Source organism: Sphaerotilus mobilis (assembly GCF_004216565.1).
Classification (GTDB): domain Bacteria; phylum Pseudomonadota; class Gammaproteobacteria; order Burkholderiales; family Burkholderiaceae_C; genus Sphaerotilus; species Sphaerotilus mobilis.
Map to the genome: position 1 here is coordinate 452,322 of NZ_SGWV01000011.1, position 109,401 is coordinate 561,722.

Annotated in this window: 95 protein-coding genes, 1 tRNA gene and 1 pseudogene (1 of these 97 cut by a window edge); 34 read left to right on the forward strand and 63 right to left on the reverse strand. The window is 69.6% G+C overall.

Annotated elements, in window-relative coordinates; genetic code table 11:
- Nucleotides 1-1,012, forward strand: partial view of a Ppx/GppA phosphatase family protein gene (locus tag EV685_RS17280; protein ID WP_130483271.1) — the 3' portion only. 542 nt of this gene lie to the left of the window's left edge; 1,012 of the gene's 1,554 nt are visible here — the last part of the coding sequence; the start codon falls outside the window, past its left edge; it ends in the stop codon at nucleotides 1,010-1,012.
- A 17-nt stretch (nucleotides 1,013-1,029) separates the two neighbouring features.
- Here EV685_RS17280 and EV685_RS17285 read toward each other — a convergent pair whose 3' ends face one another.
- Nucleotides 1,030-1,647, reverse strand: a complete 618-nt coding sequence (locus tag EV685_RS17285; protein ID WP_130483272.1) for a GNAT family N-acetyltransferase — start codon at nucleotides 1,645-1,647, stop codon at nucleotides 1,030-1,032.
- A 198-nt stretch (nucleotides 1,648-1,845) separates the two neighbouring features.
- On the opposite strand from EV685_RS17285, the gene EV685_RS17290 reads away from it, so the two are divergent.
- Nucleotides 1,846-2,127 carry a hypothetical protein gene (locus EV685_RS17290; RefSeq protein ID WP_130483273.1) on the forward strand — a complete coding sequence of 94 codons (282 nt, stop codon included), beginning with the start codon at nucleotides 1,846-1,848 and terminating at the stop codon, nucleotides 2,125-2,127.
- Nucleotides 2,128-2,148: 21 nt separating this feature from the next.
- Here the strand turns inward: EV685_RS17290 and ppk1 are convergent, their stop codons facing one another.
- From ppk1 to EV685_RS17315, 5 genes are all read right to left on the reverse strand, one after another.
- Nucleotides 2,149-4,272 carry a polyphosphate kinase 1 gene (gene ppk1, locus EV685_RS17295; RefSeq protein ID WP_130483274.1) on the reverse strand — a complete coding sequence of 708 codons (2,124 nt, stop codon included), beginning with the start codon at nucleotides 4,270-4,272 and terminating at the stop codon, nucleotides 2,149-2,151.
- A 149-nt stretch (nucleotides 4,273-4,421) separates the two neighbouring features.
- Nucleotides 4,422-5,270 (reverse strand): bifunctional methylenetetrahydrofolate dehydrogenase/methenyltetrahydrofolate cyclohydrolase FolD, encoded by an 849-nt coding sequence (folD, locus tag EV685_RS17300; RefSeq protein ID WP_130483275.1) that lies wholly within the window; start codon nucleotides 5,268-5,270, stop codon nucleotides 4,422-4,424.
- A gap of 13 nt (nucleotides 5,271-5,283) precedes the next feature.
- Nucleotides 5,284-6,132: a formyltetrahydrofolate deformylase gene (gene purU / locus EV685_RS17305; RefSeq protein ID WP_130483276.1), complete on the reverse strand. Its 849-nt coding sequence runs from the start codon at nucleotides 6,130-6,132 to the stop codon at nucleotides 5,284-5,286.
- A 35-nt stretch (nucleotides 6,133-6,167) separates the two neighbouring features.
- Nucleotides 6,168-6,476, reverse strand: a complete 309-nt coding sequence (locus tag EV685_RS17310) for a MocE family 2Fe-2S type ferredoxin (protein ID WP_130483277.1) — start codon at nucleotides 6,474-6,476, stop codon at nucleotides 6,168-6,170.
- A gap of 71 nt (nucleotides 6,477-6,547) precedes the next feature.
- Nucleotides 6,548-7,330: a MurR/RpiR family transcriptional regulator gene (locus tag EV685_RS17315; RefSeq protein ID WP_165396837.1), complete on the reverse strand. Its 783-nt coding sequence runs from the start codon at nucleotides 7,328-7,330 to the stop codon at nucleotides 6,548-6,550.
- Nucleotides 7,331-7,415: 85 nt separating this feature from the next.
- On the opposite strand from EV685_RS17315, the gene EV685_RS17320 reads away from it, so the two are divergent.
- Nucleotides 7,416-8,435, forward strand: coding sequence for a LacI family DNA-binding transcriptional regulator (locus tag EV685_RS17320; RefSeq protein ID WP_130483279.1), 1,020 nt, complete (start codon nucleotides 7,416-7,418; stop codon nucleotides 8,433-8,435).
- Nucleotides 8,436-8,453: 18 nt separating this feature from the next.
- Here the strand turns inward: EV685_RS17320 and iolG are convergent, their stop codons facing one another.
- From iolG to EV685_RS17335, 3 genes are all read right to left on the reverse strand, one after another.
- Complete coding sequence (gene iolG, locus EV685_RS17325; RefSeq protein ID WP_130483280.1) at nucleotides 8,454-9,467, reverse strand: inositol 2-dehydrogenase; 1,014 nt, start codon at nucleotides 9,465-9,467, stop codon at nucleotides 8,454-8,456.
- A 109-nt stretch (nucleotides 9,468-9,576) separates the two neighbouring features.
- Nucleotides 9,577-10,401 carry a 3-methyl-2-oxobutanoate hydroxymethyltransferase gene (locus EV685_RS17330; RefSeq protein ID WP_130483281.1) on the reverse strand — a complete coding sequence of 275 codons (825 nt, stop codon included), beginning with the start codon at nucleotides 10,399-10,401 and terminating at the stop codon, nucleotides 9,577-9,579.
- A 14-nt stretch (nucleotides 10,402-10,415) separates the two neighbouring features.
- Nucleotides 10,416-11,207 carry a TIM barrel protein gene (locus EV685_RS17335; RefSeq protein ID WP_130483282.1) on the reverse strand — a complete coding sequence of 264 codons (792 nt, stop codon included), beginning with the start codon at nucleotides 11,205-11,207 and terminating at the stop codon, nucleotides 10,416-10,418.
- 310 nt (nucleotides 11,208-11,517) lie between these two features.
- Between EV685_RS17335 and EV685_RS17340 the strand changes: the two genes are divergently transcribed.
- From EV685_RS17340 to EV685_RS17355, 4 genes are all read left to right on the forward strand, one after another.
- Complete coding sequence (locus EV685_RS17340) at nucleotides 11,518-12,531, forward strand: sterol desaturase family protein (RefSeq protein ID WP_130483283.1); 1,014 nt, start codon at nucleotides 11,518-11,520, stop codon at nucleotides 12,529-12,531.
- Between the two features lie 145 nt (nucleotides 12,532-12,676).
- On the forward strand, nucleotides 12,677-13,654 hold the full coding sequence (locus EV685_RS17345) for a sugar ABC transporter substrate-binding protein (protein ID WP_130483284.1): 978 nt from the start codon (nucleotides 12,677-12,679) through the stop codon (nucleotides 13,652-13,654).
- A 192-nt stretch (nucleotides 13,655-13,846) separates the two neighbouring features.
- On the forward strand, nucleotides 13,847-14,863 hold the full coding sequence (locus EV685_RS17350) for an ABC transporter permease (RefSeq protein ID WP_130483285.1): 1,017 nt from the start codon (nucleotides 13,847-13,849) through the stop codon (nucleotides 14,861-14,863).
- A 2-nt stretch (nucleotides 14,864-14,865) separates the two neighbouring features.
- Nucleotides 14,866-15,687, forward strand: a complete 822-nt coding sequence (locus EV685_RS17355) for an ATP-binding cassette domain-containing protein (protein ID WP_130483286.1) — start codon at nucleotides 14,866-14,868, stop codon at nucleotides 15,685-15,687.
- Between the two features lie 16 nt (nucleotides 15,688-15,703).
- On the opposite strand, the gene EV685_RS17360 is transcribed toward EV685_RS17355, so the two are convergent.
- The gene (locus EV685_RS17360) at nucleotides 15,704-17,587 is read right to left on the reverse strand and encodes a diguanylate cyclase domain-containing protein (RefSeq protein WP_130483287.1); all 1,884 of its coding nucleotides are present in this window, start codon (nucleotides 17,585-17,587) and stop codon (nucleotides 15,704-15,706) included.
- A gap of 118 nt (nucleotides 17,588-17,705) precedes the next feature.
- Nucleotides 17,706-18,557, reverse strand: a complete 852-nt coding sequence (locus EV685_RS17365) for an IclR family transcriptional regulator domain-containing protein (protein WP_130483288.1) — start codon at nucleotides 18,555-18,557, stop codon at nucleotides 17,706-17,708.
- Between the two features lie 160 nt (nucleotides 18,558-18,717).
- Between EV685_RS17365 and EV685_RS17370 the strand changes: the two genes are divergently transcribed.
- Nucleotides 18,718-19,734 (forward strand): TRAP transporter substrate-binding protein, encoded by a 1,017-nt coding sequence (locus tag EV685_RS17370; protein WP_130483289.1) that lies wholly within the window; start codon nucleotides 18,718-18,720, stop codon nucleotides 19,732-19,734.
- A gap of 119 nt (nucleotides 19,735-19,853) precedes the next feature.
- On the opposite strand, the gene EV685_RS17375 is transcribed toward EV685_RS17370, so the two are convergent.
- A tRNA-Arg gene (locus EV685_RS17375) sits at nucleotides 19,854-19,929 on the reverse strand.
- A 132-nt stretch (nucleotides 19,930-20,061) separates the two neighbouring features.
- Here EV685_RS17375 and EV685_RS17380 point away from each other — a divergent pair.
- Nucleotides 20,062-20,607 carry a c-type cytochrome gene (locus EV685_RS17380; RefSeq protein ID WP_130483290.1) on the forward strand — a complete coding sequence of 182 codons (546 nt, stop codon included), beginning with the start codon at nucleotides 20,062-20,064 and terminating at the stop codon, nucleotides 20,605-20,607.
- Between the two features lie 103 nt (nucleotides 20,608-20,710).
- Here the strand turns inward: EV685_RS17380 and galK are convergent, their stop codons facing one another.
- The 8 genes from galK to EV685_RS17420 form a co-directional block, all read right to left on the reverse strand.
- Nucleotides 20,711-21,889: a galactokinase gene (galK, locus tag EV685_RS17385; RefSeq protein ID WP_130483291.1), complete on the reverse strand. Its 1,179-nt coding sequence runs from the start codon at nucleotides 21,887-21,889 to the stop codon at nucleotides 20,711-20,713.
- A gap of 5 nt (nucleotides 21,890-21,894) precedes the next feature.
- The gene (galE, locus tag EV685_RS17390; protein WP_130483292.1) at nucleotides 21,895-22,908 is read right to left on the reverse strand and encodes a UDP-glucose 4-epimerase GalE; all 1,014 of its coding nucleotides are present in this window, start codon (nucleotides 22,906-22,908) and stop codon (nucleotides 21,895-21,897) included.
- Between the two features lie 11 nt (nucleotides 22,909-22,919).
- Nucleotides 22,920-23,771, reverse strand: a complete 852-nt coding sequence (locus EV685_RS17395) for a carbohydrate ABC transporter permease (protein ID WP_130483293.1) — start codon at nucleotides 23,769-23,771, stop codon at nucleotides 22,920-22,922.
- The gene (locus EV685_RS17400) at nucleotides 23,771-24,685 is read right to left on the reverse strand and encodes a carbohydrate ABC transporter permease (protein ID WP_130483294.1); all 915 of its coding nucleotides are present in this window, start codon (nucleotides 24,683-24,685) and stop codon (nucleotides 23,771-23,773) included. The genes EV685_RS17395 and EV685_RS17400 overlap by 1 nt, the downstream gene beginning before the upstream one ends.
- A 132-nt stretch (nucleotides 24,686-24,817) precedes the next feature.
- The gene (locus EV685_RS17405) at nucleotides 24,818-26,050 is read right to left on the reverse strand and encodes an ABC transporter substrate-binding protein (protein ID WP_207224860.1); all 1,233 of its coding nucleotides are present in this window, start codon (nucleotides 26,048-26,050) and stop codon (nucleotides 24,818-24,820) included.
- A 26-nt stretch (nucleotides 26,051-26,076) separates the two neighbouring features.
- Nucleotides 26,077-28,170, reverse strand: coding sequence for a beta-galactosidase (locus tag EV685_RS17410; RefSeq protein ID WP_130483295.1), 2,094 nt, complete (start codon nucleotides 28,168-28,170; stop codon nucleotides 26,077-26,079).
- A gap of 100 nt (nucleotides 28,171-28,270) precedes the next feature.
- Complete coding sequence (locus EV685_RS17415; RefSeq protein WP_130483296.1) at nucleotides 28,271-29,446, reverse strand: ABC transporter ATP-binding protein; 1,176 nt, start codon at nucleotides 29,444-29,446, stop codon at nucleotides 28,271-28,273.
- 109 nt (nucleotides 29,447-29,555) lie between these two features.
- Nucleotides 29,556-30,599, reverse strand: coding sequence for a LacI family DNA-binding transcriptional regulator (locus EV685_RS17420; protein WP_130483297.1), 1,044 nt, complete (start codon nucleotides 30,597-30,599; stop codon nucleotides 29,556-29,558).
- A 310-nt stretch (nucleotides 30,600-30,909) separates the two neighbouring features.
- Between EV685_RS17420 and EV685_RS17425 the strand changes: the two genes are divergently transcribed.
- The 5 genes from EV685_RS17425 to EV685_RS17445 all read left to right on the forward strand — a co-directional run bounded on the left by EV685_RS17425 (nucleotide 30,910) and on the right by EV685_RS17445 (nucleotide 36,981).
- Nucleotides 30,910-31,890: a carbohydrate ABC transporter permease gene (locus EV685_RS17425; protein WP_130483298.1), complete on the forward strand. Its 981-nt coding sequence runs from the start codon at nucleotides 30,910-30,912 to the stop codon at nucleotides 31,888-31,890.
- A gap of 39 nt (nucleotides 31,891-31,929) precedes the next feature.
- On the forward strand, nucleotides 31,930-32,856 hold the full coding sequence (locus EV685_RS17430; protein WP_130483299.1) for a carbohydrate ABC transporter permease: 927 nt from the start codon (nucleotides 31,930-31,932) through the stop codon (nucleotides 32,854-32,856).
- A gap of 107 nt (nucleotides 32,857-32,963) precedes the next feature.
- Nucleotides 32,964-34,268: an ABC transporter substrate-binding protein gene (locus EV685_RS17435; protein ID WP_130483300.1), complete on the forward strand. Its 1,305-nt coding sequence runs from the start codon at nucleotides 32,964-32,966 to the stop codon at nucleotides 34,266-34,268.
- 147 nt (nucleotides 34,269-34,415) lie between these two features.
- On the forward strand, nucleotides 34,416-35,843 hold the full coding sequence (melA, locus tag EV685_RS17440) for an alpha-glucosidase/alpha-galactosidase (RefSeq protein ID WP_130483301.1): 1,428 nt from the start codon (nucleotides 34,416-34,418) through the stop codon (nucleotides 35,841-35,843).
- A 22-nt stretch (nucleotides 35,844-35,865) separates the two neighbouring features.
- Nucleotides 35,866-36,981 (forward strand): LacI family DNA-binding transcriptional regulator, encoded by a 1,116-nt coding sequence (locus tag EV685_RS17445; RefSeq protein ID WP_130483302.1) that lies wholly within the window; start codon nucleotides 35,866-35,868, stop codon nucleotides 36,979-36,981.
- On the opposite strand, the gene EV685_RS17450 is transcribed toward EV685_RS17445, so the two are convergent.
- Genes EV685_RS17450 through EV685_RS17460 form a run of 3 tightly spaced genes read right to left on the reverse strand, consistent with a single transcriptional unit; the run spans nucleotide 36,965 to nucleotide 40,274 of the window.
- Nucleotides 36,965-37,750, reverse strand: coding sequence for a gamma-glutamyl-gamma-aminobutyrate hydrolase family protein (locus EV685_RS17450; RefSeq protein WP_130483303.1), 786 nt, complete (start codon nucleotides 37,748-37,750; stop codon nucleotides 36,965-36,967). The genes EV685_RS17445 and EV685_RS17450 overlap by 17 nt on opposite strands.
- Complete coding sequence (locus EV685_RS17455) at nucleotides 37,750-38,880, reverse strand: YbdK family carboxylate-amine ligase (protein WP_130483404.1); 1,131 nt, start codon at nucleotides 38,878-38,880, stop codon at nucleotides 37,750-37,752. The genes EV685_RS17450 and EV685_RS17455 overlap by 1 nt, the downstream gene beginning before the upstream one ends.
- Nucleotides 38,880-40,274, reverse strand: a complete 1,395-nt coding sequence (locus EV685_RS17460; RefSeq protein ID WP_130483304.1) for a cation:proton antiporter domain-containing protein — start codon at nucleotides 40,272-40,274, stop codon at nucleotides 38,880-38,882. The genes EV685_RS17455 and EV685_RS17460 overlap by 1 nt, the downstream gene beginning before the upstream one ends.
- A gap of 565 nt (nucleotides 40,275-40,839) precedes the next feature.
- On the opposite strand from EV685_RS17460, the gene EV685_RS17465 reads away from it, so the two are divergent.
- Nucleotides 40,840-42,756, forward strand: coding sequence for a multicopper oxidase family protein (locus EV685_RS17465; RefSeq protein WP_130483305.1), 1,917 nt, complete (start codon nucleotides 40,840-40,842; stop codon nucleotides 42,754-42,756).
- Between the two features lie 64 nt (nucleotides 42,757-42,820).
- On the forward strand, nucleotides 42,821-43,456 hold the full coding sequence (locus EV685_RS17470; RefSeq protein ID WP_130483306.1) for an SCO family protein: 636 nt from the start codon (nucleotides 42,821-42,823) through the stop codon (nucleotides 43,454-43,456).
- Between the two features lie 22 nt (nucleotides 43,457-43,478).
- Here EV685_RS17470 and EV685_RS17475 read toward each other — a convergent pair whose 3' ends face one another.
- The 4 genes from EV685_RS17475 to EV685_RS17490 form a co-directional block, all read right to left on the reverse strand.
- Nucleotides 43,479-44,990, reverse strand: a complete 1,512-nt coding sequence (locus tag EV685_RS17475) for a S41 family peptidase (RefSeq protein WP_242615652.1) — start codon at nucleotides 44,988-44,990, stop codon at nucleotides 43,479-43,481.
- A 189-nt stretch (nucleotides 44,991-45,179) separates the two neighbouring features.
- The gene (locus EV685_RS17480) at nucleotides 45,180-46,388 is read right to left on the reverse strand and encodes an MFS transporter (RefSeq protein WP_242615643.1); all 1,209 of its coding nucleotides are present in this window, start codon (nucleotides 46,386-46,388) and stop codon (nucleotides 45,180-45,182) included.
- Between the two features lie 33 nt (nucleotides 46,389-46,421).
- Nucleotides 46,422-47,516: a Gfo/Idh/MocA family protein gene (locus EV685_RS17485; RefSeq protein WP_130483308.1), complete on the reverse strand. Its 1,095-nt coding sequence runs from the start codon at nucleotides 47,514-47,516 to the stop codon at nucleotides 46,422-46,424.
- Entirely contained in the window at nucleotides 47,513-48,319 is an 807-nt protein-coding gene (locus EV685_RS17490) for a ThuA domain-containing protein (RefSeq protein WP_130483309.1), read from the reverse strand. Before EV685_RS17490 ends, EV685_RS17485 begins: the two co-directional genes overlap by 4 nt.
- Before the next feature lie 145 nt (nucleotides 48,320-48,464).
- On the opposite strand from EV685_RS17490, the gene EV685_RS17495 reads away from it, so the two are divergent.
- Both EV685_RS17495 and EV685_RS17500 read left to right on the forward strand, forming a co-directional pair.
- Nucleotides 48,465-49,424, forward strand: a complete 960-nt coding sequence (locus EV685_RS17495; RefSeq protein WP_130483310.1) for a helix-turn-helix transcriptional regulator — start codon at nucleotides 48,465-48,467, stop codon at nucleotides 49,422-49,424.
- 130 nt (nucleotides 49,425-49,554) lie between these two features.
- On the forward strand, nucleotides 49,555-50,214 hold the full coding sequence (locus EV685_RS17500; protein ID WP_130483311.1) for a YbhB/YbcL family Raf kinase inhibitor-like protein: 660 nt from the start codon (nucleotides 49,555-49,557) through the stop codon (nucleotides 50,212-50,214).
- 24 nt (nucleotides 50,215-50,238) lie between these two features.
- On the opposite strand, the gene EV685_RS17505 is transcribed toward EV685_RS17500, so the two are convergent.
- Both EV685_RS17505 and EV685_RS17510 read right to left on the reverse strand, forming a co-directional pair.
- Nucleotides 50,239-52,113 (reverse strand): bifunctional diguanylate cyclase/phosphodiesterase, encoded by a 1,875-nt coding sequence (locus EV685_RS17505; protein ID WP_130483312.1) that lies wholly within the window; start codon nucleotides 52,111-52,113, stop codon nucleotides 50,239-50,241.
- Nucleotides 52,114-52,161: 48 nt separating this feature from the next.
- A complete protein-coding gene (locus tag EV685_RS17510) occupies nucleotides 52,162-53,091 on the reverse strand; it encodes an alpha/beta fold hydrolase (RefSeq protein WP_130483313.1) in 930 nt (309 codons plus the stop codon).
- 133 nt (nucleotides 53,092-53,224) lie between these two features.
- On the opposite strand from EV685_RS17510, the gene EV685_RS17515 reads away from it, so the two are divergent.
- On the forward strand, nucleotides 53,225-54,058 hold the full coding sequence (locus EV685_RS17515) for an SDR family oxidoreductase (protein ID WP_130483314.1): 834 nt from the start codon (nucleotides 53,225-53,227) through the stop codon (nucleotides 54,056-54,058).
- Here EV685_RS17515 and EV685_RS17520 read toward each other — a convergent pair.
- The 17 genes from EV685_RS17520 to EV685_RS17600 all read right to left on the reverse strand — a co-directional run bounded on the left by EV685_RS17520 (nucleotide 54,055) and on the right by EV685_RS17600 (nucleotide 74,802).
- Nucleotides 54,055-55,881, reverse strand: coding sequence for a tetratricopeptide repeat protein (locus tag EV685_RS17520; RefSeq protein WP_130483315.1), 1,827 nt, complete (start codon nucleotides 55,879-55,881; stop codon nucleotides 54,055-54,057). The genes EV685_RS17515 and EV685_RS17520 overlap by 4 nt on opposite strands.
- A gap of 29 nt (nucleotides 55,882-55,910) precedes the next feature.
- On the reverse strand, nucleotides 55,911-56,993 hold the full coding sequence (locus EV685_RS17525) for a caspase family protein (RefSeq protein ID WP_130483316.1): 1,083 nt from the start codon (nucleotides 56,991-56,993) through the stop codon (nucleotides 55,911-55,913).
- Nucleotides 56,994-57,129: 136 nt separating this feature from the next.
- Nucleotides 57,130-58,035 carry an N-acetylmuramoyl-L-alanine amidase gene (locus tag EV685_RS17530; RefSeq protein WP_130483317.1) on the reverse strand — a complete coding sequence of 302 codons (906 nt, stop codon included), beginning with the start codon at nucleotides 58,033-58,035 and terminating at the stop codon, nucleotides 57,130-57,132.
- 143 nt (nucleotides 58,036-58,178) lie between these two features.
- Nucleotides 58,179-60,038 carry a dihydroxy-acid dehydratase gene (ilvD, locus tag EV685_RS17535; RefSeq protein ID WP_130483318.1) on the reverse strand — a complete coding sequence of 620 codons (1,860 nt, stop codon included), beginning with the start codon at nucleotides 60,036-60,038 and terminating at the stop codon, nucleotides 58,179-58,181.
- Between the two features lie 203 nt (nucleotides 60,039-60,241).
- Nucleotides 60,242-61,045 carry a MipA/OmpV family protein gene (locus EV685_RS17540; protein ID WP_130483319.1) on the reverse strand — a complete coding sequence of 268 codons (804 nt, stop codon included), beginning with the start codon at nucleotides 61,043-61,045 and terminating at the stop codon, nucleotides 60,242-60,244.
- A gap of 168 nt (nucleotides 61,046-61,213) precedes the next feature.
- On the reverse strand, nucleotides 61,214-61,984 hold the full coding sequence (locus EV685_RS17545; protein WP_130483320.1) for a DUF4386 domain-containing protein: 771 nt from the start codon (nucleotides 61,982-61,984) through the stop codon (nucleotides 61,214-61,216).
- Nucleotides 61,981-62,721 (reverse strand): TetR/AcrR family transcriptional regulator, encoded by a 741-nt coding sequence (locus EV685_RS17550; protein WP_130483321.1) that lies wholly within the window; start codon nucleotides 62,719-62,721, stop codon nucleotides 61,981-61,983. Before EV685_RS17550 ends, EV685_RS17545 begins: the two co-directional genes overlap by 4 nt.
- Nucleotides 62,722-63,085: 364 nt before the next feature.
- Nucleotides 63,086-63,694: a CDP-alcohol phosphatidyltransferase family protein gene (locus EV685_RS17555; RefSeq protein WP_130483322.1), complete on the reverse strand. Its 609-nt coding sequence runs from the start codon at nucleotides 63,692-63,694 to the stop codon at nucleotides 63,086-63,088.
- Between the two features lie 8 nt (nucleotides 63,695-63,702).
- Nucleotides 63,703-64,485, reverse strand: a complete 783-nt coding sequence (locus tag EV685_RS17560; RefSeq protein WP_130483323.1) for a DUF3047 domain-containing protein — start codon at nucleotides 64,483-64,485, stop codon at nucleotides 63,703-63,705.
- Entirely contained in the window at nucleotides 64,482-65,168 is a 687-nt protein-coding gene (locus EV685_RS17565; RefSeq protein ID WP_130483324.1) for an ATP-binding cassette domain-containing protein, read from the reverse strand. Before EV685_RS17565 ends, EV685_RS17560 begins: the two co-directional genes overlap by 4 nt.
- A complete protein-coding gene (locus EV685_RS17570; protein ID WP_242615644.1) occupies nucleotides 65,165-66,874 on the reverse strand; it encodes an ABC transporter permease in 1,710 nt (569 codons plus the stop codon). Before EV685_RS17570 ends, EV685_RS17565 begins: the two co-directional genes overlap by 4 nt.
- 47 nt (nucleotides 66,875-66,921) lie before the next feature.
- Nucleotides 66,922-68,166, reverse strand: a complete 1,245-nt coding sequence (locus tag EV685_RS17575) for an ABC transporter substrate-binding protein (RefSeq protein WP_242615645.1) — start codon at nucleotides 68,164-68,166, stop codon at nucleotides 66,922-66,924.
- A gap of 61 nt (nucleotides 68,167-68,227) precedes the next feature.
- The gene (gorA, locus tag EV685_RS17580) at nucleotides 68,228-69,610 is read right to left on the reverse strand and encodes a glutathione-disulfide reductase (protein WP_130483326.1); all 1,383 of its coding nucleotides are present in this window, start codon (nucleotides 69,608-69,610) and stop codon (nucleotides 68,228-68,230) included.
- Nucleotides 69,607-70,809, reverse strand: coding sequence for an FAD-dependent oxidoreductase (locus EV685_RS17585; protein WP_165396838.1), 1,203 nt, complete (start codon nucleotides 70,807-70,809; stop codon nucleotides 69,607-69,609). Before EV685_RS17585 ends, gorA begins: the two co-directional genes overlap by 4 nt.
- 23 nt (nucleotides 70,810-70,832) lie before the next feature.
- Nucleotides 70,833-73,007 (reverse strand): FAD-dependent oxidoreductase, encoded by a 2,175-nt coding sequence (locus tag EV685_RS17590; RefSeq protein ID WP_130483328.1) that lies wholly within the window; start codon nucleotides 73,005-73,007, stop codon nucleotides 70,833-70,835.
- A gap of 130 nt (nucleotides 73,008-73,137) precedes the next feature.
- Entirely contained in the window at nucleotides 73,138-73,782 is a 645-nt protein-coding gene (locus EV685_RS17595; RefSeq protein WP_130483329.1) for a nucleoside/nucleotide kinase family protein, read from the reverse strand.
- Between the two features lie 72 nt (nucleotides 73,783-73,854).
- Nucleotides 73,855-74,802 (reverse strand): DMT family transporter, encoded by a 948-nt coding sequence (locus EV685_RS17600; protein ID WP_130483330.1) that lies wholly within the window; start codon nucleotides 74,800-74,802, stop codon nucleotides 73,855-73,857.
- Nucleotides 74,803-74,997: 195 nt separating this feature from the next.
- Between EV685_RS17600 and EV685_RS17605 the strand changes: the two genes are divergently transcribed.
- Entirely contained in the window at nucleotides 74,998-75,981 is a 984-nt protein-coding gene (locus EV685_RS17605; RefSeq protein ID WP_130483331.1) for a quinone oxidoreductase family protein, read from the forward strand.
- 38 nt (nucleotides 75,982-76,019) lie between these two features.
- On the opposite strand, the gene EV685_RS17610 is transcribed toward EV685_RS17605, so the two are convergent.
- The 7 genes from EV685_RS17610 to EV685_RS17640 all read right to left on the reverse strand — a co-directional run bounded on the left by EV685_RS17610 (nucleotide 76,020) and on the right by EV685_RS17640 (nucleotide 84,251).
- On the reverse strand, nucleotides 76,020-76,856 hold the full coding sequence (locus EV685_RS17610; protein ID WP_130483332.1) for a DUF2189 domain-containing protein: 837 nt from the start codon (nucleotides 76,854-76,856) through the stop codon (nucleotides 76,020-76,022).
- Between the two features lie 119 nt (nucleotides 76,857-76,975).
- A complete protein-coding gene (locus tag EV685_RS21095; protein WP_242615646.1) occupies nucleotides 76,976-77,749 on the reverse strand; it encodes a PEP-CTERM sorting domain-containing protein in 774 nt (257 codons plus the stop codon).
- 128 nt (nucleotides 77,750-77,877) lie between these two features.
- Entirely contained in the window at nucleotides 77,878-78,420 is a 543-nt protein-coding gene (gene lspA / locus EV685_RS17620; RefSeq protein WP_130483333.1) for a signal peptidase II, read from the reverse strand.
- A gap of 59 nt (nucleotides 78,421-78,479) precedes the next feature.
- Nucleotides 78,480-79,016 carry a flavin reductase family protein gene (locus EV685_RS17625; protein ID WP_165396839.1) on the reverse strand — a complete coding sequence of 179 codons (537 nt, stop codon included), beginning with the start codon at nucleotides 79,014-79,016 and terminating at the stop codon, nucleotides 78,480-78,482.
- Nucleotides 79,017-79,107: 91 nt separating this feature from the next.
- Nucleotides 79,108-80,034: an aldo/keto reductase gene (locus EV685_RS17630; RefSeq protein ID WP_130483335.1), complete on the reverse strand. Its 927-nt coding sequence runs from the start codon at nucleotides 80,032-80,034 to the stop codon at nucleotides 79,108-79,110.
- A 40-nt stretch (nucleotides 80,035-80,074) separates the two neighbouring features.
- On the reverse strand, nucleotides 80,075-82,936 hold the full coding sequence (gene ileS / locus EV685_RS17635) for an isoleucine--tRNA ligase (protein WP_242615653.1): 2,862 nt from the start codon (nucleotides 82,934-82,936) through the stop codon (nucleotides 80,075-80,077).
- Between the two features lie 256 nt (nucleotides 82,937-83,192).
- Nucleotides 83,193-84,251: a bifunctional riboflavin kinase/FAD synthetase gene (locus EV685_RS17640; protein WP_130483337.1), complete on the reverse strand. Its 1,059-nt coding sequence runs from the start codon at nucleotides 84,249-84,251 to the stop codon at nucleotides 83,193-83,195.
- A gap of 69 nt (nucleotides 84,252-84,320) precedes the next feature.
- Here EV685_RS17640 and EV685_RS17645 point away from each other — a divergent pair, with 69 nt between their 5' ends.
- Nucleotides 84,321-87,065, forward strand: coding sequence for a cation-translocating P-type ATPase (locus tag EV685_RS17645; protein ID WP_130483338.1), 2,745 nt, complete (start codon nucleotides 84,321-84,323; stop codon nucleotides 87,063-87,065).
- Here the strand turns inward: EV685_RS17645 and EV685_RS17650 are convergent.
- From EV685_RS17650 to EV685_RS17665, 4 genes are all read right to left on the reverse strand, one after another.
- On the reverse strand, nucleotides 87,059-87,754 hold the full coding sequence (locus EV685_RS17650) for a retropepsin-like aspartic protease family protein (protein ID WP_242615647.1): 696 nt from the start codon (nucleotides 87,752-87,754) through the stop codon (nucleotides 87,059-87,061). The two genes, EV685_RS17645 and EV685_RS17650, sit on opposite strands and share 7 nt — an antisense overlap.
- 7 nt (nucleotides 87,755-87,761) lie before the next feature.
- Nucleotides 87,762-88,250 carry a YajQ family cyclic di-GMP-binding protein gene (locus EV685_RS17655; RefSeq protein WP_130483340.1) on the reverse strand — a complete coding sequence of 163 codons (489 nt, stop codon included), beginning with the start codon at nucleotides 88,248-88,250 and terminating at the stop codon, nucleotides 87,762-87,764.
- A gap of 90 nt (nucleotides 88,251-88,340) precedes the next feature.
- Nucleotides 88,341-88,694 (reverse strand): type II toxin-antitoxin system HicB family antitoxin, encoded by a 354-nt coding sequence (locus EV685_RS17660; RefSeq protein ID WP_130483341.1) that lies wholly within the window; start codon nucleotides 88,692-88,694, stop codon nucleotides 88,341-88,343.
- Nucleotides 88,691-88,933 carry a type II toxin-antitoxin system HicA family toxin gene (locus EV685_RS17665; RefSeq protein WP_130483342.1) on the reverse strand — a complete coding sequence of 81 codons (243 nt, stop codon included), beginning with the start codon at nucleotides 88,931-88,933 and terminating at the stop codon, nucleotides 88,691-88,693. Before EV685_RS17665 ends, EV685_RS17660 begins: the two co-directional genes overlap by 4 nt.
- A 129-nt stretch (nucleotides 88,934-89,062) precedes the next feature.
- On the opposite strand from EV685_RS17665, the gene murB reads away from it, so the two are divergent.
- The 12 genes from murB (at nucleotide 89,063) to EV685_RS17725 (ending at nucleotide 102,780) form a co-directional block, all read left to right on the forward strand.
- Complete coding sequence (gene murB, locus EV685_RS17670; RefSeq protein WP_130483343.1) at nucleotides 89,063-90,100, forward strand: UDP-N-acetylmuramate dehydrogenase; 1,038 nt, start codon at nucleotides 89,063-89,065, stop codon at nucleotides 90,098-90,100.
- 124 nt (nucleotides 90,101-90,224) lie between these two features.
- The gene (locus EV685_RS17675) at nucleotides 90,225-91,742 is read left to right on the forward strand and encodes a choice-of-anchor I family protein (RefSeq protein ID WP_130483344.1); all 1,518 of its coding nucleotides are present in this window, start codon (nucleotides 90,225-90,227) and stop codon (nucleotides 91,740-91,742) included.
- 145 nt (nucleotides 91,743-91,887) lie between these two features.
- Nucleotides 91,888-93,504 carry an allophanate hydrolase gene (atzF, locus tag EV685_RS17680; RefSeq protein WP_165396840.1) on the forward strand — a complete coding sequence of 539 codons (1,617 nt, stop codon included), beginning with the start codon at nucleotides 91,888-91,890 and terminating at the stop codon, nucleotides 93,502-93,504.
- Nucleotides 93,501-95,000: an AtzE family amidohydrolase gene (locus tag EV685_RS17685; RefSeq protein ID WP_242615648.1), complete on the forward strand. Its 1,500-nt coding sequence runs from the start codon at nucleotides 93,501-93,503 to the stop codon at nucleotides 94,998-95,000. The genes atzF and EV685_RS17685 overlap by 4 nt, the downstream gene beginning before the upstream one ends.
- Nucleotides 94,994-95,371, forward strand: a complete 378-nt coding sequence (gene hpxZ, locus EV685_RS17690) for an oxalurate catabolism protein HpxZ (RefSeq protein ID WP_130483346.1) — start codon at nucleotides 94,994-94,996, stop codon at nucleotides 95,369-95,371. Before EV685_RS17685 ends, hpxZ begins: the two co-directional genes overlap by 7 nt.
- Nucleotides 95,372-95,463: 92 nt before the next feature.
- A complete protein-coding gene (locus tag EV685_RS17695; RefSeq protein WP_130483347.1) occupies nucleotides 95,464-96,159 on the forward strand; it encodes a GntR family transcriptional regulator in 696 nt (231 codons plus the stop codon).
- Between the two features lie 232 nt (nucleotides 96,160-96,391).
- A complete protein-coding gene (locus tag EV685_RS17700; RefSeq protein ID WP_130483348.1) occupies nucleotides 96,392-97,495 on the forward strand; it encodes a BMP family ABC transporter substrate-binding protein in 1,104 nt (367 codons plus the stop codon).
- 52 nt (nucleotides 97,496-97,547) lie between these two features.
- Nucleotides 97,548-98,696 carry an ABC transporter permease gene (locus EV685_RS17705; protein WP_130483349.1) on the forward strand — a complete coding sequence of 383 codons (1,149 nt, stop codon included), beginning with the start codon at nucleotides 97,548-97,550 and terminating at the stop codon, nucleotides 98,694-98,696.
- A 44-nt stretch (nucleotides 98,697-98,740) separates the two neighbouring features.
- Nucleotides 98,741-99,661: an ABC transporter permease gene (locus EV685_RS17710; protein ID WP_130483350.1), complete on the forward strand. Its 921-nt coding sequence runs from the start codon at nucleotides 98,741-98,743 to the stop codon at nucleotides 99,659-99,661.
- A gap of 55 nt (nucleotides 99,662-99,716) precedes the next feature.
- Nucleotides 99,717-100,460, forward strand: a complete 744-nt coding sequence (gene biuH, locus EV685_RS17715) for a biuret amidohydrolase (protein ID WP_130483351.1) — start codon at nucleotides 99,717-99,719, stop codon at nucleotides 100,458-100,460.
- The gene (locus EV685_RS17720; RefSeq protein WP_130483352.1) at nucleotides 100,457-102,103 is read left to right on the forward strand and encodes an ABC transporter ATP-binding protein; all 1,647 of its coding nucleotides are present in this window, start codon (nucleotides 100,457-100,459) and stop codon (nucleotides 102,101-102,103) included. The genes biuH and EV685_RS17720 overlap by 4 nt, the downstream gene beginning before the upstream one ends.
- Nucleotides 102,100-102,780, forward strand: a complete 681-nt coding sequence (locus EV685_RS17725) for a cysteine hydrolase family protein (RefSeq protein WP_130483353.1) — start codon at nucleotides 102,100-102,102, stop codon at nucleotides 102,778-102,780. Before EV685_RS17720 ends, EV685_RS17725 begins: the two co-directional genes overlap by 4 nt.
- A gap of 12 nt (nucleotides 102,781-102,792) precedes the next feature.
- Here the strand turns inward: EV685_RS17725 and EV685_RS17730 are convergent, their stop codons facing one another.
- The 6 genes and pseudogenes from EV685_RS17730 to EV685_RS17765 all read right to left on the reverse strand — a co-directional run bounded on the left by EV685_RS17730 (nucleotide 102,793) and on the right by EV685_RS17765 (nucleotide 108,814).
- On the reverse strand, nucleotides 102,793-103,221 hold the full coding sequence (locus tag EV685_RS17730; RefSeq protein WP_130483354.1) for a rhodanese-like domain-containing protein: 429 nt from the start codon (nucleotides 103,219-103,221) through the stop codon (nucleotides 102,793-102,795).
- Nucleotides 103,222-103,328: 107 nt separating this feature from the next.
- Complete coding sequence (locus EV685_RS17735; RefSeq protein ID WP_130483355.1) at nucleotides 103,329-104,627, reverse strand: M16 family metallopeptidase; 1,299 nt, start codon at nucleotides 104,625-104,627, stop codon at nucleotides 103,329-103,331.
- Between the two features lie 50 nt (nucleotides 104,628-104,677).
- A complete protein-coding gene (locus EV685_RS20665) occupies nucleotides 104,678-105,940 on the reverse strand; it encodes a septal ring lytic transglycosylase RlpA family protein (protein ID WP_165396841.1) in 1,263 nt (420 codons plus the stop codon).
- 130 nt (nucleotides 105,941-106,070) lie between these two features.
- Nucleotides 106,071-106,577: pseudogene (locus EV685_RS21100) on the reverse strand (septal ring lytic transglycosylase RlpA family protein); the annotation flags it as partial.
- A 323-nt stretch (nucleotides 106,578-106,900) separates the two neighbouring features.
- Nucleotides 106,901-107,677, reverse strand: a complete 777-nt coding sequence (locus tag EV685_RS17760) for an exodeoxyribonuclease III (protein ID WP_130483356.1) — start codon at nucleotides 107,675-107,677, stop codon at nucleotides 106,901-106,903.
- A gap of 225 nt (nucleotides 107,678-107,902) precedes the next feature.
- Nucleotides 107,903-108,814: a LysR family transcriptional regulator gene (locus EV685_RS17765; protein WP_130483357.1), complete on the reverse strand. Its 912-nt coding sequence runs from the start codon at nucleotides 108,812-108,814 to the stop codon at nucleotides 107,903-107,905.
- A 108-nt stretch (nucleotides 108,815-108,922) separates the two neighbouring features.
- Here EV685_RS17765 and EV685_RS17770 point away from each other — a divergent pair.
- A partial coding sequence (locus EV685_RS17770; protein WP_165396842.1) for a Rieske 2Fe-2S domain-containing protein occupies nucleotides 108,923-109,401 on the forward strand: 479 nt, incomplete at its 3' end.

The window sequence follows — 109,401 nt, forward strand, 5'->3', positions numbered from 1 at the left end:
GATCGGCAGCGTCAGCCTGTCTGAGCGCTACTTCGGCGATGGCCGCTGCACCGAGGCCGCATTCCGCGAGGCCCAGGTCGCCGCCGGTGCCGCCTTCGAGGAAGCCACCCAGGCCTTCGCCCGCTTCCGCTGGAAGGAGGTGCTGGGCTCGTCGGGCACGGCCGGCGCGGTGGCCGACCTGCTCGAAGCCAACGGCCAGAGCGACGGCACCATCACCGAGGCCGGCCTGCGCTGGTGCATGAAGGCCTGCGTGCGGTCCAGCTCGGTCCAACTGCTGCAGCTCGAAGGCCTGCGCGAGGAGCGCCGCGCCGTGCTGCCCGGCGGCCTCGCGATCCTCGCTGCGCTGTTCAACCAGTTCGGCATCGACGAGATCCGCCCGACCCGTGCCGCGCTGCGCCAGGGCGTCATCTTCGACCTGTCCGAGCGCATCGCCGCGTCGCGCGCCCATGACGGCGCGACGTGGCGCGACGAGACCGTGCGCGAGCTGCAGCGCCGCTTCGCGGCCGATCTCGGCCAGGCCCAGCGGGTGCGCGAGCTGACGCTGGCGCTCTACGACCGCATGGTGCCCAGCCCGCCGCACGAGGCCCGCCAGGAACTGGCCTGGGCGGCGGCGCTGCACGAGATCGGCATGAGCGTCTCGCACCACGACCACCACCGCCACAGCGCCTACCTGCTGGCCCACATCGACGCGCCCGGCTTCTCGCAAAGCCAGCAGCGCCGACTGGCCGATCTGGTGCTGGGCCAGCGTGGCGGCCTGCGCAAGATCGAGGTCCTGCTGGCCGACCCGCAACGCGCCGCCCAGGTGCTTGCGCTGCGTCTGGCCGTGCTGTTCTTCCACGCCCGCGCCGACCTGCTGATCGAGGTTCCGCAGATCGAACTCAAGGAAGGCATCGCCACCTTGACGCTTGACCCCGACTGGTCCCGCGCCCAGCCGCGCTGCATGCACCTGCTGCGCGAAGAGCAGCAAGTCTGGGCCCGCGTCGGCGATCTGGATCTGGTGCTGGTGGCCTGAGCCCACCCCGGCCTTGTTCAGGCCGGTTCGCCCACCCCGGCCGGCGGGCGCACCGGCGTCAGCTTCTCGATGTAGTCGCGGCCTTCCCGGCTGGCGCGGCCGTTGCGTTCTCCGGGTTCGACCGAGAGGGCCAGGCGACGGGCGCCGACGGCCTGGGCGCGCAGGCTCAGTTCGGTGATCAGCAGGCGGGCGACGCCACGATCGCGCGCCGCCGGGTCGACCAGCAGGTCCTGCAGCACGGCCAATGGCTGACCGCCATGGCCCAGGCCGGGCAGGAGGTAGAGCGTGGCGGCACCGGCGAGGTCCGCGCCAGATTCGAGCAACCAGACCTGGCCACCGGCCTCGACCAGGCCTTGCCAGAGCGCGCCGGCCTCGTCCTCGGCCATGGGCTCGCGGCCCAGCGCAGCGGCCTGCAACTGGCGCAGCCGGGGCAGGTCATCGACGCTGGCGCAGCGCATCTGCCAGTCGGGCGCATGACCGCGCCGGCGCGCGGCCTTGGCCGCACGCAGCTTGTCCAGGCCCTTGCCGGGCAGGGCCACCAGTTCACCGGGAGACAGCGAGCGCATCACCTGCATGGCGCCACGCGCGGCTGCGCCGATGGCCAGGTTCAGACCGTTGGGGGGTTTGCTCTTCATCGCGGCGTCCTCGGGCCGACCGGCATCCGGTTCACCGTCCGGACCTGCCGCAGCCGGTGACGAGTCTGCGATGGGCGTATGACAGGGTGTTGGCGGCCTCGACAGAAGCGCGCCGGTGTCGTAGATTTGTCTCGCTTCGGTTCCCTGCGGAACCCGCCTGGGTCAGTCGATCCCAACCTCCCTCGAACAGGAGTTCAGATGACGCCAAACCGCCTCGAACAGGTCTTTGCCCGCACCCGGTCCGGTCAGGTCCAGGTGCTGCGCACCGAACGTGTGACGACGCTGGCGCAGCACCTGCTGATGCGCTTCAACGGCTATTCGCCGCTGGCGATGCTGGTGAGAGGCGATGAACAAACGCAGGCGCTCGCCGCGCTCGACGAGCTGCTGGCACAAGGCTGGATCGAGGCGGTGGTGGCGGACGAAGGCGCCCCGACCGAGTCGCAATGGGGCTCGATCGGCGCGCTCGATCCCACGACCTGACAGGACGGCTGCTGCGGTCCCTCAGCGGTGCTTGTGCGCCAGCGCCCGCTGGGCGCTGTGACGACCGGAGCCGTCGCTGTCTTTGACCGGCTGGTAGCTGCCGTCGCTCGACAGCGTCCAGGCATCGACGTCGTCGTGCAGGTAGGGCACCAGGGTTTCGTCGATGACACGCTGGCGCAGTTCCGGGTCGCGCACCGGCCAGGCGACCTCGATGCGGCGTTCCATGTTGCGGCTCATCCAGTCGGCGCTGCCGAGGTAGAGCGCCTCCTGGGTCGGCCCGTCGCCCCAGCGGAAGTGGAAGACCCGGCTGTGTTCGAGGAAGCGGCCGACGACCGAGCGCACCCGGATGTGGTCGGTCACGCCAGCCACGCCTGGCGCCAGCATGCAGGCGCCGCGCACGATCAGGTCGACGGTGGCGCCGGCCTGGCCGCAGCGCACGAGGGCGTCGATCAGCACCGGGTCGGTCAGTGAATTGAACTTGGCGACCACGCGGGCGGTCTTGCCCTTGCGGGCGGCCTCGCCGACCTTCTCCAACAAGGCCACCATCTCTGACTGCAAGGAGGTCGGCGCCACCAGCAGCCGCTTCGTGACGGCCATGGGATTCAGGCTGGCGAGGTGCTGGAACACCGCCTCGATGTCGGTGGTGATCTCGGGGTCGCTGGTGAAGTAGCCCAGGTCGGTGTAGAGCCGCGCGGTCTTGGGGTTGTAGTTGCCGGTCGACAGGTGGGCGTGGCGGACCATGCGCTGGCCTTGCCGGCGCGTCACCAGCAGCAGCTTGGCGTGGGTCTTCAGGCCCACGATGCCGTAGACCACCTGGGCGCCGACGGCTTCGAGGCGCTCGGCCCAGTTGATGTTGGCTTCCTCGTCGAAGCGGGCCTTGAGCTCGACCACGGCCAGCACCTCCTTGCCGCGCCGCGCCGCCTCCAGCAGCAACTCCATCAGCACCGACTCGCTGCCGGTGCGGTAGATGGTCTGCTTGATGGCCAGCACGTTCGGGTCCTCGACCGCCTCGCGCAGGAACTGCACCACCGGCTCGAAGGACTCGAAGGGGTGGTGCAGCAGCACGTCGCGTTCGGCGATGCTCTGGATGATCGAGCGGTTGCGTGGCAAGGACTTCGGCCACGACGGCTCATGCGGCTTGAAGCGGTGGGCCTTGCTGCGCACCTGGTCGATCATGGTGTTCATGCGCACCAGGTTGACCGGTCCGTTGACGCGGTAGAGCGCCACTTCGGGCAGATCGAACTGCGCCAGCAGGAACCGGCTCAGGTCCTCCGGACAGCTGCGCACCACTTCCAGGCGGATCGCCTCGCCGTAGTGGCGTGCGCTCAGTTCGCTGCGCAGGGCGGTTCGCAGGTTCTTGACCTCTTCTTCGTCGACGTCCAGGTCCGAGTCGCGGGTGACACGGAACTGCGAGAACGCCTCGACCGTTCGGCTCGGAAACAGCTCGCTCAGGTGGGCGCGGATCACGCTGGTCAGCTGCACAAAGGCCTGCTGGCCTTCGCTGATGCGGTCGGGCAGACGGATGATGCGCGGCAGCACCCGCGGCACCTTGACGATGGCGATGCCGTTCTCGCGTCCGTAGGCATCGAGGCCGCCGAGCTGCACGATGAAGTTCAGCGACTTGTTGGCCACCTGGGGGAAGGGGTGGGACGGGTCCAGCCCGAGCGGCACCAGCAGCGGCTGCACCTCTCGGTGGAAGTACTGCGCCACCCAGGCCCGCTGCGCCTCGTTGCGCTCGGCGTGGTTGAGCAGCACGATGCCCTCGCGCGCCAGCGCCGGCATCAGCTCGTCGTTGAACAGTGCGTACTGCTCGTCGATCAGCGCATGGGCCTCTTCGGCAGCCCGCGCCAGCTCGCCATGGATCGTGCCGCTGTCCGAGTCGGACGCCGCCTCGATCGCGTCGGCGAAGCGGACCTCGAAGAACTCGTCCATGTTGGACGACACGATGCAGACATAGCGCAGCCGCTCCAGCAGCGGCACATCGGCGCGCCGCGCCTGGGCCAGCACACGCCGGTTGAAGGCGAGGATGGAGCGCTCCCGGTTGAGCAGCAAGGCGCGTGGCGCGGCGGCGGTGCTGGCGGCGCCTGGCAGATCCGGCGCGGCGTCCTGATGGGCGGTCATCGTCATCGTCTTCGAGCTCTTCATCCCGCCAGCGTATGACGATTCGATGACGCAGGTGTGACGACGGACCCGCACCGCACCGACCTGGGGCCCGACACCGCGTCATCCCGCGCCGGTGTCGGATGAGGCAAAGACGGAACGCGGGAACAAGGGAACGAGACGCTTGAGCGCCCTCAGCCCCGCTCGGCCGCCTCGATCGTGTTGACCAGCAGCATCGTGATCGTCATCGGGCCGACGCCGCCGGGCACCGGGGTGATCCAGCCGGCGATGTGCTTGACGGCCTCGAAGTTGACGTCACCGCAGAGCTTGCCCTCGTCGTTGCGGTTCATGCCGACGTCGATGACGACGGCGCCGGGCTTGACCATGTCGGCCGTCAGCACGTTGCGCTTGCCCACCGCCGCGACCACGATGTCGGCCTCACGGGTGTGGTGGGCCAGGTCGGCGGTGCCGCTGTGGCAGACCGTCACGGTGGCGTTGGCGGCCAGCAGCATCATCGCCATGGGCTTGCCGACGATGTTGCTGCGGCCGATCACCACCGCATGCTGGCCGCGCAGGTCTTTCCGGCCGATGGATTCGAGCATCTTCATGCAGCCATAGGGCGTGCAGGCCTTGAAGCCCTGCTCGCCAACCATCAGGGCGCCGGCGCTGGCGACGTGGAAGCCGTCGACGTCCTTGTCCGGCGCGATGGCCTCGATCACCGCGTGGTCGTCGATGTGTCCGGGCAACGGCAGCTGGACCAGGATGCCGTGGATGCTCGGGTCCTTGTTCAGGGCATCGATGCGTGCGAGCAGCTCGGCCTGGGTCATCGAGGCCTCATGGCGCTCCAGCACCGAATGCAGGCCGCTCTCGGCGCAGGCCTTGACCTTGTTGCGCACATAGACCGCGCTGGCCGGGTTGTCGCCGACCAGGATCACGGCCAGGCCGGGCGTGATGCCACGCGCGCCCAAGGCGGCGGCCCGTTGCGCGACATCGGCGCGGAGCTGGCGGGAAAGGGCGTTGCCGTCGATCAGTTGGGCAGTCATCGCAGGCCTGCCCTCAGTTGAAGACCACCGTGCTGTGGCCGTTGAGCAGCACCCGCCGCTCGGTGTGCCACTTGACGGCGCGGGCCAGCACCTGGCTTTCGGTGTCGCGGCCGCGGGCGGTCAGGTCCTCCGGGCTCATCGCGTGATCCACCCGTGCGACGTCCTGCTCGATGATCGGGCCCTCGTCGAGGTCGGCGGTCACATAGTGCGCGGTCGCGCCGATCAGCTTCACGCCCCGGTCGTGGGCTTGGTAGTAGGGCCTGGCGCCCTTGAAGCTGGGCAGGAAGCTGTGGTGGATGTTGATCGCGCGGCCGGCGAGCTGGCGGCACATGTCGTCCGACAGCACCTGCATGTAGCGGGCCAGCACGACCAGTTCGGCGCCCTCGCGCTCGATGATCTCCAGCTGTCGTGCTTCGGCCTCGGGCTTGGTCGCCGCCGTCACTGGGATGTGGTGGAAGGGCACGTCGTGGCTGGCCGCCAGGCGGTAGAAGTCGCGGTGGTTGGAGACGATCGCCTTGGGCGCGATCGGCAGCAGGCCGGACTTCCAGCGGAACAGCAGGTCGTTGAGGCAATGGCCGTGCTGGCTCACCAGGATCACGGTGGGCACCGGCGCGTGGTGCGCGTAGAGGCCGATGCCCATGGACCAGCCCGAAGCCATCGCGTGCAGGTCGGTGGTCAGGGCTTCCTTGGCCTCGGCCTCGCAGCTGAACTGGACGCGCATGAAGAACTGTCCGGTGCGGACGTCCTGATGCTGGGCGGCTTCCTCGATGTTGGCTCCGTGGCGCAACAAGGTGCCAGAGACGGCATGCACGATGCCGGGCTTGTCGGGGCAGGACAGGGTCAGGATGAAGGCGGCTCGCATGGCGGGGTTCCTTGGCAGGCTCGGGTTCGGGGGACTCAGATCTCGATGTGGACGACGCCGTCCTCGACCTTGGTGGGATAGGTCTTCAGCGCCACGCAGACCGGTGCGCCGAGCGGGCGGCCATCGCGGATGTCGAAGCGGCCGTTGTGCTTCGGGCACTCGATGACGTGGTCCATCACCAGGCCGTCGCACAGGTGGACGCGCTCGTGCGTGCACAGCCCGTCGCTGGCATAGGCGCGGTCTTCGACGCGGTAGATCGCGAAGGTGCGGCCGGCGTGGTCGAAGCGGGTGACGTCCTCGTCGTCGATGGCGTCGAAGGAGACGGTGGGGATCCAGTTGGACATGGCGGTTTCCTTTCGCGGCGGAAGGTGAGGGAAGGTGAGGGAAGGTGGATGAATGGGTTCGCAGACGCGATTCAGTCGTGGGCCCTGCGGTCCGGATGCAGCGCGTGCGTCAGGGCCTCGCTCAGCGCGAGGGCGTTGAGCAGGCGGCGCGAGTCGGTGCCCAGGCGCATGACGATGCCGTCGGGCCCGCCGCCGGTGAAGCGGTTCATGCGGCCGCGCGCCAGACTCAGCACGCGAGGGCCGTAGGACTGCGGTTCGCGCGGCCGGGTCTCGGGTGTGAGGTCCTGCCAGACGGCGACCTGCACCAGCCAGTCGCCCGGCTGGGCCGGCGATCCGGGGTCGGGTCGCACCACCTGCAGGCCGCCGCGCAGGTGCGTGGCGATGGTCTCGTCGGTCGGGCCGGCGGCGATGACGTGGATGCGGCGCGCGCCGCGCAGCGCCTGTACCGCCAGGCGGAACTCGGGCCGCGCGACCAGGCCCTTGAGGCTGCCCAGGCCGAGCGCGCTGGCCTCGATGTCCTCCAGCGCACAGGCGCTGTCCGGGTGCAGACCATCGTCCGCAGGCTCGACGAGATCGGGCTTCTCGCGCTCGGCACGTTCGACCAGCGCGTACTTCAGCTCCTGGAAGCCGCTCAGCCCGAAACGCTTGGCCAGCCGCACGACCGAGGCCGGAATCGTCCCGCTGGCGCGCGCGACATCCTGGATGCGGTGGTGGTGCAGCGTGGCCGCGTGTTCGATGCAGAAGCGCGCGACGTGGCCGAGCTTGGGACTCAGCGCGGGCAGTTCGCGCTGCATCGCCAGCAGCAGCCGCGACGGCGGATGTCCGCCGCGCAGGTCAAGGGAAACGTTCTCCATGGTCCGTGACTCCTGCGGCCAAAATGCCGCGACCCCAGTCCTTGTCGCTGCGCCCGTCAGCACCTGTCTGCTCCCCACATCCACCATGGCCCGCGACCCTTCCAGCACCCGAAAGATCACCGCCAGCGACGTCGCCGAACGGGTGGGCGTGTCCAAGTGGACGGTCTCGCGCGCCTTCACCGACGGCGCCTCCATCGCGCCCGATGTGCGCGAACGTGTCCTGCAGGCCGCCGCCGAAATGGGCTACTCGCCCAACCTGCTGGCACGCAGCCTGTCGACCCGCAGCACGCGACTGGTAGCCGTGGTGGTCGATGAACTCGGCAACCCCAACCAGCTGTTCCTGATCAACGAGGCGACCCGCCAGCTTCAAGCCCGCGGCTTCAGCTCGCTGCTGCTCAACCTCAGCCCCGAATACGGCCCGGCCGCAGCGCTGCGGCTGGCCGACCAGTTCCAGGTCGACGGGATCATGTTCATGGGCACCTCGCTGGACGAGGAACTCATCGAGCTGGCGCAGAAGATCCGCCGCGTGCCACTGGTCGTGGTCAGCCGCAACAGCTCGCTGTCGAACATCCCCTACGTCACCACCGACGGCTACGCGGCCGGTGCCGAGATCGCCGACCTGTTCCTGGCCCAGGGCCATCGCCGCATCGGCCACATGGCCGGCCCGCCCTCAGCGCGCACCGAACTGCGCCGGCTCGACGGCTTTCGTGACCGGCTGCAGGCGTGCGGCGTGCCGCTCACCTGCATCCTGACCTCTGACCACTACCGCCGTGAGCAGGGCATGCAGTCCTTGCTGAAGTACCTGGAGTCGACCCCCCGCGACCAGCGCATCGAGGCGCTGTTCTGCGAGAGCGACATCCTGGCCATCGGCGCGCTCGATGCCCTGCACCTGAGCGGCAACCCGCACCGCATCGCGGTGGTCGGCTTCGACGACATCGAGATCGCGTCGGCACCGCCCTACGAGCTGACCACCTTCCGCCAGCCGACGGCCTATCTGGTGGGCGAGGCGATCCGGCGCATCCTCGATGCCGATGCCGTCGACGCCGGTTCGCTGATGGCACCGGGCACGCTGGTGCTGCGGTCGTCACATCGCCGTCTGGCCTGACGGCGGTGCGACGCGCCTTCAGCCTTCGAGGACCGGGCGACCGTCCTTCAGGCGCACGGTCTTGCCGGTCTTGCACGACAGCGTCGCGGCTTCGGCCACGGCCAGCGCGTTGACGCCGTCCTGCAACGTGACCGGGTAGCCGGTGCCGGCCTGGATGGCGTCGATGAAGGCGCGCCATTCGGCCTCGTAGGCGCGCATGTAGCGCTCCAGGAAGAAGTACTCCGGCTTGGCGCTGGTGGCACCGGCCGTGGTCACCTTGTTGACCGTGTTCTCGAGCACGTTGCCCGCCTGCAGCAGGCCGGTCGAACCCAGCAGTTCCAGGCGCTGGTCGTAGCCGTATACGGCACGGCGGCTGTTCTTGATGACGGCGATGCGGCCGTCGGCGTAGTGCAGCGTGATCACGGCGGTGTCGACGTCACCGGCCTCGCCGATGGCGGGGTCGACGATGGACGAGCCGATGGCGGTGACCGTCTCGGGTGCACCACCGAAGATCCAGCAGGCCATGTCGAAGTCGTGGATGGCCATGTCGCGGAACAAGCCGCCCGAGACCTGGATGTAGCTGACCGGCGGCGGGGCCGGGTCAAAGGAGGTGATCGACAGCAGCTCGCCCTTGCCGATCTCGCCGGCATCGAGCGCGCGCTTGACCGCCGCGAAGTTGGGGTCGAAGCGGCGGTTGAAGCCGATCATCACGGGCTTGCCCGACGCGGCCACGGCCGCCTGGCAGGCCAGCGCACGTTCGAGGCTCAGATCGACCGGCTTCTCGCACAGCACGGCCTTGCCAGCGGCGGCAGCGGCCTCGATCAGGCCGGCGTGGGTGTCGGTCGAGGTGGCGATCAGCACCGCGTCGATCGAGCGGTCGTTGATGATGTCTTGCGAGCTGCGCGCCTGCGCACCGTAGGCGGCGGCGAGCTTCTCGGCCGCGGCCTGGTTGACGTCCGACACGGCGACCAGCTGGCTGTCCGCGTTGGCTGCGATGCTCTTGGCGTGCACGTTGCCGATGCGGCCTGCGCCGAGCAATCCGACCTTGATCATGATGGGAACTCCAAAGGTGAGGGCGGGCGCGCACGGCGCGCCGCAGTGGGTTGGAACAAACAAGCGTAGGCCAAGGCCAACACGAAGGCGCGCGGGCTTGGACCCTGGCTCAGTCGGTGAGCCTGCCGAGGAACTGTTCGAATTCTGCGTCGGCGATCGGCACGACGTGTTCGGGCGCTGGGTAGGCGCCGGTCTGCACATCGGCGACGAACTCCTGGAAGGCGGCGACACGTTCTCGCTGCAGGCGCTCGAACTCGGCCGCAAAGTTGCGGTAGGTCTTGGCGTGGCGCGGCTTGTGGCCACGGGTGTGGCCCAGCACGTCCTCGGTGAAGAGGTATTGCGCATCGGCACCGGCACCGGCGCCCATGCCCAGCATCAGCACCGAGGTGCGGCGCGAGATCTCGGCGGCGACCCGATCGGGCACGACCTCCAACTCGGCCGCGAAGACGCCGATGGCTTCGAGTCGCTGCACGTGTTCCCAGACCGCGAGCGCGCTGGCGGCGGTCTTGCCGACGGCCTTGAAGCCGCCCGTCCAGGTCGCTTGCGACGGGATCAGGCCGACATGGCCGACGACCGGCACGGCCTCCTCGCACAGCCGCTTCTGCACCGCCAGCGAGGCGGCGCAATAGAAGCAGTCGCCGCCCAGGGCCATGAACTTGAAGGCCTCGCGCAGGTAGTCCTCGGCGGTGATCAGCTGGCCGTAGGGGCCGTAGGGCAGGCCGACCTGCACGAAGCAGGTGCCGGCGGCGGCGCGCATGTCGGCGGTGAAGAAGCGGCCTTCGATGGACAGCATGTCCACGCCGGCCGCATCGGCAGCAGCGGCCTCCTCGGGCGTGGTGACGTAGAGCATCGAGATCTGGCGCTTGCCCTTCAGGGCGCGCATGTCGGCCACGGTCGGGCGGCGGGTGCGGGCGGTGTTCGTGGTGAGGCTCATGGGGGCGTCCCGGGTCAGACCGTGAAGGCGCTGCGGAAGGCTTCCAGCGCGGCATCCGCGTCGCCGGAGGCAAACGCCTCCATGCAGACCGCACCGCTGTAGCCCATGGCCTTGAGAGCACGCGCCACGCCGGCGTAGTTGACCTCGCCCGTGCCGGGCTCCATGCGGCCGGGCACGTCGGCGACCTGCACCTCGCCGATCCACGGCAGGCAGGCGCGGCAGAGTTCGACCAGGTTGCCCTCGCCGATCTGCGCGTGATAGAGGTCCAGGTTCAGCCGCAGGCCCGGGCGGTTGATCGACGAGACCAGCGCCAGCGTGTCGCGGGCCAGCGCGAAGGGCACGCCCGGGTGATCGACCGGCAGGTTGAGGTTCTCGATCATGAAGGTCACGCCTTCACGTTCGGCCAGATCGGCGATGCGCATGAGCGTGTCGCGGGCCTTGAGCCACATCGCGCCGGTCACGGTCTCGCAGGGGGTGACCGGCAGACCGCGGTCGCCCAGGCCGGTGCCGTGCAGGTTCAGGCGGTCGACGTTCAGCCGCTTGCCGATGGCGATGGCCTCGGTGGCGGTGGCCAGCAGCTCGTCGGCGCCGGCATCGTCGGCCAGCCGGCCGCGCAGGTAGCCGGTCATCGACGAGAAGCGTGTGCCCGCAGCAGCGGCCTGTTCCAGCATCGCCAGCTCATGGTTCTGCCAGCCCCAGATGCCGACCTGGTAGCCCAGCTCGGTCAGGCGGGACAGGCGCCAGGCCATCGGCCGGTCGTTCCAGAGCATTTCGGCGCAGGCGGCCAGGACAAAAGGAGGGTTCACGGCAGGGTTCCTTCGGTGGGTTCGGGGTGCAGTGTAGAAAGCGTTGCAATCGGGTGCAACAAGAACAGAAAGAATTTTCTCTTCCGACCGGCTGGATCTCGGGAAAACGATAGGTTCTCACGAGTGGCGCTGGCCAGCCAGGGTGCAGATGACGGGGTTGTTCAAGGTTCCCTCTCGTTGCCGCAGGGCTTCTTGCTCTCTGCAATCCCGATTTCGTCCGGGAAAGTACGTAGAAGTATTTTTTCAAGTGACAGATAAAGTCTATTGCACTCGGTTGCAAGAACCGCCCTCCAACAGGACGCAGCAGATCATGGATGACTCGCACTTTGGCGTGCGCAACAAGCGTGGTGACTGGGCCCCGAACGGCCGTCGCGAGGTCGCCCCCTTCTGGGCCTGGCCGCCGCAGCTGATCAAGGTGCTGAAGTGGCTGCCCGGCTACGTCTGGCCGTGGAACGCCTTCCACATGACCACCGCGCTGCTGTGGTGGTTCTTCGTCGTGCCCGACGTCGACACGCTCCAGACGCTGGACTGGGGCTGGCCGGCGCTGCTGCTGGCGGCCAACTGGGTCGGCTGCCTGATCTGGTACGGCGCCTTCGAATGGCGGCTTTACCGCCAACGGGCGCAGGGCTCGCGCTTCAAGTACCACCACAAGTTCCCGTCCGAGTCGCCCTCGGACGTGTTCTGGTTCAAGAGCCAGAACCTCGACAACTTCCTGCGCAGCTTCCTGATCTCGATCCCGCTGTGGACGCTGGTGCAGGTGATCTTCCTGTGGTGTTGGGCGAACGGCATCGGCGCCTGGCTGACGTGGGACGAGCACGCGCTCTGGCTGACGCTGCTGGTGCTGTTGTCGCCGGCCCTCCACGAGGTCCACTTCTACGCCATCCACCGGCTGATCCACACGCCGACGCTTTACAAGTGGATCCACTCGATCCACCACAACTCGGTCAACCCGAGCCCGATCTCGTCGCTGAGCATGCACCCGGTCGAGGCCTTCCTGTACCACGCGGTCGCGCTGTGGCACCTGGTGATCCCGTCCAACCCGGTCGTGGCGATGTTCCAGCTGCACGCGGCCGGCTTCGGTGCCGTCAACGGCCACATCGGCTTCGACCGCATCGAGCTGGGCGGCGAGCAGACGATGCAGAGCCACGCCTTCTTGCACCACCTGCACCACAAGCACTTCGAGGTGAACTTCGGCGGCGACGGCCTGGTGCCGCTGGACCTCTGGCTGGGCACCTGGCATGACGGCAGCAAGGACGGCGAACGCCAGATGCAGGCCCGCTACGAACGCAAGCTGGCCCGCATGAATGCGGGCAAGGCGAGCTGAGCCGCACGAGGCGCGCGCCGCTGCGCTCGCCTCGAACCTCCGATTCCTACGCGCTGATTCCACCCGGATGGCCGCCATGCGCGGGCGGCCTCGTCACGTCCGTGCTGCACGGACCCACCGTTCCTTCCAACATCAGGAGACCACCATGACCTTCCTCAGCAAGACCTTCAAGCTGATCGCCGCCACTGCCGCGATCGTGGCCGCCACCAGCGCCATGGCCGCTGGTCCACGCATCTTCGTGATCGGCGGCAAGGCTGACGACCCGTTCTGGTCGCGTGTCAAGAAGGGTGCAGACGATGCCGGTCTGGTGGTCAAGGCCGCCGGTGGCAGCGTGACCTGGCTCGGTCCGCAGACCTATGACAACCTCGGCCCGGACGCCGCCAAGCTGATCCGCACCGCGCTGAGCCAGAAGCCCGATGCCATCGTTGGTCCGGACTGGGTGCCCGAGGCGATGGACGCCGCCTTCAAGGAAGTGGTGGCTGCTGGCGTGCCACTGATCATCTACAACGCCGGTGGCATGGAAGCCGCCAAGCGCCTGGGCGCGATGAACTACGTGGGCAGCGAGGAATACGTCGCCGGCATGGGCGGTGGCGAGTACTTCACCAAGAGTGGTGCCAAGAACGTGCTGTGCGTGAACACGCAGCCGGGCTCGACCAACCAGGAATCGCGTTGCAAGGGCGTGGCCGATGGCATGGCCAAGGCCGGTGGCAAGTCGTCCCAGCTGCCGCTGCCGGCATCGGCCTTCGGCAACCCGACGGCGGTGGCGCAGGCCGTCAAGGCCGCGCTGCAGAAGGACAAGACGGTCGACGGGATCATCACCATCAGCGCCGGTGACGCGACCAGCGCGGCCACCGGCATCGCCCAGGCCGGTCTGGTCAAGCAGGTCAAGCTCGGCACCTTCGACATCGACCCGACCAACCTCGCGCGCATCCAGGACGGCACGCAGCTGTTCTGCATCGACCAGCAACCCTATCTGCAGGGCTATCTGGCGGTGTCCATGCTCAACAGCTTCGTGCAGTACGGCCTGAAGGTGCCGGCCGCACCGCTGCTGACGGGCCCTGGCATCGTCGACGCGTCCAACGTCGCGGCCACGCTGGCTGGTGCCAAGGCCGGCGCGCGCTGATCGAAGCCTGATCTTCACGTCGTTCGCCGGTCGGGTCCGGGCCCCATCCCGGGCCTGACCGGCGGGGTCGGTCGTCTTCACGGCGGCTGGCGGCCCCTGTTGTCCCTCCGCCGTGACACCGACGCCTGGAACATGAACCCGTCCATCACCAGCGCCCCGCTTACCGGGGCCACATCTGAACAGAGTCCGCGCATGCCCACCTTCTCACTTGGCAACCTCATGCGACGGCCCGAGACCGGCTCCTTCATCGGCCTTGTCTCGGTCTTCATCTTTTTCGCGGTCTTTGGCGGCGAGACCTTCCTGTCGGCCAGCGGCGCGGCCAGCTGGCTCAACATCGCCGCCGAGCTGGGCATCATCGCCTTGCCGGTGGGCCTCTTGATGATCGCCGGCCACCTCGACCTGTCGGTCGGCAGCGTGATCCCGGCCAGCTCGATGACGGTGGCCATCGTCTCGGGCCATTTCGGCCTGCCGATGCCCTTGGGCATCGCCGCCTCGCTGGCCCTGGGCCTGGCGATCGGCTTCATCAACGGCTACCTGATCGTGCGCACCGACCTGCCGTCCTTCGTGGTCACGCTGGCCACGCTGTTCGCGGTCGCCGGCCTGACGCTGGGCCTGTCGGTCATCATCGCGGGCAGCACCAGCGTCGCGCTCAAGGCCGACCCGATCACCAAGGCCATCTTCGGCGACTACATCGACGGCAAGTTCCAGATCGTGCTGCTGTGGTGGATCGCCGCCGCGCTGCTGGTGGGCTTCATCCTCAGCCGCACCCGCTACGGCAACTGGATCCTGGCCCTCGGCGGCGACAAGGTCAGCGCCCGCAATGCCGGCATCCCGACCGATCGGCTCAACATCGCGCTCTACATGGGCAGCGGCTTTTGCGCGGCCTTCGTGGGCATGTGCCAGGCCATCCTCTACAACAGCGCGCAGGTCTCGGCTGGCCAGTCCTTCATCTTCAACTCGATCATCGCGGTGGTGATCGGCGGCGTGATCCTGACCGGCGGCTACGGCTCGGTGCTGGGCATCGTGCTGGGCACCATGACGTTCGCGATCGTGAACCAGGGCATCTACTACACCGGCTTCGACGCCAACTGGGCCAGCCTGATCATCGGCGTGCTGCTGCTGGCTGCCGTGCTGCTCAACAACAGCTTCCGGACCAAGGCGTTGTCGCACTCGAAGTCCACCGCCAAGACCGCCGTCAAGAAGGCCTGACCATGACCACCCCCCTGCTCAAGCTCGACGGCATCAACAAGTCCTTCGGCCCGGTCGATGTCCTGCACGACATCTCGCTGGAGGTCCATGCCGGCGAGGTCCTCTGCCTGCTGGGCGACAACGGCGCGGGCAAGTCCACGCTGATTCGCATCCTCTCGGGTGTGCACCAGCCCACCCGCGGCACGATGATGATGAATGGCCAGCCGGTGGCCTTCACCTCGCCGCGCGTGGCCAGCGACCACGGCATCTCCACGGTGCACCAGTTCGGCGGCACCTTCCCGCTGATGAGCATCGGCCGCTCCTTCTTCGTCGGCGCCGAGCCCACCAAGCGCTTCGGGCCGTTCGAGGTGTTCGACCGCAAGACCGCCAACGAGATCGCGGTGCGCGAGATGCGCGAGCTGGGCATCACCCGCATCGACGATGGCAACCGCCTGGTTGGCGGCCTGTCCGGTGGCGAGCGTCAGGCGCTGGCGATCGCCCGCGCGGTGCACTTCGGCGCCAGCGTGCTGATCCTCGACGAGCCGACCGCTGCGCTGGGCGTCAAGGAAGCCGCGCATGTGCTGCGCATCGTCTTGCAGGCCCGCAAAAAGGGCATCGCGGTGATCTTCATCACCCACAACGTGACCCATGCGATGACGGTGGGCGACCACTTCGCGGTGCTGATCCGGGGTGCCAAGGCAGCCGATTTCCGCAAGGGCGAGAAGACCCGCGAGGAGATCACCGACCTGATGGCCGGCGGCGAGGCCATGGCCGAACTGGAAGCCGAGATCGAGGGCTATATGGCGACGCACGACGGCCATCCGCCGCCGGTGGCCGCGGCCTGAGCCGGGGCCGGCCGCCTCACCAGGCTTCGGCGGTGACGGTGTCGATGCTGGTGTCGATGCCGGTGTCGCCCGTCGGGTCGTCGCGGCGCCGAGCGTCCTTGCCCAGCATCGCCAGCGTCGCCGGATCGGCGATGCGGGCGCAGTCCCGGCCGGCTGCCTTGGCCTGGTAGAGCGCCATGTCGGCCAGCTGCACCAGTTCCTCGGGTCGGCTGGACATGCTGGCGTCGGCGATGCCGAAGCTGGCGGTGTAGAGCGGCACCCGGCCACCCCGCAGGGCCGCCGCGAGCTGGTGGCGGATCGCGTCGACCGTCCGTTGGGCGGCCAGCGCATCGGCCTGGGCCAGCAGCAGCGTGAACTCCTCGCCGCCCCAGCGACCCGCCAGGTCGCCGTCACCCAGCGTGTCACGCAGGACCTCGGAGAAGACCCGCAGCGCAGCGTCGCCGGTGGCATGGCCGTAGCGGTCATTGAGCAGCTTGAAGTGGTCCAGGTCGCACATCACCACCGCATGCGGCTGGCCGCTGGCGACCAGCGCGCGCAGCCGCTGTTCAAGGGTGCGGCGGTTGGGCAGGCCGGTGAGGGTGTCGGTGGCGGCCTGGATCTGGGTCCGCTCGAAGGCCCGCACCGTGCCGATGCGCATGCCCAACTGGCCGCCCATGACCGTGATCTGCTGCGCCTGGGCCGGACTGAGCGGCCGCTCCGGCGTGCCAGCGGCATGCAGCACGCCCAAGGCGCGGCCCATGAACGTCACGGGCACGCAGACCGCCGACGCGGTGCCGCAGGCGCGCCCACGCAGGTGCTCGCAGGCGTGCAGGTCGGCGCTGCTGTCGAAGGTGACCGCGGTGCCGCGCCGCACCGCCACGCAGTCGTAGGGCGAGCGCACGCCGCAGCCCGGGCTGCCAGCGCCGGGGTGTTCGGCCACCCGCTCCATCTGGGCCCGGCTGGAGTCCGAGATCAGCAGCTCCATCGGGTGCGCGGCAGAGACCTCGCCCATCGCCCGGGCCGCGACGGTACAGACCTGGTGCTCGCGGTCGGCCATGTCCAGCGCATCGCTCAGGCGTTGCCCGAAGGCGGCCAGGCGGGCCTCGCGGCGCATGTCGTCGATCATGGTGTTGAGGCTGCCGGCCATGCGGTCGACCGCCGCGCCCAGGGCGCCCAGCTCATCGGAGCGTCCGGTGCTGGCGCGGCGCGTCAGATCGCCATCGGCAATGGCCTGGGCGACGCTGCACAGCTCGCCCAGCCGGCGCCGGATCGCCAGCGTCATCAGCGCGACGATAGCGCTGGCCACGCCGATGGTGATCACGCAGGTCCAGACCAGCGAACGGCGGGCCCGCGTGGCCTCGCGGGCCGCCATCAGTTGCGCCTCGCGCAGGGCCTCGCCGATCTGCGCGCCCTGCTGTTCCAGCTCGCCGACGAGGTGCCGGAACTGGCCGTCGAAAGCCGGCAGTGCCGCCAGCGCCGCCTCGCGGCGGTCGAGCGCCTGGCGGGCCAGCTCCAGCGCCGACTGCCCATAGGCACGCGCGGCGCTGCGGTTGCGGCGCACCTGCTCGATCAGTTCGGCCGGCAGCTCGGTGAAGGTCGACAGCCGGTCCAGCGCGTCCTCCAGCTCCTGGGCATCGTCGGCGACGTGGCGCAGCACGTCCTCTTGCGCCAGTTGCGGCACCTGGCCGATCAGCAGCGAGGCCAGCACGTCCGAGCGCAGCGCGTCATGGACCATGTCGGCCTGCTTGTTGAGGTGCAGCGCTTCGGCCAGACGGACCTGCCGGGCCTGGGCAACGTCCTGGTCCGACGAACTCTGCCAGGCCAGCATCGCCAGCAGCAGCAAGGCGGCCGCGACCGCCGCGTTCAGCGTGGCGAGCTTGGCGCGCAAGGACATGGCACCGACGAGAGACGGCAGGTTCATGGCGCCATCTTCGTCGCGAACGCATCGGGGTTGACGCAGGTCATGTGAGGGAAACCGCAGGGCGTGGCATTTGGACGCGCAAATGCGCACGGGCCGTGGTGGCGGGATCGACCCGTCCTCAGACCACCGGTCGCAGCGTCTGCGCCGTCTCCAGCAAGGCCGGCACCAGCCGGGCGATGACCTGCTCGGGTGGCCACGCGGCGCTCTGCAGCGTCATGCTGAGGGCGCCCTTGCACTCGCCGTGGCGGTCGCGCAGGGCGGTCGCCACGCCGGTCAGGCCGACGTCGAGCTGTCCGACCGAGATCCAGTGGTCCTGCCGACGGGCCTGCATGACCTGCTCGACGAAATCCTGCGCGGTGACCACGGTGCTGGCCGTGAAGCCAGCGAACTCGTGGGCGGCCACCCACTTCTGCAGGTCGGCATCCGACAGCGTGGCCAGCAGAACACGGCTGGTGCTGACGACGTGGGCCGGCACGCGCGCACCGGCGTGGAAGCCGATCGAGACCACGCGCGGCGTGTTGCTGCGGGCCACGTAGACGACCGAATGGCCGTCCAGCACGCTGACGTTGACCGTCTCGCCGGTGGCGGCCGACAGCCGCTGCAGGAAGGGCTGGACGAGCCGAGGCAGGCGGGCGCTTTCCAGATAGCTCTGGCCCAGGCGCAGAACGCGGGGGGTCAGCCAGAAGTGCTTGCCGTCGGTCGCGGCATAGCCGAAGTGGCACAGGCTGAGCAGGTGGCGCCGGGCGGCGGTGCGCGGGATGCCGGTGCGCTGGTGGACTTGGGCGGCGGTCAGGCGGGCGTGTTCATCGTCGAAGCACTCGATCACCCGCAGCCCTCGGCCGAGGCCGGCGATCAGGTCGGCCGGGTCGATGGGGAGGTTGCCGTCGACCGCGAACTCGGCGGCTTCTGAGAGTGCCGGGGCGGGGTGGGCGGTGGCGCCGGGCGGTCGCTCAGGACTGGGGGAAACCATGATTCGATCCGATCATCGGACAAGATCGTCCGATCACCGGACGGTGCGGACGTGGCCAGTCTATCGGCGCAGGGCCCCGATTCCTACAGTGATGACACCCCGCCGCTGACAACGGCTGAGCGCCATCTTCATCCCCCACCCAAGTCCCCGGAGACTCACCATGAACACCTTGCGCCGACTCATTTCCCTTTCGCTGCTGAGCGCCAGCCTGCTGGCCGCCGGCCTGAGCCAGGCCGCCGACATCGAGAGCCGCACCATCAAGTTCCCCTCGGCCAGCAACAAGGGCCACCCGCAGGTGGTCGGCGTCGAGAAGTTCGCCGAGATCGTGGCGCAGAAGAGCGGCGGCAAACTGGCCGTGAAGGCCTTCCCGGGCGGCGCGCTCGGCCCGGACCTGCAGACGGTCTCGGCCATGCAGGGCGGCACTGTCGAGATGACGGTGATGAATGCCAGCCTGCTGGCCGGCAACGTCAAGGAAATGGCGGTTTTCGACTTCCCCTTCTTGATCAACAACGCCCGCGAGGCCGATGCCGTCGCCGACGGCCCGGTTGGCCAGAAGCTGCTCGACAAGCTGCAGGAACGCGGCCTGGTCGGCTTGGCCTACTGGGATCTCGGCTTCCGCCAGATCCACACGATGAAGCGCGTCATCGCCAAGGCGGATGACTTCAAGGGCGTGAAGATGCGCGTCATCCCGACGCCGATCTACGTCGACTTCATGAAGGCCCTGGGCGCTGCGCCGGTGCCGATGCCCTTCACCGAGACCTACGCGGCGCTGGAGCAGGGTGCCATCGACGGCATGACCAACCCGCTGCTGAACATCCTGGACGGCAAGTTCAACGACGTCTCCAAGCACCTGACGCTGACCAACCACATGTACACGCCGCAGGCGGTGGTGGTGAGCAAGAAGTTCTGGGACAAGCTCTCGCCGGTCGAGCAGAAGATCCTGCGCGACGCCGCCAACGAGACGGCGGTGTTCCAGCGCAAGTTCGCCCGCGACGAGGCCGCCAAGGTGCTGTCCGCGTTGAAGACGGCCGGCATGACGGTGCACGAACTGCCGCCGGCCGAGATCGCCAAGCTGCGCGAGCGCGCGCAGCCGGTCATCGACAAGTACACCCGCGAACTCGGCCCGATCGTGACCGAGACCTATGCGGCGGTCGAGAAGGTGCGTGAGAGGAAGTGAGGGAGCGCTGAGGGCAGCGGGCGGATCGCCCGCACCAAGCAAAACGCCGACCTTGCGGGTCGGCGTTCTGTTGTCGGGCGGTTGACGCTGCGGCCGTGGAACCACCGCTTCGTCGTGTTTGGCGCGCCCGGCTGGGATCGAACCAGCGACCCTTGGCTTCGGAGGCCAATACTCTATCCACTGAGCTACGGGCGCAAAACGGCGAGTCTAGCAGGCTTGTGGCCGGTGTCTGCACGCAACACCGGCGCGCCGGACCGGCCCCCTATAATTCCGGGGTTTTGCGCACCGTTGAACGGTCGCGCGGCGGATTCAACCCATGAGGACACCATGAGCGACGCTCAACACGCCCACGACGCACACGCAGACCACGGCGAAGCCCACGAAGGCCCGATCAAGACGTCCAACCAGCTGATCGCCGCTGTCGTCGCCGCCTTTGTGGTCCCGATCTTCGTGATCGTGCTGCTGGTGAAGAACGTGGGCGTCGATGCGCTAGAAGGTGCCGGTGTCGACGCGATGAGCGCGGAAGCCACGGCCGCGCGCATCCAGCCGATCGGCCAGGTCGCGATCAAGCTTGAAGGCGGCCCGGCCAAGTCTGGCGAAGACGTCTTCAAGGGCCAGTGCGGTGCCTGCCACACCGCTGGTCTTGCCGGTGCGCCCAAGTTTGGCGACGCCGCTGCCTGGACCGCCCGCCTGTCGACCGGCCTGGATGCGCTGGTGAACTCGGCCCTCAAGGGCAAGGGCGCGATGGGCGCCCAGGGCGGTGGCGATTTCAGCGACTACGAGATCGCCCGCGCCGTGGTCTACATGGCCAACGCAGCCGGCGGCACGTTCGAGGAGCCGAAGGCGCCCGCCGCTGCTTCTGCTGCGCAGTGAGCTGATCCTTCAACCGGGCGCCGTCTTCGGGCGGTGCTCAGGCAGAAAAACCGACGAGGCCAAGGGCTGCGTCGGTTTTTTTTCGTCCTGATCGGCCCTCAGGCTAGGGAAAGGGCAGGGGCCCGGCACCCGCGCTGGGGTGGCAGATGTAGACGGTGGCGGACTCGCCGCCCGGCGCCCGATAACGAGCCGTCAAGGCCGCCTGGGCCGCTTCGACGCGGGACTCCGGCAGCAGCGCGACCACACAGCCGCCGAAGCCGCCGCCGGTCATGCGTGCGCCGCCGTCGCGGCCGATGACGTCCTGCAGGATCTCGACCAGATGGTCGATCGCCGGCACCGTGATCTCGAAGTCGTCGCGCATCGAGGCGTGTGACGCCGCCATCAGGGCGCCCATGCGTGCCATGTCGCCGACCGCCAGCGCGGCAGCGGCGTCCAGCGTGCGCTGGTTCTCGGTGACGATGTGGCGGGCGCGCCGGAACGTCAGGTCGTCCAGACCCGCACGGTCGCGCAGCAGCCGGTCGGTGTCGACGTCGCGCAGCGCGGCCACGTCGTAGTGGCGCGCAGCGGCCTCGCATTGTTGGCGCCGGGTGTTGTATTCGCTGTCGACCAGGCCCCGGCGCACGCGCGAATGCGCGATCAACACGGCGATGTCGTCGGGCAGGTGCACGGCTTGGGCGGCCAGGCTGCGGCAGTCGATCAGCAGCGCATGGCCGGCCGCGCCGCGAGCTGAAATGAGCTGGTCCATGATCCCGCACTGGATGCCGACGAAGCGGTTCTCGGCCTGCTGCGCGAGCTGCGCCAGCCGGGTCGCGTCGACGTCCAGGCCCTGCAGGGTCTTGAAGGCCTGACCGATTGCCACCTCCAGCGCCGCCGAGGACGACAGGCCCGCGCCCTGCGGCACGTTGCCGGCCACCGCCAGGTCACAGCCGCGCAGCAGCAGGCCATCGGCCAGCAGGGCCTGCACCATGCCGCGCACATAGTTGGCCCAGCCTTGTTCGGCATCGCTCAAGCGCTCGATCGGGGCGTCGAGCCAGAAGCTGTCCTGCCGGTCGCCAAAGTCGGACGCCACCACGCGCACGCGGGTGTCGTCGCGCGGACGGGCCGCCACCAGGGTGTGGAAATCGATCGCGCAGGGCAGCACGAAGCCGTCGTTGTAGTCGGTGTGTTCGCCGATCAGGTTGACGCGCCCGGGTGCATGCACCAGCGACGTGGGTGCCGCGCCGTAGGCGGCCGTGAACGAGGCCAGCACGCGCTGCTGCAGCCGTGACGCGAGGTCGGCCATGGTGTTCAGGCGGCGTAGCCGCGCGGGTTGTTGGACTGCCAGCGCCAGCTGTCCTCGCACATCGTGCGCAGGTCGCGGCTGGCCTGCCAGCCCAGCACCTCACGGGCGCGGGTCGGGTCGGCCCAGCAGGCTGCGACGTCGCCCGGACGCCGCGCGACGATGCGGTGCGGCAAGGCATGGCCACAGGCCGCACCGAAGGCGGCCAGCATCTCCCGCACGCTGACGCCCGCGCCCGTGCCGAGGTTGAAGACATGCAGACCCGGCCGGCCGTGGCCATGGTCCAGCGCGGCCAGGTGGCCGTCGGCCAGGTCCATCACGTGGATGTAGTCGCGCACGCCGGTGCCGTCGGGTGTGGGGTAGTCGTCGCCGTAGATGCTCAGGAACTCGCGCCGGCCAACGGCGACCTGGGCGATGTAGGGCATCAGGTTGTTGGGCACCCCTTGCGGGTCCTCGCCGAGCCGGCCGCTGGGGTGGGCGCCAACCGGGTTGAAGTAGCGCAGTGCCGTCAGCGACCAGGCCGGGTCTGAGCGTGCCAGGTCGGCCAGCACCTGCTCGACCATCAGCTTGCTGCGGCCGTAAGGGTTGGTGGCCGAGGTTGGCGCGTCCTCGCGCAACGGCAGCTCCGGCGCGTCGCCATAGACCGTCGCCGACGAGCTGAAGACCAGCGTGCGCACGCCCGCAGCCTGCATCGCCGCCAGCAGCACCAGCGTGCCGTGCACGTTGTTGTCGAAGTAGCTCAGCGGCTGAGCCACCGACTCGCCGACCGCCTTCAGCCCGGCGAAGTGGATGACCGCGTCGATCTGCTCGCGCACCAGCAGCGCGTCCAGCAGGGCGCGGTCGCGGATGTCGCCGTGCACGAAGGCAGGCCGCGTGCCGGCCACCTCGGCGATGCGCTCGATCACGCCGGCCGAAGCGTTGTGCAGGTTGTCGAGGATGACCGGCCGGTGCCCGGCCGCGATCAGCGCGATCGTCGTGATGCTGCCGATGTAGCCGGCGCCGCCGGTGACGAGGATGTTCATGGTGACCTTGTTCAGCCCTTCGATGCGCCCAGCGTCAGGCCGGCGATGAACTGCTTCTGCATCAGGAAGAAGATGGCCACCGGCGGCAGCGCCGCGACGATGGAGCCGGCCGAGACCAGGTGCCACTGCGCCACCCACATGCCGTTGAGCGACTTCAGCCCGCCGGTGACCGGCATGGCGTGGTCGCCTTGGATCAGCACGGTCGACCAGAAGTAGTCGTTCCAGATGAAGGTGAAGACCAGCACCGCCAGCGCTGCCAGCGCCGGACGCACAAGGGGCAGCACGACGCGCCAGAAGATCTGGAACTCGTTGGCGCCCTCGATGCGCGCGGCCTCGACCAACTCCATCGGCAGGTCGCGGATGAAGTTGCGCATGAAGAAGGTGCAGAAGCCTGTCTGGAAGGCGATGTGGAACAGCACCAGGCCGGTGATGGAGTCGTACAGCCCCAGGCGCAGGCTCAGGTCACGCACCGGCACCATCAGGATCTGGAAGGGCACGAAATTGCCGCCCACGAAGATGAAGAACACCAGCAGGTTGAGCTTGAAGCGGTAGACGCCCAGCGCATAGCCGGCCAGACACGCGAGCGAGACCGCGCCGATCACGGTCGGCAGCGTCACCAGGAAGCTGTTGCCGATGTAGCGCAGGATCGGCGTGTTGGTGAACACGGCGGTGTAGTTCTCGATGACCTGCCACTGCGTGGGCAGGCCCCAGTAGTTGCCGCTGGCGATGTCGCCCTGGCCGCGCAGCGAGGTCAGCGCGACCGCGATGATGGGCAGCAGCCAGACCAGCAGTGCGATCGGCAGGGCGACCTGGTAGAGCCAGCGCGTCGGTGCCGAGGTCTTGGCGATGGGGGTCGGGAACATCAGGCAGTCTCCTTCTCTTGCTGATGGATGCGCCACAGCACGAACAGGATGTAGACCAGCATGATCGCGAACAGCACGGTGGCGATGGCGGTGCCATAGCCCATGCGGTAGCCGTATTCGGACAGCGCCTTTTCGTACATGTAGTACGCGAGCACGCGGGAGCTTCCGTAGGGCCCGCCCGAGGTCATGATGGAGATCATGTCGAAGCTGCGCAGCGAGCCGATGATGGTCACGACCACCGCGATGAAGGTGGCCGGACGCAGCTGGGGCAGCACGACGTGGCGCAGCATCGACCAGCCCTTGGCGCCCTCAAGGCGCGCGGCCTCGATCAGGTCGGGGCGCAGGTTGTTCAGGCCGGTGAGGTACAGGATCATGCAGTAGGCGATCTGCGGGTAGAGGCCGGCCACCACGATGCCGTAGGTGACCCAGTCCTCGTCGGCCAGCACCGCGATCGGGTCCATGCCGAACAGGCCGAAGATCTCGCCGACCAGGCCATTTGCCGGGTTGTAGAACCAGGTGAAGATCAGGCCGATGACACCCTGCGAGATCACGAAGGGGAAGAAGAACATCGACTTGATCGCGCGGATGCCGAACACCGTCTGGTTCAGGAACAGCGCGAGGCCGAGGCCGATGGGCACGGCCAGCAGGAAGCCGACCAGCCAGATCAGGTTGTTCTTGAGCGCGACAAAGAAGTCGGGGTCGGTCGCCAGCTCCTGGTAGTTGCCCAGACCGATCCAGCGTGCCTCGCCCAGGCCGTCCCAGTCGTAGAAGCTCAGCGCGATCGACTCGACGATCGGCACCAGCACATAGATCGTGAACATCAACGCGGCTGGCGCGAGGAACAGCCAGGGCGCGATGTCGCGCTGGTGGCGTGTCCACCAGGAAAACTGCCGGGGCGCAGGGGTCGGGCTCATGGCGGGATGCTCGTCGGAGGGGTTGCCGGACGGCCGCAAGGCATGTCCGTTTCTGGCAGCGCCCGGACCGGGCATGGGGACCGGTCCGGGCGCGGGCGACTCAGGTGTCGCCCTTCAGGTCGTCGCTGCTGATCACTTGTAGACGCGGGCGCGCACCTGCTCCAGTCGCTCCAGCACTTCCTTGCGCGACTCGGGCTTGATCATGTAGCGCTGGAAGCCCTCCATGCCGGCCTTGGCCATTTCGGCGGGCGCGTCGCGGTCGTAGAACTGACCCAGCGCATAGGCGCCCGACAGCATCGCGAAACCGTCCTTGAGGTAGACGTCGGTCGGGCGCGTGGCGTCCTTGTTGACCGGCAGCTGGCCCAGGATGGCGTTGACCTCGGTCTGCACCTTGGCGCTCGCCGCATAGGCCAGGAAGCGCCGCGCGTCGGCCTTGTTCTTGGCCTTGGCGGGGATGTGGATGGTGTCGGTCGGGGCGTCCTCGGCCATCGGCACGTTGTTGATCTTCGGGAATTGCATGAAGCCCAGCTGTGCCTCGGTCAGGCCGGCCTTCTTCATCGGGTCGACCGCGAAGTTGCCCATCAGGTACATCGCGGCCTCGCCCTTGACGAAGGCGGGCACGGCGTCCTGCCAGTCGATGCCGGCGTGGTTGGCGAGGAAGTAGCCGGGCTTGGTCAGCTCGTCCCAGCGGTCGAAGACCTCGTTGACGCGCTTGTCGGTGTAGGGCACCTTGCCGGACGTGAGGTCCATGTGGAACTCGTAGCCGTTGACGCGCATGTTGAGGTAGTCGAACCAGCCGCCCGTCGGCCACAGGGCCTTGGTGCCAATGGCAAACGGCGTGACGCCGGCGGCCTTCAGCTTGGCGCTGGCCGCGACCAATTGCTTCCAATCGGTCGGCACGGCGATGCCGTTCTTGGCGAAGATGTCCTTGCGGTAGTAGATGCCCCACTGGTAGTAGGTGTAGGGCACGCCCCACTTCTTGCCACCGATGGTCATCGACGCAGAGGCCGACTTCAGCTTGTCGTTGAGACCTTCCTTGGCCCAGACGTCGGACACGTCCTCGAACAGGTTGGCGTTGACGAAGGGCGCCATGCGGTTGCCGGCGTACCAGGTGACGATGTCCGGGGGATCGGCGGTCAGGAAGTTGCGGATCGAGGTCTTGAAGCCTTCATGGTCGAAGGTGTTGATCTTGACCGTCACGTCCGGGTTGGCGGCCATGAAGCCCTTGGCCATGGCATCCCACGCGGCCTTGGGCGCCGGGTCGGACGCATCGGTGTTGATCACCAGCGTGCCGGCTTGGGCGCTGACCCAGGCCAGGCCGGCCAGGGCCAGGGCACTCAGTCGTGCCTTGTTGCGCATCGTCATCGTCAGTCTCCTGTTGTGGCAGGCCGTCAAGCCTGCGCTGCGGTATCGGCGCCCGATGGGGACGGCGCCGTCGGCGTGTGCCACAGGGCGATGCCCCGTGGCGCCAGCGTCGCGCCGCCGATCAGCGGCAGGCAGGACGCGGGTTCGGTGTCCGGCGCGCTCGGCTGCCAGTGCAGCGTCGCGTCGGAGAAGTTGCAGGCCAGGGTCAGCGCGCCGATGCGGCTGATGCGCAGGCCCTCGTGCAGCGATTCGGCCGTCAGCCCGGCAGCTTCGGCGGCGCGCTGCAGCGTGGCGCGCCAGCCGGGTTCGTCCAGCCAGCCGGCGACATAGCGCAGCGCGCCCGCGCCGCAGGGCTTGCGGGTCAGGGCGGGGCGGCCGTCGTCGCCGAAGACAGCCTCGACCGTCACGTCGGCATCGACCGCGAGGTCCTCGCGCCAGCGCTGGACGTCGGTGGAGGTCCAGCCGCCCGCCAGATCGGCCGTTGGCAGCAACGTCGCCGCAAGACCCGGTGGCAACGAGGCGACCCGCTGCACCGACACGCCGACCGCGTGGCGCAGCGGTCCGGGTGCCAGGCCTTCGGGGATGGACAGCCGGTCCGTCTTTGACCCGGTGCGCGGACCGAGCACGACCTGCGCGCCCGCATGCGCGGCCTGTTCGAGCGATGCGGCCAGGGCGGCGTCGACATGCAGTTGCACCGGCAGCACGATCAGCCGGTAGCCGCTCATGTCGGCATGGGGCGCGACGATGTCGACGTCCAGACCCAGGCCGCGCAGTGCGGCATAGACGCGGAAGTGCAGCTCGACCGGGTTGTAGTCCGCGCCTTGCGGCTGGATCTGCGCCATCCAGACGCTGGCGTAGTCGAACACCAGCGCGACGCGGTTGACGATGCCCGGCGCCGACAGCTCGGCCAGCCGATCACCCAGGCGGCGCAGTTCCTCGCCGACCGCGCTGGCTTCGAGCCCGCCCTGGTCGACGCTGCGGTCGGGCCGGTGCAGGCCGGTGTGCATCTGTTCCTGCGCCCACGGCGCCTGACGCCAGCGGAAGTAGCTGACCACCTCGGCGCCATGCGCGAGCGCTTGCCAGGTCCACAGCCTGACCATGCCGTTGTGGGGCGCCGGGTTCCAGCTCGCCCAGTTGACCGGGCCGGGTTGCTGCTCCATCACCCACCAGCGGCCATGGGCCGGTGCGCCCGGGCGCACGCTGGCGCACATGCCGCGGTAAAGGTCATGGTGGAAGGCAGGGATGTCGGGGTGGCCGGTGCGGGCCAGCGCGGCCTTCTCGTCGGCGCGCAGGAAGAAGTTCTGCGTGAAGCCCAGCGGGTAGCTGTCCCAGGTCGCGATGTCGAGGTCGGCCGCCACCTCATGGTGGTCGAACTCGGTGAAGAAGCCCATGTAGTTGTGGGACACCGGCCGGCCGGGCGAGTGCTCGCGCAGGATCTCGCACTGCTCGCGGTTGAAGGCACGCACCTCGGACGAGGCATAGCGGCGCCAGTCCAGCCGGTGGGCCGGATGCGCCTCGGTGACGGTGCCGACCGGCGCGTCGACCTCGTCGAAGCTGCGGACCTCCATGCTCCAGAACACATTGCCCCAGGCCTCGTTGAGCGCCTGCACCGAGCCATGGCGCTCGGCCAGCCAGCGCCGGAAGCCGGCCTTGGCAGCGTCGGAGTAGCTCAGCACCGTGTCGTGGCAGCCGTATTCGTTGTCGGTCTGCCAGGCTGCGACCGCCGGATGGCGGCCATAGCGCTCGGCCACCGCGCGGCTGATGCGGCGCGACTCGGCCCGGTAGCCGGCGTGCGAGAAGCAGTAGTGGCGGCGCGAGCCATAGCCGCGTGGGTGGCCGTTGGCGTCCACCGCCAGCATGTCGGGCATGCGGTCGACCAGCCACTTGGGCGGCGTCGCGGTCGGCGTGCACATCACGACCTTCAGGCCCTGCGCGTGCAGGGTCTCGACCGCCTCGTCCAGCCAGGACCAGTCGAACACGCCGGGCGAGGGCTCGATGCGGCTCCAGGCGAACTCGGCGATGCGCACCCAGGTGATACCCATCTCGCGCATCCGGCGGGCATCGTCGGCCCACCACTCGCGTGGCCAGTGTTCGGGGTAGTAGCAGACGCCGAGTTGCATGGTCGTGATGTCGTCAGGATGGCGGCGAGCGTGTCGTCCGGGTGAGGTCGGGCCGGACAGGCTCAGCGCGTGAGCCTGTGCAGCGTGTCGGGGATGGCGCTCAGGCCGCTTGCGGCAGCAGCAGATCGGTGTCGGCGATCAGGCGGGGCAGGGCGTGGCCTTGCGGGTCGAACAGGTGGATGGCGGCGGCCGGCATGGCGAGCGTGATGCGGTGGCCGGCGACCGCGTGGGTGTGGCCGGGCGCCTTGGCGACCAGGGCGTCGCCACCGGTGGCCAGGCTGTGCTCGCCATCACCGGCGTCGAGGTAGAGGAAGGTCGACTCGCCCAGTCTTTCCTGCCACTGCACCGGCCGCACGATGTGCTGCGTGGCCGTGCCGAGCTCGGTGTGCTCGGGCCGGATGCCCAGCGTCACCGGCGTGCCGCTCGGCAGGGCGCGGGCGTCGACATGGGCTTCGAGGCGCTCGTTCGTGCCGTTGACCGACACCACCGCGCTGGCCGGGCCGGCGCTGACCAGCGTGGCCTTGAGGAAGTTCATCTTGGGCGAGCCGATGAAGCCAGCGACGAACAGGTTGCGTGGCCGGTGGTAGAGCTCCAGCGGCGAGCCGCATTGCGCCACCGAGCCTTCGCGGGCGACCGCCTCACCGGTGTTGAGCAGCAAGATGCGGTCGGCCAGCGTCATCGCCTCGACCTGGTCGTGCGTCACGTAGACGGTCGACGCGCGGCCGAAGTCGCGGTGCAGTTTGGCGATCTCGAAGCGGGTCTGCACCCGCAGCGCGGCATCGAGGTTGGACAGCGGCTCGTCGAACAGGAAGACGCCCGGCTCGCGCACGATGGCCCGGCCGATCGCCACTCGCTGGCGCTGGCCGCCCGACAGTGCCTTGGGCTTGCGCTCCAGCAGGTGGTCGAGCTGCAGCACCTTGGCGGCGGCGCGGACCTTCTCGTCGATCACCTTCTTGTCGACCTTGGCCAGGCCCAGGCCGAAGGCCATGTTCTCGTAGACCGACATGTGCGGGAACAGCGCATAGGTCTGGAACACCATCGCCACGCCACGGTGCGCGGGCGGCACCTCGTTCATCAGCGCGCCGCCGATGCGCAGCTCGCCGGCGGTGATGTCCTCCAGCCCGGCAATCATGCGCAGCAGCGTCGACTTGCCGCAGCCAGACGGCCCGACGAAGACGCAGAACTCGCCCTGCGCGATCTGCAGGTCAACCTCGCGGATCACCGGCGGCAGGTCGCCGTAGGCCTTGAAGACGTTCTTGAGTTCGATGCTGGCCATGGTGCGGGTGGGGCTGCCTGTTGGAGGTGCCGGGGAGGCGATGGCCAGATTGTGGTGCTAATAAAATTAGCGATAACTGGTGAAAACCCGCCCTGATGTCAGCGGAACTTCAGCGCCGGCGCACCGTCTCGCGCTCGACCAGCGGGCAGTCGATCTTGGTCAGCGCGCGGCGGTGGCCCGCCGCCCGGCTGGTGGTCTCAACCCCAGCGCCTTCGGCCAGCAGCAGCTCGACCGCCGCCCGGCCCATCTCGTAGTTGGGCAGCACCATGGTCGTCAGCGGCGGGTGGGTGTGGCGCGAGATCTCCTGGTCGTCGTAGCCGATCAGCGAGACGTCCTCGGGCACCTTCTTGCCGAGCTGGGCCAGCGCCTCCAGCGCACCGATCGCCATCAGGTCGTTGGCACAGAAGATCGCGCTGGGTGGGCGCGCCAGCGCCATCAGCGCCATCGTGCCGTCGAAGCCGCCGCTGTTCATCCAGTCGCCGTCGCGCACCAGGGCAGGGTCGAAGGGCAGGTCGGCGGTGGCCAGTGCACGCCGGTAGCCCTTCAGGCGGTCCTTGGCGGCTTCCATCCAGGGCTCGCCGTTGATGAAGCCGATGCGGGTGTGACCGGCGCCAATCAGGTGGTCGGTGGCCGCATGGCCGCCGCCCACCTCGCCCGGCACGATGGTCGGGAAACGCCCGCTGTCATCGTGGCAATTCAGCAGCACGGTGGGCACCTCGTGCAGCGCGGCGGGCACCTGCGCGGCGCGCGTGAAGATGGTCGAGTAGATGACGCCCAGCAGCTGCGGATGGGCCCGCAGCGCGGCGATCGCGGCGGCTTCCTGGTCGGCGTTGCTGCGGGTCACGAACACGCTCAGCACACAGCCGTGCTCCCAGGCCGCGTCGCGCGCGCCGTCGACGCTGACGACCGGGTGCGGGCTGGTGGAGATCTCGTCAACCAGGTAGCCGATCAGGTTGCGGCGCGGTCCGGCGGCGTCGGCCGGCAGGGCCTCGTCGACCGAGCCCTCGCGGCGCGGCAGGCGGTAGCCCAGCTCGACGGCCGCGCTCAGCACCTTGGCGCGGGTGGCATCCGATAGCCGGGCGCTGCTGACGTTGTTGAGCGCCATGGAGACGGTGGACTGCGACACCCCCGCCGCCTTGGCGACGTCGGTCATGGTCGGGCGGCGGCTGGGAGGGCTGGCGGGCTTGCGGGGCGTCACGAGGGTCGGGTCCGTTTCGGCAGGAATCTGGAGCTGCGAATTATTGGCGCTGTTTCCGTCATGCGGAACAGACACGGCGCGGGCATCCGGTGTGGTCGCAAGGTCGATCATGAACACGATGCTGATAGCTAATAAATTTGCTGATATTGGTGGAAACACCATGATCGCGCCGGAGCGTGCTGCGTATCCTTCGGGCTAACACGCGTTAGGTGGCCACCGGAAGCCGGCGGTCCATGGCGCGATTCACTCCAGAAGGTCTGCCGCGATGTCTGCTTCGTCTCCTGCTCCGGTCTCGCCTGCCCAGGCCGCGGCCCAAGCTGCACCGCTGTCCCGCCTGGCGCGGGTGCTGCGCGGCTGGCGTGCCGCCGTCTCGCCGCTGCGCCGGCTGGAGACCGTCACCGGCCTGATGCTGGTGCTGCCCGCGCTGATCGGCTTCGCACTCTTCTATGCGATGCCGGCGGTGCGGGCGCTCGAGATCAGCTTCACCGACTGGAACCTGCTGAGTCCGCCCAAGCCGGTCGGCTGGGCCAACTACGCCAAGATGCTCGAAGACGGCCGCTTCTGGCAGGGCATGAAGCTGTCGCTCTATTACGTGGCGCTCAACATCCCGCTGCAGACCGTGCTGGGGCTGTTCCTGGCGGTGGCGATGGACCGGCTGACGCGCTCGCTGTTCGTCAAGTCGGTGGTGCTGCTGCCCTACCTGCTGTCCAACGTGCTGGTGGCGCTGATGTGGGTCTGGCTGCTCGATCCGCTGCTGGGCGGCGTCAACCACCTGATCACCGCCACTGGCCTGGACCGCCAGCCCTTCTTCGCCAGCCCGGACCAGTCGCTGGCGACCGTCGCAGCAGTCAACATCTGGCGCCACATGGGCCTGATCGCGCTGCTCTTCCTGGCGGGCCTGCAGAACATCCCGCGCTACCTCTACGAGGCCGCTGCGCTCGAAGGCGCCAGCGAATGGCAGATGTTCCGCCGCATCACGCTGCCGCTGCTGCGCCCGGTGATGGTGTTCGTGCTGGTGACCAGCGTGACCGGCTCCTTCCAGATCTTCGACACCGTGGCCGTGGCCACCAACGGCGGGCCGCTGGACTCGACCCGGGTGATCGTTCACTACATCGTCCAGAACGCCTTCAGCTTCTACAAGATGGGCTATGCCTCGGCGATGTCGATGACGCTGTGCCTGGTCATGATCGCCTACACGCTGGTGCAGATGCGCATCCTGCGGGCCAACGAGAACGACCTGGCCTGAGCGGCGGGAACCTCGATCAACACGGAGAAATTCGCCACCATGTCCGTTGCCGTTCCGACCGCCGTCGTCCCCTCCGCCAGCGTGCGCGCCCGCCGTGTCTCGGCCTCGCGCTGGCTCGCCTGGGGCATCCTGGGGCTGATGCTCTTCATCACGCTGGCGCCGCTGTGGCTGGTCCTCAAGACCGCGATCACACCCACCGGCGACCTGTTCACGCAGAGCGCGCAGCTGATGCCTGACCAGCCCACCGTCGCGCACTTCCTGCGCGTGCTGGGCCTGCTCACGCCCGAGGAGGCGATGTCGCACGGCGGCTCCGGCGCGCAGATCAACTTCCTGGGCTCGCTGCTGAACTCGCTCGTGTTCACCGCCACGGTGGTCGTCATGCAGGTGCTGACCAGCGCGATGGCCGCCTATGCCTTTGCCCGCCTGCGCTTCCCGGGCCGCGATGTGCTGTTCGGGCTCTTTGTCGCTTCGATGATGGTGCCCGGCGTCGTCACCTTCATTCCCAACTTCATCCTGGTCCGGGACCTCGGCTGGCTCAACACGATGGCAGGCATGGTCGCGCCCTTCTGCCTGTTCTCGGCCTTCGGCATCTTCTTCCTACGCCAGTTCTTCATGTCCATCCCGCGTGACCTGGAAGAGGCCGCGATGCTCGAAGGCGCCTCGCCGCTGCGCATCTTCTGGACCGTGGTGCTGCCGCTGGCGACGACGCCGATCGCGACCATCGCGATCCTGCAGGGCATCAACATGTGGAACGAGTTCTTCTGGCCCTTCCTCGTCGCCAAGGACGAGGAAAAGCGCGTGCTGACCGTCGCCCTGCAGAGCTTCAAGTCGCAGACGCCGCAAGGCCAGCCCGACTGGACTGGCCTGATGGCCGCGACCGCCCTGACCATCCTGCCGACCTTGCTGCTGCTGGTGGCCTTCGGCCGCAAGGTGGTCGAGTCGGTCCAGTTCAGCGGCAGCAAGTGAGCGTTTGCCACTCCGGCCGTTTCAAGACCCCCGCATTGCCGGCCACCGGCCTGCATTTCACCCAGCGCCACACCAGCGCCTTTCATGACCCCAGAGGAGACCTGTTCATGACCATCCGCCGCCACATCCTGTCCGCCGCCGCGCTGCTCGCCGCCGCCGGTGCCGCCCACGCCGTTGACGTCAAGTACGTGCTGTGGGACTCCGGCCAGCGCCCGGCCTACCAGCAGTGCGCCACCGACTTCGAGAAGGCCAACCCCGGCATCTCGATCAAGATCAGCCAGCAAGGCTGGGACGAATACTGGACCGGCATCTCGACCGGCTTCATCTCCGGCACCGCGCCGGACGTGTTCACCAACCACCTGGCCAAGTACCCCGAGTTCGCCAAGAACAACCAGCTCGTCGACCTGGCTCCGCTGGTCAAGCGCGACGGCGTCAAGACCGACGTCTACTCCAACGGCCTCTACGACATCTGGGGCCGCGACGGCAAGCAATACGGCCTGCCCAAGGACTGGGACACCATCGCCTTCATCGTCAACATGGACGTGGCGAAGAAGGCCGGCGTGACGCTGGCTGAGCTCAACAACATGACATGGAATCCGAAGGACGGCGGTTCCTTCGAGCAGGTCGTCAAGAAGCTGACGATCGATGCCAACGGCAACAACGCCCTGAGCCCGAAGTTCGACAAGACCAAGGTCGCGACCTACGGCTACCAGAATCCCGGTTCCGGCGGCATGATGGGCCAGACCGAGTGGAGCCACTTCGCGGTCTCCAACGGCTTCAAGTTCCAGGACAAGCCGTGGGCCGGCAAGTTCTACTACGACGACGCCAAGCTGGCCGAGACCATCCAGTACATCGCCAGCCTGCCGGGCAAGGGCGTGTCGGCCACCGCCGAGGACGTCAGCAAGCTGGGCTCGGGCGGCATGTTCATGGCCGGCAAGGCCGCGATCATTCCGGAGGGCTCCTGGATGATCAACCACTTCGCCAGCAACACGAAGTTCAACTACGCCTGGGTCCCGCTGCCCAAGGGCCCGACCGGCTCGCGTGCCACCATGTTCAACGGCCTGGCCGATTCGATCTGGGTTGGCAGCAAGGTCAAGGAAGAGGCCTGGAAGTGGGTCAAGTACCTGGGCTCCGAGGCCTGCCAGAACGTGGTCGCCAAGGCTGGCGTGGTCTTCCCGGCCATCAAGGGCCTGCCCGACACCGTGACCGCCGTGCACAAGGCCAAGGGCATCGACGACTCGGCCTTCCTGGAAATGGCCAAGGGCAAGACCTTCCTCGCGCCCATCGCCGACAACGGCTCGCAGGTCAATGAGCTGATGGCCAATGCCATCGACTCGGTGCTGCGTGGCAAGGCCCAGGCTGCGCCTGCTCTGAAGGATGCCAATGCCCAGGTCAACGCGCTCTTCAAGTGAGCCACTGATCTGACCTTCCGCATGTCTCCGAGGCGCTGACGGCAGGGACTCTGTCAGCGCAGGTTCACGTGCCGGAGCGACAGGCTCCGGCACGTTTTTTCCTTCTCCACGTCTCGCCTTGTTCACCTCCAGCCGTACCCCATCGACATGACCGCCGCCACCTCGAATCGCCGCTTGAAGATCACGCTGATCGGTGCCGGCAGCACCGTGTTCACCCGCAACCTGCTGGGCGACATCCTCGCCTACCCGGAACTGGCAGGCGCCGAGATCGCGCTGCACGACATCGACGCGCACCGCCTTGCGCTGTCCGAACAGGTCGCCCACCGCATCGCCGACGCGCTGGGCGCCCAGCCCCGCATCACCGCCAGCATCGACCGACGCGCGGCGCTCGCCGACGCGAACTTCGTCATCAACACCATCCAGGTCGGCGGCTACAAGCCGGCGACCGTGACCGACTTCGACATCCCGAAGAAGTACGGCCTTGAACAGACCATTGGCGACACGCTGGGCATCGGCGGGATCATGCGCGGGCTGCGAACCGTGCCGGTGATGCTCGACATGCTGCGCGACATGGAAGAGGTCTGCGCCAGTGGCGCCATCCACCTCAACTACGTCAACCCGATGGCGATGATCACGTGGGCGCTGAACGCCTCGTCCACGCGCATCCCGACCATCGGCCTGTGCCACAGCGTGCAGCACACCGCCGGTGAACTCGCGCGTGACCTGCAGATCCCCGTCGAGGAGATCCAGTACCACTGCGCCGGCATCAACCACATGTCCTTCTACCTGCGCTTCGAACACGAGGGGCGCGACCTCTACCCGCGCCTGCGCGAGATCCACCGCGACGGCGCGATGCCCGACTGGAACCGCGTGCGCTACGAGATGCTGCACCAGCTGGGCTACTTCCCCACCGAGTCCAGCGAGCACTTCAGCGAGTACGTGCCCTGGTTCATCAAGCAGGGCCGCGAGGACCTGCTCAAGAAGTTCAACATCCCGCTGGACGAGTACCCCGGCCGCTGCCAGGTCTTCGAACACGCGTGGCCCTACATCGAGCGCGAGCTGCAGACGCCCGGCTCGCAGGACCCGGCCGCGCTGCTGGCGCAATTGCGCGCGGCCGACATCCACGTCATGCCACGTTCGATCGAGGACGCGCCCCACATGCTCGAAGGCCTGCGTCAGGTCGTGCGCAGCGTCGAATACGGCAGCTCCATCATCCACTCGGTGGTGACCGGCAAGCCCTGCGTCATCAACGGCAATGTGCTCAACCACCAGCTGATCGACAACCTGCCGCAGGGCTGTGCGGTCGAGGTGCCTTGCGTGGTCGACCACAACGGCGTGCAGCCCACGCGGGTGGGTGAACTGCCGGTGCAGCTTGCTGCATTGATGCGCACCAACGTCAATGTGCAGGAGCTGGTGGTTGCGGCAGTGCTCAAGCAGAACCGCGAGCACGTCTACCATGCCGCGATGCTGGACCCGCACACCGCCGCCACACTGGACCTGTCGCAGATCCGCGCCATGGTCGACGAACTGCTGACGGCGCACCGGCCCTTCCTGCCGGACTTCCTGCACGGCTGATCCGGCCGGGCTGACCGAGACCGTGGGCCAGACCGAGAACGTGACCGAGAACGTGACCGATACGCTGCGCACGCCCACCACCAGCGCCGAGGTCGCCCGCCAGGCGGGGGTCTCGCGCACGACGGTCAGCTTCGTGCTCAATGGCGTCGAGAACCGCGGCATCAGCGAGTCGACCCGCCAGCGCGTGCTGGCGGTGGCCGAGCAGATGGGCTACGCGCCCAACGCCGCCGCGCGCCAACTGGCGGGCGGCAGCAGCGGCACCGTCGGTCTGGTGATCCCGCAGGCGGCCCATCTCTACACCGACGTCTTCCTCTCGCAGATGGTGGCCAGCGTCAACGACGCCTGCCACCGCGAGGGCCTCAAGCTGCTGATCGAATCGACCGAGGGCGAGGGCCGCGAGCCCGGCGGCTTCATCGGCCTGGTCAAGGCGCGGCGCATCGACGGCCTGCTGATCGTCAGCCCGCGCCGCGACGTCTACGACCACCTGCACCGCATCGTCGAGGCCGGCATTCCGCTGGTCGTGCTGGGTCGTGCGCCCCGGGGGCTGGAACACATCCAGGCCCTGCCGACCCAGAACAACCGCGCCACCGCCGACCTGCTGGACCACCTGCAGCGCCTGGGCCACCGCCGCATCGGCCACGTCGCCTTTGCGCCGCCCGAGATCCTGGCGTCCCATGAGCGCATCGGCAGCTGGCGCGAGGCGCTCGAAGCAGAAGGCACCACGCCCGATCCGGCCTGGCTGACCCATGCCGACATCAGCGCCGCCAGCGGCCTGCTGGCGACCCGCGCGCTGCTGGCTCAGCAACTGAGCCTGCCGGCAGAACGCCGCATCACCGCCTTGTTTGCCGGCAACGACACCATCGCCTTTGGCGCCATGCGCGCCCTCGCCGAAGCCGGTCTGCGGGTGCCGCAGGACATCGCCGTGGTCGGCTACGACGACATCCCGCTGGCGGCCTACGCCAGCCCGCCGCTGACCACCGTGCGCACCCACCCGATCGAGCAGGGCCGCGAAGCCGTCACCAGCCTGATGGCCCAGCTGCGCAAGGTCCCGCGACCGCCCTTCGGACCGGACCTGACCGAGCCGGAACTGGTGGTGCGGGCGTCGTGCGGGGCGGGCACGCTCACCCCCCGCGTCTGACCCGCAACGCCGCGAGGAAGGCCTGCATCAGCGGTTCGGCCGGCAGCAGGTCCGGCCGGGACGGGTGGAACTCCGGGTGCCACTGGACGCCGGTGACGAAGAGGTCGCCGCGCGCGCGGATGGCCTCGACGATGCCGTCGTCTGCCGAACGCGCCTCCACCTGCAGATCGCCGCCGAGCCGGTCGACCGCCTGGTGGTGGATGCTGTTGACCCGCGCACCGGCCGGTGTGCCGTAGATGTCGGCCAGGCGGCTGTGGGGTTCGATCCGCAGCCCGTGGTCCAGCTGGTCGTAAAGATCGGCGTCGACATGACGTATGGCCTGCGGGCGCTGGGTCGCGATGTCCTGGTAGAGCGTGCCGCCGAGCGCGACGTTGAGCAGCTGGCAGCCCCGGCAGATGCCCAGCAGCGGCTTGCCGGCGGCCAGGAAGCCCTCGATCAGCTCGATCTCGTAGCGGTCCCGCACGGCGTCGCCGCGCCAGGCGTCGCGCAGCGGCTGCTGGCCGTAGGTCAGCGGGCTGACGTCCGCACCGCCCTGCAGCATCAGGCCGTCCAGCAGCTCGACGTAGTGGTGCACACCGACCTTGCGGCGCGCCACCTCGGCGTCAAAGCCCAGCGTCGGCACCATCACCGCCATCGCGCCGTGGCCCATGATCCAGTGGGCAAGCGACTGCTCCAGGTACTGCAGCGTCTTGCCGCGAAAGCCCAGCTCGGCGGGCGGCTGGTGCATCAGCCGGGCCGTCAGGCCGATCAGCAGGGGGCGTTCGGCCATCAGCTCGCGCGGCCGGCCCAGCGTTCACATTGCTGGCGCACTACCTCGGCGAGCAGGCCCTCGCGCGACTGCACCACCCGGATCCAGCCGGCGTCGTTGCCCTGGCGGCCCATCTCGCCACGCAGGTAGGCGATCGCGCCCTCGGCGCGCAGCTCCATCGCGTGGACCTCCAGCGCCGAGAAGGTCAGGGCGATGTCGTCGCGCAGCGTGCGGTGCTCGCCGGTCTGCGGGTCCACGAACAGGCCGTCCAGCCCGAAGCGGCAGGCCTGGAAGCGGTTGTAGGTGTAGGGCAAGTAGTCGTCCTCGTGCAGCGGGTAGGGCCGCTCGACGCGCAACCAGCGTGCCAGGCACTGGATGAAGCCGGCCATCGCGGCGGCCTTCTCGATCGTCAGCGGCGTGTCCAGCACGCGCACCTCGATGGTCCCGTATTCGGGCTTGGGGCGGATGTCCCAGTAGAAGTCCTTCATGCTGCGGACCACCCCTGTGCGGGTCATCTTCTCGAAGTAGACCTGGAAGTCGTCCCAGCTGGTCACGAAGGGCGCCCGGCCCGACATCGGGAAGGCGAAGACCGAGTTCAGGCGCGCCGAGTCAAAGCCGGTGTCCGTGCCCTGCACATAGGGCGAGGACGCGCTGAGGGCGATCAGGTGCGGGATGAAGCGCGACAGCCCGTGAAGCAGCACCAGCGCCTGGTCCGGCCCGGGACAGCCGACGTGCACGTGCTGGCCGAAGATCGTGAACTGCTTGCTCAGATAGCCGTAGAGCTGCGAGAGCTCCTGGAAACGCGGCTTGTCGAAGATGCGGCGCTGGCTCCAGTCCTGGAAGGGGTGAGTGCCACCGCCGCACAGCCCCAGGTTGAGCTGGTCGGCGCAGCTCACCAGCGCATCGCGCAACTGGCCCAGCTGCGACAGGGCATCGGCATGGTCGACGCAGATGCCGGTGGACAGCTCGATCATGCTGTCGGTCATCTCCGGGACGATGCTGCCGGGCAGCTTGTCCTTGAGCCGGTCGACCAGTCGCAGCAGGTCCTTGGCCGACGGTGCCAGGTCGTAGTCGTGGGTGTTGACGATCTGCAGCTCCAGCTCGACGCCAAGCGTCAACGAGCGCGAGCGCGCGAAGGGTTCGAGCCGGATCACGACAGCGCCCCGCCGATGTCGCCGTGCAGCGGGCCGGGGCTGGCGCTGGTGGCGGATGCCGATGTCGGGGCCGGTGTGGACGCCGTTGTCGGTGTCTGTGCGGGGGTGGCTGCGGGCGCGGTGGTCGATCCGCGTCGTGCCGATTCCGCCGGCACCCGGCTCGGTGCCGACGCGGCCGGTGCGACCTCGCCGGCCAGGCGCAGCGCCGCGCAGACGGCCAGCGGGCCGGCCAGCTCCAGCAGGGCGATGGCGCTCAGCACGATCGGGCCGATCTGGCGGCCGTAGTCCGGGTGGATCGCGTGCAGCTCGGCCAGCATCACCAGCGCGGTGGCGGACAAAGGCGCCAGCGTCAGGCCGAGCGCCAGGCCTTGGCGTGGCGCCAGGCCGCTCAGGCGGGCAAGGCCCATCACCGCCAGCAGCTTGGCCAGCCCGCGGGCACCGACCAGCACGGCGCCCAGCAACAGGCCGGTGGCCAGCGCTTCCAGGGTCCAGGCCGAGCCGACGATCACGAACAGCAGCAGCACCAGCACGCCGCCGGCCGTGCCGAAGTGGCGCGGCCAGACCCAGGGGCGCTCGCTGCGGTTGCGCAGCGCCAGCCCGGCCAGCAGCGGCACCAGCAGCGTCGACAGGGCCAGTGCCCGCGCCACGGTGATGGCCACGAGCACCAGGCCGAGCAGCAGCAGCACGGCATGGTCGTTGCGCAGGTCAAGCCGGCGGGCGACCAGGCCGACCAGCTTGGCCAGCACCAGCGCGAGCAGGAGCGAGCCGAGGAAGTTGTAGCCCAGCCGGGCCAGTGCCGGCAGCCAGTCGCCCAGCGTCTCCAGGCTCAGCCAGCCCCGCAGCAGCGTCAGGCCGAGCGCGGCATAGAGCGTGTTCAGGGCGGTCAGCAGGATCATGCGTTCGGTGACCTGACCGGCGGCCCCCAGTTCCAGCGAGACCCGCCCGGCGACCGCCGCCGAGGCCGGCACCGCCAGCACCGCGCAGCCCAGCGCCACGGCCGGGTCCAGGCCTGCCCAGCGCAGGGCGCCATGCACGGTGACCAGCGTCAGCAAGGCCTCGGCCAGGCTGGTGGCGAGCAGGGCCGGGTTGTCGCGCAGCCAGCGCAGCCGCACCCGCGCGCCGATCTCGAACAGCAGCAGCGCCAGAGCCAGGTCGATCACCAGCTTGAGCGAGCCCGGCATGGCCGCGCCCGTCAGGCCTTGGCCGGACAGCGCCATGCCGATGCCGGCGGCGGTGTAGCCCATCACCCGCGGCAGCCGGGTCCAGCGCGCCACCAGCTCACCGAGCAGGCCGCCGGCCAGCAGCATCAGGACGGCCCAGAACAGCGCCCCCGGATCGGGTGGCCAGGGTTCGATGTGCAGCACGCGTGCCACGTCTTCCAGCCAATCCATCTCAGCTCCTCGTGCGCCGCACCGAGCCGGTGCGGCGTTGTGGTCGGCGCGAATCCTTCCACGCCGTCTTCTGCCGATGACTGTAGAGGCTAGTCCCCCTCCGCTGGTTCCGGGCTGTGCATCCGGTTGTCAGCGGAGCTTGGTAAGCCGGGCTCCACGAACATGTACGGAAACTGAATGGAACAAGATCCCTTGTTTTCGCTTTGTCCAACCTCCGGATTTCTCGGATCGTGATGTGTCTTGTTGCAGATGCCGCATCTGGAATGAACTTTGTTGCCTTCCATCGACGAATACTGCGTGAATTGACCCAATAACCACACCCATTAGGGTGAAAAGTAGTGAGATCAGTCAATTCGATCGTGACTAGGATCGCGACCATTAAGAAATCCTCAAGACAAATTCAGTGCTTCAGGCGTCGTTTGACGACCGCTTGTCCAGAACAAACCGCCTGATCACCGATCTTCATCCAGACCTGCCTGACCTGATCTGAAGCGCCGCTATGGGCCCACTGCTTCTTGCGCCGGCTGACTGAACTGCAACCAAGACCCAGACCCGAGGTTCCACGATGACCGACTCCCTCAAGCCCGAAGCGCTGGCCGATGTGCCGGCGAACGACCGCGCGGAGCCCGCCACGGCCACCGCCACGCGTCGACAGATGTTCAAGATGAGCCTCGGCGCTGCGCCTGCAGCGCTGCTGGCTGCGGCAGCGACGCCGGCCCGGGCGGCAGATCCAGAGCCGAGCCCGCGCATCACGCCGTTTCTGGAACCGCTGCGCATCCCGCCCGAACTGCCACAGCGTCCGTTGACCGATCCGGCCTTCGCGCTGCGTCCGACGGTCCAGCCCAACCGCCGCGTGAACCCGGCCACCGGTTTGCCGTTCGAAGGGCGTGGCGAGCCGCACCAGAAGCGCAACCTCAACCCGCCGCAGTTCTTCTACGCCCAGCGTTATGGCGCGGTGCCGCCGGTGTCGATCCACCCGCAGCTGCGTGCGCAGGTGAACTTCTGGGGTGCGAACCTCGGTGGCAGCGACCTGACGCTGGACCCGCCGACCTCGCCCTTGCCGACCATCGTCAGCCGCTACCAGGCCGGCGCGAACACCGCCATCCTCGTGCGGCGCTACAACGACCTGCCCAAGGGCGTGCCGGCCGGTGGCTATGGCCGCAACTCGATCTCCACCCACCTGCACAACTTCCACAGCGCGCCCGACAGCGACGGCGGCCCCTGTGATCCGCGACTGGGGGGGCTGTCCGAAGACCCGTTCACCCAGGGTCGCTTCTTCTTCCCCGGCCAGTACTACGACTACTACTACAACATGAAGCGGGCCGGCTTCACCAAGGCGGGGATGCCCGACGGCGATGTGCGCGAAACGCTCGGCACGCTCTGGTATCACGACCACCGCGAGGCCCACACGGCCGAGAACGTCTACAAGGGCCTGTACGGCTTCCACCTGATCTTCAACGAACACGACACGGGCGACGAGACCACCGGTTTCCGGCTGCCGAGCTATCCGGCCTACGACGTGCCGATCTCGTTTTGCGACCTGCGCCTGGACCCGCGCACCGAGCAGCCCGTGTTCGACCTCGAGGACGATGACGGCCACATCGGCGACCGCTACCTGGTCAACGGCCGGCTGCAGCCCTACATGGACGTGTTCCAGCGCCGCTATCGCCTGCGGCTGCTCAACGTCGGCCCCTCGCGCTTCCACCAGCTCTACCTGGTCAACCCGGACCAGCCGTCACAGCGCATCCCGTTCTGGCTGATCGCCAACGACGGCAACCTGCTGCCTCGGCCGCTGCAGGTGCCCTATCTCCGGATGTCCTGCGCCGAGCGGGCCGATGTCATCGTCGACTTCCGCGAGCTGACCGCGCCGGGTGGCCCGGCGGCCGGCGCGACCCGGCTCTGGCTGGAAAACCGCCTGCTGCAGGACAAGGGACGGGGCCCCGAAGAGGACATCCTGCCCGCCGGCAACCCGGACCACGCGCTGATGGAGTTCCGCATCGGCCAAGTCGTGACGGACCTGAGCGTGCACCCGACGGAGATCGCCAGCTTCGCGCCGATCAGCCTGCCGCCGCTGGGCACGCCGGTCATCACCCGCACCTTTGACTGGGGGCGTGGCAATGGCGGCTGGGTCTGCAACGACAAGCCGATCAACTGCGACGAGGTCCGCTTCACGATGAAGAAGGGCGCGGTCGAGCGTTGGATCCACAAGACCGGTGGCGGCTGGGCCCATCCGATCCACAACCACTTCGTCGAAGGCCGCATCGTCAAGCGCAACGGCAAGGCGATCGGGCCGAACTCGCCGGAGTTCTCGCGCAAGGACGTGGTCTGGCTGGGCGAGGGCGACGAGGTCGAGTACCTCGTGCGTGCCCAGGACTACGACGGCGTCTACCCGATGCACTGCCACAACGTCGTCCACGAGGACAAGGGAATGATGCTGCTGTTCGCCGTCGACAACGTGGGCGACACCAACACGCGGCCCTGAGCGAGGACGCTCCCGTCCTGACCGTTCTTGACCTGTGTGCCTGCCTGCCTTCCGGAGTGAAACCATGAACCCGATCCAGACCTTGACCGAGCGTCGCTCGACCTTCGGCCGCGCCTTGCTGGGGGCCGGTCTGCTGGCCGCGGGTGCCGGCCTGATGGGCGCTGCCCAGCCGGCCCGTGCCCGCGACGAGGACCCGCGCGAGCGGGTGCGCCGTCGCCGCCTGCCCAACGTCCCGCTGCTGACCCACGAAGGCCGCGTCGTGCGCTTCTACGACGACATCGTGCGTGACCGCCAGGTGGTGATCAACGTCATGTACACCAGCTGCAGCAACATCTGCAGCCCGGCCACGCGCAAGCTGGTCGAAGCCCGGCATCACCTCGGCCCGCGCACCCGCGACATGCACTTCGTGTCGCTGACGCTGACCCCGCTGACCGACACACCGGCCGAACTGGCCGCCTACCGCCGCGCCCACGGCATCGACGGCCGCGACGGCGACTGGACCTTCCTGACCGGCAAGCCCGCCCACGTCGAACAGGTCGCCCGCGCACTCGGCCTGATGAGCGACGACCCGGCCGATGACCTGCTCAGCCACTCCGGCGCTGCCGTGGTCGGCGATGAGCGCCGTGTGCAATGGGGCCACGCCAACACCCTGACCAGCGGCCGAGGCATCGCAAGGATGATCCGGTTCGAGCTGGTGTGAGGGTCTCGCGCCGCTGCCGCTGTCAACGCCAGACGGGCCGAGCGTTCGCGTTTTCCTGCAACGGTGACACCCGGCGCGCCTGGGCGGGTGTCTGCTCGTGCCAAGCCTCGCTCAGGGACGCGGCGCCGGCCCGGGCGGCGCTGGCCGTCGTCGTGGCGGGGCAACGGCCGGTGGCGCGGTGCGCCAAGGCGGTGGACAACAGGGCTTCACGGGTGTCGCCCCGTTCGTGCCAGCGGTCATCAGCGGCGGCACAGTCCGGTTGCAGTCCGTCGGCATAGTCGCCATGGCCCAGGTCGTTGGCGATCTGGAATTCGATCGGGAAATACACGATGCCGTTCCTGCGGTGGCCCTTGAAGCCATAGGGCTTGCCGCAGGTCGTCTCGCCGACCAAGATAACTTGCACGCCGATGCCACGCAGACCATTGACCAGCGCTTCGCTGGCCGAGCAGGTGCGTGATCCCGCCAGCACGTAGACGCGGCGCAGGCCCAGGGTGGGCAGCGGCGTGTCGTTGGTGCAGCGAAAGCTTGTCGGATTGGGCAGGCACGACGTGGTCACGAAGGGGGTGTTTCGCTCACCGTCGGCCACCGCCGCGTGTCGGGCGCTGAACTGCAGGCGGGTGAACATCCGGCCACTCGTGCGGGCGTCGCCTGCCAATGCATGTGCCAGACCATTGGCGATGAAGAGGTAGCCGCCGCCGTTGTAGCGAAGGTCCACCACGACGTCCTTGACCTGGGCCGCCCGGAAGCTGCGGATGGCGTCGGTCAACGGCGCTTCGGCCGACAGGATGTGCTGGTCGAAGGGCAGGTAGCCGACACGATCGCTGGCCGACAGATTCAGCACCCGGGCCGCCGGCACCGGATTTGGCGTGTAGCTGGCGCTGTCGACCAAGACGTCCACGACGGCACCGGTGGCCGCCTTGTAGATCTGCATCGTTGAACGACAGGTCGTATTGGCTTCAACCGCGCCGACAAAACGATAGAAGCGCGTGCTCGTCTCATCCTGGCGTGTGTCCGAGAGGCGGACGCCGTCGACCTTCAGCAGCATGTCACCTCGGCGGATCAGCCCTTGGCGTCCGACCGGCGAGTCCGGCTCGACCTTTTCGACCTGAAGCGTGTCGTTCACGGCGTCGTAGTGCCAGGAGATGCCCGAGCCGATGGTCTGGTCACCGGCGTAATAGGCATCGGACGCCTGGGCGGTCGTCGCGTAGCTGTAGCGGTCACGCCCCGTCACGTTGCTCAACAGCGCCTTGAAGTAGTTCACCAGCGAGGCATAGGGCTCGGCCGCATCGGCGTAGGCGCTTGCGTTGGCATCGATGTTCGAGATCTCGTCGGGCCAGAGGTAGTTGGCCTCCATCATCGATTTCACCCAGGCCTGTTCGGGACCGAGTTGCGTGACCGTCACCCCGCGGGTGTCGACCCCGCTGCCGGTGTTGTCCCAGGCGGGGCAGGGCGGCGGCGCGGCCTCGTTGCTTCCGCCCCCGCCCCCGCCCCCGCCCCCGCCACAGGCCGCCAGCGTGGCGGCGATCAGGACCACTGCCAAGCGGCGTACCGATCGACCTGACCTGCTCGTGGCACAGGCATTCTTGATGTGATGCATTCCAGCTTCCCTTCATCGACGACCGATTCGTCGCGTGGGGGATGTTCTGGATGCCGGCGCTGGAAGGCGATGACCTGTTTAAGTCAAATCGGAGGGGGCTCGGGCGTCGAGCCTGCCCGCAAATCTTCAATCCACCTTCCGCGCCCCGATCGCCAAGGCGCCGGCCGCCACGACCACCACGAACATCGCGGCGGTCAGGGATTGGTTGTGGGCGATCACGCCGATCAGTGGCGGGCCGACCAGGAAGCCGCTGTAGCCGATCGACGAGACCGCCGCGATCGAGGCGGCGCTGCTGGTGCCGGGCACGCGGCTGGCGGCTGTGAAGAGGATCGGGACAATGGGTGCCAGCCCGATGCCGACCAGGGCGTAGCCGACGATCGAGACCCACGGCGAGCCCGTCAGCAGCACCGTTGCCATGGCCACCGCCGTCAACGTCGAGCAATGCCGCAGCAGGGCCTGTTCGCTGACATGGGCGCGCAGGTAGTCGCCCCCGAAGCGGGCGGCGGCCATGGCGCCGGCAAAGACGGCGTAGCCCATCGCGGCGACGTCCTGCGACAGGCCGACTTCCTGCTTCAGGTAGAGCACGCACCAGTCGTACATGACGCCTTCGGCCGTCATGCCCGCAAAGATCAGCAGGCCGATCAGCAGCAGCAGGCCGTGCGGCCAGGTGAAGTGGCGTTGTTCCTCGCCCGGTGCCGGCGGGGCCGGGCGGGCGTCGAGCATCGAGCGGTTGGCCACGGCCATCACCGCAGCCGACAACAGGCCGCAGCCGATCAGCTGCACCGCAGGGTCGACCGATGCACGCAGCAGCGCGGCGGCCATGCCGGCGCCGGCCATGGCACCCAGGCTGAAGCAGCCGTGCAGATTGCCCATGACGGGCTTGCCGCCATCACGTTCCAGGGCCGTGCCTTCGGCGTTGATGGTCACGTCGAACACGCTCATCGACATGCCGAACAGCAGGTTGGCGGCCATCAGCACGTACACGTTGGGCCACAGCAGCGCGCAACCCAGCGCGGCGCACAACACCAGCCCGGTGATCAGGCTGGCGCGGCGCGCGCCGAGGTGGCCGATGAAGCGACCGGCGACAAACAGCGAGCTGACCGCCCCGACCGCCGCGCTGAACAGCACCGCCGACAGCACCGCCTCGTCGATCTCGTAGTGCGACTTGATCGACGGGATGTGCGCACCCCACACACCGGCCAGCAGGCCCAGCGTCGCGAACAGCGCACGGGTGGCCCAGCGCGCGGCGCCAAGCCGCTGGTGTGCGGTGGCGTTTGTGGCGGGCGGGTCCAGCGCGGCGTCCAGCGCGCTCACCATCGGATCGGGTGTGGTCATCAACGGCCTTTCAGGGGCGACAGGGCGATAGGTTCAGAGCTTGACGGGCGCGCCGGTGCGCGCGCTTTCATAGACCGCGTCGAGCAGTTCCATGACGATCAGCCCTTCCTCGCCCGGAGCGGGGTGAGGCTGGCCCGTCAGGATGGCCTCGGCGTAATCGTGCATGGCGGACTTGGCGGGCGTCTTGGGGACGTGGATGTGGGTGTCGAGCTGCGCACCGCCGCCGTCGCTGAAGATGAAGGCCTCGAAGTCGTAGCCCTCGCCGACGTTGCGTTGCAGCAGACCGGCCTGGGTGCCGAGCAGGCGGGTCTCCATCAGCTCGGCCTGCTGGATGTGGGCCGCCCAGGACGCTTCGAGCACCAGCGAGGCGCCGTTCTCGAACCGGATGTAGGCCGAAGCCAGGTCCTCGACATCGAAGGTCTTGCCGCTGGCCTTGGCGGCTTCGCGGGCGATCGGGTCGTAGGTCGCGCCCATCACCCAGGTCGGCTTGGGGTAGCCCATCAGCCACAGCGCCAGGTCCAGCCGGTGCACGCCCAGGTCGATCAGCGGACCGCCGCCGGCCAGCGCCTTGTTGCCGAACCAGCCGCCGAAGCCCGGCATGCCGCGACGGCGATGCCAGACGGTGCGGCCGAAGTAGAACTCGCCGAACTGGCCGGTTGCGACCTGCGCCTTCAGGGCCCGCGACGGCGCGCTGAAGCGGTAGCTGAAGTTGATCATCAGGCGGCGATCGGCGGCCTGGGCGGCGGCCAGCATCTCGCGGCCTTCGTCCGCGTTCATCGCCATCGGCTTCTCGCACAGCACATGGCAGCCGGCGGCCAGCGCGGCCAGCGTCAGGTCCTTGTGGAACTTGTTGGGCGTGCAGACGCTGACGACATCCAGCCCGCCGGCGGCCAGCATGGCCTCGGCGCTGGCGTGCCGGCCGGCGATGCCGAACTGTTCGCCGACAGCGTTCAGGCGGGCCGGGTCCGGATCGGCGATGGCGACGACCTCGACATCCGGGTGCTGGCGCCAGCCCTCGATGTGCATGCGGCCGATGCCCAGGCCGATCACGCCGATGCGCAGCTTGCGGCCGGTCGATGCGGTGGCGGCGCTGCCGCTGGCGGCGGCCTGCTTCTGGTAGTCGCTCATTCGATGTCCTTCTTCTCTTGCACCACGCCAGCCTTGGCGAAGCTGATGTTCTTCGGCGCGATCGGCTCCAGCGCCGGGCTCATCGGGCAGACGTCGACGATCTGCACGCGCGGGTTGGCCCATTGCACCGCGTTGGCGAGCACGCGCTTGACGTTGGCGTCGAAGTAGGTCGGGTAGGCCTCATGGCCGGGGCGGAAGTAGAAGATGCGGCCGTGGCCACGCTGCCAGCACAGGCCGGAGCGGAACACCTCGCCGCCCTCGAACCAGGAGATGAAGACGGTCTCGTCGGGCGCCGGCACGTCGAAGCGCTCGCCGTACATCTCCTCATAGGGCAGCTCGAAGAACTCGCCCAGGCCGGCCGCGATCGGGTGCGAGGGCTCGACCACCCACAGGCGTTCCTTCTCGTCGGCCTCGCGCCACTTCAGCGAGCAGTTGGTGCCCAGCATGCGGCGGAAGATCTTCGAGAAGTGACCCGAGTGCAGCACGATCAGGCCCATGCCTTCGAGCACGCGTTTCTGCACGCGGTCGACGATCGCGTCGGCGACCTTGCCATGGGCCCGGTGACCCCACCAGAGCAGCACATCGCACTCGGCCAGGCGGGCTTCGCTCAGGCCGTGTTCGGGCTGGTCCAGCGTGGCGGTCGTGACCTCGACCGGCAACGCGCCGGGGTTCAGGCCGGGCACCTCGCGCAGGCCGGCCGCGATGGCGCCGTGGATGCCGTCCGGGTAGATCGCGGCGATCGCCGGGTTGGCCTGTTCGTGTTCGTATTCGTTCCAGACGATGACAGAAATCTTCGACTTCATCGGAAGGTCTTCCAGGTGGGACCCAGGCGGGTCGGTGGGGGTTGCAGGGCTGCGGGACATCCGCGCTTGCTCAAGGGGCAGCCGGCAGGATAGATTCGCCGGGCCGGCCCTCTCAAGTGCAAGCAAAGCCAGAAAACTGCGATCGATGTCAAAAAACCTGAATCACCGACCCGACTGCCCCGCGCCCTTCGTCGACCCGGCCGACCGCCATCCGGACGAGGACGCGGCGCTCGCCACGCGGCTGCGCGAGCAATTGCGGGTCTTTGCCGATGGCCTGGGGCGCGGCGGTTGGCCGCTGCACCGCCCGGCCTCGGCGGGGGTGGCCGGCGTCGCGCGTGGCCAGGGCCATTTCCACCTTGCGCCGGAGCTGTTCCTGCAGGTCTCCGGCTGGACCCGCTTCGGCCTGCCGGGCGGTGCGGTGACCGTCGGCCCGGGCGAGGCCCTGCTGATGCCCGCCCGCCTGCTGCACCACGAACAGGTCGGTGCCGGTGCGGATGGGCAAGCCTTCTGCAACCTGGTGATCTATGCCGATGGCAGCGTGCTGACCTGCCATCTGGCACACGAGCACGAACCCGGCACGCCGGGCATCCACCACCTCGAATCGCGCCAGGACGCCCAGGCCGCCCGCGCGCTGGAGTGGCTCAGCCATGCCACCGAGGTGGCCGAGGCCGATGACTGGCAAGTGCGTGCGCTGGTGATTGCGACCGTGGCCGGCGCGCGGCGAGTCATCGACATGGACGGCCTGCCCGCCGCACGGGCAGAGCCTGCCAGCCTTGCCCGGCTGCGCGTGCTGATCCAGAACCAGCTCGGCGACCATGAACTGAGCGTGCGCCGGCTGGCCGAGCAGAGCGGGGTGAGCGCCGACTACCTGTCGCACCGCTTCCGGCAGGCCAGTGGCGAGCACCTGGTGGCCTACATCAATCGCCAGCGCATGGAGCGCGCCGCGCGCCTGCTGGGTGATACCGACATGGCTGTCAAGGAAATCGCCTGGGCCTGCGGCTATGCCACGCCGGGTTATTTCATCCAGAGTTTCCGGCGCCACTATGGCGACACACCGGGGCAGTGGCGCGCGGGTCACGTCGGGCCGGCCGTCGTGGCGGCTTGAAGCCGGATCGCACCGGCCGGTCGAACCCAACCGGAATCTGCAAAGTTCGGCATCATCGACGCCAAGCCGATGGCGTCACGGACCGCAGGTGCGGCCCGACGCCCGGCGCATCGCCCGGAGGAGGAACCTGATGATCCCGACGTTGAACAAGTTGCTGCATACGTCCTTGCAACGGTCCTTGCACCCGTCCTTGCACCAACGCTTGGCGCAAGCCGCCGTCCTCGCCCTCGCCACGGCCGTGTTGCCGGCCGCCGCGCAAGGCACCTTCACGCTCGAAAGCCCGGACCTGGCCTCAGGCAGTTTCGGCAACGACTTTGTGCTGGGCGCCTTCGGCTGCAAGGGCATGAACGTCTCGCCGGCCCTGGTCTGGCGCAACGTGCCGGCCGGCACGAAGTCCTTGGCGCTGCAGGTGCACGATCCGGACGCGCCGACCGGCGCCGGCTTCTGGCACTGGGCGATCTACAACCTGCCGGCCAGCGCCACCGGCCTGCCACGCGGGGCCGGCAACGCGGCCGCCACCCTGCCGGCACCGGCCTTCGGCGGCAACACCGACTTCATGGACACCGGCGCGACCGGCGCCAACGGCAACTGGGGCGGCCCCTGCCCGCCGGAAGGTGACAAGCCCCACCGCTACAACTTCACCCTCTACGCCCTGGCCGTCGACGACGTCATCGCCGCCGCCGGTGTGCCGCGCACCGGCAGCGCGGCGCTGCTGTCCTTCGTCCTGAACAAGGGCCTGGGCGACAAGCTGCTGGGCAAGGCCACGTTCACGGCCACCTACGGGCGGTGAACGGCCCGGCACCGACGCCGAAGCTCAGTGCTTCAGGCCTCGGGTCGCCGCCTGCGCCGCGCACCAGCCCTTGACCTGTTCGGGCGGCAGCGGGCGGCTCCACGCATAGCCCTGGGCGGCATGGCAACCGACCTTGAGCAGCCAGGCGGCGGTCTCGGCATCTTCCACACCGGAGACGACGACCTGGGCGCCGAGGCCCGCGCCCAGCGTCAGCAGCGAGCTGAGCACCGCTGCTCCACGGTCCGGCGTGTGACCACCCAGGCCGCCGTGCATGCGCTCTGGTGATGGCGCGGGCGCCGTGTGACCGGGGCTGCGACCGAGGCTGCGTAGATCGACCTTGAGTTCGGCAAAGGCGCCCAGCTCGGCCAGCGACAGGTAGGCCGACAGGCCGCTGCCCAGGTCATCGACGATCAGCCGCACCCCCAGCCGGTCGAGCCGGTGGATCACGTCCTGAGCCACCGTGCCGGGTTGCGACAACGCCGTGGCGGGCAGTTCCAGCATCAGCGCATCAGCCGGCCATTGATGGGACTGCAGCAGGGTCTGCAGGCGCTCGGGCAGGTCCGGATCGTCCAGCAGCCGGGCCGACACATTGATCGACAGCGCCGGCACCAGGCCCTGTTCGCGCCAGGGTGCGGCGGCCTTGAGGGCGCGGTCGAGCATGCGGTCGGTCAACTGGGCGATCAGGGCATGGTGTTCGGCGATCGGGATGAAGGTCGACGGTGCGATCGGACCCCAGCTGGCGCTGTGCCAGCGGGTCAGCGCCTCCAGGCGCCGCAGCGTCCAGTCCAGGCTGCCGTCGGCGCCGGGGTGCAGGTTGACGACCGGCTGGAAGACCAGGCCCAGCTCGTCGTGGCCGATCGCGTGGCTGAGCTGCGCGGCCATCGCCTCCTCGGTCGGCGGCGGCCGTATCGCGTCGGCGCGCAGCATCGTCGGTGCGCTGGCGCCCCCGGCCAGGCCGGCGCCGGCGCGCAGGCCCAGTCGGGCGTCGTAGACCGCCACCTCGCGGCGGCTGTGCTGGGCCTGTTCCATGGCGGCCTGGGCATGCAGCATCACGCTGCGGGCATCGGTGCCGTGCTGCGGGCACAGGGCGATGCCCACGCGCACCTTGGGGTCCAGCGAACGGCCGTCGACCATCACCGGGCGGGCCAGCTGTTCGGTGATCTTTTGCGCCATCGCGGTCGAGCCGGCGACGCTGTTGTTGCCCAGCAGCAGCGCGGCGAAGGTGTGGCCACCGATGCGGGCATAGCTGTCCGAGCGTCGGCCCAGCCGTTGCAGGCGCCGGGCCAGGGCCTCGATCAGGGTGTCGGCACCGGACGGGCTGAGCGTGTCGGTGCTGCCTTGCGGCCATTCGAAGCCGATCACCAGCGTCGCGAAGGCGTTGCCGCCGCGCATGACCGAGGCGGTGGCCTGTTCGAGCCGGTCCAGGAAGAGCTCGCGGCTGGGCAGGCCGGTCTGGCGGTCTGACAGGCCCATGCGCCGCAGCCGGGTGTCGGACTCTGCCAGCGCCGCCTCCAGTTCGTGGCGGCGCAGGGCCCGCATCAGGCTGGCGTTGAGGCGCTCGAAGGGCAGACCACCACCGGCGGCCTGCAAGGGGCTGTCATGCCCCGGTTCGCCATGGCCCAGCAGCAAGGCGACGGCTTGGCCTGTCTGGGTCTGCAAGGCGCTGCGCAGTTCCTGCTCCAGGTCGCTGTGGGCGAAGTCCGAAGGCGGGCCGGAGAGGCTGTCGAGGTTGGTGTCGACGAAGGGCGCGGGCATCGAGTGCTCGCGCAGCAGGGCAGCGACGTCGTGTCCGCTGAGCCCTTCGAGCTGCCGCAGGTCGATGCCGGGGAGCTGGCCGCTGCGCAAGAGAGCAGGCATGTCGCCGCCGTCATCGAGGATCACGATGCGCAAGGTCTTCATGGCGTTCGCGCCCCCCCGGAAACAGCGGTGGAAAAGCAGTTTTTGATGCTAGCACTCACCCAGGAAGAAGCGGCTCAAGGCAAGCGCACAAGCCTCAGGTTGTTCTTCGGGGATGAAGTGGCCGGCGGGCATGGCCAGGCCGGTCACCGGGCCCTCGCAGACGGCCTGCCAGTCGGCGATCGGATCGAACAGCCGATGCACCACGCCGCGTTCGCCCCACAGCACTTGCAGCGGTGCCTGCACCTTCTGGCCGGCGCTTCGCGACATCCGGTCATGGACCAGGTCGATGCTGGCGGCGGCGCGGTAGTCCTCGCAGGCGGCGTGGATGCCCGCGGCGTTGCAGAAGCAGCGCTCGTAGTCCAGCAGGGCCGGTGGCTCGACATGGTCCAGCCCATCGGCGCCCCAGCCACCGAGCTTGGCGTGCAGGTAGTAGGTCGCGTTGCCGCCGATCATGCGTTCGGGCAGTGGCGCGCTCTGGATCAGGTGGAACCAGTGGTAGTAGGCCGAGGCGAAGGCCATGTCGGTGCGCTCGTACATGGTCAGCGTTGGCACGACGTCGATGACGCAGAGCCGGTCGACGCGCTCCGGATGGTCCAGCGCCATGCGGTGAGCGACCCGTGCGCCGCGGTCATGGCCGCAGACGTTGTAGCGGCGGTGACCCAGCGCGGCCATCAGGCCGACCAGATCGGCCGCCATGACCCGCTTGCTGTAGTTGGCATGGTCGGGCAGGCCGGGCGGCTTGTCGGAATCGCCATAGCCACGCAGGTCCGGGATGACCAACCGGAAGTGCGGCGCCAGCCGCAGCGCGACGCGGTGCCACATCGCATGGGTCTGCGGGAAACCGTGCAACAGCAGCAGCACCGGCGCACCCGTATCGTCGGCTGGCCGGCCGCCCAGGCGGGCAAAGAGGCGCTGGCCGTCGACCTCGAACTGTTGCGAATGGAAGCCCTCGAACCAGGCGGTGTGCAGGCCGGACATGGCAGTCTCCGTGGATGGCGCGACGCGCTCGCCGCGTACCTCCAAACCATAACCGCGCCGACCCTGTCCGTGATGACGGCGGGCAAAGTCGGCCACCTTGCACCGCCGTTCCTTCACCACCAGGACCCCCGCCATGACCCAGGACACGTTTGCCCGCTGGCCCGATGACGCCTTGACCCTGCGCCCGCCCGCGCCCGCCGCCGACGGTCGCCAGCCGCTGCTGCTGATCACCGGCGGCAGTCGCGGCATCGGTGCGGCCACGGCCCGGCTGGCCGCCGCCGCCGGCTGGCATGTGGCGCTGACCTTTGCCAGCGACGTCGCGGCCGCCGACGCGGTCGTCGACGAGTTGCGTCAGGGCGGCCGGCAGGCCCGCGCCTGGCGGCTCGACGTCGCCGACGAGGCCCAGGTGCTGGCCGTCTGCGCCGAGGTCGACGCCTGGGCGCTCGCCCAGGGGCTGGCGCTGCGTGGCCTGGTCAACAACGCCGGGGTGGTCGACCGGGCCCAGCGTTGCGACGAGATGAGCGGCGAACGCCTGCGCCGCATGGTCGGCATCAACCTGCTGGGCGCGATGTACGTGGCGCGCGAGGCGGTGCGCCGACTCAGCACCCGCCACGGCGGCGCGGGCGGCGCGATCGTCAACCTGTCCTCGGTCGCTGCGCGGCTGGGCGCGGCCGGTCAATACGTCGACTACGCGGCCACCAAGGCGGCGCTGGACATCTGGACCCAAGGCCTCGCACGCGAGGTCGCCGCCGAGGGCGTGCGGGTCAACTCGGTGCGCCCCGGCGTGATCGACACCGACATCCACGCCAGCGGCGGCCAGCCCGACCGCGCCTGGCAACTCGCCCCCCAGATCCCGCAGCAGCGCCCCGGCACCGCCGAGGAGATCGCCCAAACCATCGTCTGGCTGCTGGCCCCGCAGTCGTCCTACACGACCGGCGCGATCGTCGAGGTGGCGGGTGGGCGTTAACCCGGGCAGCCGTTGACCTGTCGCGCCCCGGCGCGGCACAGGTCCTGGTCCAGCCAGAGTTCGTAGACGTCGCCGCTCGGGCGAGCCTGCCGGAGGTGGACCAAGTCTGCGGTCTGGCCGACCTGGTCGCTGGCCAGCCGGCGTACCCAGCGTGCCAGGCCCTGATGGCTGGTGCCTTGGCTGCGCAGCTCGGTGCGGCTGGGGGCCTGGTCGCCGACCACGGCCAGCGCGGGCACCCGCCAGCCGGCTTCGGCCAACTGGGTGGCCAGACGCATGGCCAGCGGGCGCTGGACCTCGTCGGCGAGCTGGATGTAGATGACCGGCTGCGGCACCCGCGTGAAGCCGGTGATGCGCTCGCGCACTTGTTCGCCTTGCTGGCGCGCCTCCGGACCGAGCACGGCGGCGGCATCGACGAAGCGCAGCACCGCCTGGCGGTGCAGCGCCAGCGTCAGCGGGCTGGCCTCGCCGAGCAACGTCAGCGTGTGGCGGGCTGCCTCGGTGACGGCCGCCGTGCCGGCGCGGTGCAGCAGGTTGGCCTCGGCACGTTCGACGGCCAGTGGTAAGACGTCCGAATGCAGCTGGCTGGACACGTCCAGCTCGCTGGCCGCGCTCCAGCGCACCTGCGGATCGACGGCATAGAGGGCATCGAGCCGCAAGGCCAGCTCGCGTTGCAGCTCGGACGAGGGCGCGATGCGCGACGCCAGCAGGGCCAGCTCGGGCGCGTCGGCACCGAACAGCAGGTCGGACGAGGGCTGCGGGCGCATCGCGGCCAGGGCGGCCCGTTCGGCCTGGGCGGCAATCGCCTCGATGTCGCGTTTGCCGGGCTTGCCACGGACGGGGCGCGCACCCGGGCGGGTGCCCGCCGCTGTCGGCTCGGAGGGGATCTCCAGGCCGCCATCGGTCACGGCCGGTGCGCTGGCGGCCACCGCCAGGTGGTCGATCGGTCGCTCGACCGGCGTCGGCTCGTCGTCGACCGACAGCATGGCCATCAGGCGCAAGGCTTCCTGCCGCCGCGCGGTGGGCAGGCCGTCGTGGTCTCGCAGGGCGGCCGAGAGGTGTTCGCGTGCCCGCGTGAACTCGCGCTGGCGCAGCAGCAGGTGGGCCAGCTGGAAGTGCGCCACGCCAATGTCCGGCCGGGCCGCCAGGGCCCGTTCATAGGCCTGCCGGGCAGCGACCAGGTCGGGCGTGATCGAGAACTGGGCCTGTTGCGCCAGCGTCATCTGCACCTGGGCCTCGCGCTCGTCGAGGGCCTCCAGGCCGACCTGGGTCGCGCCGGCAAGCAGCAAGGCCAAGACGCCAACGGTCGTCAGCGTGCGCCACCCTCGGCGCGCCGGTGCCGCGCCGGCCAGCGCGGGTGCGCCGTGTTCGTCGGTCAGGAAGCCGAGCGTTGCGAGTTCGGCGCACAAGGCCGCCAGGTCGGCGCCCCAGTGGCTGTGTCGCAGCGGCAAGGACGGCTGGGTCGCCAGCGTGACCAGGTCCGGCGACAGGCCATGGGCCAGCAGCGGCGCCGTCTGGTCGATGCGCAGCACCTGCAGATGGGCGCGGGTGGCCAGGGCGGCCAGCAGGTGACGCCGCACCGGCTCGCTCGGCGCGCCGGCACCGTCGGCATCGGGGTCGGCGGGCAGGTCGGCGTAGTCGGGCGTCAGCAGCACCAGCAGCACGCTGCCGGGGCCGAGCTGGCTGGGGACCTCGTCCTCGGCCAGCTTCACCAGATCGACAACCGGCTCGCCGAACAGCTCGCGCAAGCCGGCCTGCAGACGCTGGGCGGCACGCGCACCCTGCTCGCCACGGTGGCTCAGGCAGATCGGGGCATGCAGGGGCATGTGGGGACCAGGGACCACGTCAGGGCGGCTCAGATCAGGAAGGGCGTGTGCGTCAGCATGGTCGTCGCCGGGCCGAGCGTGTAGAGGTTGGGCGACTGCGTCGGCGGCAGGCCGGCGCGCACGCGGCTGTGGAACAGGCGGTGGTTGCCCTTGAACTTGCCGCCGTTCCAGACCTTGAGCACCTGCTCGGTGAAGGCTCCGTTGTGCTCGCCGTCCATCGAGGTCTGGTTGTCCTGACAACCCGAGATCAGCACGACCGAGGCCTTGAAGCGGCTGACGATGCCGGTCAGCCGGTTGCTGTTCGGGGCGATGGTCAGGCTGGCCAGGACCGCATCCGGGTCGGCGCTGGCAGCCCGGCCGGCCGCCGTCTTGGCGAGCTTGCGCTGCAGCTGGTCGTAGAAGGCCTGGTGGGCCGCGTAGGTGCGCCGCGCGATGGCGGTGGGCATCTGGCGCGGCCGGGGGCCGAACGATGCCAGGCCGGGCTGGGGCGGAGCGGCCCGCACCGAGGTGCCGCTGTGGCAGCTGTCGGTCAGGACCAGGATGCGCACGCCGGCGGCGAAGCGGCTCAGAGCCAGGTAGGTCTCGTCGTCGATCAGCTGGCTGTCGTAGAGGCACCAGGTCTCGTCGAGCTTGTCGTCCTCGTCGCCGGTGACGTCGTCGACCTGCCCGCCATGTCCGGAAAAGGTCAGCAGAAAGTAGTCGCCCGAGACCAGCGTCTGCGCCGCCTTGTCCAGCGCGGCCAGCACCTTGGCGCGGGTGGCGGCCTTGGTCAGCAGCACGGTGGGCTTGAGCCCGCGCGCGGTGGCGATCGCGGCCATGTCGTGCGCATCGGCCTCGCAGGCGACCAGGTCACCGGTCCAGCCGCCGTAGTGCTTGGGGCTGACCGAGTTCAGGCCCAGGTGCAGCGACAGGCCGATCGGCTTGCGCGTGACCTTGGCGGGGGTCTTGGTGGCGACCTTGCCAGCGACCTTCGTGGCGACCTTCGTGGCAACCTTTGAGGCAACCTTCCCCGCACTGGCCTTCCTGACGGGGCCCTTGAGGGTGGCGGTGCCCTTCTTGGCGGGGGCCCGCTCGACGGCGGCCGGCGGGGTTGCGATCGGTTCTTGTGCCATGTCCTGCTCCTGGGTGCTTGTTGTCATGTCCGGGTTCATGCGTGTCCGGAAGAAACGGCCGACGAGTACAGCGCAAGGCCTCGCACGCTGTCCAGTGCGCAGCCGTATCTGAAAGTTTCGACGCGGCGGGCAGGCCTCAGCGTGCCCGTGTCGTCTTCTTGCCCGCGACCTTCATGGCGGACTTCACGGCCTTCGCGGCCAGCTTCTTCGGCGCGGCGCGTGTTCCGGCTGGCGGCTGATCGACCAGGAAGCTGTTGTTGACCCAGCCTTCCAGGTCGGTCGGGCCGGCCACCTCGACCCGGCTCCAGCGGCTGCCGACTTCCAGCAGCAGCAGCTCGGTGCCCCGCGCCAGCGGCGGCGCCACCACCGCAGCGAGGCCGTCTGGTGCGCTGCGGATGTTGAGCGTGCTGGCGTTGACCCAGCGGCGCGGCAGCGCGTCGTCCTCGCGGCCGAAGGCCTGGCTGCGCAGGGCGGCCATGGGGAAGGCGGGCCCGGGGTCGGACTTGCGGCCCGGGGCGATGTCCTCGTGGCCCAGCACCTCCTGCAGGCCGTAGGTGCTCACCAGCAGCTCGGCCAGCTCGATGGCCCGCTCGATCTGCACGCCGCTGTAGGCATGCCAGCCCCGCACCGGCCCGCCTTGCGCATGGGCGCCGACGTGCACCTGATCCTCCGGATAGGCCTGCTTGAACCAGCTCATGTACTGGGCGCCGACGCGGTCCAGCGCCCCGGCGTTGTCCATCTCGATGCCGATGCTGTGCGAATTGAGGCCGGTCAGACCATCCCAGGCGCTGATGCCGGCATGCCAGGTCACGACGTTGAACGGCGCGAGCTGGACGATGCGGCCGTCACGCCCGAGCACGAGGTGCGCCGAGGCGTTGCCGCTGGGCTTCTTCGTGCACAAGGAGGCGACCGAGCTCTCCAGCGAGCGCCCGGCCGTGTAGTGCATCACCAGGTAGCGCGGGCTCAGAGGCCCGCCAATGTTGGGCGTGGCCTGGAACGAACAGCCGTCGCCGACAAGCCTGTGGTTCTTGATGCTGAGCATGACCGACCTCCTGCATGAAAGGGGCCTGATCTTGCGCCGAGGCCCACTGTGCGGACCAGCGCTGTCTCGTCCGTTTCATGGAGGGGTCTGCGCAGGATTGCGCATTTCAGGGCGGCGGGCGCGCGGAGCCCGCCGAGCCCCGCTCAATCACCCAGCAAGGACAGGTCCCGCACGGCGCCCTTGTCGGCGCTGGTGGCCAGCAGGGCGTAGGCCTTCAGGGCGGCCGAGACCTTGCGCGGGCGCGGCTGGGCCGGCTTCCAGCCGAGCGCGTCCTGCTCGGTGCGGCGGCGGGCGAGTTCCTCGTCGCTCAGCAGCACGTCGATGCGGCGCTGGACGATGTCGATGCGGATGCGGTCGCCGTTGCGCACCAGGCCGATCGCGCCGCCGGCCGCCGCCTCGGGCGAGCAGTGGCCGATCGACAGGCCCGAGGTGCCGCCCGAGAAGCGGCCATCGGTCAGCAGCGCGCAGGCCTTGCCCAGGCCCTTGGACTTGATGTAGCTGGTCGGGTAGAGCATCTCCTGCATGCCGGGGCCGCCCTTCGGGCCCTCGTAGCGCACGACCACGATGTCGCCGGCCTTCACCTGATCGGCCAGGATGTGCTCGACCGCTTCGTCCTGGCTTTCGACCACATGGGCCGGGCCTTCGAAGACCATCAGGCTGTCGTCGACGCCGGCGGTCTTGACGACGCAGCCGTCCAGCGCGATGTTGCCGCGCAGCACGGCCAGGCCGCCCTGCTGGGAGAAGGCGTGTTCATGGGAGCGGATGCAGCCCTCGGCGCGGTCGGTGTCCAGGCTGGGCCAGCGGGTGGACTGGCTGAAAGCGACCTGGGTCGGGATGCCGGCCGGGCCGGCCTTGAAGAAGGTCTGCACCGCCTCGGACGGCTGGCGGGCGATGTCCCACTGGTCGAGCGCGTCCTTCATGGTCGGCGCGTGCACGGTCGGCACGTCGGTGTGCAGCTTGCCGGCGCGGTCGAGCTCACCCAGGATGGCCATGATCCCGCCCGCGCGGTGCACGTCCTCGATGTGGTACTTGTTCGTGTTGGGGGCGACCTTGCACAGCTGCGGCACGTCGCGCGACAGGCGGTCGATGTCGTTCATGTCGAAGTCGATGCCGGCTTCCTGCGCGGCGGCCAGGATGTGCAGGATGGTGTTGGTCGAACCGCCCATCGCGATGTCCAGCGTCATCGCGTTCTCGAAGGCCTTCTTGCCGATCGAGCGCGGCAGGATGCTGTGGTCGTCCTGCTCGTAGTGGCGCTTGCACAGGTCGACGGCCAGGCGGCCGGCGCGCTTGAACAGGTCCTCGCGGTCGGCATGGGTGGCCAGCACCGTGCCATTGCCCGGCAGCGAGAGGCCCAGCGCCTCGGTCAGGCAGTTCATCGAGTTGGCGGTGAACATGCCCGAGCAGGAGCCGCAGGTCGGGCAGGCCGAACGCTCGACCTCGGCGAGGTCGGCGTCGCTGACCTTGCTGTCGGCAGCCATGACCATGGCGTCGATCAGGTCCAGCTTCTTGATCTGGATGGTCTGCGTGCCCGGCACCGCCAGGCGCACCTTGCCGGCTTCCATCGGGCCGCCGGAGACGAAGACCACGGGGATGTTCAGGCGCATCGCCGCCATCAGCATCCCGGGGGTGATCTTGTCGCAGTTGGAGATGCACACCAGCGCATCGGCACAGTGGGCGTTGACCATGTACTCGACCGAGTCCGCGATGATGTCGCGGCTGGGCAGCGAATACAGCATGCCGTCGTGGCCCATCGCGATGCCGTCGTCGACGGCGATGGTGTTGAACTCCTTGGCGACACCGCCGACCGCCTCGATCTCGCGGGCGACCAGCTGGCCCAGGTCCTTCAGGTGCACATGGCCGGGCACGAACTGGGTGAAGGAGTTGGCGATCGCGATGATGGGCTTGCTGAAGTCGTCGTCCTTCATCCCGGTGGCGCGCCACAGCGAGCGCGCGCCCGCCATGTTGCGGCCGGCGGTGGAGGTCTTGGAACGGTAGGCGGGCATCGGGTCTTCCTCGGAGGATTCGTGTGGAGCGGCGAGGCAATCGCCAAGCCGGGCCCTTCAGGGCGCGCGAATTCTAAGAGTGAGGCCCCGCCGCCCGGGCCGGGCCAGACCACCGTCGGGCAGCACACGCCCTGTCATCTTGAAACCTTCAAACCGTCGCTGTCTGTTGAGAAGGGTGCGCGGCTGCCAGGCTCGCTGGACACTCAGAACGCGTAGGTGGCGACCAGCAGGCCAGAGGCGCTGGTCTTCTTCTGCACCAGGGGGCTGTCGGCTGCATCGCCCAGCAAGGTCGAGATGCCCAGCCCCAGCATCACGGACGTGCGTGCGTTGAAGCGGTGGCTCAGCGTCGCGCTGGTGCGCACATCGCGCAGGCCGGCGCCCGGGGCGTAGGCGCCGTAGCCGCTGGTGGCGGCCTGGGCCTGGCTGACGCCGAAGTCGGACTGCATGGATTCGGCGTTGGCCGCCGTGATGTTTGAACCGACGCTGAAGCGCCAGCGCTGCGCGAAGGGCATGGCGTAGCCGATGCCGACGTTGGCCACGAGGCCATGGCCATCGATGCCGCTGCCATAGCGCACCGCACTCGTCAGCGACAGACCTTCGGTCAGCGCGTGGTTGAAGAAGCCGCCAAGCTCGGCCTTGGCCTTGATGTCACCCATGCCGCGCAAGGCTGTCGACCGGTTTTCCTTGCGACCGAAATCCGCAGTGATCCGCAACCCGTATTGCATGTCCGGCTGGCCCGAGAAGTTGTAGCCCAAACCGTTGGTGGTGCCAGCGAACCAGCCATTGGCCCATTGGTAGTCCAGCACGGGCAGCACGAGCGTGCGGCGGTCCTTGGAGCCGGGGTACTCGGTGCTCGCAAGGACCACGGAGCCCATCAGCCCACCATCCTTGCCGGGTGGGGCTGCGAAGAGGCGCACCGCATCGAAGGCCTGTGCCTGGGCACCGGTGCCAGCAGACAGGGTGGCCACCAGGGCGATCAGGTGGAGGCGGGGAAGTCGTTGGGTCATGAAGTTTCCAGTTCGGAGAAAAGTAAGCCGAGAAGGCGGGAAGGCGGGAAAGCGGGAAGGCGCGATCGAACACGCCGGGGGCTGGCCTGCCGTTGCAGGCCAGTGCTGCGGGATGGGGTGGGGAAAGGGCGGCCCCGTGAACGAGTCGCCCGGCTTGGCGGTGCCGGATCAGGCAGGCATGGCGGGCCTCTGGGACGCTTGTCCGTCGCTGGCACGCCAGCCCTGGATGCCCAGGGTCACGGCCAGCGCGGCGAGCCAGGCCTCCCAGCCCATGAAGGCCAGCGGGATCACTTCGATGGCGGGTACGCCCGGCACGACGCCATGGAGCAGTTCGGTCTGGCCCAGCAGCCAGAACGGCAGGGTCAGCAGGCCCGCCGCCGCCAGCCAACGAGGTACCAGGCGCGAGCGCAACAGACGGATCGCCACGAGCCCGGTCCAGGCCGCAAGCAGCAACTGCCCGATCATTTCGCCCAGCACCATGCCGCCGTAGCGATGCACCGCGTCGAACACGACCAGGGTCGCGTCGCGTGCTGCCGGGCTCGTCTCTGGGGCGACATAGGTGGCCGCGAGCCCGGGGATCACCAGCACCCAGCGGAGCAGCCCGATGGCCTGGGCCAGCGCCGAGCCGATGCCGAGCATGGTGGTGCCGCGGTCACTCACCCAGTGCGCATCGAACAGCCGGCTGAAAGCGTCGACGACCACGATGAACAACAGCGCGCTCATGGCGAAGGCGAACCAGGCCAGCACCAGCGGCGAGCCGCCTTCATGGAAGCGTTGCAGCACGACCGCCGCTGGCTCACGCAGGATGTCGTCGTACCCAAAGTTCTCGATCAGCCAGACGTAGGGCAGGGTCGCAGCCACCAGGAAGGCGAGCAGGGCCAGCGCCAGCTGGCGCATGGCTGCGGCCGTCTGAGGCGTGTGTGTGATGACGGAACTCATGACGTTGTCCTCTTGCGTGCCGGCTTGCCGGTTTGGGGTGTGGTGGGGTGAGCGGCGGGTGGGGTCGCCGGCTGGGTGGCGTACGTGCGCTCGGTGATGAGCCGCAGCGCTGTGGCGATGCGTGTTGCGCCCTCGGGTGTCGACAAGTCGACGCCTGCAAAGCTGCCGAGTGACTGTTCGCGCAGTGCCAGGTAGTGCAGCCCGGCCAGCAACACCGCATTGACCGCCGGTGCATCGATGCCATCGGGTACGGGTGCTGCGGCTGCGCGCAGGTTCTGCACCCACGGCACCATGGCCGCGGAGCGGGTCACCTCAAGTTCCTTGAGCGCATCGGTGGGCTCCACCAGTTCCCAGGCAAGCAAGCGCAGCACCAAGGGATTGCCGCGCAAGGCGCAGCCGTACTCCGTGAGCAAGCGGTGCACGGCCTCGCCATAGGGTTCGCCCTCGCGGGGCTGCAACGGCGTGCCGAGCCAGAGCTCCAGCCGCTCACCCAGCTTGCGCACCACGCCATCGAGTCCGCCGAAGTGGTAGTAGATGAGCTGCTTGTCGACGCCCGCAGCGGCCGACAGCGCGTTGATGCCCAGCGCCGTGAAGCCACTCTCGGCCAGCAGCCGGGTGGCCGCGTCCAGGATGCACTGCATCGTGGCGGCAGCGTCATGGGTGCGCTGTGTGCGTGGTGCACGTGGTGCGCGGGGCTTCGCCGCCTGGGTCGACGGTGCAGATTTGGTCGGGCTCATGGGTGGGGCTTCTTGCTCTTGGGATGGGTGAATGGCGATGGGTGAAGGGCCATGGGTCTTGGCGATGGGTCTTGGCGAGGCAGGCTGATGCCATAACTACACCGACTGGTGAAGAATTTACTTCACCAGTCGGTGTAGTGTCAAGCGATGACCGGTTTTCGCGCGCCCGTGTCGGTGCGGCCGAGCTTCAGACTCTGTGGTGCCGTGCCCGCGCCGGCATCGATGGCAGGCACATCCATGGGGGGGGCCCATGTGCTTCGAGCCCTTGAACCATCGAGGTCGGTCTCGCTGGCTGGCGGTCCACGCACAGCGCTCGCCTCTTGCGCCAACGGACCCGTCGTCTCGCGGGGGTCCGGCGCAGGACTCAGGGACTGAAGGCCTTCAGTCCGGCCGCGATGCGCGTCACGACCGTCACGCCACACAGCGCGGCGAAGCCAAACGCCAGCGGGTTGAACCAGGCCGGCATCAGGCACATCAGGCTGAACACCGCGATGGTTTCGGTGCTCTCGGTCAGACCGCCCAGGTAGTGGAAGCCCTTGCCGGTGAAGGTCGTGCTGGTCAGGCCACGCTGGGCGGCGATCACCGCAAAGGCCAGGAAGGTCGAGCCGGTGCCGATGAAGGCATAGATCAGCACGGCGGCGGCCAGGCCGTGGCGGGCCGGGTCGGCCAGGGCGAAGGCCAGCGGGATGGCCGAATAGAACAGGAAGTCCAGCGAGATGTCGAGGAAGGCACCGCGGTCGGTCGGCTGGCTCTGCCGCGCCATCGCGCCGTCCAGGCCGTCGGCCAGGCGGTTGAGCAAGATGCACACGAGCGCGAGGTCAGACCGGCCAGTGGCGATCAGCGGCACGGCGCCGAGGCCGATCACGAAGCCGATCCAGCTGACCGTGTCGGGCCGCAGACCGGCGCGCAGCAGGCTGCGGGCGAATGAGTCGAGCGGTCGCTTGAGCAGGGTGTTGAGGCGGGCGTCGAACATCGCTCAGCTCATCCCGGTGTGGCGGAGAGTTCCAGGTCGCCGAACCAGGTCGTGACCCGGTCGCTGGTGTTGTCGGTGTCGGCCCCGACGGCCAGCCCGGCCACCCGTGGCATTGGACCGCCGAAGGCTTCGGCCCAGTCTTGCGCCAGGTTGCGCTGGTGGCGTTGCCAACGGCCGGCGCGGGCGTCGCCGCTGTCCATCACCACCATGCGGACCCGGTCGGTGTAGGGGTTCCAGGCGGTGCTGCCCACCGGCTGGGCATGGCCCCAGACGTAACACAGCGCGGCGGCCGGCAGGTCGGCCCCGGACAAGGCCCGGGCGGCGGAGATGCGCAGCCGGTCACCCAGCGACAAGCGGTCCAGCGGCAGGTCAAAGATGACGTAGAGGCGGGCCGCATGGTCGTCGCCCGTCTTCACGCGCAGGTCCGACCCGGCCAGTGCCCGGTCGACCTTCCAGCGCCAGCGCAGCCAGGGGCGTTCGCTGGCGTCCACGTCCAGCCGGGCCAGCCAGGTCGAGGCCGATGCCGCCGAGCGGATCTGCAGCACCGCCGTGCCCTCGTCGGCCACGACCTCGTGCTCGTTGGCACGCGCCACCTTGGGCAGGCGCTGGTGTTGCCAGCCGTCGACGGACGAGGCGCCGACCGGGGCGGTGGAGAACAGCGGCACCGTCGTGCGGCCAGGGCCTGTGGTGTTGGCCCGGACGCCGCCGGGCGGGAATGGCAGCAAGGCGGCCAGGCCAAGGGCGGCGAGCTGGCGGCGGGTCGGCTGCGGGTTCTGGGTGGGGTGGCTCATCGGGTGATCCTGTCGTCGGTGTGGTCCGTGTCCGCCATCGCCAGGCTGACGACGGGCCCGAGCGCGGCGCGGGCATCGTCCTCGTCGTGCGTGACCAGCACGGTCGGCAGGCCGCGCGCGCGGACGTGGGCGAAGACGAAGCGGCGCATGTCCTCGCGCCGTGCGTGGTCGAGCTTGCCGAAGGGCTCGTCGAGCAGCAGCGCATCCGGCTCGGCCAGCAGGGTGCGCAACAAGGCCACGCGGGCGCGCTGGCCGCCCGACAGCGTGACGGGGTCGCGCTCGGCATGACCGGCCAGGCCGGCGTCGGCCAGCGCCTGTTCGATGCGTGCGCGCCGTTCGTGGCGGTCGCGGATCCGCGCCGGCAGCGCGAAGGCGAGGTTGCCGCCGACGCTCAGATGCGGGAACAGCAGGTCGTCCTGGAACAGGATGCCGATGCGGCGCTGTTCGGGGGGCAGTGTGGTGACGTCGCGTTCGCCGATGCACACGCGCCCTTCGGCCGTGAAGGCCACATCGAGCGTGCCCGCCAGCCAGGCCAGCAGGCTGGACTTGCCACTGCCGCTCGGCCCCATCAGCGTCCAGCAATGGCCCGGCGGGATGTGGGCATCCAGCGGCCCGAGCAAGGTGCGCGGCCCCAGGCGCAGGCGCACCCGGTCGAGGATCAGTGGCGCTCGGTCGTCGTTCAAGCAAGTCCCCGTCGATGTCGGTAGAGCAGGCGCGGCAGCGTGGCCGCCGCCAGGTAGGCCAGCAGCGGCAGCAGCGCCTGCAGGAGCGCCCAGGTGCCGATGACGCGGCGGTCGGCACCGCTGGCGAGCGTGACAGCCTCGGTCGTCAACGTGGCGACGCGGCCGGCGCCGGCATAGAGCGTTGGCAGGTACTGGCCGGCGCTGACCGCGAAGCCGATGGCTGCGGCCAGCAGCACCGGCCGCAGCAGCACCGGCAGCTTGACGCGCCAGAAGATGCGCGCCGGCGACGCCCCCAGGCTGGCCGCCGTGCGCGCCAGCCGTGGGTCGAGCGCACGCCACGGATCGGCCAGCGACAGGTGCAGGTAGGGCAGCACAAAGACCAGGTGGCAGGCGATCACCGCAAGCAGCCGGCCATCGGCGCCCAGCCGCACCAGCAGCACCTGCAGCCCGAACAGGAAGGCGACCTGCGGCACCAGCAGCGGCAGGTAGAGCCAGGGCACGGCGCGGCTGCGGCGCTTCGAACGCGACTCGTGTTCGAGACCGGACAGCACCAGCACCAGCGCGATCAGCGTGGACGCGGCGCCGATCACCAGCGTCGTCAGCGCGGGCAAGGCCAGCGAGCCGGCCTGTCGCGTCCAGTTCGCGGCGGTCCAGGCGGTCGGCAGGGCCGCCGGATAGCGCCAGCTGGCCGCGAAGGACCACAGCACGAGGCCGACGACGGCCAGCACCGCGCTGGCCAGCAAGAGCCCGCCCAGGCGGGTGGCCAGCCGGGCCAGCGGCTCGCTCGCACCACCGCGTCGACCCCGGGCGAGGTGGCGGACATGCCAGGCGGCGATGCCGTGTTCGACCCCGCGCAGCACGGCGAGGCTGGCCGCGACCACGCCCAGCAGGACCATCGCGGCGGCCGAGGCCGGGAAGATCCAGCCCGGGTCCGGATCGGCGAACCAGCGCACCGCCAGCACCGCCAGCGTCGGCGGGTTGCCGGGGCCCAGCACCAGGGCGACGTCGACCACCGACAGCGAGAACGCCAGCACCGCATAGACCGGCCAGCGGATCTGCCGCCAGAGCGGCGGCAGCACGACGGCCAGCCAGGCCTGCGCCGGCCCGTAGCCCATCGAGCGGGCGACGTCGACCTGGGCCCGCGCCGGCACCTGGTTCAACGCGGCCAGCAGCATCAGCACGAGGTAGGGCACTTCCTTGATCAGCAGCGCCAGCACGACCGGCCAGCCCGACGGGTGGCCGATGGTGGCGACGTCCGGCGGCACGTCCCAGCCGGTCCAGGCTGGCGAGACCCAGCGCACCAGCCAGCCGGAGGGCGAGATCAGGAAGGCCAGGCCGATGGCGAGCGCCGCATGTGGCATGGCCAGCAAGGGTGCCAGCCACTCGGCCAGGCGCGTGCTGCGACCGCGCGGGTGCAGCGCCGCGACGATGCCGACCGCCAGCAGCAGCGACAGCAGCGTGGCGGACCAGCCGGTGGCGAGCGTCAGGGCCAGCGCGCTCGCCACACCGGGCGCGGCCAGCAGCTCGCGCCAGGGTTGCAGGCTGACGCCCGATCCGCCGATCGCCGGCAAGTAGCCGAAGGCCGGCAGCAGCGTGCCCAGCAGGCCGGCGGCGATCGGCGCCGTGAAGGCCAGCAGCGTCAGCGGCCGGGCCCATGCCAGCACGGACCATGGGCGGCGCCGGGTGGGCGCATCCGGCGGGGTCATGGGCGTTGGTGGTGGGGGCGGTGGCGGCGTTGGCGATGTCAGCAGCGTCAGCGGGTGTAGCGCTTCTGCCATTCGGCCGTGATGCGGGTCATCCACGACGCATGCGGCTCCAGCAGCGGCGCGCCAAGGTCGGCCGCGCTGGGCAGTGCCGGGCTGGCGGTGATCTGGTCGAAGGGCGCCCGTTCGGCCGGGCCGAGCCGGGCCAGGTCCAGCACGTTGTAGGCGCCCATCTCGCGGATGTCCTGGGCGCGTGCCTGCGTGGCGGGCTCGATCAGGAAGTTGGCAAGCACCAACGCACCTTCGGCGTGGGCGGCGTTGTAGGGGATGGCGATGAAGCTGGTGTTGCCGATCGTGCCCTTGCTGAAGGTGAAAGTCCGCACGCTCGGCGGCATCAGGCCGGCGGCGATCGAGACGGCCGCTTCGGCCGGGTCGAAGGACAGCGTGATGTCGATCTCGCCGTCGTTGAGCAACTGGCGCTGGGCCGGCCCGCTGTCGGGGAACTGCTGGCCGCGTCGCCACAGGCTCGGTCGGATCTGGTCGTACCAGGTCCACAGCGGGGCGGTGACGGCGGCAAAGCTGGCGTCCGTGGCCGGGCGCTGCAAGCCGGCCGGGTCGCTCACCAGGTCCAGCAGCGCCTGCTTGAGGAAGGTCGAGCCGAGGAAGTTGCTGACCTCCGGATGTGTCAGCCGGCCGGGGTGGCGGCGGGCCCAGTCCAGCATGGCGGCGGCCGAGCGCGGCACATCGGCATCGCGGATGCGCGCGCCGTCGTACACGAACACGACCTGCGCCAGCCGCCAGGGCACCGCCATGCCGTCGACCGGCGTGGTGAAGTCGACCACGTTGGAGCGCTTGCGCACCGTGTCGACCCAGCGCATGTTGGGCAGGGCCTGTGTGACCGGGCCGAGCAGCAGGCCCTGCTGCTTCATCGCCAGGAAGTTGGGGCCGTTGATCCAGATGAGGTCGACGCTGCCGTCGCGGTCGCGCCCGGCGGCCTTCTCGGCGACGACGCGGTTGACGGCCTCGGCCGTGTCCTTCAGGCGCACATGCTGCACCGTCACACCGTGGCGGGTCTGCAACTGCCGGCCGGCCCAGGCGATGAAGTCGTTGGTCTTCTCGTCACCGGCCCAGGCGTTCCAGTAGACCGTCTGGCCGCGCGCCTTGGCGAGCACCTCGGTCCAGGGCGGGATCGGTCGCGTTCGGGACGGAGCCTGGCCCTGCGCGAAGGCCCAGGGCGTGGCGAGGGCAGAAGCGCCGAGGATGGCGAAGTGGCGGCGGTGCATCAACGAAGGCATGGCGGTCGGGTGTGTCAGAGGATGGGTGATGTGGGGATCAGGTCGCAGCTCAGGTCGCAGCTCAGGTCGCGGTGCGGTCGTGAGGCAGGCGCCGCGCCGGTGTGCGCATCAGCACGAACTCCTCGGCCGCCGTCGGGTGCACGGCCACGGTGCGGTCGAGGTCGCGCTTGGTGGCGCCGCAGCTCAGCGCGACGGCCAGGCTCTGGACGATCTCGGGCGCGTCGGCGCCGATCATGTGCACGCCCAGCACGCGTTCGTCCAGGCCGTCGACCACCAGCTTCATGTAGGTGCGCGCCTCATGGCCGGCAAAGGCCGTCTTCATCGGACGGAAGTCCGCCTCGTAGATGTCGACCGGGCCGAGACGGACGGCGGCTTCCTCGCTCAGGCCGACGGTCGCGATGGGCGGGTCGGTGAAGACGGCGCTGGCGACCTGGCGGTGGTCCACCCGCATCGGCCGGCCGCCGAATTCGGTGTCGGCAAAGGCCCGGCCCTCGGCAATGGCCACCGGTGTCAGGTTGACGCGCTGGGTGACATCGCCGACCGCCCAGATGCCGGGCGCGGTGCTGCGGCTGTCGGCATCGACCACGATGGCGCCTCGGCTGTCGAGCGCCACGCCGGCCTCGCTCAGACTCAGCCCGGCGGTGTTGGGCTGGCGGCCAGTGGCATTCAACGCGGCGGCCGCGCGCAGCACCGAGCCGTCCGCCCGGTGCAGGGCGACGCCGTCAGGCCCGTGTTCGAAGGCCTGCATCGCCTGTCCACCGGCCAGCGTGATGCCGCGTGCGCTCAGGGCGCTGGCCAGGCGGCGGCGCAGGTCGGCGTCGAAGCCGCGCAGCGGCAGTGTGTCGCGCATGGCCAGCGTCACGGCGGTGCCCAGGCCGGCCAGGATGCTGGCGAACTCGACCGCGATGTAGCCGCCGCCCAGCACCAGCAGGCTCGCGGGCAGTTCGCGCAGGTTCAGCACCTCGTCGGACGTCATGGCCTGCGCCAGACCGGGCAGCGTGTCGCGCGCCGGCGCGCCACCGGTGGCGATCAGCACCCGCGGCGCCCGCACCTCGCGCGTGCCGATCACGACCCGGCCGTCGCCCTGCAGCCGGGCATGTCCCAGTGCCAGTTCGACGCCGGAATCGGCCAGCAGGCGGCGGTAGATGGCTTCGAGCCGGTCGATCTCGCTCGCCTTGGCCGCTGCCCAGCGGGCCATGTCGAAGTGGCCGCTGACGTCGGTCCAGCCATAAGCGCGGGCCTCCTCGAAGGCCTGGGCGTAGCCGGCCGCGTACATCATCAGCTTCTTGGGCACGCAGCCACGGATCACGCAGGTGCCGCCGACGCGGTCAGCCTCGGCGATCAGGACGCGGGCGCCGTGGGCGGCGGCGCGGCGGGCGGCGGCGACACCACCGGAGCCCGCGCCGATCACCAGCAGGTCATGGGTGTGGCTGGCTGTGGTCATGGCGGGGTTTCCGGTTCGAGGGCGGTGCGTGGTGCGGGATCTGCCCAGCGGCGCATGAAGGCACGGTCGATGTGGTCCTTCCAGCGCCAGACCCAGTGCCCGCGCCAGGACCAGCGGCCCCAGGTGGCCAGTGCGTGGCGGTCGCCGGTGCTGATCAGGTAGAGCGCGCGCGCCTGCGGCGTCCAGTCCCGCAGCGGCTGGCCGAGGCAGCCCGCGCGCAGGTTGTCGGCCAGCACCGGACCGGCACGCACCGCGTAGACGCCCGAGCGCGGCCGTGCATCGGCCAGCGCCGCGACATCGCCAGCGGCGAACACCGTCGGGTGCGAGACGCTGCGCAAGCGGCGGTCGACGCGGATGAAGCCGCCGGCATCGGTGGCCAGGCCGCTGGCGGACGGCCAGTCAGGGGCGGCCGCGCCGGTGGTCGTCAGGCAGGCGTCGAAGCTCAGCATGGTTGCGCCTTCCGAGCCCGCCACGTCCTGCAGGTGCAGCCGACCGGCGGCGACCGCGCGTGCGCGGCTCGATGCATGCCAGACGATGCCGCGCTCGCGCATCAGGTCCAGGGCTTGCCGGCGCACCCGTGGCGGCGCACCCGGCAGTGGCAAGGCCTCGCTGCCGACCACCGTCAGCCGCAGCGCCGACCAGCCTTCGACGCGGGCCCGGTGCCCGATCGCGAAGGCCAGCTCGATGCCCCCGGCGCCCGCGCCGAGGATCACCAGCTCGAAGCGCCCGGCGTGGTGGCGGATGCGCTCAACCAGCCTCGGCCACTCGGCGATGAAACGTTCGATCGGCCGGATCGGCAGGGTGTGGTCCGCACTGCCCGGCAGGCGGGCCAGGCCGGCGACCGGGCCGGTGTCGATCGACAGCAGGTCCCAGGGCCGGTCGACGCCATCGGCGCCGTGGACGGCTTGCCGTGCCAGGTCCAGGCCGGTGCCGGCGGTCTGCTGGAAGTCCACCCCGGCACGCCGGCACAAGGGGTCCAGGTCGATCGCGCAGGCCTCGATCGGGTAATGCCCGGCGACCCAGCCCGGCAACATGCCCGAGTAGATCTGCCGCCGCCAGGGCGAGACCAGCTGCACCGTCCAGCCGGCCAGCGGCTGTTCGGCCAAGGCCGCCAGCACCTGCACATGGGCATGGCCGCCGCCCAGCAGCAGCAGGCGCTTGCCGGGCTGCATCGGCTGCATCGGCTGCGTCTGCTGCATCGGCTGCTCTGGCTGCATCCGCGTCATCCGCGCCGCCAGGCGTGGAAGCGTGCCACCCAGGCCAGCAGCGCCTGCGGCGCGTGGGCGCGCTTCCAGGTGCCAGCGGCGTACTTGTTGGCCTCGGCCAGCGTCGGGTAGGTGTGGATGGTGCCGAGGATCTTGTTCAGGCCGATGCCGTGTTTCATCGCCAGCACGTATTCGGCCAGCAGGTCGGCGGCGTGTTCACCGACCAGGGTGACGCCGAGGATCTTGTCCTTGCCCGGCACCGTCAGCACCTTGACGAAGCCGTGTGCCTCGCTGTCGGCGATGGCGCGGTCCAGGTCGTCGATGCCGTAGACCGTGACCTCGTGCGGGATGCCCTTCTCCTTGGCTTCCAGCTCGTTGAGGCCGACACGGGCGACCTCTGGCTCGACGAAGGTGGCCCAGGGGATGACGCGGTAGTCGGCGCTGAACTTCTTGAACGGATCGAACAGCGCATTGACCGCCGCATACCAGGCCTGATGGGCCGCGACATGGGTGAACTGGTAGGGCCCGGCGACGTCGCCCGCCGCGAAGATGTTCGGGATGTTGGTCTGCAGGTAGCCGTTGACCTCGACCGTGCGGCCGGTCGTGACGCCCAGTTCCTCCAGGCCGTAGCCCTTGAGGTTGGCGACGCGGCCGACGGCGACCAGCAGGGCATCGAAGGGGATCGACCGCTCCTGGCCCTCGACCTCGACCACCAGCACCTTCTGCGAGCCTTCGACCGCCACACGCAGCGCCTTGTGGCCGGTCAGCACGGTGATGCCTTCGGCGCGGAAGCGGGCCGTGACGAGGGCGGAGACGTCCTCGTCCTCCCGACCCAGGATGCGCGCGGCCATCTCGACCTGCGTGACCTGCGAGCCCAGCCGCGCAAAGGCCTGCGTCAGCTCGCTGCCGATCGGGCCGCCGCCGAGCACCACCAGGCGAGCCGGCCGCTGGCGCAGTTGCCAGACGTTGTCGGAGGTCAGCAGCTCGGTCGGGCCGAGCCGGTCCAGTCCCGGGATCGGCGGGACAAAAGGCCGCGCACCGGCGGCGATGACGATGGCGCGGGTGGTCAGCGTCTCGACCCTGCCGTCGTGGTGGGTGATCTCGACGGCCCAGGGCGACACGATGCGGGCCCGGCCTTGCGCCACGTCCACGCCCAGGCCGGTGTAGCGCTCGACCGAGTCGTGCGGCTCGATCGCCTGCACGACACGTTGGACCCGTTCCATGACCTCGCCGAAGTCGAAGTCGGCGCTGGCGCTGCGCATGCCGAACTCCGGGGCACGCCGCACGTGCGACAGGAACTTGGCCGATCGGATCAGCGCCTTGGACGGCACGCAGCCGGTGTTCAGGCAATCACCGCCGAGCGCGTGTTGCTCGACCAGCGTGACCCGGGCCTTGATCGCCGCGGCGATGTAGGCCGTCACCAGCCCGGCCGAGCCACCGCCGATGACGACGAGGTTGCGGTCAAAGCGCGCGGGCTGCTTGAACCGGGCGTAGACCTTGCGCGCCTTGAACAGGTCGATGAGCTTGCGGGCGATCAGCGGAAAGACACCCAGCAGCACCAGCGAGCCCAGCACGCCGGGCGAGACGATTCCCGAGAGCGACTGGATCTGGCCCAGCTGCGTGCCGGCGTTCACGTAGACGAGGGTGCCGGCAAACATGCCGATCTGGCTGACCCAGTAGAAGGTCCAGGTGCGCAGCGTCGTCACGCCCATCGCCAGGTTGATGACGAAGAAGGGCAGCACTGGCACCAGGCGCAGCGTGAACAGGTAGAAGCCGCCGTCGCGGGCGATGCCCGCGTTCAGCGTCGCCAGCCGATCGCCGAAGCGCGCCTGCACCCAGCCACCCAGCAGCCAGCGCGAGGCCAGAAAGGCCAGCGTCGCCCCGATCGACGAGGCGAAGGACACGATCAGCGTGCCCCAGCCCAGCCCGAACATCGCCCCGCCCGCCAGCGTCATCACCGCCGCACCCGGCAGCGACAGCGCCGTGACCACCACGTAGGCGCCAAAGTAGATCAGCCCGGCCAGCACGGGTCGGGCCTCGCGCCACGCCTGCAGCTCGGCCTGGCTGGCCTGGATGGCGTCCAGGCTCAGGTAACGACCCAGATCCAGCCCGATGTAGGCGGCGACCAGCGCGGCCAGCGCCATGGCCACGAGCCACCGCCGCCACCGCTGTCCCTGCTTGTCCTTGCTCATCTCGATCCTTGTTGTGGCGTCCACCGAGGGTGTCCCTGCCCGCTTCTGGCTCCCGAGGCTTGGACGTGCCAGGGGCACGGTTTCTTACACACGCCCTGAATGGATGCTGGCGATGCGCAGGTCGAACCGCTCAGTCCACCCGCACCTTGAAGCTGGCACGGGATGCGGTCGCCTCGATCAGGCGGGCGTTGGGCTCGTCGGTCACGGCGACCCAGTCGCGTGCCTGCTGCTCGCTGCGGCCGAACTGCATGTGGCGTGCGACCAGACGCTGCAGGCGCAAGGCCGGGTCGACGTCGACGAACCAGATCTCGTCCATGAGAGCGGCGACATGCCGCCAGCCGCCCTCGTCATGCGCGAGGTAGTTGCCTTCGGCGATCAGCAGCTCGGCATGGGGATGGATCGGGATGGCGCCGGCGATCGGCTCCTCGATCTCGCGCCGGAAGGTCGGCGCATAGACGATCTCGTCGGCGCCCTGGTCACGCAGGCGGTGCAGCAGCGCGACATAGCCGTGGCTGTCGAAGGTGTCGGGCGCGCCCTTGCGGCCGGCCCGTCCCAGCCGCGCCAGTTCGACGTTGGCGAGGTGGTAGCCGTCCATCGGCACGATCTGCGACCGCTCGGGGTGCAGCGCTTGAAGTTGCTCGGCCAGCGTCGACTTGCCCGCGCCCGGCGGGCCGACGATGCCCAGCAGCGTGCGCTTGCCCCGGGCCAGGAAGGTGGCCAGCCGTGCGCTGGCTTCTGCAAGGTTGAGCGTGGGGATGGTGGGTGTCGTGCTCATCGTCGTGCTCATGGTCGTTGTCGCGCTCATGCTCTTGGTCGTCGTCATCCCGTCGGTGTGTTGCCAGACCCGTCAACGCCGCAGCGACGACACCGCAATCCCCGCCACGATCAGCCCGAAGGCGATGCCGTGGTAGCCCTGGGGCGCGTCGCCCAGCATGGCGGTGGACATCAGGGCGGCGAAGAGCGGGGTCAGGTTGGTGAAGATGCCGGCGGTCGTCGGGCCGGCCTGGGCGACCGCCTCGCCCCAGAACTTGTAGGCCAGCAGCGACGGGCCGATGGTGATGTAGAGCAGCGCCACCGCGACGGCCGGCGTCCACTGCGCGGCGAGGTCGACCATGACGGCTTCCAGACCGGCCGAGGTGCTCGACCAGAACAGGCCGAACAGCGTCTGCACCAGCAGGTATTCGGCCCAGTTCCAGGTCCGCGGCTGGCCGTCGGCGCCGATCACACGCGGCCGGTTGGCCGGCAACATGGACTCGGGCGGACGCACCAGCAGCCAGGAGTAGCCGGCCCAGCAGGCCGCCGCCAGCAGCATGTAGAGGTCGCCCTGCACGAAGTGGATCTGCGCCAGCTTGGACCAGTCGCCGCGCCCCAGCACCGTGGCGACGCCGGCCAGCGACAAGGCGGCGCCGATCATCTGCCGCAGCTGCGGCTTCTCGTGAAAGAAGACGCCGCCGACCAGCAGCATCCACAGCGGCATGCTCGATGCGATCAGCGTCACGTTGATCGGCGTGGACGTGGTCAGCGCCAGGTACTGCAGCGAGTTGTAGGCGCCCACGCCGAGCAGGCCGACCAGCGCGAGGTAGCGCCAGCGCGCCCGGATGTCCGCGCGGGCGCTGGCGGTGGCGATGGCGCGCCGGCCGATCACCAGCAGGACGATCGCCACGGTGAGCCAGCGCAACAGGTTGAGCAGCAGGGGCGGTACCAACGGCACGGTCAGCCGACCGGCGATGGCGTTGCCGGCCCACAGCAGCGGCGGCATCGTCAGCATCAGGGTCAGGCGCGGGGTGAGCTTCATGGGCGTGCGCGGGTGGCGTCCCGGTCGACGTGGCAAGGGCGCGGATCGTAGCGGTGCAGGCTTGCGCAGGGGCCCGCACCGCCGCGCGACGGGTGGGGCGCAAGGCCGTCATGCCGGTGACGTGTGGCTGCGGCCCGCCTGACCTATGCTGATGCCGTCACCGTCCTGTCCCACCTTGCGAGGAGCCCGAAGAACATGTCCCGTGCGATCCAGATCCTGGCCTTTGGCGGCCCTGAAGCGATGCAACTCGTCGACGTCGACGTCGGCCAGCCCGGCCCCGGCGAGGTGCGCATCCGCCACCACGCTGCCGGCCTGAACTTCATTGATGTCTACCAGCGCACGGGTCTCTATCCGAACGCCTTGCCGCTGTCGCTGGGCATGGAGGGCGCTGGCCTGGTCGAGGCGGTCGGTGAGGGCGTCGAGCACCTGTCGGTCGGCGACCGGGTGGCCTATGCCAGCCAGCCGCCGGGCAGCTACTGCGAAGCCCGCGTGATGCCTGCCAAGTGCGTCGTGCAACTGCCCGATGCGATCGACTTCGAGACCGGCGCGGCCATGATGCTCAAGGGCCTGACGGTGCAGTACCTGCTGCGCAGCACCCAGCCGCAGGGCGGCCTGCAGCCCGGCGACTTCGTGCTCTTCCATGCGGCGGCCGGTGGCGTGGGCCTGATCGCCTGCCAGTGGGCCAAGGCCATGGGCCTGAACCTGATCGGCACGGCCGGCTCGGACGAGAAGTGCCAACTGGCGCTGGACCTGGGCGCCAGCCACGCCATCAACTACCGCAGCGGCAACTTCGTCGAGCAGGTCAAGGCGATCACCGGCGGGCGTGGCGTCAAGGTGGTCTACGACTCGATCGGCAAGGACACCTTCGAGGGCTCGCTGGACTGCCTCTCGCCCTTCGGCCTGATGGTCAACTTCGGCAATGCCTCCGGGCCGGTGACGGCCTTCAACCTCGGCGTGCTCGGTGCCAAGGGCTCGCTCTACGTGACCCGGCCGACGCTGTTCACCCACATCGCCACACGCGAGCGCACCCAGGCCATGGCCGACGACCTGTTCGGCATGGTCACCAGCGGCGCGGTGCGCATCCGCATCGACCAGCGCTACTCGCTCGATCAGGTCGCCCAGGCCCACCGGGACCTGGAAGCCCGCGCGACGACGGGGTGCAGCATCTTGACGATCTGAAGGTTGACGGGGCCGGGGCCGTGGCAGGGCGGCCCGGCTCAGCCCGCGTCGTCCGGCACGGCGACGCCGGGCAGCGCGTCGAGGGCCTCGGGCGCCTCGACCGCACCGCGGTAGGCATGCCAGCTGGCATGACCCAGCACCGGGCCGATCACCAGCAGCCCCAGGAACCAGGGCAGCAGCGCGGCCAGCACCGCGATCACCAGCAGGGCGCCCCACCACAGCATCACGCCGGGCTGGGTCAGCACCAGGCGCAGGCTGGTCAGGCCGGCGGTGATGGCGTCGACGCGGCGGTCCAACATCATCGGGATGCTGACCACGCTGACCGCGAAGATCAGGCCGGCGAACAGCGCGCCAACGCCGACGTAGGCCACGATGAACTCAAGGTTCTGCGGGTCCAGCAAGGCCAGCAGCGAGCCCTTGAAGTCGGGCATGCCGTCGAAGCTGACCGCGAAGATGACCAGTGAGGCACGGCCCCAGATCATCTCCAGCACCAGCAGCACAAAGCCGAAGATCGCCATCTGCCCGATGTGTTCGTCCCAGGCGGTCAGGGCATCGCCGAAGTCGGGGCGTTCGCCGCGTTCGAGCCGGCGGCTCACCTGGTACAGGCCCATGCAGATGAACGGTCCCATCAGCAAGAAGCCAGCCGACAGGGCCAGCGTCCAGGCGGGTGCCTGCTGGAAGACCTTCATCAACGCCCAGCCCATGGCGGCGAAGCACAGGCCGAAGAACAGGCCGATGCCGGGGTGGCGGATGAAGTCGCGCCAGCCGCGCGCCAGCCAGCGTGGCGGATCGGACCAGGTCAGCTGGCGCAGCCGGATCGGTGCGGCGCGGCGGGAGGGGTCATCGGGCAAGGTGGTCGAGGTGGTCGAGGTCATGCGGTCGGGGTCGGGCTCAGCCAGGATGGCTGCACCTTAGGGGCAGCATCCCGACTTGACCAGCCGGGCTGACACCGACACGTCCGCTTCGGATCGTCCGCCCGGGCCCTTCGCCGACCTCAGCGACGCTTGCGCCGCCGGGCCTGCCAGCCGATGACGGCCAGGCCGGCCAGCATCATGGCGTAGGTCTCCGGTTCCGGCACCGGCGTCACGGGGCCGGTGGTGCCACCGCCGCCGCCATTGCCACCGCCACCACCGCCGCCGCTGTTGATCGGACCGCCGGTGCCCGTGTTGGGCAGGGCGGCGCGGCGCGCGAAGCCCTCGCCGCCGTCCAGGTCCAGGCCCGTGCCCGGGGGCGACGCGTCACCGCCGCCGCCGCCCAGCGGATCGTTGTTGCCGTCGTCGAGCTGGGCAAAGACCTGCGGCTCGCCAGCGGCCGGCGGATCGAACACCAGCTCTTCATTGGGGTCGACCGGCGGCGGCTTGATGCCAGCGGCCCGGTCCTCGCGCACCGGTGCCTCGCGCTTGCGGACCGCAGGCTTGACGGCAGGGCGGACCTGTCGCGGCGCGGCGGCAACGACCTGATTGACCTGTTCGGCGGGGCCGGCGATGACCGGCGTGCCGGCCTGTACGCCACCACCGCCGGCCGGCGCTGCGCCACTGGCAGCGATCGGTCCGGGGCTGATGCCCTTGTTGCGGTTCATCAGGCCGTAGCCCAGCGTGCCGGCGGCCAGCATGCCGGCGATCAGCCACAGCAGCATCAGGCGGCGCTTGCGGCGTTGTTCCTCGTCCTGTGCCTGCGCGCCGGTGGGGTTCTTGAAGACCCGGGCAGACGTGTTCGTTGAAGGTGCGGAGCCGCTGTTGCCGGCCGGATTGGGGGGTGTGAAGCTCATGGTGCTTTCCTGTCCACGGCAGTGGAAAGCTGCAGATGTGAGCGATGTTAAGGAGCTGTTCGGAGTTGCAACAGACTCCATTTCGGGGGGTCTAGCCCCTCCAGACCGACCCCGAACACCCCGCCCGATCAGCTGCGCCGCACCCGCCGCAGCTCGTCGAGCACCAGCGCGATCGCCCCGCCGGAAATGGCGCTGTCGGCGACGTTGAAGGCCGGGAAATAGCCGCCGGGGAAGATGCCGGCGAGGAAGTCCCAGTGGACCTGCAGGAAGTCGATCACGTGGCCGTGCCACATCCGGTCGATGACATTGCCGATGGCCCCGCCCAGCAACAGCGTCAGCGCCAGCGCGAACAGCCGCTGGTTGGCATGGGCGCGCAACAGCCAGATGAAGAGCCCGGAGGCCAGCACGCCGATGCCGGTGAAGAACCAGCGCTGCCAGCCCGAGGCATCAGACAGGAAGCTGAAGGCCGCGCCCGGGTTGTGCACCCGCACGAGGTTGAACCAGCTGGTGACGACGACGCTGTCGCCATGCGCGAAGCGGCCGACGATGAGCACCTTGGTGAACTGGTCGAGCACGATGATCAGCAGGGCCAGCGCCAGCCAGGTCCACAGACCGGGACCGGAGGCGGCGTGGCGGCGGGTGGTCGTGGTCGACTTCTTGGCAGGCGGCATGGCGATCAAGCGTGTTCGTGGGGCGACGGACGGCGTCGCCAGCAGGGAAGGGGAGCGGCTCAGGCCTGCGGGCTGACGCTGCCGAAGCGGCGCTGCGCGTAGACCAGGCTGCTGGCCTGGGCGGCGGCGCCGGGGGCGCCGAAATCGCCGATGCGGCCGATCAGGATCTCGTGGTCACCGGCGCGCAGCACCTCGTGCAGCGTGCAGTCGAACCAGGCCACCGTGTCAGCCAGGCGGGCCCGGCCACTGGGCAGGCGCTCGATCCGGGACCCTGCAAAACGCTCGGCTTGCGAGCCCTTGGCGAAGTGGCGCGCCAGGTGGGCCTGGTCGGCCGCCAGCACGTTGACGCAGTAGCCACCCCCCAAGTCAGCCGGTCGGGTGAAGGCCGCATGGCTCGCCGAGCCGCGGTGCAGGCACCACAGCACCAAGGACGGCTCCAGCGAGACGGTGGTGAAGGAGCTGCAGGTCATGCCCCAGTCGTGGCCGTCGTGGTGGGCGGTGACGATGACCACGCCCGCACTGACGCAGGCCATGCCGTCCTTGAGGGCTTGCAGGCGTTCGGCCTGGGCAATGTCAGCGGGCGGCGCGGGGTTCATGCGGGGATCCATGGGAAAGGGGCTGCGGGGCCGGGGCGCGCATCATCGCAGCGCCGCCGGACGCTCGTGTGCCATGGGACATCGCGGGATGTCACGGAACCTCATGCCCGCAGGCCAGGGTCCACAGCTCGAACCAGTCCTGCCGGTCCAGCGTGACCCGGAAGGCATCGGACAGGCGGGCGATGCGGTCGAGTCTGTTGGTGCCAGCCACCGGCAGGATGCCGGCCGGGTGCATCAGCAGCCAGGCCAGCGCCACCGCATCCGGCCCGACGTCGAAGGCGCGGCCAATACGCTGCAGCGCCGGCAGCACCCGCGCGCCGACCGGCTGGCTGGCGTCCAGCAAGGCCCCGCCACCGAGTGGCGACCAGGCCATCGGCCGGATGCGCTGCTGCTGCGCGTAGGCCAGCTGGCCATCGGTCCAGGGCGAACGGGCGGCCAGGCTCAGCTCGATCTGGTTGGTGACCAGCGGATGTTTCATGCGCGAGGCCAGCAGCGCGACGTCGTGCGGCAGGAAGTTGGACACACCCGCCGCCGCGATCAGGCCCTCGTCGACCAGCGCATCGAGCGCCGCGCCGGTGGCATCGGCGTCCAGCAGCGGATCGGGCCGGTGGATCAGCAGCAGGTCCAGGCGCTCGACGCCCAGCAGCGCCAGCGAGCGCAACACCGAAGCGCGGATGTGTGCCGGCGTGGTGTCGTAGAACTTCAGCCGGGGCTGGCCGTGCAGGCCGCCGGGGATGACGATGTCGCACTTGCTGACCAACTGGATGCGCGCCTTCAGGTCCGGCCGGGCGCGCAGCGCGTCGCCGAACAGCGCCTCGCAGCGGTGGCCGCCGTAGAGGTCGGCATGGTCGAAGGTCGTGATGCCCTGGGCCAGGCAGGCGTCGATCTTGGCCGCGACGTGTGCCGTGGACGTGTCGGCGTCATCGGCCAGCCGCCAGGCACCGTAGACCAGCTGGCTGAAGGCCGGCAGGCTCGGGTGCAGCGTGACACGCGGGACTTGAACGGCAGGGTGGCTCATCGGGTGATCCTGTGGCGTGATGGGGCGGTGCGCGGCCGCCTCAGGCGAAGGTCCGGACGTCGCCCGGGCCTTCGAGGTTGCTGACGCAGCGCCCGCAGATCGTCGGGTGCGCGGCGTGGGCTCCGACATCGTCGCGGTAGTGCCAGCAGCGTTCGCACTTGACGGCGCTGCTCGGGCTGACGCGCACGGCCAGCGCCTCGGCGTCGACCACGGTGGCAGCCGAGGTGATGGTGACGTAGCGCAGGTCCTCGCGCAGCGAACGCAGCAGCGCCGCGTCCTCCGGGCCGGCCTCGATCGCCAGCACCGCCTGCAGCGAGGCACCGACCGCGCCGGTGGTGCGCACCGCCTCGATCTCCTTGTTGGCGATGTCGCGGATCTCGCGGATGCGGCCCCACTTGGCCAGCAGCGCGGCGTCGACCGGGCCGAGGTCGGCGTAGGTCTCGGTGAAGATCGATCCGCTCGTCTTGCCGGCCGCGAAGATGGCCCAGGCCTCTTCGGCGGTGAAGCTCAGGAAGGGCGCCATCCAGCGCAGCATCGCGTCGGTGATGCGCCAGAGCACCGTCTGGGCCGAGCGCCGCGCGTGGCTGTCGGCCGCGCTGGTGTAGAGGCGGTCCTTGAGCACGTCGAGGTAGAAGGCGCCCAGGTCTTCCGAGCAATAGACCTGCAGCTTGGCCACGACCGGGTGGAACTCGTAGCGCTCGAAGTGGCCGAGGATCTCGGCCTGCAAGGCGGACGCGCGGGTCAGCGCATAGCGGTCCATCTCCAGCAGCTCGGCCGCCGGCACGCTGTGCCGGGCGGGGTCGAAGTCGCTGGTGTTGGCCATCAGGAAACGCAGCGTGTTGCGGATGCGGCGGTAGGCATCGACCACGCGGGCGAGGATCTTGTCGTCGATGTTGAGGTCGCCCGAGTAGTCGGTCGACGCCACCCACAGGCGCACGATCTCCGCGCCGAGCTTGTTCGTCACGCTCTGCGGCTCGACCGTGTTGCCCAGGCTCTTGCTCATCTTGCGGCCCTGGCCGTCGGTGGCGAAGCCGTGGGTCAGCAGGCCCCGGTACGGCGCCCGGTCATGCAGCGCGCAGCCCAGCAGCAAGGAGCTGTGGAACCAGCCGCGGTGCTGGTCATGGCCTTCGAGGTAGAGATCGGCTTCCGGGCCGCTGTCGTGGTGGCTGGCCCCGGGGTAGGCATGGGCATGGCTGCCGCGCAGCACGTGCTGGAAGGTCGATCCGGAGTCGAACCAGACCTCCAGGATGTCGGTGCTCTTGGTGTAGCGCGCGGCGTCCTCGGCACCCAGGATGTCTTCGGTCGTGACACGGCTCCAGGCTTCGATGCCGCCGGCCTCGACGATGTCGGCGGCCTGATCGAGGATGGCCATGGTGCGCGGGTGCAGCTCGCCCGAATCGACGTGCAGGAAGAAGGGCACCGGCACGCCCCAGCTGCGCTGGCGGCTGATGCACCAGTCGGGCCGGTTGGCGATCATGTCGCGCAGCCGGCTGCGGCCGTTCTCCGGGTAGAAGGCGGTGTGGTCGATGGCGTCAAGCGCGAGCTGGCGCAGCGTCTTCGGGGCCTTGTCCTGCGTGAACACGCCCTCGCCCTCGTCCATGCGGATGAACCACTGCGCGGCGGCGCGGTAGATCACCGGCGTCTTGTGGCGCCAGCAGTGCGGGTAGCTGTGGGTGATGGGCTGCGTGGCCATCAGCCGGTCGCTCTGGCCCAGCACCTCCAGGATTCGCGGGACGGCCTTCCAGATGTGCTCGCCGCCGAAGAAGGGCAGTTCCTCGGCATAGACGCCGTTGCCCTGCACCGGGTTGAGGATGTCGTCGTAGGCCAGGCCATGGGCGACGCAGGAGTTGAAGTCGTCCACGCCATAGGCTGGCGCCGAATGCACGATGCCGGTGCCGTCGGCGGCCGTGACGTAGTCGGCCAGGTAAAGCGGCGCGGTGCGGTGGTAGCTGTACTTGCCACCTTGTTCGGCGCTGACGGTGTCGTGCAGCGGGTGCCGGAAGACCAGACCGCGCAGCGCCTCGCCCTGGGCCGTGGCGACCACCGTGCCGGCCAGGCCGTAACGCGTCAGGCAGGCCTCGACCAGGCTGGCGGCCAGCAGCAGCAGGCCACGCGGCGTGTCGACCAGGGCGTAGTCCAGTTCCGGATGGGCATTGAGCGCCTGGTTGGCGGGGATCGTCCAGGCGGTCGTGGTCCAGATGACGGCAAAGGCCTTCTTGTTGCCGTCGCCCGGAAGTGCCGCCAGGCCGAAGGCACGGGCCAGCGCAGCGGGGTCATCGGCCTCGAAGGCGACGTCCAGCGTGTCGGACTTCTTGTCGGCGTATTCGATCTCGAACTCGGCCAGCGAGGAGCCGCAGTCGAAGCACCAGTAGACCGGCTTGAGGCCGCGGTAGACGAAGCCGCGCTCGATCACGCGCTTGAAGGCGCGGATCTGGCCGGCCTCGTTGGCCGGGTCCATCGTGCGATAGGGCATCTCCCAGTCGCCCAGCACGCCCAGGCGCTTGAAGTCCTCGCGCTGCTGGCCGATCTGTTCGCTCGCATAGGCGCGCGACTTGGCCTGCATCGCGTCACGGCCGAGGTTGCGGCCGTGCAGCTTCTCGATCGCGTTCTCGATCGGCAGGCCGTGGCAGTCCCAGCCGGGGATGTACTGCGCGTCGAAGCCGGCCAGCTGGCGGCTCTTGACGATCATGTCCTTGAGCACCTTGTTCAGCGCGTGACCGATGTGCAGCTTGCCGTTTGCGTAGGGCGGGCCGTCGTGCAGCACAAACAGCGGTGCGCCCTTGCGGGCCGCGCGCAGTCGCATGTAGAGCCCGCCGTCGCGGCCACCGGCGTTCCAGTCGGCGACCCAGGCGGGCTCGCGCTTCGGCAGATCGCCCCGCATCGGGAAGGGCGTGTCGGGCATGTTCAGCGTGGCGCGGTAGGCGCCTTGCTCGGCACCTCGTTCGGCAGATTTCTCGCTGCGATCGGCCTTCTCGGCGGTGGGCTTGTTGGCGTCTTGCGGGGCAGATGAGGTCATCGCGACTCGCGCCACCTCGGGTGGCGCGCCTGGTCAGGGGAACAAGAGGGAAGGGCGGCGGGGGCGATGCCTTCGGGCAGCGTCCCGGGTCGGGGTGCGGCAGCCGGCAGGATCGCGCAGATCGAGGCCGGCTCCGGGACGGTCAAATTCGGTCGCGGGTGGTCTGGCGACGATCGGCCGCATGGGACGCGGCCACGGCACTGGCGGCCTCGCGGGCGAACCATGCGCGGGCCTGCGCCACATCGTGATCGATGGCGGCGGTCAGGGCTTCAAGGCCGTCGTAGCGGGCCTCGTCGCGCAGTTTTTCGAGCAGTTCCACACGCACGATTTTACCGTAGCCCCCCTCGCGGCCGAGGCTGGCGGGCCAGTGCAGGCAGTAGGTCTCCAGCAGCACCCGGCCGGCATCCTCGACGGTCGGTCGCACGCCCAGGCTGGCGACGCCGTCCAGAGGCTGGTCATGCAGGCCATGCACACGGACCACGAAGATGCCGGCGGCGGCGGGGCGGCCCTGCGGGAAACGCACGTTGAGCGTGCGCAGCCCGTCGGCCGCGCCGCTGTGCGACTCGCCCAGCGTGCGGCCGAGCTTCTGGCCGTGCACGACGTGGCCGCTGATGCTGTAGGGCCGACCCAGCAGCTGCGCGGCGCGGGTCATGTCGCCGGCCTGGAGGGCCTCGCGCACGGCGGAGCTGGACACGCGCAGGCCATGCACCTCGTAGCTCAGCATCCGGGCGACGTCGAAGCCGGCGCTCGAGCCGGCCGCGTCCAGCATCGCGTAGTCGCCGGCCCGCTTCGCGCCGAAGCGGAAGTCGTCGCCGACCAGCACATAACGCGCGCCCAGCGCACCGACCAGCACATCGTCGATGAAGGCCTGGGGCGACTGGCTGGCGAAGGCGGCGTCGAAGCGCACCAGCACGACCTGGTCAATGCCACAACGCTCCAGCTCGGCCAGCTTGTCGCGCAGCGTGGCGATGCGCGCCGGCGCCTTCTCCGGCTGGCCGGCGAGGGCGGCGAACCAGTCGCGCGGGTGCGGCTCGAAGGTCAGCACGCAGCTGGGCAGACCACGGTGCCGGGCCTCGTTCTTCAGCAGCGCCAGCATGGCCTGGTGGCCCCGGTGGACGCCGTCGAAATTGCCGATGGTGACGGCGCAGGAACGGACCGGACGTCGAAGGTCCAGGAGTCGGTGGCCGCGGATGACTTGCATGGGGCGGGATTATCTGGTGCCTGATCGACGTCATCCGCGCGGCGAGGGTGCGACCGTATGCTGGTGCGCATGAAGCAAGCCCCCGCGACGTCGCCCGCTGAACCCGCCGGTCCGCCCTGGCATGTCCTCACGGCCGCCGAAGCCTTGCGCCGGCAGACGGTGGATGCGACCACCGGCCTGTCGACCGAAGAGGTCCGCCGACGCCAGTCCCTGCACGGCCCCAACGCCCTGCCCGAGGCCGCCCCGCCGTCTGCGCTGCGGCGTTTGCTGCGCCAGTTCGTCAGCCCGCTGATTGCGATCCTGGGCGTGGCGGCTCTGCTGGCGATCGTGCTGGGCCATGCCGGCGATGCGGTGGTGATCGCGCTGGTGGTGCTCGTCAACGCCCTGATCGGCGCCTACCAGGAAGGTCGGGCCGACCGCTCGATGGCCGCCTTGCGCCAGCTTGCGTCGCTGCAGGTGCGGGTCTGGCGCGACGGGGCCGAGCAGGCCATCGCCGCGCATGAACTGGTGCCGGGCGACATCCTGCTGCTGGCCGCCGGTGATGCCGTCGGCGCCGATGCACGCCTGATCGAGGCGGCCCTGCTGCAGGCCGCCGAGGCCGCGCTGACCGGCGAGTCGGTGCCGGTGGCCAAGACCGTCGACGCCCAGCACGAGGCCTGCGGCCTGGCCGATCGGCACGGCATGGTGCACTCGGGCACCCACATCACGGCTGGTCGCGCCCGCGCGGTCGTCGTCGCCATCGGGCCGGACACCGAGGTCGGCCAGATCGCCGACCTGACCACCCGCGCCGTCGACCCTCACACGCCGCTGGAGCTGCGGCTGGACCGCTTCGGCCGCGGTCTGGTGATCGCCGCCTTGCTGCTGTTCGCGCTGGTGCTGGCGCTGGGCCTGCTGCGTGGCCTGCCGCTGTCGGAGGTGCTGATGGTGGCGATCAGCCAGATGGTCTCGATGGTCCCCGAGGGCCTGCCGGTGGCCATCACCATCGCGCTGGCCGTGGGCATGCAGCGCATGGCCGCCCAGGGCGCCATCGTGCGGCGCCTGTCGGCGGTCGAGACACTGGGTTCGACCACCGTCATCTGTTCGGACAAGACCGGCACGCTGACGCGCAACGAGATGACCGTGACGCGGCTGTGGCTGGCCGATGGGCGGCAGTGGGGCGTCGATGGCACCGGCTACGTGCCGACCGGCGCGTTGCTGGGCGAGCGCTTGCCTGAGCCCGGCGACCCGCTGCTGTCGGACCTGCTGCGTGCCGCCCTGCTGTGCAACGACGCCGATTTGCTGGCCCCCGACGACGGCGAGCGCAGCGCATGGACCGCCTTGGGCGATCCGACCGAGGCCGCGCTGGTCGTGCTGGCCCGCAAGATCGGTCCCGCCCTCGCCTTGCCGACCGACACGCTGCGGCGCGACTGGCCGCGCCAGGCCGAGCTGCCCTTCGATGCCGACACCCAGCTGATGGCAACCCGCCATGTCGCGCCCGACGGCCACCTTGTCGTCTACCTGAAGGGCGCGCCCGAACGCCTGCTGCGGCTGTGTCACGGACCGGCCTCGATGGAGACCCTCGCGGCGGCGCGCGAACAGGCCGAGGCCATGGCCCAGGGCGCACTGCGTGTGCTGGCCTTCGGTGCCGTCGAGCTGGACCCGGCGCTGGCGGTGGCAGCGCTGGATGTCGACACGCTGGCCGGTCACGTGCGCCTGCTCGGGCTGGCTGGCCAGATCGACCCGCCACGCGATGAGGTCCGCACGGCGGTGGCCGCCTGCCGCGCCGCCGGCATCCGGCCGGTCATGGTGACCGGCGACCACAAGCTGACCGGGCTGGCGATCGCCCGACAGCTGGGCATCGCCGGGCCGGACGACCGGGCCATCGACGGCGTCGAGCTGGAGCGCCTGGGCGAGGCTGAGTTGCGCGCCGTCCTGCCGCATGTCGCGGTGTTCGCCCGCGTCCAGCCGGCGCAGAAGCTGCGCATCGTTGAGGCCTTCCAGGCCCGCGGCGACGTGGTCGCGATGACCGGCGACGGCGTCAACGACGCGCCGGCACTGGCGCGGGCCGATGTCGGTGTGGCGATGGGCCGCAGCGGCACCGAGGTCGCCAAGGGCGCCGCCCGCATCGTGCTGGTCGACGACGACTTCGCCACGCTGGTCCGTGCGGTCGAGCAGGGCCGGCTGACCTGGGCCAACCTGCGCAAGGTGCTGCTCTACCTGTTCGCCACCTCGCTGGACGAGGTCGTGGTGCTGATGGCCGCGCTGCTGGCCGGCCTGCCACTGCCGCTGCAGGCGGTGCAGATCCTGTGGGTCAACATCGTCACCGAGGCCACGCTGACGGTGAACCTGGTGATGGACCCGGCCGAAGGCGACGAGATGCGACGCCCACCGACCGCCAGCAATGCCGCGCTGATCGACCGCGAGATGCTTGGCCGTCTGCTGCTGATGGGCCTGACTTCGGCGGCCGTCACGCTGGCCTGGTTCACCTGGCGCGTCGGGCTGGACCTGCCGCTGGCGCAGGTTCGCACGGAGGTCTTCACGCTGACCGTGCTGGCGCAGTGGTTCAACGTGCTGAACTGCCGCAGCGCGACACGTTCGGCGCTGAAGGTCTCGCTGCTGTCCAACCGCTGGCTGCTGGGCGGCCTGCTGCTCAGCGTCGTGCTGCAGGCCGGCGTGCTGTTCTGGCCGCCGCTGGCCGGGCTGTTCCATGCCGTGCCGCTGTCGGGCGAGACCTTGCTGGCCATCCTGGCCGTGGCCAGTTCGGTGCTGTGGGTGGAAGAGGTCCGCAAGTGGGCGGTGCGGCGCCGGAACGTCCCGGCGCCGGGCGTTCAGTAACGCCGTTCAAGCACCATCTGTTCGCCGTCGCGCTGCATCCGGAAGCGGCTCAGGAAGCTGTTGCCCAGCAGCACGACCGGCATGTCCTGCGAGCCGACGACGGCATCGACCTGGTGCAGTTCGACCTCGCCAATGCGGACCCGGTCGATGCTGATGCGCCAGGCCGGCGTCACGCCGTTGGCGGTCTGCATGGCCACGCGCTTGCCGGCACGCCAGTTCAGGCCCAGCCGTTCAGCCTCTTGCTGCGACATCGACACCGCCGTCGCGCCGGTGTCGACCAGGAAGCGCACCGGCTGGCCGCCGATGCTGCCGTTGACCTGGAAGTGGCCGTCCGCACCGGCGCCCAGCACGATGCGCTGGCCACTGTCGCGGGCCGGGCCGCTGGCCTCGGCCGCCGCCGGTGCCGCACCCACGCTGGCCGGCTGCGCACCCATGCGCAGCGCCAGGCGCTGGTTGCGGATCATCACGGTGGCGTTGTCGCCGTCGAGCATCAGCAGCTTGACGCCCTGGGCCTCCTGCCCGAGCGCGAGCGTGCGCGGCGCGCCGTCGATCACCAGCAAGGCACGGTCGCCCATGCGGCCGGAGTAGCTGACGTTCTGGGCCCAGGCCTGCGGGGCCGGCAAGGCCAGCAGCGCGGCGCAGGCCAGCAGCAGGGGCTTGAGGAGCCGACCCCTCGGGCGCGACGTCACCGCGCGCTCAGTCGCGGAAGTTGTTGAACGACAGCGGCACATCGTCGACGTCCTTGCGGATCAGCGCCATGGCCGCCTGCAGGTCGTCGCGCTTGGCGCCGGTGACACGCACCGTGTCGCCCTGGATGCTGGCCTGGACCTTGATCTTGCTGTCCTTGATGGCCTTCTGGATGCGCTTGGCCACGTCGCCCTCGATGCCGGCCTTGACCAGCACCTTCTGCTTGAGCTTGTCGTGGCTCATCTTCTCGGGCTTGGCCGTGGTGTCGAGGAAGCGGATGTCGACGCTGCGCTTGCTCATCTTGGCCAGCAGCACGTCGGTCACCTGCTGGAGCTGGAAATCGCTGTCGGCATACAGCGTGATCTCCTTGTCCTTTTGCTCGACGCGGGCGTCGCTGCCCTTGAAGTCGAAGCGGGTGCCGATCTCCTTGTTGCTCTGGTCGATGGCGTTCTTCACCTCGACGAGGTTCGGTTCAAGGACGGTGTCGAAGCTGGGCATGGTGGGTGTCTGAGGTTGATCTGGAAAAGGGCAGGCGGACAGTTTCGCACCGCGTTCATGGGGGGCGGGTGTGCCTGGATCCCGGCGTGTTCAACGGCGCGCGCGGGCACCCACACCTTCTGACAGCATCGACACCACGAGCGTGTTCATGCTGACGCCTTCCTGTTCGGCACGTGCAGCAAGGCGGGTATGCAGGCTTCGGGGGACGCGTGCGACGAACTTGCCCGACTCACCACCCGTGCTCGGCGCGGGGATCGGGTCGCCATGTTCGGTGGCCACGTCCAGCCATGCCTGAGCAGCGCCGTAGCCGTCCGCGATCGCGCTTTCCGGTGTATCGCCGTCACCCATGCAACCGGGCAGGTCAGGGAAGGTGACCAGCCAGCCACCGCCGTCTTCGTCGGCCAGGGGGCGCACTTCGATCGGGTACTTCTTTGGGTCACTCATTCGTCATCTCCTTGCCCATCTTGGATCAGTCGCAGCAGTGCCTTGATGTAGACCGGCTTGATGGGTCGGTGCGCAGGCACGCTGATTTTCCGGCCGGCCACGTTTCGAAGGATGTGGTGGCTACCGCCTGGGCAGCGCACCGTCAGACCGGCATGTCGCGCAACGGTCAGCACCTGCTCGATGCTCCAGTCGCGCGGGTTGTTCGCCATCGCGTCCAGCAGTTTCTGCGCATTGCTCATGGGTTTGATGATACTGAAGGCGATATCAAGTGTGGCGGCTGGTCGTCTGTCTTGCGAGCAGTGTCCAAGCGTTGCGAGAGCGGCCAGCGGACTGCCGACCGGTGCGGCGGCCTGGCAGACAATCCGTCCATGCACATCGAACAGGACGTCAGCCTCCTCGCCCACAACACCTTCGGCCTGCCGGCGGTGGCGCACACGCTGGTGCGGATCGGCAGCGATGCGGATGTCCGGCGGGTGGTCGATCACCCGACGCTGGGGCGCTCGCCGAAATTTGTGCTGGGGGGCGGCAGCAACGTCGTGCTGACGCGCGACATCGAGGCGGTTGTGTTGAAGATCGAGGTCGGTGGCCTGCGCATCGTCGAGCGGCGCGAGGACGCGGTGATCGTCGAGGCCGGTGCCGGCGTGGGTTGGCACGAGCTGGTCGCCTGGACGCTGGACCAGGGCGAGCCGGGGCTCGAGAACATGGCGCTGATCCCCGGCACCGTCGGTGCGGCGCCGGTGCAGAACATCGGCGCGTACGGGCTTGAGATGGCCGACCGCTTCGAGTCGCTCGATGCCGTCGATCTGGTGACCGGGCGCAGCGTCACGCTGGACCGGGCGGCCTGCCGCTTTGGCTACCGCGATTCGGTCTTCAAGCAGGCGCTGGCCGGCAAGAGCGTCATCACCCGGGTGCGCCTGCGCCTGCCACGGCCCTGGCGGCCGGTGCTGGACTACCTCGACCTGCAGCGCCGCATGGCCGAGACCGGCCACAGCGCCGATCCGGCCCTGGGTCCGGTGCCCGATGCCCGAACCTTGTTCGACTGGGTGGTGGCGATCCGGCGCGCCAAGCTGCCGGACCCGGCGGTGATCGGCAATGCCGGCAGCTTCTTCAAGAACCCGGTGGTCACGCCCGAGCAGTGCCGCGACATCATCACCCGCGATCCACATCTGGTGCACTACCCGATGGACGACGGCAACTACAAGCTCGCCGCCGGCTGGCTGATCGACGCGTGTGGCTGGAAGGGCAAGAGCGTGGGCGCGGCGGCCGTCTACGAGAAGCAGGCGCTGGTGCTGGTCAACCGGGGCGGGGCCCGCGGTGCCGAGGTGATGACGCTGGCCCGAGCGATCCAGGAAAGCGTCTACGGCCGTTTTGGCATCCGGCTGGAGCCCGAACCGGTCGTGGTCTGACGATGCGGTCGGGTGCCGGGATGGCACCTGTGGTTCTTGACGGGTTGTCGCCTGGGTTTGTCATGCGAATGTCACGCACCTCGCCGACCCTCAACGCTTCCCGCCACTTCCGAACCATCCCGACATGTTGCTCCGCTCCGTGACCTCTCCGTTGATCCGTGCCATGGCCGCTGCCGTGGCGGGTCTGTGCCTCACCGTGCCGCTGGCGCATGCCAAGGACGACCCCGCGCCGGTGGTGACGTTCGAGCGCCTCTGGCGTCATGCCCATGTCGACGGCGGCGTCGTCGGCCAGAAGTCCGAGATCGTGGCCCATGACGAGCGCACCGACACGCTCTGGGTCGCCGGCGTCGTCGGCGTCGACGTGCTGGACCGCCGCAGCGGCGCGAAGCTGGCGCACATCGACGTCCAGCCCTGGGGCGCCGTCAACAGCGTCGCCATCCACGACGGCCTCGCCGCGCTGGCCATCGAGAACACCAGCGACCGCGCCGAGCCCGGCGTGGTGCTGTTTGTCGACACCCGCAGCCGCACGATCAGCGGCGCGCCGGTGCCGGTCGGCTCGCTGCCGGACATGCTGACCTTCACGCCCGACGGCCGCCGCGTGCTGGTGGCCAACGAGGCGACGCCCAATGCCCGCGCCGCAACCGATCCGGCCGGCAGCGTCAGCATCGTCGACGTGCGTCAACGCAGCGTCGTGACCTTGCCGATCAGCGCCAGCATCCCCGGCTACGCCGCGCTGCGCCAGTTCCCGGCGCTGGGCAATGGCACGACCCGTCCGAACTTCACGCCGCAGGACCCGGAGCCCGAGTACATCGCCGTCGATCGCGAAGGCCACAAGGCCTATGTGGTGCTGCAGGAAGCCAACGGCATCGCTGTGCTGGATCTGCGCAAGCAGGCCTTCGAACGCATCTTCAGCCTCGGCCTCAAGGACTTCAGCCTGCCCGGCAACGAGATCGATCCGGGCGACCGGGACGGCGTCATCGCGCTGCGCAGCGTGCCGGTCTTCGGCCTCTACCAGCCCGACAGCCTCGCGACCTACCGCCATGAGGACCGCACCTATCTGGTCATGGCCAACGAGGGCGATGCCCGCGAGGACGAGGCCGACGAACGCCGCGGTGGCGCCGGCAGCGGCGCTGCCGAATACGAGAGCGACAGCAGCGAGCTGGCCCGGCTGACGCTCTCCAACGTCGACTCGGCCAAGGGTGGCCCGCTGGTGAAGTTCGGTGCCCACTCGATGACCATCCGCGACACCGACGGCACGGTGGTCTACGACAGCGGCCGCACGCTGGACGAGGCCGCCATCGCGCGCGGCATCTACGACGACGGCCGCAGCGACAACAAGGGCGTCGAGCCCGAGGGTCTGGCGCTGCTGAAGATCGAGGACCGCACGCTGGCCTTTGTCGGCCTGGAGCGCGCGACCACCTCGGCCATCGGCGTGTTCGACATCACCGACCCGCGCAAGGTCCGCTTTCTCGACCTGATCGTCAGCGCGGACGACCTGTCGCCCGAAGGCCTGAGCGTCTTCAAGGTCAAGGGCCGCCACTACCTGGCCATCGCCAACGAGGTCAGCGACTCGACCTCGCTGTTCCGGGTGCGGATCGGCGATCGGGATGCTTCGGACGACGGCAAGGACGACGGCCGCTGAGCCCGGCCGGGCGGGGCGCTGAGCCCCGTCCCGGGCCGCAGGCATGGCACGGGATCTGCTGATACCAGTCGGTATACCAGTTGGCGCACCGGATCTGTGCGCCGCCGCTGGAACGCCGATGCTGCATGCAGCAGGGAGCCCGGCCATGCGCGAGAACGTCCCGCCACCGAACCACCTGCCACCGCTGACGCTGTCGGGCTGGCGGTCGCTTCAAGATCGTCCCGACCACCTGCACGCCGCCCTGGCTGCCACGCTGGACCTCGTGCACGCCAGCGCCGCGGCTGGCATCTGGATCAGCCTGTGCCCGCGCGCCGCCTGGGTCGCCCAGCTCGACCTGCTGGCCGAGCGGCTGGACGCCGGTGCCGACTTGTCCGAGCGCCGCCGCCGCTGGCCGCTGCTGGGCGTGCCCTTTGGCATCAAGGACAACATCGACGTGGCCGGCGTGCCGACCACCGCCGCCTGTCCGGCCTTCCGGCGCCTGCCGACCGAACACGCCAGCGCGGTGCAGCGCCTGCTCGATGCCGGTGCGCTTTGGGTGGGCAAGACCAATCTGGACCAGTTCGCGACCGGCCTGGTGGGCACCCGCTCGCCCTATGGTCGACCCGCCAGCGTGGTCGACCCGATGCGCATCAGCGGCGGCTCCAGTTCCGGCTCGGCCGTTGCCGTGGCGCAAGGTCAGGTGCCCTTCGCGCTTGCCACCGACACGGCGGGATCGGGCCGCGTGCCGGCCGGCTTCAATGGCCTGGTGGGCCTGAAGCCGACACCCGGGCGCGTCGGCAATGGCGGCGTGCTGCCGGCCTGCCGCACGCTGGACTGCGTCGCGGTGCTGGCCCACACGGTGGCCGATGCGGCGCAGGTGCTCGCCTTGATCGAAGGCCCGGACCCGCGCGATGCCTACAGCGACTTCCAGCCCGGTGCTGCCCGCCTTCCCACGTCCTTGCGCATCGGCGTGCCGCAGCGGCCCGACCTGGATGACGCCATCGGCTACACCGGCGCCTGGGCCGGCGCACAGGCTCGCCTGTCGGCGCTGGGACACCGCCGCGTCGAGGTCGACATGGCGCCGCTGGCGGCGGTCGCGGCCTTGCTCTATGACGGCCCCTGGGTCGCCGAGCGCCATGCCGTCGTGCGCGAGCTGCTGGCGCGTCAGCCGCTGGCCTTCGATGCGACCGTGCGACGTGTCATCGAGCGGGCCTTGACCTTGAGCGCCACCGATGCCTTCGAGGGCCTCTACCGCCTGCAGGCGCTCAAGGCCGTCGCCGCCGAGCTGTGGCAGGGCGTCGACCTGCTGATGCTGCCGACCGCTCCGACCCACCCCACCTTTGCCGAGGTCGATGCCGACCCCATCGGCGTCAACACCCGGCTGGGCACCTACACCAACTTCGTCAATCTGCTGGGCTGGTGCGCGCTGGCGCTGCCGGCCGGCACGACCGGTGCAGGGCTGCCGTTTGGCGTCACCTTCGTGGCCCCGGGCGGCCTGGATGCGGCCTTGGCGCGTGTCGGCCTGGCCTGGTGCGGCGAGGCCGAGCCCGATCCGCAAGACTGGCCCGCGAGCGCCTCGCCGCCGCATCCGGCCGACGCCATCGCCGCGCGCATCGGCCTGCCGCTGGCCGAGGCCCACCGGCCGGGTGTGCGACGTTATTTCGACCTGGCCGCCGGCATGGCCGACCTCGTGATGGGCTTGCCACTGGCCATCGGCGACGAGCCGGCCGAGACCTTCGTGCCGATCGGCCCTGTCTCGATGGTCAGCGGAGAAGACCGATGAACAAGGACATCCCCGCGATCGACGTCGAGGCCTTGCTCGACGGCCCGGCCCACGCCATGGCCGACGCGGTCCGCTGCGGCCATGTCAGCGCCCGGACCCTGACCGATGCCGCGCTGGCCCGCATCGCCGAGCGCGATCCGCTCGCGCTCGGCGGCGTCAACGCCTGCACCGCCGTGCTGGACGAGCGTGCGCGCCGCGAGGCCGATGCGATCGACGCCCGGCTCGCCGCAGGCGATGCGGCCACCGCCGCGTTGCCGCTGCTGGGCGTGCCCTATGCCGTCAAGAACCTGTTCGACGTGGCGGGCATCCCCACGCTGGCGGGCTCGAAGATCGAGCGCGATGCCGCGCCCGCCGCGCAGGACGGTCTGCTGCTGCGGCGCCTGCAGGCCGCCGGTGCGGTGCTGCTGGCCGCGCTCAACATGGATGAATACGCCTACGGCTTCACGACCGAGAACAGCCACGCGGGTGCCTGCCGCAATCCGCACGATCACCGCCTTGTGGCGGGTGGCTCATCGGGTGGATCGGCGGCGGCCATCGCGGCCGGCGAGGTGCCGTTGACGCTGGGCTCGGACACCAACGGCTCGATCCGCGTGCCCTCGTCGCTGTGCGGTGTCTTCGGCCTCAAGCCGACCTTCGGCCGTCTGCCGCGCACCGGCAGCTACCCCTTCGTCGCCAGCCTGGACCACCTCGGCCCCTTCGGCCGCAGCACCCGCGACCTGGCACTCGCCTACGACGCCATGCAGGGCCACGATGCCCACGACGCCGGCTGTGTCGAGCGAACCGTCGAGCCCGTCGCCGCTTTGCTGGAGACGCCCGAAGCCGGCCTGCGCGTGGGCGTGCTAGGCGGCTGGTTCCACGACATGGCCGATGAGGACGCGCGTGCGGCCGTCGCCCGCGTCGCCGAGGCCTTGCGCATGGCACCGGGCGTGGCCTCGGTGCGCCCGGTCCACTGGCCCGAGGTCGAGCGTGCCCGCGCCGCCGCCTTCCTGATCACCAATGTCGAAGGCGCCAACCTGCACCTCGACGATCTGCGGCGCCGGCCCGAGGACTTCGAGCCCTTGTCACGCGACCGCTTCCTGGCCGGTGCGCTGCTGCCCGCGACCTGGGTCGTGCAGGCCCAGCGGGTGCGGCGCTGGTTCGCACGCCAGGTGGCGGCGTCCTTGGCCGACATCGATCTCTTCATCGCCCCGGCCACGCCCTGCGTGGCACCGGCCATCGGCAGCGAATGGATCACGCTGCAGGGCCAGCGCCTGCCCGCCCGACCCAGCATCGGCGTGCTGACCCAGCCGGTCTCCTGCATCGGCCTGCCGGTCTGCGCGGTGCCGGTCTGGGGCGTGCATGCGCACCTGCCGATCGGCGTGCAACTGATCGCGGCGCCGTGGCGCGAGGACCGTGTGCTGCGTGCGGCCCGCCTGCTCGAATTGGCGGGCACGGTGCACGCGCCCGTCGCCGCCTGGCCCCCACGCACATCGACCCGAGGAGCCGTGCCATGTTGATCAACATTCCCGAGGTGCATGCCGAACTGCTCGCCGTGTTCGAGCGCTACGAGCAGGCGCTGGTGCGCAACGACATCGACGTGCTCGACGAGCTGTTCTGGCCCAGCGCCCACACCGTGCGTTATGGCGTCGCCGAGAACCTCGTCGGCATCGAGGCGATCCGGGCCTTTCGGGCCGCCCGTCCGGCCGTCGGTCTGGCGCGCACGCTGGCCAACACCGTCATCACGACCTATGGACACGACTGTGGCACCGCGATGACCGAGTTCCACCGCAAGGGCAGCATCCGCACCGGCCGGCAGAGCCAGACCTGGGTGCGCCTGCCCGAAGGCTGGCGGGTGGTGGCCGCGCATGTGAGCCTGATGGCCGACTGAATGCCGCATGTCTTGCCGCATGTGTTGCCGCATGCAGGGCCGGGCCCATCGCCAACCGTTGTCCAACCAGGGTGCTTGCTAGCATCGACCGCATGTCCAGCGCACCCGTTCTTGTTCCGACCGGCAACCTTGCGACCCAGGTCTATCAGGCGCTGAAGTCGCAGATGCACGATTTCCAGCTGGTGCCCGGTGACCGCTTCTCGGAGGCCGAGATCGCGGCCCGTCTTGGGGTCAGCCGCACGCCGGTGCGCGAGGCCCTGTTCCGGCTTCGCAACGAGGGCCTGCTGGACGTCGAGGCCAAGAGCGGCTGGTTCGTGCGCCCCATTGACTTCGACCGCCTCGAACAGCTCTACGACCTGCGTGTGCTGCTCGAATGCGCCTGCGTCGCGCGGCTGTGCGGCCGCAGCGAACCGGCGCCGGAGCTCGATGCGCTCAAGGCCGTCTGGCTGGTGCCGGCGGCCGAACGCATCCTCGACGGGCGCGAAGTCGGTGCACTCGACGAGTCCTTCCACGCCACGCTGGTGCGCGCGGCCGGCAACGACGAGATCGCGCGGGTGCACTGGGATGTCACCGAGCGCATCCGCATCATCCGGCGGCTGGACTTCACCCGCGCCGATCGCATCGAGGCGACCTGGACTGAACACGCCAAGATCCTGCGCGCCATCGTGCAGCGCAAGGCCGACCAGGCGCAGTTGCTGCTGCGCAGCCACATCGAACAGAGCAAGGCGGAGGTGCGCAGCATCTCGCTGGCCTCGTTGCACGAGGCCCGCCAGCGCAACCGGCGCTGAGTTTTGCGCCGGGCGGCGTCGGCACGGCTCTTGCTGAATACCAACTGGTATACCGACACGTGCACCGATGCGGCGCAAGCCGACTCGGCCCACCCAGGCCCGCCTCGGCCCGGAACGTGCGTGCGGTCCAGCCAGTCGCCGCGTGGCGGCCGCCGCTTGCCAGCGGCGACGCCGACGCACCTGTCGAGCCTCGGGACGCACCCGCGCCCATGTCCTTCCACACGGAGCCGCCATGAACCACGACCTCTCCCGCCGCCGCGCCCTTGCCCAGATGTCCGCCGCCTCGCTTGCCGCCATGGCGCCCTGGGCGCTGGCCCAGAAGGCCCTGACGGTGGGCTACATCTATGTCGGCCCGAAGGACGACTTTGGCTACAACCAGGCCCATGCCGAGGCCGCCGCCGAGATCCGCAAGCTCGCGGGCATCAAGGTGGTCGAAGAAGAGAACGTGCCCGAGACCAACGTGGTCCAGAAGACCATGCAGGGCATGATTTCGCAGGACGGTGCGGCGCTGCTCTTTCCGACCTCCTTCGGCTACTTCGACCCGCACATGCTGGCGATGGCGGCCAAGAACACCGGCGTGCGCTTTGCCCATTGCGGCGGCATGTGGACCGCAGGCAAGCACCCGGCCAACACCGGCAGCTTCTTCGGCTACATCGACGAGGCGCAGTACCTCAACGGCGTCATCGCCGGCCACATGAGCAAGAGCAAGAAGCTCGGCTTCGTGGCCGCCAAGCCCATCCCGCAGGTGCTGCGCAACATCAACGCCTTCACGATGGGCGCACGCTCGGTCGACCCGAAGATCACGACCTCGGTGATCTTCACCGGCGACTGGTCGATGGCGGTCAAGGAGGCCGAGGCCACCAACAGCCTGGCCGATCAGGGCATCGACGTCTTCACCATGCACGTCGACGGTCCCAAGGTCATCGTTGAGACCGCCGCCAAGCGGGGCCGCATGGTCTGCGGCTACCACGCCAGCCAGGCCAAGCTCGCGCCGAACGCCTACCTGACCGGCGCCGAGTGGAACTGGATCACCGCCTACAAGCAGATCATCGAAGCCGCCCGCAGCGGCGCGGCGCATCCGAACTTCGTGCGTGGCGGCCTCAAGGACGGCTTCGTCAAGACCTCGCCTTATGGGTCGATGGTCAGCGAGGCGGCACGCAAGAACGCCGATGCGGTCAAGGCCAAGATGATGTCCGGCGCCTTCGACATCTTCGGTGGCGAACTCAAGGACAACACCGGCAAGGTCGTCATCCCCAAGGGCAAGGTCTACAAGCAGACCGACCTGGAACTCGAAGGCATGAACTACCTGGTCGAAGGCGTGATCGGCAAGGCCTGAGCCGACCGCCGAGATCGACCGACGTCCCTGACCCACGCCGAGGAGGGCTGCGATGCCTGCCGTCGAATCATCCGGTCGCTGGCGCGATCCGGCCGAGGCCGTGTTGCTGCCGGTGCTGGCGCTGCTGGGTGCCCTGCTGGCCTTCGGCGTGTTTGTCTGGCTGTCTGGCCAGAGCGCGCTGGAGGCCTGGAAGCTGCTGTTCCTGGGGGCTTTCGGCGACAGCTTCTCGTGGCAGAACACGCTGCAGCGGGCCGCCCCGCTGATGCTGACCGCATTGGCCGTGGCCCTGCCGGCGCAGGCCGGCCTGACGGTGATCGGCGGCGAGGGCGCGCTCGTGCTCGGTGCCCTGGCCGCTGCAGCCTTGCCCTATGCCTTTCCCGCGCTGGCCGGCACCGGCGGCACCGCCGTGATGCTGCTGGTCGGTGCGATGGCCGGCGCGGCCTGGGTCGCGCTGGCGGGTTGGCTGCGGCAGGGTCGGGGCGTCAACGAGACCATCTCCAGCCTGCTGCTGGCCTATCTGGCCATTGCCGTGTTCAAGCACCTGGTCGAAGGCCCGCTGCGTGATCCGGCCAGCCTGAACAAGCCGTCGACCCGGCCGGTGGCCGAGACGCTGCGCATCGGCGGCATGCCCTGGGACGGCGTGCCCACCGATGTGCACTGGGGCCTGGCCTGGGGCGTGGGCCTGTGCGTGGCGGCGGGCATCTGGCTGAGCTTCACCGCATCGGGCTTTGCGATGCGCGTCGTCGGCGGCAACTTGCGCACCGCCCGTGGCGTCGGCCTGCCGGCGCTGGCGCTGATCCTGCTGGCCTGCGGCCTGGGCGGCGCGGCGGCCGGCCTGGCCGGTGCCATCGAGGTCATGGCGGTGCACACCTCGGCCAATGCCTCGCTGATCGCCGGGCTGGGCTACACCGGCATCCTGGTGGCCTTCGTGGCGCGCCACAACCCCTGGGCCATCCCGCCGGTCGCCATCTTGTTTGGCGGCTTTGGTGCGGCTGGCAGCTTGCTGCAGCGCCGGCTGGGCCTGCCCGATGCGTCGGTGCTGGTGCTGCAGGGCTTTGCCTTTGTGCTGATCCTGGCGGCGGAAGCGGGTCGGGGCCGGCTGCTGGCGGCCCGCGCCGCCAAGGCCAAGGCCACGCAGCCCCCGGCCACAGGCTCATCGAATGAGCCTGTGGCGGTGGCGATGCCGGCCATCCCGACCTGAACATCCCGGTTCAGGCCACCAGACCCCTTCCGATCGGAGCCCCCATGGACGCACAAGCCTGGATCGACGTCACGCTGGCGGTGCTGGGCGGTGCGATCCGTGTCGGCACGCCCTTCCTCTTCGTCAGTCTGGGCGAGTGCCTGACCGAGAAGTCCGGCCGCATCAACCTGGGCCTCGAAGGCGTGCTGGTGCTGTCGGCCATGGCCGGCTTTGGCGGCAGCTACCTGAGCGGCTCGGCCTGGATCGGCATCGTGCTGGCCGGCTGCGTCGGTGCGCTGTTGGCGCTGTTGCACGGCCTGCTGTGTTCGCTCGACCGCGTCAGCGACATCGCCACCGGTATCGCGTTGATGCTGTTCGGCTCGGGCCTGGCCTTCTACCTGGGCAAGCCGCTGATCCAGCCGCAGGCACCGCAGATCCCGGCCTTTGCGCTGGGCGGCTGGAGCGACTCGCCGGCGGTGCAGTCGGCCCTGACCATCAACGCGCTGTTCCCGCTCGGTGTGCTGCTGGCGGTGCTGCTGCACATCGGCTTGGCGCGCACCCGCTGGGGCTTGCTGGTGCGCATGGTGGGAGACTCCAGCGACGCGGCGCGGGCGCTGGGCGCGTCGGTGTCCGGCGTGCGCATCGCGGCGACCACGGCCGGCGGCTTCATCGCCGGGCTGGGTGGCGCGTCGCTGTCCTTGTACTACCCCGGCAGCTGGAACGAGGGCCTGTCCAGCGGCCAGGGCCTGATCGCGGTGGCGCTGGTCATCTTCGCCCGCTGGCGGCCGCTGGCCTGCCTGGGTGCCGCGCTGCTGTTTGGTGGCGCCGGGGCCCTCGGGCCGGCGCTGCAGTCGGTTGGCGTGTCGGGCTATTACCACCTGTTCAATGCGGTGCCCTATGCGCTGACGCTGCTCATCTTGCTGGCCACCTGCTCGCCGCACCGGGCCATCCGGGGCGCACCGGCCGAACTGGGCGCGACCCGCTGATCCCCCGGGACGCTGACCCGCTGTCCTGTTGACCCGCCAACCGGAGTCTCATCCGATGAGCCTGTCCTACCTTGCGTCCCAGCCCTACCCGTGGCCCTTCGACGGCGCGCTGAGCCCGGCCAACACGGCGCTGGTGGTCATCGACATGCAGACCGACTTCTGCGGCGTCGGCGGCTATGTCGACACCATGGGCTACGACCTGGCCATGACCCGCGCGCCGATCGCACCGATCGCCCGGCTGCTGGCCGAGGCGCGTCGCACCGGCCTGCATGTCATCCACACCCGCGAGGGCCATCGGCCCGACCTGGCCGACCTGCCGGCCAACAAGCGCTGGCGCTCGCAGCGCATCGGCGCGGGCATCGGGGATGCGGGGCCGTGTGGCCGCATCCTGGTGCGCGGTGAGCCGGGCTGGGACATCATTGCCGAGCTGGCGCCCTGGCCCGGCGAGGTCATCATCGACAAGCCCGGCAAGGGCAGCTTCTGCGCCACCGACCTGGAGCTGATCCTGAACCTGCGCGGCATCCGCAACCTGGTGCTGACCGGCATCACGACCGATGTGTGCGTGCACACCACGATGCGCGAGGCCAACGACCGTGGCTTTGAATGCGTCATGCTGACCGACTGCACCGGCGCGACCGATGCCGGCAATCACGCGGCTGCGATCCGCATGATCCACATGCAGGGCGGCGTGTTTGGCGCCACGGCCGCATCGGACGACCTGCTGAAGGTGATGGCCGATTGGCCGTCCTTGCCGATAGGCTCATCGACCGAGCCTGTCATGGCGGGAGCCTCGACATGACCGCCCCGCTCGACCCGCCCGACCCGGCCCGTGCGCCCACCGGTGCCCTTGCGCTCGACACCTACCGGTTGACCCGCCGCTTCGGCGCCTTCACCGCGCTGGACGATGTGACGCTGACCGTGCGCCCCGGCACCGTGCACGCCCTGCTGGGCGAGAACGGCGCGGGCAAGAGCACGTTGGTCAAGTGTGTCGTCGGCTATCAATTGCCGAGCGCTGGCAGCGTGCTGATCGATGGTCGTGAGCAGGCCATCACCTCGCCGACGGTGGCCCGTGCGCTCGGCATCGGCATGGTCTACCAGCACTTCACCGTCGTGCCGGGCATGACGGTGGCCGAGAACCTGCTGCTGGCCCGTGGCACCTTGCCAGCCTGGATCGACTGGAAGGCCGTCAAGCGCGAGCTGTCGGCCTTTCTGGAGACGACGCCCTTCCGGCTGGACCTGGACGCCACGCCGGCCGACCTGTCGGCCGGCGAGAAGCAGAAGCTGGAGATCCTCAAGCAGCTCTACCTCCGGCCGCGCCTGCTGATCCTCGACGAGCCGACCTCGGTGCTGACGCCGCAGGAGGCCGATGAGGTGCTGGGGGCGCTGCGCGAGCGGGCCCATGCGGGCGACTGCAGCATCGTCATGATCACGCACAAGTTCCGCGAGGTCATTGCCTATGCCGATGACGTCAGCGTGTTGCGGCGAGGCCGGCTGATCCACACCGGTGCGGTCGCCGACACGACGCCGCAGAAGCTGGCCGAGGCCATGGTGGGTGGCGGGGCGAGCGACGAGCTGGCGGCCGAGGTCGCCGCCGAGATCCGTGAGGAGCTGGCTCACGACATGAGCCCGCAGACGTCCGCTGCCGGGTCTCCCGTCCCGAGCGGTCCGGCACGCCTGCAGATCCGCGGCCTGAAGGTCATGGGCGACCGGGGCGAGCCCTCCGTCCAGGACTTCGACCTGGAGGCCCATGCCGGCGAGATCGTCGGCGTGGCCGGGGTTTCCGGCAATGGCCAGCGCGAGCTGATGGAGGCGCTGGTCGGCCAGCGACCGCGTGCGGCCGGCACCGTCACCGTCTCGGGCGAGGCCTATGCCGCACGGCGGGCGCAGAACCGCCGGTTGAAGGTCCGCAGCCTGCCCGAGGAACCCTTGCGCAATGCCTGCGTCGGTCACCTCAGCGTGGCGCAGAACATGGCGCTGCGCAGCTTCGACGCGCCCGAATACGCCCGTGGCGGCTGGGTCCGCTGGGGCCGATTGAGGGCCCGGGCCCGCGCCTGGATCGCCGAGTACGGCGTCAAGACCCGGGGCGAGGACGCGCCGATCCGCACGCTCTCGGGCGGCAATGTGCAGCGCGCCGTGCTGGCGCGTGAACTGGGCGAGCTGGCCGACCTGCTGCTGGTGGCCAACCCGGTGTTCGGGCTGGACTTCGCGGCCGTGGCCGAGATCCACACCCGCTTGCGCGCCGCCCGCGACGGCGGCACCGCCGTGCTGCTGGTCAGCGAGGACCTTGATGAGCTGCTCGCCCTGTCCGACCGCATCGTGGTGATGAGCGAAGGCCGCATCGTGTTTGGCTGCGCGGCGGCGGATGCGGACCGGCACACGCTCGGGGCGCACATGGGTGGACATGCGGCCGGGCATGGCACGGAACATCCGGAGGCGACATGAGCAGCACCACCTTCCAGCTGGCCGCACGTCCTTTTGCGATGACCTTGGCCGGCGCCGGTGGCACCGCGCTGGTCGTCATCGACATGCAGCGCGACTTTGTCGAGCCCGGCGGCTTTGGCGCCTCGCTGGGCAATGACGTGAGCCTGCTGCACGCCGCCATCGAACCCATCGCCGACCTGCTGGCGGCCTGGCGTTCGCGCGGTTGGCCGATCGTGCACACCCGCGAATGCCATCGCCCGGACCTGAGCGACTGCCCAGACGCCAAGCTCGGCCGCGGCGACCCCAGCCTGCGGATCGGCGAATCCGGACCGATGGGTCGTCTGCTGATCGCCGGTGAGCCCGGCGCGGACATCATCCCGGCGCTGTACCCGCAGCCCGGCGAGTGGGTCATCGACAAGCCGGGCAAGGGCATGTTCTGGGCCACCGGCCTGCATGAGCGGCTGCAGGCGGCCGGCATCACGCACCTCGTCTTCACGGGGGTCACGACCGAGGTCTGCGTGCAGACCTCGATGCGCGAGGCCAACGACCGGGGCTACGACAGCGTCATCGTCGAGGACGCGACCGAGAGCTACTTCCCGGCCTACAAGCGCGCCGCCATCGAGATGATCACAGCCCAGGGCGCCATCGTTGGCTGGAGCACCGACAGCGCCACGCTGTTGCGGGCCTTGCCGGGCTGAAGCGCAAGCGTCTCAGGGCTGGGTCGGCTTGACCATCGGCCAGCCACGCTGGGCCCAGCCGCTCATGCCGCCGTCGACGTAGCGCACGTTGCCGTAGCCACCGCGCTCGCGCAGCGCCTTGAGCACGCTGCTGGAGCGGTTCTGGGTGTTGCAGATCAGCAGGACCGGTCTCGACGGATCGTTGGGGATCTCCGCCAGCCGACGGCCGAGTTGGCGCATCGGCAACAGCTGCGCACCGGCTGCCACGCCGGTGGCGTGTTCCTGCGGCTCGCGGATGTCGATCAGCACCGCGCGACCCGCCTCGAACTCGGCCCGCGCGGTCTCCAGGCTGACGTGGTTCGCGTCGTCGGCCGCCTGGCTGCAGGCGGCAAATCCCCAACCCAGCGTGGCGGTCAGGATCAACAAGGTGCGACGGCGGGGCTGCGGGTTCGGCGTGGTCATGGGTGGCTTCGGAGGTGATTCATCAGTCTATGCTGATGGATGCAAGTTCGTCCACCGTCCACCGTCCACCGTCCGGCTCTTCAGGCTCTTCAGGCGCATCAGGCGCATCAGGCGCTGAACAGCGCCTCGCAGCGCTCGCGCAGACCGGTCGGCACCTTGCCGGTGACGGCCAGTGCGACCGGCTGCGCCAGCAACCCTGCGAAGCAGGCCCGCACCGCCTCGGCATCGACCGCCTCGATGGCCGCACGTGTGTCGGCCGCGCTGCGCACGCGGCCCAGCACGAACAGGTCGATGGCGGCGTCCTCCAGCCGACGCAGCGGCCGCTCCAGCGCGTGCAACTGGCGCACCACCAGCTGCTTGCGGGCGCGCTCCAGGTCGACCGGCTCGATGCGGGTGGCCTGCAGGCGCAGCAGCCGCATCGTCTCGGCCAGGAACTCGGCCAGCTGGTCCGAACCCGTGGCGGCCTCGATCACGAACTGGCTGCCCAGCTCCAGCGGGTCGGCATTGGCGCTGACGTGGTAGGCCAGCCCGCGGCGCTCGCGCAGCTCGTCGAGCAGCGGCGAGCTCATGCCCTCGCCGAACACCGCCGCCGCGACCTGGGCGGTGGCGTCCTGCGTGGCCAGTGCCGGTGCCGGCCAGCCCATCACCAGCTGGCTCTGGCTGCTGCCGCTGTGGCGCTTGATGCGGATGCCGCCGCGCCAGGTCGGCGGCTCGACCGTGTTGGGCGTGCCTTCGGGCAGGTGGCCGAAGGCCGCTGCGACGGCGGCGCGGACCTCCTCGGGCGGCATCGGCCCGGCCACCGCGACGATCAGGTTGCAGCCGGTGTAGCGCGCCTGCACATGCGCGATCAGCGTGTCGCGGTCGAAGCGTTCGATGTTGCGGCGCGTGCCGATCACCGGCCGGGCAAAGGGGTGCAGGCCGTAGCAGGCGCCATCGAACAGGCGGTAGGCGACGGCGTAGGCGTCGTCCTCCAGATCGGTCAGCTCATGCAGGATGACCTGACGCTCGCGCTCCAGCTCGGCGGCCGGGAAGGTCGGCTTGAGCACCAGGTCGGCCAGCATGTCGATGAAGGCGTGCGTGTCGGCCGCAAGCCCGCGCATCTGGTAGGCGGTGTGGTCGCGGTCGGTGTGGGCGTTGACCTCGGCACCCAGGCGCTCGGCGTCCAGGTTGATCTGCTGGCAGTTGCGCGCGACCGTGCCCTTGAAGGCCATGTGTTCGATCACATGGCTGATGCCGTTGAGCGTGGCCCGCTCATGCTGGCTGCCACTGCGCACGAAGACGCTGACGCTGGCACCGGCGGCGGCGGGCTGGTGGATGGTCACCGCGCGCACGCCGTTGGGCAGGCGGTGCACGGTGGTGTCGTCGATCTGGACGGTGTGGGCGGCGTTCGAGGAGGTGGAGGGCATCGCAGGGGCAGGGGATCGGGTCAGGTCAGGTCGGTTCTGGCAGGACGGCATCAACGCCGCTCGACCAGCATCGGCACCAGCTGCAGCTGGCCGCGCAGGCGCTCGGCGGCGGCCTGGGCCTCGGCCTTGCTGGGGAAGGGACCGGCCTGCAACTTGTTGAGCGATTGCTCGCGGAACAGCGTCATCAGCGGCGCCAGCCAGTCGGCCTCGCCGCTGAGCTTGCGCTGGAACTGGGCCGCACCCTCGGCCGCCTTGAAGGCGCCGAGCTGCAGCCACCAGCCGCGCGCGGCCTGGGTGCCAGCGCGCTCCTGCGGCATCACCTCGGCCGGCGTGGCCTGGCGGGCGGCCGGGCTGGGCTGCGTCTCCCAGGCGGCAGGTGCCACGGCCGGCGCAGCCGTCGCCACCGGTGCAGGGATCAGGGCCGGCGCCGGCTCGGGCGCCAGATCCCGGCTCTGCGAGGCCGCCGGGGCCAGCACCAGGCCGATCGTGGCGGGCGCGGGCGGCGCCACCAGCAGGGGCGCCGCAGCCGGCGTGCTCGATGGGGTCGATGAGCCCGATGAGATCGATGAGCCCGATGAGCCCGATGGGTTCGACGGGCCCGAGTTCGCGTCCACGACGCGGGCCGGCGCTGCAGCGGTGGCCGAGTTGCCGGCCCCGTCGCGGCGCCAGCTGCCGGTGCGGATGGCCTCGTGGGTCAGCCGTTCGACCTCGACCGGCGCAACGCCACCGAGCAGGCCCAGCTTCAGCGCGGCGGTGTAGGACAGGTCGATCACCCGGCCGGCCTTGAACGGACCGCGGTCGTTGATGCGCACGACCACCTCGCGGCCGTTGGCCGGGTTGCGCACGCGGGCATAGCTGGGGATGGCGAAGGTGGGGTGCGCCGCCGTCATCGCGTACATGTTGTAGAGCTCGCCGCTGGCGGTCTGACGGCCGTGGAACTTGCGGCCATACCAGGACGCCAGGCCGCGCTCGACCGCCGCGTCGTCGCCGGTCATCGGCGTGTAGCGGGTGCCGTCGATCTCATAGGGCTTGTTGGGCCCGCCCCGGCGCAGCGGCTCGACCCGTGGCTCGGCATCGGGCACGCGGTGCAGGTCGGGCGGTGGGTTGGCTTCGGCGCCGTCGCGGCTGCCGTCCCAGGGCGCGATCGGCGGCACGGCTTGTGCACCCCTCGCGCCGGACGGGCTGCGCACCGGTGCGCTGCTGCAGGCGGCCAGCACCAGAGTGGCCAGCAGCACGGTGGCCAGTAGCACGGCGGCGATCGGGCGGCCAGGAGCCGGCGCGGGATCGGTCGTCAGGACGTGTGAGGCGTGCATGGCGCGGATGTTCGCCCAAAACCCGTCACACCCCGGGCCTTGACCCTGACTCCGGGTGGTCGCGCGTCTGCAGGGCAGACGGCGCGTGTCAGGAGGGCTCGTTGCCCCGGTCGCGCCAGCTGCCGGTGCGGATCGCGTCCGGCGTGATGCGTTCGACGATCACCCGCGCGGTGCCCTTGCCCTTGGCGAAGCCGAGCCGGTGCGCGGCGGTGTACGACAGGTCGATGATCCGGCCGTATCGGAACGGCCCGCGGTCGTTGATGCGCACGACCACCGTGCGGCCGTTGGCCGGGTTGTGGACCCGCGCATAGCTTGGGATCGGCAGCGTGGGATGCGCGGCCGTCATCGCGTGCATGTCGTAGACCTCGCCACCGGCCGTGCGCCGGCCGTGGAACTTGCGGCCGTACCAGGACGCCAGCCCGACCTGACGCAGCGGCGCGTCCGCCTTGAGCGGCACATGGCTCTCACCGCGCGCGACATAGGGCTTGTTGGGCGCGCCGTCGCGGATGAACTCGATGCGCGGCACGGCGTCCGGCACCTGACCGAGCCAGGGCGGCGGGTTCGGATGCGGGCCGTCCGGGCCGTCCCAGAGCGGGGTCGATGCCGATGAGCGCGGGATGTGCGGGATGCGCGGGATGCGTGGGACGCGTGGACCGCGCGGCGCAGCGCCATTGGCGTCGACCGGCGCCGGCAGCGCCGGCCGCACAGCCTGGGCATCGGTGGCCATCTGGCGCTCGGGCATCGCGGGCTCGGCGGGGCGTGTCAACTGCGGTGGCAGCACCCCCGAACAAGCGGCCAGACCGGCCGTCGCGATCAACAGGGCTGCCAGGCGCAGGCCACGTTCGGAGGGGCGAGGGCAGGTCCACATGAGGTGGACATCGGCGCCTCGCCGCGCCGCTGGAGCCCGTCCGCCGCCGAGCGTGCGGCGGGCGTGACGGAAGTCGCTGGATCAGCGTCCCATCACGTCAGGGCCAGCTCGACCCAGACCGGCGCGTGGTCGCTGGGCCGCTCGTTCTTGCGCGGCAGCTTGTCGATCTGGCAGGCGCTCACGCCCCCGCGCAGCGCGGTGCTGACCAGCACGTGGTCGATGCGCAGGCCCTGGTTCTTGCGGAAGGCCAGGTTGCGGTAGTCCCACCAGCTCCAGCTCTTGGCGGGTTGTTCGAACAGCCGGAAGGCATCGACCAGACCCAGTCCGACCAGACCCTGGAAGTGGGCCCGTTCCTCGGCCGTGCAGTGGATCTGGCCGGTCCAGCCGATCGGGTCGTAGACATCGGCATCGGTGGGCGCGATGTTGAAGTCGCCCATCAGCACCAGCTGCGGATGGCGCGCCAACTCGTCGGCCAGCCAGGCCCGCAGGGCATCCAGCCAGGCCATCTTGTAGGCGAACTTCTCGCTGCCCGGCGCCTGACCGTTCGGGAAGTAGCCCCCGACGACCCGCACGCCACCGACGGTCGCCGCGATCACGCGGGCCTGCTCATCGGCAAAGCCAGGGATGTTGCGCACGACGTCCAGCGGCGCCGCATCCCCCCGCGCCAGCAGCGCCACGCCGTTGTAGGTCTTCTGCCCGAACCACACGACCCGATACCCCGCCGCCTCGATCTCGGCGGCCGGAAACTTGTCATCGGTGAGCTTGGTCTCCTGCAGCACCAGCACATCCGGCAGCGCGCTGGCCAGCCAGTCGAGCAATTGCGGCAGTCGGACGGCGAGCGAGTTGACGTTCCAGGTGGCGAGTTTCAAGACAGTCCCGAGCGGTTGTAAGAAGACAGGAGCGCTGGGCCCGTTGCGGTTGGCAGCCCCCTGCATGCCCCAGCGGTCTGGCGGGTGCGAAGGGGTGCTTCCAAGAGCTTGGCGCTGTTGTGGTGATCGTACAAGGCGGGCGGGGCGGGGGCTTGCGCGTGCATGGCCAGCGCCAGGGCCCGGAACTGCGGCGGGACGTGAACGCCGGCCCGTCTGCCGCGCCCCTCAGGTCGCGTCGTCGGCGTAGAGGTCCACCACCACGCCTCGCAGCCACTGGCTGGCGGCCGAGCGGTGTGACTTGGCGTGCCAGAACAGGTTGATGGCGATTTCCGGCAGCTTGACCGGGTGGGTCACGTAGCGCAGGCCGAAGGGCTCGGCCAGGTGCTTGGCCAGCTGTTCTGGCACGGTGGCGACCAGGTCCGAGCCCTGCAGGATGTGGCCGACGCTGACGAAGTGCGGCACCGTCAGGCGGACCTTGCGGTCCACGCCCGCGCGCTTGATCAGCTCGTCGACCTTGCCGTGCCCGGTGCCCGGCGAGATCACCACCAGGTGCTCGGCGCGGCTGTAGTCCTGCAGCGTGATGCGGGCCTTGTCCAGCGCGTGGCCCTTGCGGAACAGGCAGACGTAGCGCTGCTGGAACAGCCGTCGCTGGAAGAAGCCGGCCTTGAGCTGCGGCAGCAGGCCGATGGCCAGATCGACCTGGCCGGCCTCCATCTCGTCGCGCAGCTTGACCACCGCATGGCGCACCGTGCTGAGCGTGACGCCGGGCGCTTCCTGGCGCAAGCGGTCCATCAGCGCGGGCAGGAAGACGATTTCGCCGATGTCGGTCATGCCGATCGTGACCGCTCGCTTGCAGGACGCAGGATCGAAGCGGGTCTGCGGGTTCAGGCCGTTGTGGATCAGGCCCAGCGCCTGACCGACCGAATCGGCCAGCTGCTCGGCGAACGGCGTGGGCACCATGCCGGCTGGTGTGCGCAGGAACAGGTCGTCGCCAAACTGGCGGCGCATCTTGGCCAGCGTGTTGCTCACGGCGGGCTGCGTCAGGCCCAGCGTCTCGGCCACCCGGGAGACCCGGCGCTCGACGATCAGCTGCTGGAAGACGACCAGCTGGTTCAGGTCGATGTCCTTGAGTTCCATGGTGGCACCCTATCACTGCGCGTGATGTTCAACATATGGACGATGCTATTGGCTGATCCTTGCGATCTCACGAACATCGCGGCTTTCCGACCCGGACCCGGAGACACCATGCGCGCTTCCTCGACCGTCTTCCCCATCACCCCGGTCTGGGAAGACGACGGCACCCACCGCATCCCCTTCCTGGCCTACACCGACGCGCAGATCTACCAGCGCGAACTGGAGCGCTTCTTCTACAAGGGCCACTGGTGCTACGTGGGCCTGGAGGCCGAGATCCCCGAGCCGGGCGACTACAAGCGCACGGTGGTCGGTGAGCGCTCGGTCATCCTGGTGCGCGATGCGGACGGCGCGATCCACGTGGTCGAGAACGTCTGCGCCCACCGCGGCATGCGCTTCTGCCGCGAGCGCCACGGCAAGGCGAAGGACTTCGTCTGCCCCTATCACCAGTGGAGCTACGGCCTCAATGGCGACCTGCAGGGCGTGCCGTTCCGGCGAGGCGTCAAGCAGGACGGCCAGGTCCACGGCGGCATGCCCTCGGACTTCAAGACCAGCGACCATGGCCTGACCAAGCTGAAAGTCGCCGTGCGCGG

Excerpts from the sequence above, each read along its gene's own strand:
- ileS (WP_242615653.1), bottom strand. The coding sequence starts at position 82,936 with ATGCCCGACACGCCCTTCCCGATGCGGGGCGATCTGCCGAAGCGCGAG.
- EV685_RS17515 (WP_130483314.1), top strand. The coding sequence starts at position 53,225 with ATGACCCAGGACACGTTTGCCCGCTGGCCCGATGACGCCTTGACCCTG.
- EV685_RS17380 (WP_130483290.1), top strand. The coding sequence starts at position 20,062 with ATGAGCGACGCTCAACACGCCCACGACGCACACGCAGACCACGGCGAA.
- EV685_RS17735 (WP_130483355.1), bottom strand. The coding sequence starts at position 104,627 with ATGCCCTCCACCTCCTCGAACGCCGCCCACACCGTCCAGATCGACGAC.
- EV685_RS17595 (WP_130483329.1), bottom strand. The coding sequence starts at position 73,782 with ATGAGCACGACACCCACCATCCCCACGCTCAACCTTGCAGAAGCCAGC.
- atzF (WP_165396840.1), top strand. The coding sequence starts at position 91,888 with ATGCGCGAGAACGTCCCGCCACCGAACCACCTGCCACCGCTGACGCTG.
- EV685_RS17355 (WP_130483286.1), top strand. The coding sequence starts at position 14,866 with ATGACCACCCCCCTGCTCAAGCTCGACGGCATCAACAAGTCCTTCGGC.
- EV685_RS17425 (WP_130483298.1), top strand. The coding sequence starts at position 30,910 with ATGTCTGCTTCGTCTCCTGCTCCGGTCTCGCCTGCCCAGGCCGCGGCC.
- EV685_RS17640 (WP_130483337.1), bottom strand. The coding sequence starts at position 84,251 with ATGCAAGTCATCCGCGGCCACCGACTCCTGGACCTTCGACGTCCGGTC.
- EV685_RS17660 (WP_130483341.1), bottom strand. The coding sequence starts at position 88,694 with ATGAGTGACCCAAAGAAGTACCCGATCGAAGTGCGCCCCCTGGCCGAC.
- EV685_RS17435 (WP_130483300.1), top strand. The coding sequence starts at position 32,964 with ATGACCATCCGCCGCCACATCCTGTCCGCCGCCGCGCTGCTCGCCGCC.
- EV685_RS17610 (WP_130483332.1), bottom strand. The coding sequence starts at position 76,856 with ATGACCTCGACCACCTCGACCACCTTGCCCGATGACCCCTCCCGCCGC.
- EV685_RS20665 (WP_165396841.1), bottom strand. The coding sequence starts at position 105,940 with ATGCACGCCTCACACGTCCTGACGACCGATCCCGCGCCGGCTCCTGGC.
- EV685_RS17665 (WP_130483342.1), bottom strand. The coding sequence starts at position 88,933 with ATGAGCAATGCGCAGAAACTGCTGGACGCGATGGCGAACAACCCGCGC.
- EV685_RS17560 (WP_130483323.1), bottom strand. The coding sequence starts at position 64,485 with ATGAGCCACCCCACCCAGAACCCGCAGCCGACCCGCCGCCAGCTCGCC.
- EV685_RS17555 (WP_130483322.1), bottom strand. The coding sequence starts at position 63,694 with ATGTTCGACGCCCGCCTCAACACCCTGCTCAAGCGACCGCTCGACTCA.
- EV685_RS17730 (WP_130483354.1), bottom strand. The coding sequence starts at position 103,221 with ATGACCACGCCGAACCCGCAGCCCCGCCGTCGCACCTTGTTGATCCTG.
- EV685_RS17395 (WP_130483293.1), bottom strand. The coding sequence starts at position 23,771 with ATGTTCCCGACCCCCATCGCCAAGACCTCGGCACCGACGCGCTGGCTC.
- lspA (WP_130483333.1), bottom strand. The coding sequence starts at position 78,420 with ATGCCGCCTGCCAAGAAGTCGACCACGACCACCCGCCGCCACGCCGCC.
- EV685_RS17600 (WP_130483330.1), bottom strand. The coding sequence starts at position 74,802 with ATGAAGCTCACCCCGCGCCTGACCCTGATGCTGACGATGCCGCCGCTG.
- EV685_RS17470 (WP_130483306.1), top strand. The coding sequence starts at position 42,821 with ATGAACCCGATCCAGACCTTGACCGAGCGTCGCTCGACCTTCGGCCGC.
- EV685_RS17370 (WP_130483289.1), top strand. The coding sequence starts at position 18,718 with ATGAACACCTTGCGCCGACTCATTTCCCTTTCGCTGCTGAGCGCCAGC.
- EV685_RS17540 (WP_130483319.1), bottom strand. The coding sequence starts at position 61,045 with ATGACCCAACGACTTCCCCGCCTCCACCTGATCGCCCTGGTGGCCACC.
- EV685_RS17630 (WP_130483335.1), bottom strand. The coding sequence starts at position 80,034 with ATGAGCCACCCTGCCGTTCAAGTCCCGCGTGTCACGCTGCACCCGAGC.
- EV685_RS17290 (WP_130483273.1), top strand. The coding sequence starts at position 1,846 with ATGACGCCAAACCGCCTCGAACAGGTCTTTGCCCGCACCCGGTCCGGT.
- gorA (WP_130483326.1), bottom strand. The coding sequence starts at position 69,610 with ATGACCACAGCCAGCCACACCCATGACCTGCTGGTGATCGGCGCGGGC.
- EV685_RS17700 (WP_130483348.1), top strand. The coding sequence starts at position 96,392 with ATGAACCACGACCTCTCCCGCCGCCGCGCCCTTGCCCAGATGTCCGCC.
- EV685_RS17705 (WP_130483349.1), top strand. The coding sequence starts at position 97,548 with ATGCCTGCCGTCGAATCATCCGGTCGCTGGCGCGATCCGGCCGAGGCC.
- EV685_RS17480 (WP_242615643.1), bottom strand. The coding sequence starts at position 46,388 with ATGACCACACCCGATCCGATGGTGAGCGCGCTGGACGCCGCGCTGGAC.
- iolG (WP_130483280.1), bottom strand. The coding sequence starts at position 9,467 with ATGATCAAGGTCGGATTGCTCGGCGCAGGCCGCATCGGCAACGTGCAC.
- EV685_RS17410 (WP_130483295.1), bottom strand. The coding sequence starts at position 28,170 with ATGCAACTCGGCGTCTGCTACTACCCCGAACACTGGCCACGCGAGTGG.
- EV685_RS17765 (WP_130483357.1), bottom strand. The coding sequence starts at position 108,814 with ATGGAACTCAAGGACATCGACCTGAACCAGCTGGTCGTCTTCCAGCAG.
- EV685_RS17520 (WP_130483315.1), bottom strand. The coding sequence starts at position 55,881 with ATGCCCCTGCATGCCCCGATCTGCCTGAGCCACCGTGGCGAGCAGGGT.
- EV685_RS17400 (WP_130483294.1), bottom strand. The coding sequence starts at position 24,685 with ATGAGCCCGACCCCTGCGCCCCGGCAGTTTTCCTGGTGGACACGCCAC.
- EV685_RS17485 (WP_130483308.1), bottom strand. The coding sequence starts at position 47,516 with ATGAGCGACTACCAGAAGCAGGCCGCCGCCAGCGGCAGCGCCGCCACC.
- purU (WP_130483276.1), bottom strand. The coding sequence starts at position 6,132 with ATGCGAGCCGCCTTCATCCTGACCCTGTCCTGCCCCGACAAGCCCGGC.
- EV685_RS17675 (WP_130483344.1), top strand. The coding sequence starts at position 90,225 with ATGTTGCTCCGCTCCGTGACCTCTCCGTTGATCCGTGCCATGGCCGCT.
- EV685_RS17320 (WP_130483279.1), top strand. The coding sequence starts at position 7,416 with ATGGCCCGCGACCCTTCCAGCACCCGAAAGATCACCGCCAGCGACGTC.
- EV685_RS17405 (WP_207224860.1), bottom strand. The coding sequence starts at position 26,050 with ATGACGATGCGCAACAAGGCACGACTGAGTGCCCTGGCCCTGGCCGGC.
- ppk1 (WP_130483274.1), bottom strand. The coding sequence starts at position 4,272 with ATGAAGAGCTCGAAGACGATGACGATGACCGCCCATCAGGACGCCGCG.
- EV685_RS17465 (WP_130483305.1), top strand. The coding sequence starts at position 40,840 with ATGACCGACTCCCTCAAGCCCGAAGCGCTGGCCGATGTGCCGGCGAAC.
- EV685_RS17605 (WP_130483331.1), top strand. The coding sequence starts at position 74,998 with ATGTCCCGTGCGATCCAGATCCTGGCCTTTGGCGGCCCTGAAGCGATG.
- EV685_RS17430 (WP_130483299.1), top strand. The coding sequence starts at position 31,930 with ATGTCCGTTGCCGTTCCGACCGCCGTCGTCCCCTCCGCCAGCGTGCGC.
- EV685_RS17570 (WP_242615644.1), bottom strand. The coding sequence starts at position 66,874 with ATGACCCCGCCGGATGCGCCCACCCGGCGCCGCCCATGGTCCGTGCTG.
- EV685_RS17310 (WP_130483277.1), bottom strand. The coding sequence starts at position 6,476 with ATGTCCAACTGGATCCCCACCGTCTCCTTCGACGCCATCGACGACGAG.
- EV685_RS17685 (WP_242615648.1), top strand. The coding sequence starts at position 93,501 with ATGAACAAGGACATCCCCGCGATCGACGTCGAGGCCTTGCTCGACGGC.
- EV685_RS17530 (WP_130483317.1), bottom strand. The coding sequence starts at position 58,035 with ATGCTCAGCATCAAGAACCACAGGCTTGTCGGCGACGGCTGTTCGTTC.
- EV685_RS17460 (WP_130483304.1), bottom strand. The coding sequence starts at position 40,274 with ATGGATTGGCTGGAAGACGTGGCACGCGTGCTGCACATCGAACCCTGG.
- EV685_RS17585 (WP_165396838.1), bottom strand. The coding sequence starts at position 70,809 with ATGCAGCAGACGCAGCCGATGCAGCCGATGCAGCCCGGCAAGCGCCTG.
- murB (WP_130483343.1), top strand. The coding sequence starts at position 89,063 with ATGCACATCGAACAGGACGTCAGCCTCCTCGCCCACAACACCTTCGGC.
- EV685_RS17350 (WP_130483285.1), top strand. The coding sequence starts at position 13,847 with ATGCCCACCTTCTCACTTGGCAACCTCATGCGACGGCCCGAGACCGGC.
- EV685_RS17590 (WP_130483328.1), bottom strand. The coding sequence starts at position 73,007 with ATGAGCAAGGACAAGCAGGGACAGCGGTGGCGGCGGTGGCTCGTGGCC.
- EV685_RS17525 (WP_130483316.1), bottom strand. The coding sequence starts at position 56,993 with ATGGCACAAGAACCGATCGCAACCCCGCCGGCCGCCGTCGAGCGGGCC.
- hpxZ (WP_130483346.1), top strand. The coding sequence starts at position 94,994 with ATGTTGATCAACATTCCCGAGGTGCATGCCGAACTGCTCGCCGTGTTC.
- EV685_RS17365 (WP_130483288.1), bottom strand. The coding sequence starts at position 18,557 with ATGGTTTCCCCCAGTCCTGAGCGACCGCCCGGCGCCACCGCCCACCCC.
- EV685_RS17500 (WP_130483311.1), top strand. The coding sequence starts at position 49,555 with ATGATCCCGACGTTGAACAAGTTGCTGCATACGTCCTTGCAACGGTCC.
- EV685_RS17360 (WP_130483287.1), bottom strand. The coding sequence starts at position 17,587 with ATGAACCTGCCGTCTCTCGTCGGTGCCATGTCCTTGCGCGCCAAGCTC.
- EV685_RS17655 (WP_130483340.1), bottom strand. The coding sequence starts at position 88,250 with ATGCCCAGCTTCGACACCGTCCTTGAACCGAACCTCGTCGAGGTGAAG.
- EV685_RS17495 (WP_130483310.1), top strand. The coding sequence starts at position 48,465 with ATGTCAAAAAACCTGAATCACCGACCCGACTGCCCCGCGCCCTTCGTC.
- galE (WP_130483292.1), bottom strand. The coding sequence starts at position 22,908 with ATGAACATCCTCGTCACCGGCGGCGCCGGCTACATCGGCAGCATCACG.
- EV685_RS17330 (WP_130483281.1), bottom strand. The coding sequence starts at position 10,401 with ATGAGCCTCACCACGAACACCGCCCGCACCCGCCGCCCGACCGTGGCC.
- EV685_RS21095 (WP_242615646.1), bottom strand. The coding sequence starts at position 77,749 with ATGAGCTTCACACCCCCCAATCCGGCCGGCAACAGCGGCTCCGCACCT.
- EV685_RS17550 (WP_130483321.1), bottom strand. The coding sequence starts at position 62,721 with ATGAGCCCGACCAAATCTGCACCGTCGACCCAGGCGGCGAAGCCCCGC.
- ilvD (WP_130483318.1), bottom strand. The coding sequence starts at position 60,038 with ATGCCCGCCTACCGTTCCAAGACCTCCACCGCCGGCCGCAACATGGCG.
- EV685_RS17490 (WP_130483309.1), bottom strand. The coding sequence starts at position 48,319 with ATGAAGTCGAAGATTTCTGTCATCGTCTGGAACGAATACGAACACGAA.
- EV685_RS17315 (WP_165396837.1), bottom strand. The coding sequence starts at position 7,330 with ATGGAGAACGTTTCCCTTGACCTGCGCGGCGGACATCCGCCGTCGCGG.
- EV685_RS17285 (WP_130483272.1), bottom strand. The coding sequence starts at position 1,647 with ATGAAGAGCAAACCCCCCAACGGTCTGAACCTGGCCATCGGCGCAGCC.
- EV685_RS17505 (WP_130483312.1), bottom strand. The coding sequence starts at position 52,113 with ATGAAGACCTTGCGCATCGTGATCCTCGATGACGGCGGCGACATGCCT.
- EV685_RS17710 (WP_130483350.1), top strand. The coding sequence starts at position 98,741 with ATGGACGCACAAGCCTGGATCGACGTCACGCTGGCGGTGCTGGGCGGT.
- EV685_RS17545 (WP_130483320.1), bottom strand. The coding sequence starts at position 61,984 with ATGAGTTCCGTCATCACACACACGCCTCAGACGGCCGCAGCCATGCGC.
- EV685_RS17420 (WP_130483297.1), bottom strand. The coding sequence starts at position 30,599 with ATGACCGACGTCGCCAAGGCGGCGGGGGTGTCGCAGTCCACCGTCTCC.
- biuH (WP_130483351.1), top strand. The coding sequence starts at position 99,717 with ATGAGCCTGTCCTACCTTGCGTCCCAGCCCTACCCGTGGCCCTTCGAC.
- EV685_RS17625 (WP_165396839.1), bottom strand. The coding sequence starts at position 79,016 with ATGAACCCCGCGCCGCCCGCTGACATTGCCCAGGCCGAACGCCTGCAA.
- melA (WP_130483301.1), top strand. The coding sequence starts at position 34,416 with ATGACCGCCGCCACCTCGAATCGCCGCTTGAAGATCACGCTGATCGGT.
- EV685_RS17450 (WP_130483303.1), bottom strand. The coding sequence starts at position 37,750 with ATGGCCGAACGCCCCCTGCTGATCGGCCTGACGGCCCGGCTGATGCAC.
- EV685_RS17645 (WP_130483338.1), top strand. The coding sequence starts at position 84,321 with ATGAAGCAAGCCCCCGCGACGTCGCCCGCTGAACCCGCCGGTCCGCCC.
- EV685_RS17510 (WP_130483313.1), bottom strand. The coding sequence starts at position 53,091 with ATGTCCGGCCTGCACACCGCCTGGTTCGAGGGCTTCCATTCGCAACAG.
- EV685_RS17415 (WP_130483296.1), bottom strand. The coding sequence starts at position 29,446 with ATGGCCAGCATCGAACTCAAGAACGTCTTCAAGGCCTACGGCGACCTG.
- galK (WP_130483291.1), bottom strand. The coding sequence starts at position 21,889 with ATGGCCGACCTCGCGTCACGGCTGCAGCAGCGCGTGCTGGCCTCGTTC.
- folD (WP_130483275.1), bottom strand. The coding sequence starts at position 5,270 with ATGACTGCCCAACTGATCGACGGCAACGCCCTTTCCCGCCAGCTCCGC.
- EV685_RS17345 (WP_130483284.1), top strand. The coding sequence starts at position 12,677 with ATGACCTTCCTCAGCAAGACCTTCAAGCTGATCGCCGCCACTGCCGCG.
- EV685_RS17695 (WP_130483347.1), top strand. The coding sequence starts at position 95,464 with ATGTCCAGCGCACCCGTTCTTGTTCCGACCGGCAACCTTGCGACCCAG.
- EV685_RS17340 (WP_130483283.1), top strand. The coding sequence starts at position 11,518 with ATGGATGACTCGCACTTTGGCGTGCGCAACAAGCGTGGTGACTGGGCC.
- EV685_RS17720 (WP_130483352.1), top strand. The coding sequence starts at position 100,457 with ATGACCGCCCCGCTCGACCCGCCCGACCCGGCCCGTGCGCCCACCGGT.
- EV685_RS17575 (WP_242615645.1), bottom strand. The coding sequence starts at position 68,166 with ATGCCTTCGTTGATGCACCGCCGCCACTTCGCCATCCTCGGCGCTTCT.
- EV685_RS17725 (WP_130483353.1), top strand. The coding sequence starts at position 102,100 with ATGAGCAGCACCACCTTCCAGCTGGCCGCACGTCCTTTTGCGATGACC.